Consider the following 114,722-nt stretch of genomic DNA (forward strand, 5'->3'; position numbering starts at 1 on the left):
ACAGCACGCTGATTTCGACCGACACCGCACTGATGAAGAAAGGCCCGCTCGCGTCGCTGGATGCTGCGCCGCTGCCGTTTGAATGCGATCCGGTTTCGATTTACATGATCTGGCATCAGCGCTCGGCCAACGACCCGGCGCATCGGTGGCTGCGCGCGCAGATCGAAGATATCATTGCAACCCTTTAGACTTGCGAGATCAACCAATCTCGCATCTTGGCCACCAAATCGGGTTGGCGCGGCTTTTGAGGCGTTACGACGTAGAAACTGAGGTCATCGACCAATACTTGATCAAGCGGGCAGACCAACCGTCCCAACGCAATCTCGGACGCCACAAGGGCCGCATTTGCAAGCGCAAGACCCTGACCCGATACAGCTGCATCAATCGCAAGGCTGGTTTGACTGAAATTCATCATCCGTGGTTTGCCCTGCAGCCCTGCACGTTCAAGAAACAGCGGCCAGAGACCGTGAGAATCGCTGAGCAGCACCTGCCGGGTCAGATCGGAGGCATTTGTCACTCGTTGCGCCAATTCTGGGGAACAGACGACCATAAACTCGGTGGAAAAAAGTGGCACTGCTTGCAATTCTTTGCCCAACGGTTTGCGGCTTTGACGGACAGCAATATCAACACCATCCCTGTTGAAATCGGCAAGTTTCTCACGCGCATCAACCTGAACCTGAATATCAGGGTGCCGTGCTGTGAAATCATTCAGCCGCGGCACCAACCACTTGGACGCAAAGCTGGGCGTAACCGATATTGTTACCTGCCCATAGGGTGAAAATTCATCAACCGCGCCTTCGATCAATCGAAAGGCACGACGCAAGGGCGAGTGAAAACGCCGCCCGGCCTCGGTCAAGTTCAACCCACGTGGCAGGCGGTCGAACAGCTGCTCGCCCAGCCGCGCTTCAAGTCCGCGCACCTGTTGTGCAACCGCCCCTTGGGTAACGCCAAGCTCTTCTGCGGCAAGGCGAAAGTTCAGATGTCGGGCCGAAGCTTCGAACGCGCGCAGGGCATTGAGTGGTGGAAGGGCTTGCATGGTACCACACTGTAGATTTTCTACAGCATTAGGGCAGAAGAACTGATTGGTCAAATCTGTCCACAAGGCCCATGCTGCAGCCAGACAAGAAATGGAGCGAAATGATGACAGACAAAGTGGCCCTGATTACAGCAGGCGGCAGCGGAATGGGGGCAGACGCTGCACGGCGGTTGGCAGCTGACGGATTCAAAGTGGGCATTCTGTCTTCCTCGGGCAAAGGCGAGGCACTTGCACATGAGCTGGGCGGCGTGGGTGTGACAGGATCGAACCAATCCAATGATGATCTGCAAAAGCTGGTGGATACGACCATGGCGCATTGGGGACGGGTCGACGTGCTGGTCAACTCGGCAGGTCACGGGCCGCGCGCAGGCGTTTTGGAGCTGACGGATGAGGATTGGCATCAAGGCATGGACGTCTACTTCCTGAATGCAGTCCGCCCAACCCGTCTGGTGACGCCGATCATGAAGGCACAGGGTGGCGGCGCGATCATCAACATCTCGACCTTTGCGGCGTTCGAACCGGACCCTGTGTTCCCGACGTCGGGCGTGTTTCGCGCCGGGTTGGCCGCATTCACCAAGCTGTTTTCGGACAAGTATGCCGCCGAGAATATCCGGATGAACAACGTGCTGCCCGGCTTCATCGATAGCTTGCCCGAGAAAGAAGAGTTCCGGTCGCGCATCCCCATGGGGCGCTATGGGCGCAGCTATGATGAGATCGCTTCGGTCATTTCTATGCTTGCGTCCGAAGGTGGCGGTTACATCACCGGGCAGAACATCCGCGTGGATGGTGGTATCACCCGGTCTGTTTAAGCCATCAGGTTCGCGCCTTGATAAAATGCGTCAGTGCCGCGCCTGTTTCGAAATAGGCGCGGCGCAAACCTGTCCAGCTTTCGCGATGTTCTGGAACCACAGGCACGGGCAGGCATGACGGATCATCTTTCAGCAAGCTTTCCGCCATCAGCCGCCCGAACACCGTTCCGGGTCCGATGCCGCGCCCGGAAAACCCGTGCACCGACAATGCATTTGGTCCAATCTGGGTGATCTTTGGAAGGTGGTCCGACGTCATGGCAATGCGCCCATGCCACCCTTGCTCCAAAGGCTGCTCCGACAATTGAGGATAAAGCACAGCCAGTTTCCGTTTGGCCCAGGCAGAATGCGCCCCACGCCCCGCGTTGCCCAGATCACCCATACCCCCAATGATCATGCGCCCATCCTGATCTAACCGGAATGAGGTCATAATCAAACCGGTGTCCCAACATCCCTCGCCCTGTGGCAGGATGGTAGCGCGCAGGTTGGGCGACAGGGGTGCAGTGGCATATTGAAAGTAGTAGACCGGCACATAGGCGGGTGCCGTGTCCTTTAGCCTCTGATGATAGGCGTTTGTGGCCTGAATGATCGATCTGGCCTGAACCGTGCCGCTGGGCATAGTCAGAGCCCAGCACTCATTCCGATACTGAATGGTCTGAACCGGGCTTTGCGTGAATAAAAGCGCTCCTGCTTCTGATGCGGCCCGGGCCAGACCGACCACATAGGACAGGGGCTGAATTGTCCCGGCGCGCGGGTCGAACAGCGCACCGTGAAACGTTGTGCTGCCAGTTCGGGCAAGCGCAGCTTCGGCCGACAAAAGCTCTACCGGCGCGCCCGCAGTGCTGAGTTGTGCGTGCCGGGTTTGAATGTCGCGAAAGCCGGACGCGGAATGCGCACAATGCAGGGTCCCGTTTTGGACAGGTTCGCACGCGATCTTATGTGCATCGATCAACGCAAAAACATCCGAAGGTGCTTTGGCCAGCAAATCGATCAAGCGATCCCCAACGTTTTGCCCCAGATGCGATCGAATTTCGTCTGGGGGCAGCCAAAGCCCTGCATTCACCAGCCCGACATTGCGACCCGATCCACCATGTCCAATTTCATGCGCCTCTAGCAGGCAGACAGATGCCCCCGCTTTTGCTGCGGTAAGCGCCGCCGAGCAACCCGTATAGCCGCCGCCAATGACGGCCAGATCAACCGTCAGGTCGTCTGACAAAGACGCCGTCTTCAATGTTTCGCAGCAAGTGTCGCGCCACAACGCGTGTTCGGTGGTGTTCACTGTGAACCTCGGTGCATTGTCGCCCGGATCATTAGCCCACTTCTATCCCGTTGCAAGAGACCTTTGATCGTCGCGACCCATGGCAATCACAACAGGTGACCCCTCTTGTTCTGCGAGAAAGGCAGATTTATTCGCCATACCCCGCCACTCGGCCTGAACCAGCGATTGCGCCACCGCGCCACTCAGCGTTGCCCCTGGACCGGTCACGATAAACAAATCCGGCGCGAACTCGCGCGCAGCCGTTTGCACAGCGCGGGTGAAATCGTAGGCCTCGGTCACCTGATGGCCCAGGGTGTAATCCCACAACGCCGCGGTATCGCTTGCGCCCGGCCACCAGATCTTGCCGCGCCCGTCAATCAGGGGGTGCTTTGGTTGTTCGAACAGATCTGCGCCCAACAGCGCCCGACCTTCTGCTGCAACGGGTGCCTGCAGTCGGGTGTGGAACGCGGCGTGGTTCGGCAAACGCATTGGAAAGCGTTCCTGAACCGAAGGTTGGGACGCTTCAAAGGCCGCCAATCCGGCCTCGTTCCCTGCCATCACCAGCATCCCACCCAGATCAATCGACAATGCCAGATCATGGTGGTCCAGTGCATCGATACGTGCGACATCTTCAATCAGGGCAGTTTTTCGATCCGGGTCATTGGTCCAACTGTCATCCGTAGAGGGATAGACCAGTTGGCCGCCGATCAGATGCTCCTGCATCAAGGTCCCCATGGTGTTGACGACGCGAAACCCGTTCTCATCACTCAATGCGCCAGCGGCGGCGAGCGCGATGTACCAACCCATGGAATTACCTGTAACCGCCACAACCTCGATATCGTCGGCGAGTGATTGCGCATCAGCAAGCGAAGCCGCGTAGATCAAAGGCGAGGCCACGTCGCCACGGGAGTACTTGCCAACCGTAAAGCGCTTGGCGCCGTCCAATGCAGTGACCACTTCTTGACCGGCCTCAGCCCGAATGGCATCAAACTTTTGGAACATTGGCAAGCGTTCGGCATGGTGCCGGTGCAGATAGCCCAGTTCGGGTTTGTTATAGGTGCCCCGACCGGGGCAGATCACAACGGCAGTGCGGGTCATGTCTTGGCTCTGGTCAGTGCGATCGCCGCCGAAACGATATCGTCTTTCGATGGCAGAGGCGCGGCATAGGCCGGGCCGGTGGCGATGAAACTGTCTTCGGCCACGACGCGCGCGACAGAATTGCGCGCATCTTCTTCACAGAAAAACGTCATCAAAGCCTCGGATTGACTGCCAGTCTGGCGGCATTCATCAACGATCAGAACGTGTTTACAGCCTTCCGTCGCCTGCCTCAGCGCGTCGACCGGCAGCGGGGCCAACCAACGCATATCGATGATCCGAGTGTTTAGTCCAGCGGCGTGCAACTGTTGCAGCGTCTGTTGCGACAGGTAGTGCCCATTGCCATAGGTCACGATGGCCAGATCTGTGCCGTCGCCGTGTACCCCGACCTCGCCCAACGCGACCCGTTGATCGGGTGATGGGTAGGTTGTCATCCAGCCACCATCCTGCGGCTGGTGCAAATCCCGCATGGGGTAGAGCGCGATGGGTTCAAGAAACACCACAACCCGCTGTTCTTCCCGGGCCAGTCGAATACATTCGCGCAACATCTGCGCCGCGTCTGATCCGGTCGAGGGGCAGGCAATGATCACGCCGGGAATATCGCGCAGGACGGCCAGTGAGTTGTCGTTGTGGAAATGGCCCCCAAAACCCTTTTGGTATCCCAACCCGGCGATCCGTAGAACCATTGGGTTGGTAAACTGCCCGTTCGAAAAGAACGGCAGGGTCGCAGCTTCGCCCCGGATCTGATCTTCGGCATTGTGCAAATAGGCCAGAAACTGGATTTCGGGGATCGGAATGAAACCGTTATGCGCCATACCGATTGCCAAGCCCAGGATAGACTGTTCGTCCAGCAGCGTGTCGACCACCCGGTCTGGCCCGAACCGCTGCTGCAACTTTTGCGTTACGCCGTAGACCCCGCCTTTGCGACCAACATCCTCGCCCATGCAGACGATCTCGCCGTGTTCCAGCATCAGATCGGTGAGCGCCCAGTTGATCAGGCGGCTCATGGGTTGGGGATCATCCATCACACGCAAATCCCCACCAAACGCCTTGGAGCGGGCCTCGGCGCTGGGTCCGTTGGTGGGCGTGCAATCGCGTTTTGGCGGAACAAGACTGGCCATGACCTCTTGCGCCGTGGTCAGGTGTGGGCGGGTCGCGGCCTCGGCTGCTATGCGATCAGTGCGGGCGCAGGTTTGTTCGTAGATCTTCAGCGCCTGATCTGGGGACAGGGCAGCTGCCTGATCCAGAAGGCGCACGGAATGCAAAAGCGGATCATTGGCCTCATCCGCCTCAACCTCGGACTTTCGCAGGTAAGTAGTCGGAACGTCTGCCCCGGCATGGCCATAAAGGCGCACAGTCTTCAGATGCAGGAACGCAGGTTTGCGGCGCGTGCGCACATAGTCGGCAGCCTGCCGCGCAATCGCGTAAGTTTCGTAGAGATCGAGACCATTGGCCTGAAAATACTTGATTCCCGGCCGATGCTCCATCGACGCCTGAATCCAACCCTTCGGTGTTTTGACCGAAATGCCAATGCCATTGTCTTCGCACACAAAGAGCAAAGGCAAAGGGGTAGATTGCACACTGGTCCAACCAGCTGTGTTGATCGCGCCCTGCGCTGTCGAGTGGTTGGCAGAAGCATCGCCAAAGGAACACATCGCAATTCCATCCTCGGGCAATTCCCGATGCTCGGGATCATGACGCCGCGCTGCACCCAGCGAATAGGCCGCACCAACTGCCTTTGGCAGGTGGCTCGCGATGGTCGAGGTCTGTGGCGGGATGTATAGCGCCTTGGATCCCAACACCTTGTGACGACCTCCGGATGTCGGGTCTTCCTTGGAACAAGCAAAGCTGAGCAGCATATCCCAAGCGATCTGCTGTCCGGGCACCTGTTCGGCCCGTGCGATCTGAAAGGCCGCATCGCGATAATGCAAAAACGCGATATCCGTAGGACGCAAAGCATGGGCAACCGCCGCCATGCCTTCATGCCCCGACGACCCAATCGTATAAAACCCCTGCCCGGCCTTTTGCATCGTGCGACTGGTACGGTCCAACGCACGGCTGAGCACCTGCGAGCGGAGCAGCGAAACCGCGTCTGTCGCGCTCAAACCCGCCTGAGGCGGCGCGCCGTTGGGCAGATCGCCCTTGGCAACCCGAGACAGGAAGTTCTCATGAACAATCTGAGCGCGGTCCATGCTTTGGCCTTTTCAGTCTAAGTGGGGCGACCCCGGTTTTCGATGCGCCGGCTGGGAAATCCCCAACAAATCACACAATTCCTGTATCTCGCTGGCCCCGGTAAAACTCCAGTGATATTCAGACGCAAAGGTATGAGGATTTATCATATGATCGCGCCCCGCCGCTTTCTACCATCGATTTCGTCGCTGTTGGCATTAGAGGCTGTAGACCGTCTCGGCAGCGCCTCGGCAGCAGCCGAGGAGTTGTCGCTGACCCAAAGCGCCATTAGTCGGCAACTCAAGGCGATGGAAGAACAGCTGGGGGTCGAGTTGATCCAGCGCACCCAGATGCGGCTGAACCTGACGCCTGCCGCCAAAGACTATGTTCAGACAGCGCGGGCATCCTTGCACCAACTGGCGCAGGCATCCTTAAAGCTAAAGGCAAACCCGACCGGCGGATCGCTACACCTGTCGATCCTTCCCGCCTTTGGTATGCACTGGCTGGCCCCAAAGCTTCAGGACTTCGCCCGCCGCCACCCGGAAGTGACAGTAAACCTGAACACGCGCCTGCGGCGGTTCGATTTCGACACCGAGCCCTTTGACGCCGCTTTCCATTTTGGCCAACAAAACTGGAGCGGGGTGAACTACATGCAGATCATGCATGAAGAGGTCTTGCCGGTTTGCGCCCCGACGTTGCTACCGGAACGCGCAGAAAGCATCGACTGGCTGACCAATGCCCCCCTGCTGCACATCGAAACACGACCCGACGGGTGGGAACGGTGGTTCACCGCGCAAGGTCATCCGATCAAGGGATTGCAGGGCATGGTGTTCGATCAGTTTTCTACCATGATTCAAGCAACTATTCATGGTTTAGGCGTCGGGCTGCTTCCCAGCTATCTAGTGGCCGAAGACCTGAAGAATGGCCGCCTCGCGCAGGCCTGGGACGGGCCCGAGGTTAGCCTGGGCGATTATTATCTGGTCTGGCCAAAGGGAAAGGCCGAGTCAGAGCCATTGAAATCCTTCCGCAAGTGGCTACAAACGCAACTTGACCAGGCACCTAAACATAGCTGACAGGCAGAAGACCGCCCTTTCGCCACTACACGTCCAGAGATCGCGCGATCAGCTCTTTCATGACTTCGTTGGTGCCGCCATAGATCATCTGTACCCGCGCGTCCGCATACAACCGGGCAATCGGGTACTCCATCATGAACCCATAGCCACCAAACAACTGCAGACATTCGTGCATAATTTCATTCTGCACCTCTGAGCCCCAGTATTTGACCATTGATGCGGTGGCGGCATCCAACTCGCCTGCCTCAAGCTTGCCGATGCAATCATTAACAAAGCTGCGCAGCACTTCGGCCTTGGTCTTGCATTCAGCCAGCTTGAACCGCGTGTTCTGGAAATCCATGACACGCTGACCGAATGCTTTCCTCTCCTGAACGTATTTCACCGTCTCAGCGATGGCAAAGTCGATTGCGCCCAGCGCCATCAGGCCAATGGTCAAACGCTCCCAAGGCAGTTGCTTCATCAGTTGATAGAACCCCTGACCTTCTTCGGGCCCCAAAAGGTTGGTCATGGGAACCTTGACGTCTTCAAAGAACAGCTCGGCGGTGTCGTTGCCCTTCATTCCAAGTTTTTTGAGGTTGCGCCCGCGGCGAAAACCATCGGCCCCGTCGGTTTCCACGGCAACCAGCGATACGCCTTTGGCCCCGAGGGATTTGTCTGTTTTGGCCGCAATGATTATCAGGTCCGCAGTCTGTCCATTGGTAATGAAGATCTTGGATCCGTTGATACGATAGGAATTCCCATCCTTCTCAGCTGTCGTCCGAACGGCTTGCACATCTGACCCTGTACCGGGTTCGGTCATCGCAAGTGCGCCAACCATCTCGCCCGAGGCCAGCTTGGGCAGCCATTTCCGTTTTTGATCTTCGCTGCCATAGGCGGTGATGTAATGGGTGACAATGGATTGGATACCGTACCCCCACCCTGCATCCCCACGCGCGGCCTGTTCGTAGATGGTGACTGAATCGAATCCCATTCCGCCACCGACACCGCCGTATTCCTCGGCGATCGCCCCCGCCATCAGGCCGGTGTCGCCTGCTTTTTTCCAGAACTCACGATCAACGACGCCGTTGGCGGCCCAGGTTTCGACATTTGGGCTAAGCTCATCATCCATGAATCTGCCTGCCATTTCAGCAAACATCCGGTGTTCGTCAGTGACCCATGCGGCGGTGGAGGAAAACAGCGACATCTCAAACTCTCCGATCAGTGGTTACAGAAAGGCTATATTTTGCGAAGCCCTCTGCCAATCCGTGTGACGCCGCGTCGCAAACCGGCGCAACGCAACGTTCGCAGCTGCCTATGTCGGGATTTTCACAGTGCGCAAAACCGGAAAATTCAGGCGATCAGCCCTGCGCAATCTTGAGCAGTTGTTGCGCAGCCTCTTTTGCATCTTTGGCGGGGCTGGTGTTCTTCAAAAGTACAGCAGACACGATCGCGCCCTCTTGCAACAAGACGATCTGACTGGCCAGCTTTGCCGGATCGTCTACCCCAGCGTCGCGCGCCAATCGGGTGAAATGCTCCAACAGCAGGCGCTTGTGTTCAGCAGCTTGCACATGAATCGGGTGGTCGGCATCCTGATACTCGGCCCCTGCTTTGATGAACATGCATCCGCGAAAGCCGTCCTCCTCGAACCATTCTCTCAGCGCATCAAAGCTGGCGATCAGTTGTTCAGCAGGTGTATCCGCCACCTCTTCGATCCGACGCAGCAGCCAATTGCGAAAGCTCTCATCCCGCAGTCGCAGAGCCGCCAGGATCAGGTCTTCCTTGGTGCGGAAATGCTTGTACATGGAGGTTTTGGACACACCAGTTTCCACAACAAGCTTGTCCATGCCGGTGGCGTGAAACCCGTCTCTGTAAAAGACCTGCAGGGCCTTTCTGACCAGCTCATCCCTCTTGTTTGGACGCATGATTCGGCTCCTATATGTACCGATCTGTACATATATAATCGAACCATCGGGCGCAACATCACGATATTTAATACATTTTATCAATGCAGTACGTTACGGACGTTACTGCACTTTCGCATCTTGCCTGTTTTTTGCTTGAAAAAGGTTACCGATCTGTACATTGTCAATATAGTTTACCGATCTGTACACCTTAGGATTTACCCAATGAAACGCCATGCCAGCCCATTTTCCCCGCAATACGTCCCCTTCATGTTGACACTTGCCCTTATTGCCGCCGCACTGACCTGAAAGACAAAAAAATGGGCCGACCCCCTCTACCACCCTTCAGTCAGGAAACCGCCACTCAAAAGGTTCGGATGGCGGAAAACGCATGGAACAGCCGAGATGCGGATATTGTAACGCCGGCATACACAGACGACAGCCAATGGCGGAACCGGGCTGAGTTCCTGTCGGGCCATACTGACATCCATGCCTTTTTGACCCGCAAATGGCACAAAGAGCTGGACTACCGGCTAATCAAAGAGCTTTGGGCTTTTTCAGGCCACCGTATCGCTGTCCGCTATGCCTATGAATGGCATGATGACAGCGGACAATGGTTCCGTTCTTATGGAAATGAAAACTGGGCGTTTGCTGCAGATGGAAGAATGTCGCATCGCCACGCTTCGCTGAATGACCTTCGCATATCAGAAGATCAGCGGTTGTTTCACTGGCCGCTCGGCCAACGCCCCGATGATCACCCCGGGTTGTCCGATCTTGGACTTTAGGAGGATTTGTGATGCCACGTGCCTTTTCTGAACTGACCTTCACCCCCACCGTTCGCGCCCATCAGGAACGAATGGGGTCAGCAAAAACCTACGCGAAATTCATCGAAAGCGGACCGCAGCAGGGACATCTGATCGGAGACGCAGAAAAAGCGTTCATCGAGGCACGGGATGGGTTCTATCAATCCACGGTGTCCGAAACCGGGTGGCCCTATGTGCAGTATCGCGGTGGCCCCACCGGGTTCCTGAAAGTGTTGGGGCCGCAATCCATCGGCTACGCGGATTTCTCGGGCAACAAACAATATATCTCGCGCGGGAACTTGGACGGCAATGACCGTATTGCGCTGATCCTGATGGATTATGCCAATCAGCGCCGCCTCAAAATCCTCGGTCGGGTTGAATTCACCGAAGGCGAAGATGCGGCGGCCAGCCTGTATCCAGATGGGTCCGAGGCCCCCGCAGAGCGTGCCGTGATAATTCGCGTTGAGGCACTGGACTGGAACTGCCCTCGCCACATCACGCCCCGGTTTACCGAGGCTGAGCTGCGCCCGCATTTGAACACGCTGGGGCGGCAGCTGGCCGAGCTAAAGGCAGAAAACGAGCGGTTGAAACAGGAAGTCGCCAATTCAGGTTGAGGTCCTCAGCCGTCACAAGAACCTTTTCCAAACGTGAGTTCAGGCAGCAAACGCCTTATTGCGCCTAGGTTGGCTTTTCTTTGATCAGTTTTGGCGTCACGGAAGTTACAAAACATCCCCCAATCAAGTCCGCGCAGCCTTTACCATTGCTTCGATGCCCGCGGCGCAGAATTCGATCAGATGATCGACATCGGTCAAATCTCCGCCTTGCGCCAATGCCTCGACGCGCCACGCACTATTGAGATGTGCAAGCATCGCTGAAACCGAATAGACCTGTCCGCTGGCCAATAGCGCTGGATCAGTATCGGGATAAAGCGCCGCAATCTCAGCAATAAAACGGTGCGCAGTTGGGTCAAAACACTCGGCCGCAATTTCGCGCCAGCGCGGATCGACCGAGACATGGGCGACCAGACGCCCATAGGCTAACCATCCCGGTCCTCCCGTTTGTGCAAGCATCACATAGGGGCGGATAAAACAATCCAAAATGGCCCGCAGTGATAGCGCACCCTTTGCTTTTTCAATTTCCAGCGCCTCGATCCTACGGTGAGCCAGTGAGTTCGCGCGGCGGGCAACTGTGCGATAAAATAGTTCTTCCTTACCGCCGCCGTGGTGATGCACCAACCCAATCTGAACGCCCGCCTTAGCAGCGATATCCCGGATCGAAGCCCCTTCGAATCCTCGTTCGGCAAAAATGGATTCCGCCGCGTCCAAAATGCGTGCCTTGGTCTGCAGGGACCGCTTGGAAGGCGCTCTTTGCCTTGGTTTTTCAGCACTTTTGATCGTCATGAAATTCATCTTGCCTTATTTTGGTCGATCGTTCAAGTTAAGCGTCACGAACTTGGGGAGGGTTCATGACGGAGACGCGCGACACATTCGCCCTGATCGGGGCGGGCCCAATGGGTTTGGCCGCGGCCAAAGTGCTGACAGAACAGGGTATCGCCTTTCAGGGGTTCGATCTGCATTCGGATGTCGGCGGTCTGTGGGACATCGACGCCCCCAGGTCGACGATGTATGAATCCGCCCACCTGATTTCATCCAAACGGATGACTGAATTCACCGACTTCCCGATGAAGGATGCGGTCGCCGAATACCCTTCACACAGTGCAATGCGCGATTACTTCAGGGACTTCGCCGATCACTACGGATTGCGTGATAAGTATCTGTTCAATGCCGAAGTTACCGAGATCTCGCCGCTCGGTAAATCGGGCGACGGCTGGCGTCTCTCTTGGCGAGATCAGGATGGTGAACACGAGGCCGAATTCGCCGGGGTTCTGATTGCAAATGGCACCCTGTCAGAACCCAACATGCCCGCATTCCCCGGCACCTTTGACGGCGAGTTGATCCACGCGTCGCAATACCGCTATCCCAGCCAGTTCGATGGCAAACGTGTCCTTGTCGTGGGCGCAGGAAACTCCGGTTGCGACATAGCGGTGGATGCAATCCACCATGCGCAGTGCTGTGATCTGTCGATGCGACGGGGATATTACTTTGTGCCAAAATACGTGTTTGGCAAGCCCGCAGACACGATGGGCGGCAAGATCCGCCTGCCGATGTGGCTGAAGCGCAAAGTGGACAGTCTGATCCTCAGCTGGTTTGTTGGCGACCCACAGAAGTACGGCTTTCCGAAACCCGACTACAAGCTCTACGAGAGCCATCCAATCGTGAACTCACTGGTCCTGTATCACGCAGGTCACGGCGATCTGCGCATCCAACCGGACATTGAACGGCTGGAAGGAAAGACCGTTCATTTCAAGGATGGCAGCCGCGAAGATTACGACATGATCCTTGCAGCAACAGGGTACAAACTGCACTACCCCTTCATCGACAAAGACCTTCTGAACTGGCAAGGCGATGCTCCGCACCTTTATCTCAATGCCATGCATCCTGAACGGGACGATCTATTTGTTCTAGGGATGATCGAGGCCACTGGGCTGGGCTGGCAGGGGCGGCATGAACAGGCCGAGATGGTTGCCCGGTACATCAAAGGCCTTCAACATGATTGCCCTGTGGCCTCCGAACTGACCGCGCAAAAACAACAGGCTTACGGACGCGCCACCGGAGGCATGAACTACCTCAACCTCGCCCGCATGGCCTATTACGTCGACAAAGCCACCTATCGCAAAGCGGTTACCGGTTGGATCGCACGTCTCAGGAAAGCCACCGGATGAGTGGTATTGACGAGATTACGCTGAATTTCAGTCCGGGTTCGCTGACATTGCTGAACGCAATCCTGGCGATTGTCATGTTCTCGATAGCCATTGACCTGGCGCCTAGAGATTTCGATCGCCTGCGCCGGGCCCCGAAGCCGGTTATCGTTGGGTTGGCTTCCCAGTTCATCATTTTGCCCGCGCTGACCTTTGCGATGGTCTGGGTAGTGGCTCCGCCTCCTTCGATTGCATTGGGTCTGATCCTCGTGGCCGCTTGCCCGGGTGGTAACATATCGAACTTCATCACGCATCGCGCAGGTGGAAATGCCGCCCTGTCTGTGTCCATGACTGCATTTGCCACGATTGGGGCGATCTTTCTAACGCCGCTGAACATCGCTTTGTGGGGTGGGTTGTACCCCCCAACCCGCTCGATCCTACAGCAAACCGAGATCGACCCGGTTCAGATCGCCATCATTGTCGGGCTGATGCTGATTCTGCCGCTTGTGCTGGGCGTCACATTGAATCAGCGCCAACCAACGCTGACTGCGCGCCTGCGCGCGCCACTGCAATACCTGTCGATGGGGATTTTCATCGCCTTCATCATACTCGCTCTGGCTGCCAACTGGGGGTTCTTTCTAAGCTACGCCGGAGCCGTCGCAGGGCTTGTGATCCTTCACAACGCTCTGGCTCTGGGCGGCGGTTGGGTTGCTGCCACTATCACCCGCTTGTCCCCCTTTGACCGACGCGCAATCACAATCGAAACAGGCATTCAAAATTCGGGCCTTGGCTTAGTTCTGATCTTTGCGTTCTTTCATGGGTTGGGCGGGATGGCCGTGGTCGCTGCGTTCTGGGGGATATGGCACGCCATCTCGGGCCTCGCGCTCGCCTCGGTCCTGTCCAAAACCGAGGCCACACGATGACCCGGATCCTCATCACCGGCGCTTCAGGCATGGTTGGGCGCGCTCTTTTAGCCGAACTGCATGATCATGAGGTCTTCGCCACCGATTTACATCGCCTGGACGATATGCCCAGAATGATCAGTTTCCTACGTATGGATGTCACCACAGAGGACCCCGCACGGGTCATTGCTGAGGTCAAGCCTGATGTCGTTGTTCACCTGGCCTCGATCGTTACGCCACCGCCCAAAATGGGACGCGAGGCCGCTTATGCAGTCGATGTCGAGGGCACGCGCAACGTTGTAGATGCCGCCATCGCCAATGGCGTGCGCCGTTTGGTGGTCACGTCTTCTGGTGCTGCATACGGTTATCACGCAGATAGCCGAGTGCCTCTACGCGAGTGCGACCCTTTGCGTGGAAATCCTGAATTTCCGTATTCGAACCACAAACGGCAGGTTGAAGAATTGCTGGCCGAAACACGAAAGTACGCCCCGGAACTGGAGCAGGTTGTTCTGCGTGTCGGCACGGTGCTGGGGGAGGGCACCGAAAACCAGATTACCGCTCTGTTCCGCAAACCGCGCTTGCTGGCGGTGTTCGGGAGTGAAAGCCCGTTTGTCTTTATCTGGACCCGTGACCTGGCCCGCGTCTTAAAGCGCGCCGCCACAGATGGCCCGCCTGGTATCTTCAACGTCACCGGAGACGGCGCTTTGGGTATCACTGACCTTGCCAAAGCAATGGGAAAGCCAGTTCTGCGGTTACCCGCATGGGCGCTAAAGACGTCATTATGGTTGGCGCGGCCGTTGGGTTTGTCGCAATACGGGCCCGAGCAGGTTCGCTTTCTGCAATACCGACCTGTATTGGACAATTCAGCGCTCAAGTCAGAGTTCGGCTATACGCCCGAAAAAACCAGCGCCGAGGTTTTTGACCTCTGGAAGCAGCAGGCTGACCTATGAAAACTGCTATGATATCGGGCGGCGCAGGTGGGCTGGGTCAGGCACTGTCCAAGGCCTTGTTAACACGTGGCTGGCGGGTTGTGGTGTTGGACCTGAACGTCTCAGACATTGCGCCCACCCCGAACCTAGTGCCCATCGCCTGCGACCTGACGCAGCCTGAGCAATTGAGCAGCGCCGTCTCTGACATCATCGCCACCAGCGATAGCATCGATCTGGTCATCTACAATGCCGGGATCACCCAAATTTGCGGGTTTGATCAATCCGATGAGGCCAGCCATCGCAAACTGTTCGAGATCAACTATTTCGCGGCCGTTGAAATGGCACGTGCGTTACTTCCCGAAGTGCGAAAATCCGGTGGCGCACATCTGGTGATGTCATCCGTCGCAGGGTTCACGCCGCTGTATCATCGTACAGCATATGCGGCTTCCAAACATGCGCTGGAAGGATTCTTCAAGTCGCTCCGTTCAGAAGAGAAATCCTATGGTGTGACGGTACACATCGCGGCCCCGTCCTTTGTGGCGACCAACACAGGAAACGCGGAAGCACGGACTGATGGCACTGCCAGACCGGGTTCGGCGCGGGACGGGATGGATGAAATGAGCCCCTCTGAGGCAGCTGAGATAATCTTGCGCGGCCTTGATAGATCGCAGCCAACAATTCCTGTGGGTCGCGTGGCGCGCCTCGCATGGTGGCTCAACCGTATTTCTCCGCGGCTGTACCAGCGATTGATGGAACGAAAGATCAGTGGATCCTGACTTAATCCAGAAAATCGCAAGCCGACCCCTTGACCTTCCCGTCACTGGAAGCCCCATGTGAAAGGCAGACAAACTACGGGATGAGTCGGATGTCAGACGTTCGAACAGTTCAGCTGAACATTATCGGAATGGGATGCGCATCATGTGTTGGTCGCGTCGAAACAGCGTTGCGCGAAGTACCTAGCGTCGAAGATGCATCGGTCAATTTCGCGTCCGAAACAGCGCAAGTCACCTTCGCGGGCCCGATGTTGGACATTGCGAAAGCCTTGGACACCGCAGGATATCCGGCGGCGACGCGGCAAGTTGAACTTCGTATCGATGGAATGAGCTGCGCGTCTTGCGTATCCAAAATCGAGCGCGCGTTAGAATCCGCTGCTGGAGTTGTTGCGGCTCAGGTGAACCTCGCGACTGAAGGTGCGACGGTTACCTATCTCGAAGGATCAACCAGCCCGGAGGCGCTGTCCCAGGTTCCAACCGGCTTAGGTTACCCTGCGCGGCCGAGTTCGATTCAAGGTAACGAAGCGACACCTGACGCGAAAACCGAAGAAATTCAAAAGCTGACTCATACAACAATTGTTGCCGCCGTGCTGGCGCTGCCAGTTATTATTCTGGAAATGGGCGGTCATATGATCCCTGCTTTTCACCATTGGGTCCACGCAACCCTTGGCGCACAAACCAGCCAGTTGATCCAGTTTGCATTGACATCTGCCCTGCTGATCGGGCCGGGGCGGGTGTTCTATTTGAAAGGCATCCCGTCATTGATACGTGCCGCGCCGGATATGAATGCACTGGTCGCCTTGGGCACTGGTGCTGCCTATCTGTATTCGGTCACAGCCACTTTTGCGCCACAAGTGCTGCCCCAAGGCACTGCGAATGTGTATTTCGAAGCCGCTGCGGTCATCGTCGTTCTGATCCTGTTGGGTCGCCTTTTGGAGGCACGCGCCAAGGGCAAGACCGGTGCGGCAATCCGCAAGTTGGTAGGATTGCAGCCTAAAACCGCGCGGGTCGAACAAAACGGTACCACTGTGGATCGTCCAATCGCGGAAATTACTGTTGGAGACATTCTGCAAATCCGGCCGGGTGAGCGTGTGCCTGTGGACGCCGAGGTTCTGGACGGCACTTCTTATGTCGATGAAAGCATGATCACGGGCGAACCGGTGCCAGTCGGAAAATCCGCAAAGGATCAAGTTGTCGGAGGTACGGTGAATGGCGCAGGTGCGCTGCGTGTGCAGGCCAGCCGGATCGGTGCGGATACCGTGCTGGCACAGGTCATACGGATGGTCGAACAAGCGCAGGGCGCAAAGCTCCCGATTCAGGGGCTTGTTGACCGGATCACCTATCGCTTTGTCCCTGCTGTCATCGCAATTGCCGTACTGACGGTTTTTGCATGGCTGATCTTTGGGCCGTCCCCGACGCTGCCTTTGGCCCTTGTCGCCGGTGTTTCAGTTCTGATCATCGCTTGCCCCTGCGCCATGGGGTTGGCCACACCAACATCGATCATGGTTGGAACAGGGCGCGCGGCAGAGCTGGGTGTTCTTTTCCGCAAAGGTGACGCGTTGCAGCAATTGCAACAGGCAAAGGTGATTGCTCTGGACAAGACCGGAACTCTGACACTGGGTCGCCCTGAACTGGACGGTATTGTGACAACGAACGGTTTTGAACAGGCAGAGGTTTTACCCTTGGCCGCCGCGCTTGAAGCGCGGTCCGAGCATCCGATTGCAACGGCCATTTCGCGCGCAGTTCCATCTGATTTACCCGATGTCTCAGAGGTTCAATCCCTGACAGGTTTGGGCCTTCGGGGTCGGGTTGAGGGCCGCGAAATCCTGATCGGATCGCACAAGCTGATGGAGCAAAGTGGCATCGACATTTCGGATTTGCAGGCCGGGGCCAACGCGCGCGCTGCAGAAGGGGCGACCCCGTTGTTTGTGGCGATTGATGGTCAGGCCGCGGCAAGCCTAACCGTCTCGGACCCGATCAAACCGGGCACCCCGGAAGCACTGGCGCAGTTACACGAGATGGGCCTTACTTTGGCTATGGTCACCGGCGACAACGCACGAACAGCGCAAGCTCTAGCAGATCGGCTGGGGATCGATCATATCACCGCCGAGGTGCTGCCAGACGGCAAATTGAACGCGATAAACACGCTACGAAATCAGTATGGAACGCTGGCATTCGTTGGGGATGGCATCAACGACGCCCCAGCACTAGCGGCTGCCGACATAGGCATCGCGATCGGCACCGGTACAGATGTAGCGATCGAAACAGCAGACGTCGTTTTAATGTCGGGCGATCTGCGCGGCGTGACAAATGCCATGGAAATGAGCCGCCGAACTATGCGCAACATCCGCCAGAACCTGGGATGGGCGTTTGGCTACAACATTCTTTTGATCCCGGTGGCGGCCGGCGTTTTGTACCCGTTCGGAGGGCACCTCTTGTCGCCTGCACTAGCGGCAGGCGCTATGGCATTGTCGAGCGTCTTTGTCGTCTCGAACGCGCTGCGCCTGCGCCGTGTCCGCGCCAGTGCAGCGGAAACCACGTTAGCCACACCTAAGGAGGCCCATGCATGAATATCGGAGATGTCTCAAACCGCACCGGTCTTCCAGCCAAAACCATCCGGTATTACGAGGATATCAACCTGATCAAACCGATGCGCGACGACAACGGATATCGTCGGTTTCGCGAACAGGACGTGCATAAGCTTAGCTTTTTGGGACGTGCCCGTGCATTGGGGTTCACAATCGAAGACTGTCGCACCTTGCTGGCCCTCTATGAAGACGAAACACGTGCCAGCGCCGACGTCAAACGGATCGCGCGAGATCATCTTACACAGATCGAGGCCAAGATAGCGGACCTGAATTCCATGCGCGACACGCTTGGCCACCTGATCGACGCCTGCGCAGGCGATGACCGCCCAGATTGCCCGATCCTGCACGATCTGGGTGGCAAATCGTAACGCGGGGTTGCCCTTTCGGCGCAGCTTTGCTTTGTCTTTGCTGAACAATCCGGTCCGCTGCTCGGCAGGCGAAGGGACCGGTCAGCGGAGAGGATCACCAAATGGCAAAAGTTGCTTTCCTTGGCCTTGGCGTCATGGGCTATCCCATGGCTGGCCACCTACAGGCCGCGGGTCACCAAGTCACCGTTTTTAACCGTACCACCTCAAAGGCCGAGGCCTGGGTGGCTGAACACGGTGGCGCATTTGGCAAGACACCAAAGGAAGCCGTTCATGGGGCCGAGTTTGTCATGGCTTGCGTCGGCAATGACGACGATTTGCGTAACGTCTGTACTGGTGATGATGGCGCGTTCCATGGGTTGAGCGCGGGCGCTGTTTTCGTAGACCACACAACAGTGTCCGCCAAGGTCACCTGCGAGCTGTATGACGCGGCCAAAGCGCAAGGAAATGCATTCGTCGATGCTCCGATTTCCGGTGGTCAGGCCGGGGCAGAAAATGGCGCGCTGTCCATCATGTGCGGCGGCGATCAATCGGCTTATGATGCGGCAGAACCAGTGATGCAGGTCTATTCGAAGATCTGCCGACGCATAGGCGACAGTGGCGCGGGACAGATGACGAAGATGTGCAACCAGATTGCTATCGCCGGGCTGGTTCAGGGCCTCAGCGAAGCCCTGCATTTCGCCGAAAAAGCAGGGCTGGATGGCCGCGCAGTTGTCGAGGTTATAAGTCAAGGTGCCGCAGGCAGCTGGCAGATGGCGAACCGATACGAAACCATGCTGGAAGACCATTTTGACCACGGTTTTGCCGTCGACTGGATGCGCAAGGATCTGGGCATTTGTCTGGACACCGCGAATGAGACCGGAGCGTCCCTGCCCGTGACCGCTTTGGTCGATCAGTTCTATAAGGATGTTCAAAAGCTGGGCGGTGGTCGATGGGATACATCCTCACTAATCAAACGGCTTCGGGCACTGGACTAGGGAACCCAAGAACAAATGGCCGATTTGACTGCATTTTGGGTTAACGCGTTGCGCACGCATTGGGGGCTTGAGGTCAAGCTCTCGCGCCTCGATGGCGAATACGATCTGAACTTCCTGGTCCAGGCCAAAAATGGGCAGGACTATGTTCTCAAGGTCATGCGGGCAGGCTGCGCGCGTGAATTGGTCGATTTGCAGATCAAAGCGCTCGAACACATCGCTACTGAAGCTCCGGGACTGCCATTTCCCAAAGTGTTGCCGGATCTGAAGGGTGCGTTGCTTGTCGACATTCAGGACGAGACTGGCGAGCAAAGGCTGGCCTGGTTGCTGGAACGCCTGCCCGGACAGTGCTACGCCAAGGCCGCCCCCAAAAGCGAAGAACTGATCCTTAAACTCGGCCGCGTTCTGGGTGCAACGGATCGTGCTTTCGAGCAGTTCGAACATGACAGTCTTAATCGGGTCGGTTTCAAGTGGGATCTGACACAGGCGGGTTGGGTCGCCGACAAGTTAGAGGTGGTTTCCAATCCTGACCGGCGCGCTTTGCTGGCCGGAATCGCAATAGAATTTGATGGCATCGCGGGCCAGCTGAGCGCCCTGCCGAAACAGGCCATTCACAACGACGCCAATGACTACAACATTCTGGTCGAAGGTGAGTTGGGCCAGCGCCAAACAGTATCGGGCATGATCGATCTGGGCGACATGTGCGCGGCGCCGCGTATCTGTGATCTGGCCATTGCCGGGGCATACATCGTACTGGATCATCCCAAACCCGAGCGCGCCTTGACCGCTTTGGTCCGCGGCTACAACGCTGCCAATCGCCTGAGCCCGGCCGAGGTTGACCTGATCTGGCCATTGCTGCGGATGCGACTGGCGGTGTCTGTGGTGAATTCCACCCTGATGGCGATGGAAAACCCGGATGATCCGTATGTCACCATCTCTCAGAACCCAGCATGGAGGTTCTTGGAAAACACCTCGATCAATGGGGGCTTGATGCTGGCACGGCTGCGCGCGGCGTGTGGGCTGCCTGTCACCGATGGGGCGGAACGCATCCACGCCTATCTGTCGGAACATAGGGGGCATTTTGCCCATATGTTCGATCAGGACCTGGGCGATGTACCAATGAGGTCCCTTTCTGTCGAAAACTCGGTTTGGCCGCAAAACCCGTTTCTCATGCCATTGGAAGAGGCCGCGAGGGTTGGCGAAGAATTCGGCGAAGACCTATGGCTTGGTTACTATAACGAACCCCGCCTGATCTACACCGAACCCGGATTCAGAAAGGGGCCGTGGAAAGCATCCGACCGCCGTACAGTGCATCTGGCTGTGGATGTCTTCGCACCCGCCGGAACCGTCCTGCATGCGCCGATGAGCGCGCGGGTCGAAGCGCTCGAAAACCGGGACAGCCACCTCGACTATGGCGGCGTAGTCATTCTCCATCATGAAACACCCGAAGGTGATCCGTTCTATACGCTTTACGGTCATTTGGACCCCGAGGTTTGCGACCGCCTAAAACCCGGTGACCCGGTGGCGCAGGGTGCCGCCTTTGCCCGTCTTGGCGATGCCGGTCAAAACGGCGGCTGGGCCCCGCATGTGCATTTCCAACTGGCACTGACAACAGATGGGATGGAGGCCGACTGGCCCGGCGTCGGCGACCCGGACGAAATGGAATTGTGGCATGCCGTTTGTCCCAATCCGGCAGCCCTGCTGAACCTACCAGATGACAAGGTGTTCTACCGCCCCACAGACAGGCAAGCGATCCTGCAAGGGCGACACGACCATTTTGGCGGCAACCTCAGTCTGACCTATGATGACCCCGTTATGCTGGTTCGCGGATGGAAACATCACCTGTTCGACGAATGGGGCCGCCCCTATCTGGACGCCTACAACAACGTCCCCCATGTGGGCCATGCCCATCCGCGCATTCAAGCCGTTGCGGCAGATCAGTTGAAGCGGATGAACTCGAACACGCGGTACCTACACCCGGCGCAGACGGCATTCGCCGACAAGATACTCTCCAAACTGCCAGGTCAGTTAGAGGTTTGCTTTTTCGTCAATTCCGGCACCGAAGCCAACGAACTGGCCTTGAGACTGGCGCGTGCACATACCGGGGCTAAGGGGATCGTGACGCCAGACCATGGCTATCACGGCAACACCAACGCGGCTGTGGCCATCTCGGCCTATAAGTTCAACAAGCCAGGCGGCGTCGGCCAGGCGGATTGGGTTGAACTGGTCGAGGTTGCCGATGATTTTCGCGGGTCTTTCAAGCGGGATGATCCGGATCGTGCTGAAAAATTCGCAGATTTGGTGGACCCGGCAATCACCGCTCTGCAGAAAAAAGGGCACGGGGTTGCGGGTTTTATCGCGGAAACGTTCCCCTCGGTGGGTGGGCAGATCATTCCGCCCAAAGGTTACCTGCCTGCCGTTTACGAAAAAATCCGTGCCGCAGGCGGCGTTTGCATCGCGGACGAAGTTCAAACCGGCCTTGGACGGTTGGGAAAGCACTACTTTGGCTTTGAACACCAAGGCGCCGTGCCGGATATCGTGGTCTTGGGCAAGCCCATCGGCAACGGCCATCCATTGGGCGTTCTGGTGACGACCCGAGAGATCGCCGAAAGCTTTGACAACGGGATCGAGTTTTTTTCGACCTTCGGCGGTTCAACCCTGTCTTGCCGGATCGGCAAAGAGGTTCTGGATATCGTCGATGACGAAGGTCTACAGGACAACGCCCTACACATGGGATCACGTCTGATGGACGGGTTGCGCCAGATCGCAGCTCAATTCGGGTGCGTCGGCGATGTGCGGGGGATGGGTCTGTTTCTGGGTGTGGAATTGGTCAACCCGGATGGAACCGAGGGCACTGAAATCTGCAAATACGTCAAGAACAGAATGCGCGATCACCGTATCCTGATCGGCAGCGAAGGTCCAAAAGACAATACCCTGAAAATCCGTCCACCTTTGACCGTCGAGGCCGAGGATGTGGACATGATACTCTGGGCCTTGCGAGAGGTCCTGTCAGAAGTTGGCGAATTTGCCCCTGCCCCTGTGTGTGACCATGATCATCATCACGCAGGATGTGGGTGCTGCTGACTCAAAAAAACCCCGACTTCCACCAGGGTTTCGCTGTCAGGCATATCAATCTAGTGCAATACAGCCGAGTGAACTTTGTGACCTGTTGTTGGCATCGGCACGGCGGCTGTCATGCGACGCAGCGCCAGCCCCAGCTCTTCCGACAACGAAGCCAATGCAGGTGCGAAATCAGGGCGCACAATCAGCGACGCCATCATCATCGCGTCTTCGCGCGCGCCCTCAGACGCTGCTGCAATCATCTGGGCAAAACAATTCTCATCTGCACCGAGACACGCACATCCCAGCCCGTGACGCACCAATGGCCGGCGGCCATGATGGGCGCAAAGCGAGCACAGACGATCCAATGTCAGCATCACCGCTCGTCCGTGGTCGCGACCCAACGCGATGTCAAAATCGCTGGCGGCATCAGCGCGACCGCTTTTACCTTCGCTCCAAAGGCGCAGGTACATCACGGCACCGGCTTCGACCGGGCTGAGGTCAGACAGGCGACCAACGGCCGCCCCACCCCGAGACGCAGGTGCGCTCATTTTGTGAGGATCAATTTGCCGGCCCGGGTGATGCGCAGTGTGTAAAGCTGATCGCCCAGTTCGATATGGGCCAGGTTGCCACCTTTTGTCAGCTCTTCAGCTTTATGCGCGGGAAGCATCGAGACTGCATAGGACTGGCTGGGGTTTGGGGTCTGCGCGTTCATCGGACAACTCCAGAGGTTTTAAGGCAAACGGCCTAATCTGTTCGCATTTCTAACGATCTGGCTGACCTAAAATCAGGTTGGCTGATGGTTCCTGTGTTTAATCTGATTAATTTAGTAAGGTATGTCAAGTGCCGGTTCGAAAGAACCTGAAACCGGCATGATTGCGGTGCATCTCATTGCGCGATAGGTCTTGAAAAACGCGTGATATGGGCAGGTTTTCAATGAACACAGCAATCGTATTCGATCTCGATGGGACGCTGGTGGACAGCATTGGTGACTTGGCCGGGGCAGCGAACAGAATGCTGGCAGACGCGGGCCGAGATCCTCTGCAGCTGGACGTTATCAAACGATTCGTCGGCAACGGCCTGCCCAAGCTGGTCGAACGGGTTCTTCAGCATTGCGGCCTGCCAATGGACCGCCACAACGAACTTACCCAACTCACCCTTTCCCACTACAATGCTGCGGCCAGCGACACGACCGTGCTATACCCAGGCGTCCCAGAGGCCCTGTCTTACCTGCTGGCCAGCGGCTGTGTTTTGGGCGTTTGCACCAACAAACCGGAAGCACCAGCCCGCCATGTCTTGGATGCACTGAATCTGTCCCAATACTTCGATGTCGTGCTGGGAGGTGACACGTTGAACACACGAAAGCCCGACCCGGCCCACCTGATCGCAAGTTTCGAAGCACTTCCGCGCCATAACAAACGCCTGTTCGTCGGCGACAGCGAAGTCGATGCGGAAACCTCAGTTCGTGCGGAGATACCGTTTTTGTTGTTTACCGAAGGATACCGAAAGTCGCCTGTTGCCGAGATCCCGAACCAAGTCAGCTATAGGTCCGCAGCGGAACTACCAGCGTTGGTGGAGCGCCTGTCTCAGGAGCAATAAAAACTGAATGGAAGGCCTTAAAATTATTGAGGGGCCGACCGAGGGGGTAGAGGCCGACCCCTCATCGGGGAAAAGTGGTGTGGTCTGGGAAGACCTAGTGGTTGAGTCTTGTTTACCGACTCTTGTTGGCGCGCGAAATTGGGGGATTCCCGTAGACGGCCACTATTTTCCCGGTTTTGAGCGGGGTTGCCCTGCCCAATTCGCAAAAACAGCTGGTGCTTTGCCTTGAAACGCGGAACGGCGGCTCGACGGCTCGGAAAGCGGGAACAAAACCGCTGACAGGAAATGACTATCGGTCAAGGGCCTCGGATTGCATCCGAGCCAAATAAACTAAGAAGAGCCAACCGGTTTTGTAGTTTCGCGCTCGATCAATCGCACTTGCGTGCGTTTGACCTCCGATGGCTCAAAGGAGTTCTCCAGCCAATCCAAAACGGTTTCTGCAACCTGTCGACCAAAGTCATCGACACCGCAACAAATTGTGGACAATGCAGGCCAGCATTCTGCGGCCTCTTTGATGTCGTCGCAGCCGATAATCTGAAACTCTTCGCCAATGGTTTTTTGGGCCTTGTGACAGGCATTGATCATTCCAAATGCGACAAGATCGTTAAAACACACAGCCGCATCGTATTCCGGATGGTCTGTAAACAAAGAAGCTGCGGTGGTTTGACCGAATGAACGGCTGCTACGGCCCGTCAGAACCAGGGGCGGAAGGTCCTGTTCGGCCATGACCTCGAGATATCCTGAAACACGTTCATGCGTAACAGGACGACCTTCGAGCCCGCCAACAAACGCAATACGCCGTGCTCCTGCTTGCAAAAGAACCCGCGTCGCCATACGGCCACCGGTCAAATAGTCAGGCGCCAGGAACGGAAACTTGGCGTAGTCACTGCTGATCTGACGCATCACTTGTATCGTTGGCACGCCAGAACGTTCGATCGCGGCAATCGAATTTGCCACGTCGCCATAAGCGGGCGATAGGATCAGCGCCGACACACCATGTTCCAGCATCGCACCAATAACCTGATCCTGGATTTCCGTATCTTCATTCGTGTTTGCCACAACGACGGCATATCCACGAGATCCCAAGGCCATCTGCAGGGACGTAGCAAATTCTGTGAAGAACGGGTTGTTAAGGTCGTTGATGACCAACCCTATCAGTGCAGTACCGGAAGATCTGAGATTTGCCGCAGACCGGTTGTAGACGTAGCCGATCTCTTTCATCGCAGTGTGCACCAATTGGCGCGTCGCGGGCTTCACCTGCTCACTGCCCTGCAGAACAAGGCTTACCGTAGATTTGGAAACGCCCGCCTTGGTTGCAACATCTATGATCGTCGGTCTGCGCATTCAGCTTATTGCTCAACCCCATGAAGGTTCAAAAGTGTGATCATCCGCTTTTTGGCCATATCCGGATCCAGAAGCAATCCGGCCTGATCCGCAAGCCGGAACACTTCGGCATAGTGGCAGATGTCGCGGCTGGATTGGAAACCACCGGGCATAACAAAATGAGATTGCGCGCCGTTCAACCACGCCAAATACGCAATCCCTGCCTTGTAGTACCGAGTTGGCGCCCTGAAAATCTCACGACTGAGAGGGACGGTTGGTGCGAACAAGGAGTTGTAACGATCCATGTCATTCTGGGCGAGCGCTTCAAGCGCTTGACTTGCGGCCGGGGCAATTGCAGCGAAAATTCCCAACAAGGCGTGAGAATACCTCGATCCATCCCCGGCAATTAGGTCGGCGTAGTTGAAATCATCCCCAGTATACAGGCGAACCCCGTCCGGGAGGCGGGCGCGAAACGCCTCTTCATGCGCCTGATCCAGCAAAGAGATCTTGATGCCGTCAACCTTGCCAGGGTTTTCGGTGATCAGAGACAGAACAAAGTCACTGGCCTTCTCGACATCGGCACTGCCCCAGTAACCGGTCAGCGCAGGGTCAAACACATCGCCCAACCAATGCAGGATGACAGGATCCTTCGCCCCATCAATCAATGAACGATAGACATGATGATAGACATCTGGCCCAGCCTCGATTGCCGGAAAAGCGCGAGATGCCATCAGGATCAGCTGTCCGCCTGCCGCCTCGATCTGTTCTGCCTGCATCTGGTAGGCTGACAGAATACTATTCGCGGTTTTGAGGTCTTCAAGACGCATATGATCCGTCCCTGCCCCACATGCGACCCTAGGAGACAATGGATGAGATTTGGCGGCGACCATGGTGCGCTGGATCAACTCTAACGCAGTGTTCCAATCCACACCCATGCCACGCTGTGCCGTATCCATTGCTTCTGCCAGGCCAAGCCCTTGATCCCACAGCCCTTGCCTAAACTGTAGCGTTGCATCCCAATCCACAGCCGGACGTCCGTCCCATGGGTATCGCTCGGCCAGCGGGTCCGAGACCACGTGCGCAGCGGCGAATGCCGTGCGTGTCAAGGGCACTTTCGGTGCGCGCGGCACCAACGGTGTTCCAGACAACTTGTACGGTGCCAATTGGCCATCGAGTCCTGGCAAGGTCAGGGCCATCTCCTCAGACCTCCAGATCCAGGACCAAAATCCCGTCGATCCCGCCTATTGCGTTCTCGACAAGCTGCCCGCCCAGTGCCTTGTGGGTTTCGTTGGTCGCATATGCCTCAAGCGCGGACCAATCAGCGAAATCAATGACAAACCCGTGCATATAGCCACGCTCAATCTGTTCGGGGCTTTCGCTGCGACCCCCGGTAAACCCACCTGCCCCGGGCAGCGTCTCGGACAGATCAGATAGCCCTGCGTAGATTTTCGATATGGCCTGCTCGGTCACATCCGGGCGAAACTTGGTTAGAACGATATGGCGGATCATTGTGTTAACCCCTGATCTTGTTTGATCATGTCAGCGGCTTTTTCACCGATCATGATGGTAGGTGCGTTTGTGTTTGATGAGTTGACCGTTGGCATGATCGAAGCATCAGCGACGCGAAGTCCCTCGATCCCGTTGAATCGCAGGCGCGAGTCCAAAACCGCTTCGGCATCGCCGCCCATCCGACAAGTGCCCGCACAGTGGTGAGACGTCTTGGAATGCATGCAGATAAAGTTGAAATACTCTTGCTCAGTGCGAACACCTGGCCCTGGCAAACGTTCGGCAAGGATGAAGGGTTTCAAGGCATCTTGCGCGAGGATGTTCTGGACCAGTTTCAGCCCGCGGATCGACATCTCTCGATCATACGGATCGACCAGATAGTTCGGGTCGATCAACGGCATCGCTGCGGGATCAGCACTTTGTAATCGAACGCTGCCACGCGATCGAGGTCGTAAGAAACAAGCGTTAAGGGTTACGCCTCCATTCGGCATCGCTTCGACACCCGCTTCGATACCGGTTCCAAGCCCCAGATGCATCTGAAGATCCGGCGAACGCGCGTCTGGATCGGCGTACCAGAACCCTCCAGTTTCAAACAGGCTAGAGGCCACAGGACCTTTTCGGGTGAACAAGTATTGCAGGCCGGCGAAGGCTGAGAGATGCAACTTAGCAAAACGGTCGTACGTGTGTGGTCCCGAGACCTCACAAATCGAGTACAAATCTAGGTGATCCTGCAGGTTTTCACCAACTTGCGGCTGATCAAAGACCGTCTTGATGCCAAGGTCTTCCAGATGATCCGCCGGGCCAACCCCAGACAACTGCAACAAACGTGGAGAGCCAATCGCGCCAGAACAAAGGATGACCTCATTCGATGCGCTGAATTTTTTACCGTTGATCAACTCCACGCCCGTTGTCCGGCCACGATCCACAAGGATGCGGCGGACCTGGGCTCCAGTCTGAACGGTGAGGTTCGAACGGCCCCGGTTTGGAGCTATAAACGCCATGGCAGCTGACGACCGACGCGCATTTCGCTGGGTCAGCTGGTAATATCCGGCCCCGTCCTGTTTTTCGCCGTTTACGTCACGTGTTTCGGGAATTCCGACCTGTCCAGCCGCCTGAATGTAGGCGTCGCAAATCGGCAGGGGTGCGGCAGGCATTGAAACCCCCATAGGCCCGCCCCTTCCGTGGAATGTGTTGTCATACGTGTCGTTGTCTTCAGATTTCTTGAAATAGGGCAGCACGTCGGCATAGCTCCACCCGTCGCACCCCATCTGTCGCCAGTCATCGTAGTCCTGCGCGGCGCCGCGCGTGTAAATCTGTGCGTTGATCGCAGATCCGCCGCCAATCACCTTGGCTTGGGTATAGGTGAAAATCTTATCTTGCATGTGCTTCTGCGGAACGGTCGACCACCCCCAGCTGCCAATGCCTTTGGTCATTTTGGCAAATCCGGCAGGCAGATGGAAAAACGGGTGCCGATCGGTTGATCCGGCCTCGAGCAACAGTACATTGGCCGAAGGGTCTTCGGACAAACGCGCCGCAATGACCGAGCCCGCCGACCCGCCACCAATCACAATGAAATCATACCCTTCAGACATTCTGTTTTGCCCTCAGATCCTTGGTGTTCAAAGTCGCGAGATTGACAGGCCGCCATCCACTGGGATCACGGCGCCGGTGGCGAATTGCATCTGACCTTCAACAATCGGCAGGATGACATCCCCGATATCCTTCGGCTCGCCCCAGCGCGCCGCCGGGACAAGGCCACCCTCGATCCGATCTGTGTATTTGTCGCGCACCCCTACCGTCATGTCGGTAGCAATAATGCCCGGGCGCAACTCAAAGACGCCAATGCCAAGCGGGGCCATACGCACGGCAAAAAGCTGCGCCATCATCGCGGCGGCCGCTTTGGACACGCAGTATTCTGCGCGTTCAATCGACACCATCGTTGCGCTGACAGAGGTGACAAAGGTTATCGACCGATAGCTGTCCCGAGGCTGCGCCTCCATGCGTCGCGCTACGTGCTGAGCCAGAAAGAACGCCCCGCGCAGGTTGATATTCTGTACGGAATCCCAGTTCTCGGTCGTTAGATCCAGCATATCTCCGCGCACGGGCGCACCCACGCCCGCGTTGTTGATCAAAGCAGTGATCGGACCCAACTCAGCCTCGACCTGATCCAACAGCGTTGGGACATGAGCGATATCTGACACATCGTGCTGCACATGGATGGCGGCAGGGCCAAGTTCGGTCAATGCCGCCTTCACCGCGGGTGTGTCAGTGTCCGAGCGCGATGCCAATGCCACCTTATAACCGGCAGCGATCAGGGCACGGGAAATGCCCAGACCAATGCCTCTCTGCCCGCCGGTGACCAAAGCCGTTCCGCTCATGCTGCAAACTCCGTTTCGATAATGTGGCGACCCGCTCGCAAAGCGAGGGCGGCGATGGTCAGCGCCGGGTTTACGGCGGCCGAAGTCGGTAAGACTGACGCATCAACAATGAACAGGTTCCGATGGTCGTGGCTGCGGCAATGGGTGTCGACCACGCTGAGTGACGGATCGGTGCCCATACGCGCCGTGCCACACTGATGCGACGGGGTGCGCCGATCAAACGGACGAGAAAGAACGATCGGAAACCCGGCTTGACGGAGGTGCTTTTTTAAACGCGCGACCAGTGCTTCGTGCGCTTGCCAGTTCGAACGCTTCCAATCCAGACAAATTTGCTGGCCTCCGACGGTCACGCGGCTGTCGCGGTTCGGTAAATCCTCGGACATCGCGTAGAAGTCAAAACTTCGATTGGCGATAAGCGCCGCGATGGGGCCCGGCAGGTTGGTTTGTGAAGCAAGGATTGGACCAGTGATCTTGCCCAGCATCTGGATGTTGCCCAAGGGCAGAACTCCGTTGCCGGCAGCGTTGTAATAGTCGTTAAACATCAGAGTCTTCTGATATACGGACCGGTTTCGGCGCAGCGGGTGAATAGCCAGCACTGCCGAGCAATTGTGGTTCATGAAGTTCCGGCCTACCTGATCTGACCGATTGGCAAGACCAGTTGGACAATTTTCGTTCGCGGACTTGAGCAACAACACTGTGGATTGAACTGCCCCGGCCGCCAGAGCAATCAAAGGGGCTTCAAAAGTGCCTCGCCCTTCGACTTCGACGCCTGAAACGCGACCTTCATCACTGGTTATCAATCTCTGCACAGCCGCACCGGTCTGCAGTTCCACATTTGAATGCAACAAAGCTTGGGCCAGCGCATTGGTTTCCGCATCCATCTTGCCACCGCAGGTGTTCGGATAGGCATCCCACGTGGTTTGTCCGTGTGCCAGCCATCTGTCGATATCGACCCCGAGCGGGACTGACGAAGGGGTCAGACCAGTGCGCTGCAGACGAAGTCTGAGATCCGCAATATCGGGCTCATCTGGAACTGGAGGATATGGATAGTCACCGCTGTGGGGCGGCTCGGTTGGATCCTCGCTGGTGACACCGCGTACATTGTAAAGGGTCTCGGCCGCCTGATAATCAGCCTCGAGTTCTTCATATCGGATCGGCCAACCGGGTGATTGCCCGCCCATATGTTGGCGCGGTTCAAAATCCTCGGCCCGGTACCGTATCAGCGCCGCACCGTAGAATTTGGAATTCCCGCCCACACAATAATAGTTGCCCGGGCTGAAGAGTTTACCTTCGCCATCCTGCCATGTCTCATCGGGTCGAAAACGCCCGTCAGCGAATATCGCGTTTGGATCTCGATCCCAAGATGACGGGGTCAGACGTTCGCCCCGTTCAAGGATCAGGATTCGGCGCCCGCTCGGCGCAAGCACCGCAGCCAATGTCGCCCCGCCTATGCCGGACCCAATGATTATGACGTCGGCACGTGTCACGGAACGATCCGCATCTCGCTTTCAGGATCAAAGGCAACTGCCTTTTCCATGTTGACGGCAAAGTTGAAATCCTGACCTGCCGCAACCTCGGCATCCGAACGCATCCGGGCGATGACATCGCGCCCGCCCAATTGCATCGACACAAACGTGTCTGAACCCGCAGGTTCGGTCACAACGATACGGTTGGTCATATTCGCAATGTTCGAAGACTTTCGGTCGGCGCCATCCATATCGGTAATCGTTTCCGGTCGAACCCCCAGCAGGATGTCACGCCCGGCCCACGTCGCTAGATTGTCCTGGCTAAAGGGCAAATGCGCCGTCGATCCATCGTGCAGCACTACTTCGGCATGCGGGCGACCGTTCAACACCTCTACGCGCGCAGGCAACACGTTCATTGCAGGCGACCCCATGAAAGTGGCCACAAAGATATTGGCCGGGGTGTCGTAGATATCCTGTGGCGTACCAAGCTGCTGAACGTATCCGCCATTCATGACAGCGATCCGGCTGGACAGCGTCATGGCTTCGATCTGGTCATGCGTTACATAGACAATGGTAGTGCCAAGATTTTGGTGCAGCTTCTTGATCTCGGTCCGCATATCCACACGCAGTTTTGCATCGAGGTTTGACAGAGGTTCGTCAAACAGGAACACGTCAGGTTCGCGCACCAACGCGCGTCCCATTGCAACCCGCTGACGCTGACCGCCAGAAAGCTGCCCGGGCTTACGGTCCAGCAATTGTTCGATCTGAAGCAGACGGGCGACTTCGATCATGGCCTTGTCGCGATCCGCTTTGGGAACGCCATGCATTTCCAGACCAAACGTGATGTTCTGTCCAACCGTCATATTCGGATAGAGCGCGTAGCTTTGGAACACCATGGCGATGTTGCGGTTTGATGGGTGGACCCCGTTCATCACCTTGTCCTTGATCCGAACCTCACCACTGGTGATCTCTTCCAGCCCGGCGATCATGTTCAACAAGGTCGACTTACCGCACCCGGATGGGCCGACGAGAACCAGAAACTCACCTTCCTCCACCGAGATATCAACCTTGTGCAAAACCTCGACCGAGCCATAGGATTTGGTCGCGTTGTCTATGTCCAGAAAACCCATAAGGCCTTATCCTTTCACGGAACCCGCCATCAGGCCGCGGACGAAGTATCGACCAGCCACGATGTAGACGAGCAGAGTTGGCAAGGCGGCAAGAATGGCGCCTGCAAAATGAACGTTGTATTCCTTCACACCGGTTGACGATTGCACCAGGTTGTTAAGCGCGACCGTCATCGGTTGGCTGTTGGCATCCGCAAAGGACGCGCCAAACAGGAAGTCATTCCAGATGTTTGTGAACTGCCAGATGATTGAGACCACTGCGATTGGCCCGGAGCTGGGCAGAAGAATGCGCCAGAAGATCTGAAAGAACCCGGCCCCATCGATTTGCGCGGCCCGGATCAGTTCGGTTGGGAAGACAGCATAGTAGTTGCGGAAGTAAAGCGTCGTGAATCCGATACCGTACACCACATGCACCAGGGCCAGGCCCCAAGTCGTTCCGGCCAACCCCATCAGACCCAGCATGCGTGCCATAGGGATCAACACGATCTGGAACGGGATGAAACAGGCGAAAAGCATCAAGCCAAACAAGATAGTGTCGTATTTGAACCGCCACTTTGTCAGCACATACCCGTTCAGCGCACCCAGAACGGTCGAGACTATGACAGCCGGAACCACCATCTTGATGGAATTCCAGAAATACGGGCGCAGGCCTGTCGGCTCGACCCCGATTTGCGCCGACGACCAGGCTTTGATCCAGGGCTCAACGGTAAAGACCTGCGGCAAGTTCATCATGCCGCCGCCGGTAATCTCTTCCAGCGGTTTTAGTGAGTTTGCCAGCATCACGTAAAGCGGCAGAAGATAGAACAGTGAGAACAGTAATAGCACCAGATAGATCAGCGTGCGCGTGATGCGCCCGGTGCGGATCGCGGTATCCTGAGTCGCCTGAGCCATCAGCGTTTCTCCCGCAATTCAGCATAAAGATAGGGAATCATGATCGCTGCGATAGTCATCAGCATAATCGTCGCCGATGCAGCGCCAATCCCCATCTGATTTCGGGTGAAGGTGTAAGAATACATGAAGGTTGCGGGCAGCTCGGTCGCGCGGCCTGGGCCGCCTCCGGTCAAGGCGATCACAAGGTCAAATGTCTTGATGGCCAGATGGCTGAGGATAACAAACGCAGACAGGAATGCAGGTCGCAATTGCGGAATAATGATGCGACGGTAGAGGTTCCAGTTCGACGCACCATCCATCTGTGCGGCACGCAGTATTTCGTTGTCGATCCCCCGCAGACCAGCAAGAAACATCGCCATAACGAAGCCGCTGGTCTGCCATACGGCGGCCAGAACAACCGTGTAAATTGCGTAGTCTCGGTTTTTGATCCAGTCAAACTCGAAACTTTCCCAACCCCAGCTGTGCATCACGTTTTCCAACCCGATACCGGGGTCCAAAAACCACTTCCAAGCGGTCCCTGTCACGATAAAGCTGAGTGCCATGGGATATAGGTAAATCGGGCGCAGCAAACCTTCGCCGCGGATTTTCTGATCAAGGAAGATCGCCAGGCCAAGCCCGATACAGGTGCAGATCACGATATAAAGACCCGCAAAGATGCCCATATTGATCAGAGATGTTTCCCAATGGCTAAGCCGCCAAAGTTTGTCGTAGTTTTCCCAACCAACCCATCCAAATGACGGCAGGATGCGGCTGTCGGTAAAGGACAGGTAGACCGAAAACAGGATGAACCCATAAACAAAGACCAGCATCATCGCCAACGAAGGCGACAGGACCAGTTTCGGGATCCAGTTTTGAAGGCGTGTCTTGAAATCCGCGTCGGCTGAAACAGCCATGGCGCGTCCTCCTAAAGTGGTGGTGTTCTAAGGCTTGGATTGCCCTCTTGGGACAGGGCGGTCGAATGACCGCCCCATCGGGAGGATCACTTTTCGATCACTTGGCGATCGATACGGCGTCAACCAGCTCGACCACAGCTGTTTCGCTGTCGTACTCACCGTTGAAATGCGCTGTCACGACGTCATAGACCGCATTCTTGACCGACGCGGGCGCTGCGTGGCCATGAGCCATCGAACCAAACAGGTTACCCGATGCCGCTGCTGCGGCCAGATCTTTCATGCCTTGCTTACCGCAGGCGTCAAAATCTGCGTCGCTGACATCTGTACGGGCCGGGACCGATCCCTTCACGACATTGAATGCCGACTGGAATGCGGGCGACAGGATGGCACTGGCAAGTGCGGCTTGTTCTGCCGAAACCGAACCGCCCTGATCGAACATCATGAACTGGTCGGCGTTGAACGTGACCTGATCGGCCGTTCCCGGGAAGCGGAAGCACAGGAAGTCTTCACCCGGAACTTTGTCCGCATTCAGAAACTCGCCTTTTGCCCAGTCGCCCATCATCTGGAAACCGGCTTCACCATTGATGACCATCGCCGTGGCGAGGTTCCAGTCGCGGCCCGAGAAGTTTTCGTCAACGTTGTCACGGATAAAGGCCATGCGGTCGAAGGCTTCTTTCATTGCGTCTCCGCCAAGTGTGCCTTCGTCCAGATCAACAAACGCCGCCTTGTAGCCATCCGGGCCCAGGGTCGACATCGCAACCGCATCAAATATGGTCGCGTCCTGCCATGCCTGACCACCATGTGCGATCGGCGTAATACCCGCGGCTTTCAACGCCTCGACGGCTGCAACAAATTCGTCCCAGCTGGCTGGTTGCGCGATACCATTTGCGTCCAGCACGGCCTTGTTCGCCCAAACCCAGTTGGTCGAGTGGACGTTGACAGGCGCAGACACCCACTTACCGTCATGCTTGGCAAACGCTTTCAACGCGTCAGGTACAACGTTGTCCCAGCCTTCTTTGGCAGCAACGTCATTCAAGTCAGCCAGCGCACCCTGTGCGGCCCAGTCCTGAATATCAAAACCCAGACCCTGTACGGCGGTTGGTGCATTGCCTGCAGTAACGCGCGCCCGCAAAACGGTCATCGCCTGTTCACCACCGCCGCCTGCAACAGGCATATCGGTCCAGCCAACGCCCTGTCCTGACAAATCGTCCTTCAGGACGTTCAGCGCTGCGGCTTCGCCGCCTGACGTCCACCAATGCAGAACTTCGACCTCTTCGGCCTGGGCGAGGCTGGACGTGCACAGCAGTCCGGCCACAATGACCGACTTTGTCTTGAGTAGTTTACGCATTATGTTTCCTCCCTAAATGCGATCGTCGTTCGTTGAGCACCTTTTTTAAGTGCCTGTTGTTAGCTTTCCTGCACCCATCGCGTCCGGCTGTTGCCGATCCGCATAACCACAGATTTCACTTCAAAGAATTCCTCGAACCCATATCGTCCAATCTCTCGTCCCTGCCCTGATTGCTTGAACCCACCGAAGGCAACTTCGGGAAATCCATCCATCCAGGTGTTGGTCCAGACCGTTCCCGTTTCTGCACGACGGGCGAATTCAAGGCAGGTGTGAACACTCTCACTCCACGCGCCTGCGGACAGACCGTAAGCGCTATCATTGGTCAGTGTAACGGCCTCGTCCAGTGTTTTGAACGTCAGGATGGAAAGAACCGGGCCAAACACTTCGTCCCGTGCGATGGGCATGTCGGGAGTGACCTCGTCTATCACTGTTGGCTGATAGAACTGATTGCCCAGACCTTCGACGTTCAACGGAGCACCGCCAAGCACAACAGTCGCGCCATTGGCCTCGGCTTCCTTGACATAAGCATCAATTTTCAAGTTGTGCTGCGGGGTTACGATTGCGCCCACTTGCGTAGTTGGATCCAGCGGATCGCCGAACTTGACCTTGCGAGACAGGTCAACAACACGGTCGCGGAAATCTTCTGCAATATCTTCATGCACGATAATCCGACTGCTTGAGTTGCAGCACTGCCCTACGTTGAAATAGACACCAAAAACAATAGCATCCGCAGCAGCATCCAAATCGGCATCCGGGAAGATCACTTGGGGGTTCTTGCCGCCTAGTTCCAGAGCCACTTTCTTAAGCGTGTCCGACGCTGTTGCGCTAATGGTTTTGCCAACCCCCGTCGACCCCGTGAAGCTCACCATATCTACGGCCGGGTGGCTGGACATCAAGCTACCAACCGGCACACCGTACCCAAGCACAATATTGCAGACACCAGCTGGTAGACCTGCCTCGACCAGCAGCTCACCCAGCATCAGGGTTGTCGAAGGCGTCATCTCTGACGGTTTCACCACGACGGTGCAGCCCGCCGCCAGTGCAAAGGGCAGTTTCTGGCTGAGAATCCAAAATGGGAAGTTCCACGGCGTGATGATCGACACTACGCCGATAGGCTCTTTCAGAACCATGCCTACTATGTCTTCACCCAGCGTGTTGTGACTGTCCCCATGTGTGCTGCGTGCCAGCGAGGCCGCATAGCGCCACAAATCTGCAGCACCACCGACTTCTGCCTGGGACTGGCTGATCGGCTTACCGCTTTCCAGTGTTTCCATCAACGCGATGCGGTCGACATTGCACTCAATCAAGTCCGCAACTTTGAGTAAGATCAATGCGCGGTGTTTGCCAGATGCCCGGCTCCAGACCCCGCTGTCAAAAGCCGCGCGGGCCGCTTCAATCGCTTTCTCAGCCTCAGCCTCTCCGCCCAATGCGGATCGGCTGACGATGTGCCCATGCGACGGGGAGTGGCGTTCGAAGGTCTCACCAGATGCGCTGTCACAAAAAACACCGTTGATCAGGTGCCGACCTTCGAAAGGTTCGGGCAGATCGAAAGAAATTGCCGGGTTGATCGAAAGATCTTTCATCTTGTCAAAGGCCTGAAAACTGAGGGTTTCGTTTTTCCTTAAAGGCCGCAACACCTTCGTCGCGATCCGCTGAAGCCGCAGCCGCAGCGCTACCGAGGGCTTCGACGACGGCCTGCGTGTCTTCGCCAACCGCTGCATGGATCATGTTTTTTGAGATTTCCACGGCACGCGGGGACAAGCCTTGTATGTCAGCCACCATCTCAAGCGCGCGGGCCAGTGGATCGTCTGCCACCTCGGCCGCGAAACCTAGTTCAACAGCGCGTTCCGCCCCAATACGACGGCCAAACAGCGCCATCTCTTTCACAGCGCCTTCCGGGATCAGCCGGGTCAGCCGCTGCGTTCCTGACCAACCAGGCACAATCCCGACGCGTGCCTCTGGCAAGGCCAGCGTCGCACGGGGGGCCACAAGCCGCAGATCACAACAACTGGCCAATTCCAGCCCTCCGCCAAATGCATGGCCGTTAATCGCGGCAATCGTCGGCTTGCCCAGCCGCGCCAACCGGTCAAAAATCCGATGTCCGTCCCGCACCCAATGGCGCGAAAACTCAGCCGGGCTTAAGTCACCCCATGCGCCAATGTCGGCGCCGCAGCAAAACGCCTTGTGGCCCGCACCGGTTACGATCAAGCTTCGTAGTGAGCTGTCGCGCTCAACTTGCTGAACCCGCGCTTCCAGCGCATCCAACATCTGCTTCGTTAAAGCATTCAGTTTGGCCGCGTTGTCCAACGTTAAGACTGCCGTTGACCCGTCGATATGAAAACCAATCCCGCTCATGGGGTCATCCCCATCGGGCCTTCGGCAAAAAGCTTACCGGGCATGAGTTTGGCGTTTTCTGCCACGGATATACGCCCGCCGGACGCGTCGACGATATCGCGTTGCGGATCAATACCGGGCATGATCTCGTTCGCGACCAAACCGCCCTCAGTCAAGCGGATCACGCAACGCTCGGTGACGTATAGAACGTCTTGACCCGTCTCGCGCGCACGGCGCCCCGAGAAGGTGACATGTTCGACCTGGTCCACCATCTTGGTGAATTTTCCGGGCGCTGCGACTTTGATACCATCTGATCCCAGATCGATCTTGGCGCCTGCCTCGAACCAACCGGAAAATACGATTTTCTTCGCCCGCGCGGTTATATCAACAAAACCACCGCATCCCGCTGTCAGGTAAGGTTTTTTGCCTAACTTGGAGACGTTCACATTGCCTTCGACATCCACCTCGAGGAACGACAGGAAAGACATATCGAACCCACCGCCCTGAAAGTAGATGAACTGTTGTGGCGACGGTACGTAGGCATGGGCATTGGACGCGCATCCAAACGCAAATCCAGTCAGGGGCACACCACCCACGGCACCTTGCTCAATGGCCCAGGTCACTGCCTGCGGGTGGCCCTCTTCCAGTAGAATACGCGGGACCATTGCGCTGATCCCAAAGCCCAGATTCGCGCTCATCCCCTTGCGCAACTCCAAAGCGGCCCGGCGCGCGATGACCTTCTCGACACCGTGTTCTGCTAGAGAAAAACTATCCCAGGGACGCATGACCTGTCCTGATATCGCCGGATCATAGGGTGTCTCAGTGGTCTGTTTCTGAAGCGGGTCCTCAACAATCAGGTCAACCAGATGACCCGGGACACGCACATCATGGGGCCGCAGACTGCCCGCAGCAGTGACTCGCTGAACCTGTGCGATCACCAGCCCACCGTGGTTGCGCACGCAGATTGCCTGCTCCAACCCACCCAGATACGCACCTTCATGTTCGTATGTCAGATTTCCGAATTCATCCGCCGTGGTGGCGCGCATAATACAAACGTTCGGAACGATGTTGGGAAAGTGTAACCAGGTCTGACCATCGAATTCTGCCCGAGCCACGATCGGTGCATCCGCACCGCGCGCATTCATCGCACAGCCTTCTCGGACCGGATCAACAAAGGTATCCAATCCGACTTGGGTTAACACGCCGGGCCGCCTTGCAGCAGCCTCGCGGTGCATATCGTACAGAATGCCCGAGGGAACGTTATAGGCTGCCACCCGATCCTCGACGATCATCTTCCAGATTTCAGGCATCTCAAGGCTTGAAGGGCCCGAAGGGTACGATCCGGCCAAAACGCGGCTCAGCAGCCCGTCTTGGGCCAGATGCTCCATACCCTTTACCCCGTACATGTCCCCTGCCGCGATGGGGTGAAGTGTTGTGATGTTGCGCGGATGCCCTTCGGCCTGAAACCGCTGACCTATGGCTTCGAGTACTAGATCGGGGCATCCCAAGGCGGAAGATGACGACACCGTCACCACTGCATCGTCTGGGATGCGAGAAACAGCCTGGGATGCGGATACAAGCTTGGCCATCAGAGCCCACCGTAATCGACATTAACCCGCTGCCCTGTCGCGGCAGCTTTACGCACGCAAAGTGCCACAGAAAGAGATTTTACCCCATCCGGGCCATCGGCGGCAGGCCGACCCTGTCCTGTGGCGGCGGCAACAAACTCAGAAACGCCTTGAACATACAGGTCATGATCCGAGTACGAGATGTTTTCCTGACCGGCCTCGGTCACCAAGGTGATGTCGCCAATCGGGCTTTGGGTCATAATGCCCTTTGCAAAAATCGTTCCGTGCGTTCCGTGCACCTCCAAACCTGATCCGGCAAAAGGGTGCGTAAAGCTCTCATGTGTCATGACCATCGCACCGGAGGGCATGGTCCAGACAGACATGCAAGAATCCTCGACCCCCTGCCCCATGCCCGAGCTAGCCATCTGAGCCACGACCGAGGCCGGATCCTCCTGCAGCAGGAAGCGCGTAACATCTGCGTCATGCACCACAATGTCAGGAATCACGCCGCCCCCGGCACCTGCATCGTTTATCCGCCACCCTTGTAGATTGCCTGGTAAGTGAACGGCATGATGAATGCGCAACGACAGTACCTGCCCCACGCGCCCTGCAGCAATCAGATCACGAATCGCGCGATGGCTGCCCGAACAGCGCAGGTGGTGATTGGTGCCAAAGACGGCATCCGCCGCCTCGGCCGCGCGCACCATCTCGATTGCCTCTTCCTGGGTCATCCCCAATGGCTTTTCGCACAACACGTGTTTGCCTGCCGAAATGGCGGCCGTGGCCTGCGCATGATGCTTTTCGTTGGTGGATGAAATGTAGACAGCCTTTACCTTGGGATCAGAAAGCGCTTCGGACAGGTTGGTCGTCGCGCACGCAATTCCATGATCATCGGCCCATACCTGAACCCGTTCAGGAGAGTTGCTAACGATCCAGGTCACATCGTGCCCCGGTTGTTGGCGTACTGCGTTCAGCATGTGTTGGGCAGCGATTGTACTTGCTCCAACAAAAACCCAGTCCATTTCAGATCCCCCAATTAGAACGTTCCAATTCACTACTGGAACGTTCCAAACTTAGCAATAAGAAAATTCAAATCACGTCTGATCGGGGTAGTATGGCCTAAACGAGCCAAAGAGTTTTGGCTGCCAGAGACCATTGCAGAAAGCCATTTCAGCATCGGTTTGACTTTGCCCTGTGCTGGGTCGTACCCTGGGTCAGGTCACAGTCTCAGTCGACGGGCGCCGTTCAGCCCGCACTGTTCAGCGCACCCAACATTCCGGTTTCTTTGACCGCCTCCATCGCGACAAATGTGGATGTACTGGCGACATGCGGCAGGGAAGAGACCTTCTCAGCTAGCACAGCGCGATACTCTGACATCGAACCGGTGCGAATTTTCAATAGGTAGTCGAAATTCGAGGCGATCATATGCGCCTGTTCTATTTCAGCTACCTTTCGAACCGCCGCATTGAACTCAGCCAGCGCCTTTTCACGGGTGTCTGCCAAACGCACCTCGACAAAGGCAACGTGATCCAACCCAAGACGGATCGGGTCCAACATGGCGCGATAACCGGTGATGATTCCATCGGCTTCCAACCGTTTCAGACGTGCCTGCGTGGGCGATTTGGACAGCCCAATCTTTCGGGCGAGATCCGCAACCGAAATACGTCCGTCTTCGGCAAGCACCTTAACGATAGAGCGGTCAAACCGATCCAACGTTGGAAAGTCTTTTTGCATCTCAGTTCCCTAAATCTTCAGGCGATTAGACCACAATACAGCAAAACTCGGTCCGTTGTCCTGTCATTTAGCGAATATACTAACAAAAAGCCCGGAGAAACCATGTCACATAACCTGCGTACCCGTATCGATACCCTGACCTATGCGGACCAGACCGCAATTCTTGATGCCCTGATCCATCAGGCGGCCCTTACGGACGCAGATCGCAGTGCAGTTTGCGATGCAGCCGCGCAGCTTGTTCGAGACATCCGATCGAACACATCACCCGGTATGATGGAGGTCTTTCTGGCCGAGTATGGCCTGTCCACAGACGAAGGCATCGCCTTGATGTGCCTTGCCGAAGCGCTGCTCCGCGTTCCCGATGCGGATACGATCGACGCGCTGATCGAAGATAAAATCGCGCCATCGGACTGGGGTAAACATCTGGGACAGTCCTCATCATCTTTAGTTAACGCATCAACCTGGGCGTTGATGCTGACGGGCAAAGTCCTGGATGAAGGCAAGGCATCGCCGGTCGGTACATTGCGGGGTGCGATCAAGCGTCTGGGCGAGCCGGTGATACGAACCGCCGTGGGACGCGCCATGAAAGAGATGGGGCGCCAGTTTGTGCTGGGCGAAACGATCCAGTCCGCGATGAAACGGGCCAGCGGGATGGAGGAGAAAGGTTATACCTACTCCTATGATATGCTGGGCGAGGCTGCGCGGACAGACGCGGATGCGGCGCGGTATCATCTGTCATATTCCCGGGCCATCGCCGCGATTGCCGAAGCTTGCACACACGACGACATCCGTGCCAATCCCGGTATCTCGGTCAAGCTGTCGGCACTGCACCCAAGATACGAATTGGCCCAGGAAGAACGGGTGATGAAGGATTTGGTCCCGCGCCTGCGCTCTCTTGCACTGCTGGCGAAATCGGCCGGAATGGGCTTGAACGTTGACGCCGAAGAAGCTGATCGCCTGTCGCTGTCAATGCAGGTGATCGAAACGGTGATGGCCGAACCGGCGCTGGCCGGTTGGGATGGCTTTGGCATTGTTGTTCAGGCTTACGGCCCGCGTGCCGGGCTGGTTCTGGATACGCTTTACGAGATGGCCCAAAGACACGACCGCAAACTCATGGTCCGTCTGGTCAAAGGTGCCTATTGGGACACCGAAATCAAACGCGCGCAAGTCGAAGGTGTCGACGGCTTTCCGGTGTTTACCCACAAGGCTGCAACCGATGTGTCCTACATCGCCAACGCCCGTAAGCTTTTGGGTATGACCGACCGCATCTATCCTCAATTCGCCACGCACAATGCGCATACCGTCAGCGCGATCGTACACATGGCCGAGGATCAACAGTATGAATTCCAGCGCCTGCACGGCATGGGTGAGACACTGCATCAGATTGTGAAGGACCAACAGGATACGCGCTGCCGCATTTACGCTCCGGTTGGCGCACACCGTGACCTGCTGGCCTATCTGGTCCGACGGCTGTTGGAAAACGGGGCAAATTCGTCCTTCGTCAATCAAATCGTAGACGAGAACGTGCCGCCGGAAGAGGTCGCTGCAGATCCCTTTAGCACCATTCAGACACCGCCTGCCCCTTTGCCGACCGGACCAGAATTGTTCCAGCCTGAACGACCAAACTCAAAAGGCTTCGATCTGTATCACACCCCGACGCTTGACATGATCGACGCCGCGCGGGACCAGTTCCGAACCTCTGATTGGCATGCTCGACCGCTATTGTCAGACAAAGCCAAGCCAGGGTCAGATGAACCCATCGTCAACCCAGCCGATCCCCAAGACGTGCCCGGTACTGTTTCGCAGGCGAGCGCTGAAGATGTCGAGCTGGCGCTTGCGTCGGCAAGCCAATGGCGCGTTCAGGCCACCGAACGCGCCCGTATCCTGAACGCTGCAGCGGATCTATACGAAACGCATTACGGTGAACTCTTTGCCCTTTTGGCACGTGAAGCGGGAAAGTCTCTGCCCGATGCGGTTGCGGAACTGCGCGAAGCGGTCGATTTCCTACGCTACTACGCCGCCAATATCCCGGATTCCGATCCAGCTGGTACGTTCACTTGTATCAGCCCATGGAACTTCCCATTGGCCATCTTTTCCGGTCAGATCGCGGCAGCTTTGGCCACGGGCAATGCAGTTTTGGCAAAGCCTGCGCCACAAACACCTCTGATCGCACACCGTGCGATTCAACTTTTGCATGGGGCCGGAGTGCCCCGCGATGTGTTGCAATTGCTGCCGGGTGGCCCGGCTGTTGGCGCGGCATTGACCTCGGATGCGCGCGTGTCCGGTGTGGCCTTTACTGGATCAACCGTCACGGCGTTGAAGATCAGAACAGCAATGGCCGAGAACATGCGCCCCGGAACGCCGCTGATTGCGGAAACCGGTGGTCTTAACGCAATGATCGTCGACAGCACAGCCCTGCCCGAGCAGGCCGTTCAGTCCATCATCGAGAGCGCGTTTCAGTCGGCAGGTCAGCGATGCTCGGCGCTGCGCTGCCTGTATCTGCAGGAAGACATCGCCGAAGATGTACTGACAATGCTCAAAGGCGCGATGGACGCCTTGTCGGTTGGGAACCCATGGATGATCTCAACCGATTGCGGTCCGGTCATTGACGAACTGGCATGTCAGGGCATCGCGGATCATGTCGCACAGGCGCGCAGCGAGGGGCGGGTTCTCAAGGAACTTGGCGCACCTAACAAAGGAATATTTGTTGCCCCCACATTGATCGAGGTCTCGGGTATCTCGGCCATGGAACGCGAGATCTTTGGTCCCGTCTTGCACGTTGCGCGCTTCAAAGCTCAGGAAATCGACAAGGTCATCGCCGATATCAACGCTACCGGCTACGGGCTGACCTTTGGCCTCCATACCCGGATTGATGACCGGGTGCAGCACGTCACCGAATCGATCCACGCGGGCAACATCTATGTGAACCGCAACCAGATCGGAGCCATTGTCGGATCGCAACCGTTTGGTGGGGAAGGTCTTTCCGGCACCGGGCCGAAGGCGGGCGGACCCAATTATATGGCCCGGTTCTGTGCACCGGATCGCCAAGCTGCGACGGGTACTTGGGACGCCAAGGCAGATCTGCCCGCGCCGCAGGCGCAACCTGCCGCGATCAAAACCCAATCTCTGCCAGGTCCAACCGGCGAGTCCAACCGCCTGAGCGAATACCCTCGCCCACCGTTGTTATGCATGGGTCCCGGAGAAACCGCGGCGCGCGCGCAAGCGGAGTCTGTGATGACCCTTGGTGGGACTGCAATTCAAGCGACGGGCATGCTGGACCTGCATCGGTTGGAAGACCTGACCGAAATCTCAGGCGTCTTGTGGTGGGGCGATGATGAGACTGCACGTCAGATCGAGCTGTCTCTGGCCCGACGGGATGGCCCTATCCTGCCCCTGATCCCGGGGAAGCCAGACCGGACGCGTGTACTGGGCGAACGTCATGTTTGCGTCGATACCACAGCAGCGGGTGGCAACGCCGCCTTGTTGGGTGGTGCGGCATAACCTTGCCTTGACGCTGGGCGCGGAAAAGCCCAGCGTCGCGCCATGTTTCCTATTCGCGACCATAACCCTTCGGGGCGTACCCCTTACGTCGTCTATGCCCTGATGGCGGCGAACATTCTGATCTTCCTCAGCTATGCCGGGATCATGAATGACGCGCCACTGATCAACAGGTTCTATTTCGATTACGCGATCATCCCGGCGCGGATCAGCGACGGGGTGGCCTTCGAGACCTTCGTGACGTCAATGTTCCTGCATGGCGGCTGGATGCATCTGGCGGGCAACATGCTGTTCCTGTGGATCTTTGGCGACAACCTCGAGGACGAAATGGGCCATGTCCTGTTTCTTGTCTTTTACCTCGTCGCAGGCATCGGAGCCGGTCTGATCCATGTGATCACCGCACCCGAGTCGGTTGTGCCGACAATAGGGGCCTCTGGCGCGATTGCTGGTGTCATGGGCGGCTATCTGCTGCTGTTCCCGAAGGCGCGTGTGGATATCTTGCTGATCCTGATCGTCTATTTTCGCGTGTTCACGATACCAGCCTTTGTGATGCTTGGCGTCTGGCTGGGCATGCAGTTTCTTGGCAGCCTATCCAGCAACCCGGACGAAGGCGGCGTCGCCTATTGGGCACATACCGGCGGGTTTGTCGTCGGGTTGCTTCTATGCGTTCCGCTGTGGCTTAAGCGAGGGGGCATGGCGTTTTGGAGTCAAACCCACGGGCACCCACCACATCCAGAGGCAAAATACCCCTTGTCCCGTTCGAGAATTCCAAAGATTCCGCGCAAGTGACTGTGGCCAGCCCAAGTAAGGAGCTTAGTCTCGGATCACTTTGGCGAACGTGTCAAAGATCGGTTCGTTCGCACAAATGACTTCACCGTCAGTCAGAATATCACCTTCGGGATTCAGAGGCTGCACAAAACCGCCCGCTTCTTTCACGATGATGATCCCTGCCGCCATGTCCCATGCGTTCAACCGGCGTTCCCAAAACCCTTCGTAGCGACCGGCGGCGACATAGGCCATGTCGAGCGCGGCAGCACCCCAACGGCGGACACCGGCGCAAGCGGGCATCAGACGCGCGAGATCTTGCAGTGTAGCGGGCAGGTCTGAACGGCCGCCAAATGGCAACCCTGTCGAGAAGATGGACTCGATCATGCGATGCCGTCCAGACACGCGAATTCGCATATCGTTCATCCAAGCGCCTTCACCTTTTTCGGCAAAGAACATCTCGTCCTTAGCAGCGTCGTAGATCACACCAGCGACGATATTGCCTTTGTGCTCAAGGGCAATTGAAACGGCCCAATGCGGCAAGCCATGCAGGAAGTTGGTCGTACCATCCAGGGGATCGACAATCCAGCGGCGGGTTGGATCTTCACCGTCGATCGACCCGCCCTCTTCGGCCAGCCAGCCGTAAGTCGGGCGCGCGCCCAGAAGTTCTTCCTTGAGAATTGCTTCAGCAGCGATATCAGCCTTGGAGACAAAATCACCCGCGCCCTTCATCGACACCTGCAAGTTCTCGACTTCACGAAAATCCTTGACCAAAGAACGGCCCGCCTTGCGCGCGGCCTTGATCATGATGTTGAGATTTGCACTGCCAACCATTGTCCAAAGGCTCCTGTCCGGTCAAACCGCGCGTATACTGACGCTAGGCGCCCTTGCCAAGAGGAATGATGCGCATAGCTGCCCCGCAAGAAACGCCGCTACTGAGCCTGCAGCTTACGCGCCTCGTCACGCGCCAGTTTCACCAGCTCTTGCACAAAGGGTTTTTCCAAATCTTCGGAGCGAACGGCTGCATACAGGCGGCGGGTTATACCTTCTTTTGTCAGTGGTCGCGTAACATAGTCCGAGTTGTATTTGACCTCTCGTACGACCCAATCCGGCAGGACCGAAATCCCGCGATTAGATGCGACCAACAGCAATATGACTGCCGTCAGTTCGACCTGTCGGATCGTTGCCGGTTCGACCCGTGCAGGGATTAGCAACTGGCTGAACACGTCCAGCCGTGTTCGTTCCACCGGATAGGTAATCAGGGTCTGGCCACGGAAATCTTCGGCTTCGATGAATTCCTTTTGCGCCAACGGATGCGAAGAGGCTGCAACGAATACCGCGTTATAGTCGAACAGTTCGACAAACTCGACACCTGGCAAATCCTCGGGATCCGAGGATACAACCAGATCGACCTCTTCCTTTTGCAACGCAGGCAGTGCGTCGAAGGCCAAACCCGGACGAATGTCGACATCCACGTCACCCCAGGACTTTCGAAACGCCTCAAGCACCGGGAACAACCACTCAAAACAGGCATGGCATTCAATTGCGATATGCATTCGGCCAGTGCGGCCATCCCTGAGCGATGAAAACTCGTGCTGTGTGGCCTCAACCTGCGGCAAAATCTGCTCGGCAAGGCGCAACAGACGTAAGCCTGCAGCAGACAGTTTCATAGGTTTTGAGCGACGCAGAAACAACTCGACCCCGGCCTGATCTTCCAGGCCTTTGATCTGGTGGCTCAACGCTGACTGGGTGATATTCAGCTGATCTGCCGCCCGCGCAAGCCCACCACATTCATGGATCGCTTTAACTGTCCGCAAATGCCGAAATTCAATATGCATGATTTACTGCGCTCATGTTGTTCTTGAACAATATGAGTTTGTCTCACAATGCGTCACATGGCACAAGTGGCCTAATTGATCCAATGAGGCCGTTATGACCAAACCTGAAATTTCATTCGAGTTCTTCCCTCCAAAATCTCTGGAAGCGTCATTCCGCCTTTGGGACACCGTGCAAACGCTGGCCCCAATAGACCCGCGGTTCGTCTCGGTCACATACGGTGCTGGTGGCACGACCCGAGAGTTGACGCGGGATGCTGTTTCAACTCTGCACAAATCCTCGGGGCTGCCCGTGGCTGCGCATTTGACCTGTGTCGATGCCTCCCGGCAGGAGACATTGGACATCGCAGACACCTTCGCCCGCGCGGGTGTTCAGGACATCGTTGCGCTGAGAGGCGACCCCCCCAAAGGCCAAGACCGGTTCGAACCGCATCCGGAAGGGTTTGCCAACTCGGTCGAGTTGATTTCCGCGCTGGCTGAGACCGAGATGTTCTGCATTCGTGTCGGCGCCTATCCGGACACTCACCCCGAGGCCCAAAGCGTCAGTGCCGGGATTGACTGGCTCAAGGCCAAACTGGACGCTGGGGCCGACGAAGCTCTGACCCAGTTCTTTTTTGAGGCCGAAACCTTTTTCCGCTTTCGGGATGCCTGTGCCAAGGCTGGTATCGACAAGCCGATCGTTCCGGGAATATTGCCGATCGAGAACTGGAAAGGCGCGCGTAAATTTGCCCAGCGCTGTGGTGCCCATATTCCGAACTGGCTGGACCAGGCATTCGACAAGGCCGTTCGCGATGATCGCGAGGACCTGCTGGCGACCGCCCTGTGTACGGAACTGTGCTCGGACCTAATCGACGGCGGCGTCGACAAGCTGCATTTCTACACGCTCAATCGTCCGGAACTGACGCGCGACGTCTGCTTTGCGTTGGGCATCACGCCCAAAACGGAATTGCAAAACGTCGCTTGATTCCCAAGCCTGCCTGCAAAACGCCCGGGTCACTAAACGGCCCGGGTGTTTTTGCGACCATATTTGTGTGATCCATTTCACAGCTCAGCGTTTCGCCGAATTCCAAAGACGGAACAATCCGGTCGTCGCATCTAAATTGTAGCGGCAACTACCCTCAAAGCTCTGGAAAAATTGACAAAAATGTGGCGCTGCTCACACTGAGGATGTGTAGTTGTTTTTAGTTTAATGAGTGATTTGAGTATGGAGCCTGTAGATAAGATAAATGCGCGCACTGACGCGCTGGCGGACTTGGGACTGGCCGCAAATGCCAGCCCGGATGACATTCGAAACGCATGGCGGCAGATTGCCTTCCATGCCCATCCAGACCACACGGGCGGTGACTGTGCCGACTTTTCGCGCGCTAAAGTTGCCTATGACTTTCTGCGCAAACAGGGGCTCACCGTCAAAGGTGCCGCGAATTCTGCAGCGCGGCGGCCCCGGCGCCCGCGTCTAAAAAAGCGCATGATCGAATTGGCCCAGCAAGAAATCACGTCTTGCCGGGCACTGCTGAACCCGGAACAGGCGCTCTCACACGACTCAGGGTTACGTGAGACCGTGCCAGACAGAGAACACTTCAAGGCATCGGATCACGTCCCGGAAGCCATAGGATGCTATGGGCGCAATCTGACTTATTTCGTAACCACTTCGGTATGTGAAGGTGCAAACCGCGTGGCTTTGCCAACAAGTGTTCTAACCAACAACCGGCATATGGAAACGGAAGTGCTAAGCTTTCAATCAAAAGACATAGGCGCTGGTGAAGTCGTCGTTCCCGACACCATCTGCGAAAGCAAATTTCCAGGCGCCAAAAGTGTTCGGATCAGGTTTGAAGCCAATCAAGACATGCGTGACGAATTCTGGTTGGCCAGTTAGGTCGCAAAGAAAAACCCGGCTCGTGAGGAGCCGGGCTTGATTATTACATATTACAAACTTTTAGTTTGTGACGGGACCTTCCGAAGTGAACTTGGGAATAACGCTGGACGACGCATCCGCAGGCTCGATGCCGGGCCAATTGCCTTCGGCCAGATTGATATTGCCAGGGACGTCTTCTTCCCAGAAACCGACAACAACATCAGTTATGTTGAGGTACAGCTTGTCATCAACGATACGCCACAGGTTCGGGTTCGCCGGAACTTTGCCGCCGCGCGACACGCCATAGGCGCAGTGGCCATCATACTGTGGCGCATAGTAGGCAGGGTTCTCCAGAAACTTATCGCGGTTTTCTTCCGAGGCAAAAGCCCAGGTAGCGCCGTTATAGTCTGCGGTGATGTGAGCTTGCCCACGCACAGGTTCAGGCTGAGACTGGCCAACGGCAACCTGATCCAGGCTGCGGTAGGCAACCACGTCGTAGCCAGAAACGGCAAATCCAGTTCCATCAACATATTGCGGACCGGCAAAAGCCGGAACGGCAAGGGCAATGGCCGCTGCGATTGAAAGGGCAAAACGTTTCATAAGGACAATCCTTTTCATGTCATCTGCATCAGGGGTGCCGTGTTGGCGCGATCACGCAGACAATAAGCGATTCTTCCCAACTTCGTAGTCCTGCTCGCGCCGCTGTGACCACGGACGAAAAAACGTGAGAAGTTGCCCGCTGATTATTACAGGTTATGTCCCATGTTCGGGGTTGGAACATGAAAGTTGCAACATTAGCTGTAGATGCGTCGGGATCGCGGCCCCGAAAACGTCAAGAAAGGCAAAAGATGAGCGACCAATCCACTTACACTCCTCCAAGCGTCTGGACCTGGGACAGCGAAAGCGGCGGACAATTCGCCAACATAAACCGACCAATCGCCGGAGCCACCCATGACAAAGACTTGTCTGTTGGGCGCCATCCTCTGCAATTGTATTCTCTGGCGACCCCCAATGGTGTCAAAGTGACCATCATGCTCGAAGAGTTGTTGGCACTCGGCCATGAAGGTGCCGAGTACAATGCCTGGCTGATCAATATCGGCGAGGGGGATCAGTTCGGTTCAGGTTTTGTCGACGCCAACCCGAATTCCAAGATCCCGGCGCTTTGGGATCGGTCAGGCGAAGAACCCCTGCGTGTGTTTGAAAGCGCGTCGATCCTATTTCATTTGGCTGAAAAATTTGACGAATTCCTTCCCAAGTCCGGCCCCGAACGCACCGAGGTCATGAACTGGGTATTCTGGCAGATGGGCAGCGCGCCGTATCTGGGTGGTGGGTTTGGGCATTTCTATGCTTATGCGCCTGAGAAGTGGGAGTACCCAATCAACCGGTTTGCAATGGAAGCTAAGCGCCAACTGGATGTTCTGGACCGGGAACTGGCCGGCAAGACCTATATCGCAGGCGAGGACTACACGATTGCCGATATGGCGATCTGGCCGTGGTACGGTCAATTGGTGCTGGGACGTCTTTACAGCGCGGCTGAGTTTCTCGATGTAGATTCCTACAAAAACGTCATGCGATGGGCCAAACTGATTGATGATCGCCCTGCCGTAAAACGCGGTCGCATGGTCAATCGTCCCTTTGGCGAGCCGCATACGCAGCTTCACGAGCGTCACGAAGCCAGTGATTTCGAAACGCGCACCCAAGACAAGCTGGAAGCCAGCGTCGACTAACGTTACGCCATACCTCATCACGCGGCGCGCAGGTGCTGCGTGATGTCCTGCCCTACAGCTTGGTTACTTCAGGATCGGCGGTTTGTCGGGATTGCTGCCTGGGACCTGTCGCACCGGATTAGCCACTTCCGGCTGCGGTAGATCAAATCTTAAACCCGTTTTTGCCAGCAGTGCCGCCGCCGCGTCTTCGGGTGCAAAAAACCCGACATCCATTGCGCCCGCTTCTATTCCTGAAAATGTCAGTGCTTCGGAGGCTGCCTTGGCCAGCGCGGTTTCTGCGCCTTCAATTGCGCCAACAAATCCCAGTAGATGCCCCATCGCCCCACCGTCAGATTTTGTTGCCACCAAGTAAGCCGCGTGGGCAAATCCTCCGGCCGTCGCCAGCTTGGCGTCCAATGCAGTCAACAACTTGTCCGGCAGGCCAGATGGCGGCAAAAACTCTGCCAGTTTTTCCTGCACTTCCTCAGGGGTGTGCTGCAACGTTGTTGCCAACCAGCCCAGCGCCTCTGCCGGGATCAACATCGACGAGGGGGCGGTTTCGAGGTTTAGCCCCATGCCGATCCCCTGCCCTGCCAACATTGACGACAATACCCGGCCAGACAACGCCACATAGGGTACGGGACGACCCGCGAATTGCGCCAATCGTTCCTCGCGGTCAAAACCCAGCACGAAACGCCCATCCGCAACATCAAACACTTCGGGCGAGATGTTTTCATCCCGCGCTTCTTCGGTCAGCATCAGGAACAGCTCGCTATCCGACAACCGTTCAAAAAACTTAAGCCTGCTGGCATCATCCTGCGGGGCAGCCTGCATCTCGGCATGGGCGGCGTCCAACGCCGTGGTCTCAGTCATTCAACACCTCTTGAACCCTAGCGCGCAAGACCGGCAGCAGATCAGCCTCGAACCATGGGTTTTTTTTCAGCCATGCCGTATTGCGCCACGACGGATGAGGCAAGGCAAAGACCTGCGGCGCATAGTCCTGCCAATTTCGAACCGTTTCAGTCACCGAACTGCGCACGCCGAGATGGTATTTATGCGCATGCCCTCCGACCAGCACGGTCAAGGGAACCTGTCCCAACGCCCGCATCACCCGATCATGCCAGGTAGAGCTACAAATGGCAGGCGGCGGCAAATCCGCCTTCCGCGCGTCATAGCCTGGGAAACAGAACGCCATCGGCACGATGGAAACACGCGCCCGGTCATAAAATACTGTCTGATCTATCCCCAACCAGTCGCGCAAACGGTCCCCTGACGGATCAGTGAAAGGTCGCCCCGATTCATGAACGCGGGCGCCGGGTGCCTGACCGGCAATCAGAATAGGAGTTCCCGGCTGAAACCACACGACCGGGCGCGGCTCATGCGCTGTTTCCGTTTGCGCAAATGTGTCAGCGCAAATCCGGCATGCGTTGATTTCGTCTGCCAAGCTTTTCATTTGACTGCAAAGCGTCCCCAGCTGGTTTCTATGCACATCCGCACAAAAAGATTTTATCGTCGAAACATGATCTAACGCTCCGCCCTAAGCAGCAACCAAACATCACGTGATCCCCGCCACTGTTGGTATACATTGATCATTTGTTTCATAATTCGACATAATGTAGCCAACATGAGACACTAGGAAACACGTTTCATCGCCACCCTACAAGAGCGACAAACAAACGGAATGAGCAGCAGGCCGCGAATGCTAGAATTCGAAAATGTCAGCAAATCCTTCTGGACCGGGACAAGCCGCAAGGTGATCCTGGATCAGGTCTCATTCCGGATTGAACTGGGGAAATCTATTGGCATTCTGGCCCCAAACGGGACTGGAAAAACCACTCTAATCAATATGATGGCTGGCTTGGAGAAGCCCGATGAAGGAGTGATACGGCGCGAGTGCAGGGTATCGTTCCCGATGGGTTTCACGGGCGGCGTGTCCGGCAAGATGTCTGCACTCGAAAACGCACGATACATCGCCAAGATCTACGGAATGGACCCCGATTACGTCGAAGCATATTGCAGTTGGCTGTGCGGTCTAGGAGAGTACTTCAACCAACCGCTTGCGACCTATTCTTCGGGAATGCGCGCAAGGTTTACGTTTTCCCTGATGCTGGCACTGGATTTCGACATGTACCTGATTGACGAGGGGATGCCATCAACGACCGACGTTGAGTTCAACAAAAAAGCAGGTGCGATTTTGCAGGAAAGACTGCGTACGACGACCATCGTGATTGTGTCGCACAGCCCATCGATCCTGGAAAAATTTGCGCAGCAAGCCGCCGTTCTGCTGGACGGGCAGCTCTACATGTTTGAGACCTTGGAAGAGGCAAAGCAGTTATATGACTACGAAACCCAAGGTTAAGAAATACAACTGGCGCCGCAAAGGTCAGGGCGAGGGTACGGCCGATGCGCGGTCGGATGCGATTTCGCGCATCCGCAACGCAACACAATCCCCCGCCGCCGTGAACGAACCGCAACCCGGAACAGAGCTGGACGAAATCAAGCGCGAAGGTTTGACGGGCCGTCAACTGCGCATCGCGCGACGACTGGCCCAGAAAAACGGGTTGGCCGCGACATCAGACTATGACGCTGTACGTTTGTTGCGCAAAAAGGGTATTGATCCGTTTGAGCGCACAAATCTGCTTGATCTGGCATCCGTGTCAAAACCCAATGACGACAAGAAGGCCAAGCCGAAAGACAAGATCCAAATTCAATTGCCGCAGACGGTTCGTGAAGGACCTCAAAACCTGCCCGGTCCGGAACTGAGCCCGTCTGAGCGCCGCAACTTTGAAATTGGTGAAATTCAAAAAGACATTGCACGGCGGCGGCGGCGCAAACTGTTCGCGCTTTTTGCACGGTTGGCGGCTTTCGTGATCTTACCGACATTTGTCGTTGGCTACTATTTCTACCGTGTAGCGACGCCCATGTACGCCAGTGACTCGTCTTTTTCGATACTGCAGGCCGATGGCGCGGCGGGCTCGATCGGCGGTTTGCTGTCCGGCACACAATTTGCAACGGCGCAGGATTCCATATCGGTTCAGGATTTCCTGGAATCCAAAGAGGCCATGCTGCTGCTGGATCGTGACGCTGGTTTTGCCGATGTCTTTAAGCAGGACTGGATCGACCCAATCCAGAGATTGGAGGCAAATGCGACACTGGAAGACGCGTACAAGCTTTACACTCGGATGATTACGATCGGCTATGATCCAACGGACGGGATCATCCGAATGGAAGTCGCGGCCCCAGACGCGCAGACATCCACCGAGTTTTCTGAGCGTCTGATCTCTTACGCCGAGGATCGGGTGAATACACTGTCGGGGAAAAAACGCGAAGACCAGATGCGCGAAGCCCGTCAGAGTTTTGAGGCGGCACAAGAATCACGCAGGTTGGCGCAAGAAGACTTGATCGAGCTGCAACTTCAGGGCGCCGTTCTGGACCCGGAAAACGTAATCGCCGGATTGCGTGGCCGTATCAACGAGCTTGAAATCCTCCTGCAAGACAAAGAACTTGAGTTAGCCGCTTTGCTCGACAATTTACGGCCCAACAAGGCCAAGGTCGACGGGGTCAGCGCCGACATTACCCGGTTGGAGAAAGTGCTTGAAGAATTGAACGCAGAGATGTTGGACGCCTCTGCCGGCGAAAACTCGCTCGCGCGATTGAGTGTTCGAATCCAGATGGCTCAGGCTGATCTGGTGGCACGGGATATGATGCTGCAAACGGCAATGCAGCAAATGGAAGCCACCAGAACAGAAGCGAACCGGAAGGTGCGTTATCTGACGGTGTCGGTAAACCCCGTCCCAAGCCAGGAACCCAGTTATCCGCGCAAGTTCGAAAATACGATTTTGGCTTTCCTGTTGTTTGCTGGTATCTACCTGATGATCTCGCTTACCGCGTCGGTCCTTCGTGAACAGGTATCCTCGTAAGACAAATGAAACATGTAAAAATCTCCGACCTGACGGTCGGCAACGATCTTCCGCTGACCATCATCGCCGGCCCCTGCCAGCTTGAGACAGCAGACCACGCCCAAATGATTGCGGGCAAAATGAAAGAAGCCTGTGATGCTGCCCGGGCGCGGTATGTATTCAAAGCCTCCTACGACAAGGCCAACCGCACGTCGCTGTCTGGCAAACGCGGCATGGGGATCGACGGTGGGCTTAAGGTTCTGGACGATATCCGCAAAACAATGGGCATCCCTGTCCTGACCGATGTCCATACCGAAGCACAATGCGCCATCGCGGCCGAGGCGGTCGACGTTCTGCAAATCCCTGCCTTCCTGTGCCGTCAGACCGATATGCTTCTGGCAGCTGGTGAAACAGGCAAAGCAGTGAACGTAAAAAAGGGTCAGTTTCTAGCACCGTGGGAGATGCAGAACATCGTCGACAAGGTTGAAAGCACCGGAAATTACAACATCCTGCTGACTGAACGCGGCACGTCGTTCGGCTACAACACTTTGGTGGCTGATATGCGAGCGCTACCCCAGATGGCTCAAACAGGATACCCGGTCGTTATGGATGCAACCCATTCGGTGCAGCAGCCTGGTGGGATGGGCGGCTCGTCTGGCGGGCAAAGGGAATTCGCACCGGTCATGGCCCGAGCTGCCGTGTCCCTAGGGGTTGGCGCTGTGTTTATTGAAACCCATCAGGACCCGGATACGGCGCCTTCGGATGGTCCTAACATGATCCCGCTGGACCAAATGCCTCAACTTATTGACACATTGATGCGCTTTGATGCGCTGGCCAAAGCTAATCCTATTCAGATTTAACGATTGAGACTTGTCATGACCAAACCGATCCCCGAGGTGACACCAAACACCTGGAGCTTTCTGCGCGACGCGATGATCAAACCAACCGGATTCCGGGAGTACGACGCGCGTTGGAAGTATCCAGAAGAGATCAACCTGCCGGGCATGACAGCCCTTGGTGCGGGTCTTGGAACACAGATACGCAGGCGAGGCATCGAACCCGTTATCGCTGTTGGCAATGACTATCGCGACTACTCACTGGCCATTAAGAACGCGCTGATCCTCGGGTTGATGCAGGCTGGCATCAAAGTGATGGACATCGGCCCCGCGCTAAGTCCGATGGCGTATTTCGCGCAGTTTCATCTGGATGTGCCCGCAGTGGCCATGGTCACGGCCAGCCACAACCCCAACGGTTGGACTGGGGTAAAGATGGGCTTTGAGCGCCCCCTCACCCACGGCCCGGACGAGATGTCGGAACTGCGCGACATCGTCCTGAACGGTGAAGGTTCCGGCCACGCCGGCGGATCGTATGAATTCGTTGATGGCGTGAAAGAGGCATATATCGACGATTTGGTCGGCGATTTCAAAATGTCCCGCCCGCTCAAGGTTGTCTGTGCGACGGGTAATGGGACGGCCTCGGCCTTTGCCCCCGAGATATTCGAGCGGATCGGTGTTGAGATTGTTCCCAGCCACAACGCCCTAGACTACACCTTCCCTCATTATAATCCAAACCCCGAAGCCATGGAGATGTTGCACGACATGGCTGATTCCGTGAAATCCAGTGGTGCCGATTTTGCGCTGGGGTTTGACGGAGATGGCGACCGCTGCGGCGTTGTGGATGATCAGGGCGAGGAAATCTTTGCCGACAAGGTCGGCGTCATCATGGCGCGTGATCTGGCCAAACTTCACCCAGGCTCGACCTTCGTCGCAGATGTGAAATCCACCGGTCTGTTTGCCAGTGATCCCGAATTGCAGGCCCTCGGCGTAAAGGCGGATTATTGGAAAACCGGCCACAGCCATATGAAACGGCGGGTGAAGGAAATCGGCGCTCTCGCAGGGTTTGAGAAGTCCGGACACTATTTTCTGGCCGAGCCAATTGGGCGTGGTTACGACTGCGGGATGCGCGTTGCGGTCGAGATTTGCAAATTGATGGATCGCAATCCGGATCAAAGCATGTCCGATCTGCGCAAAGCACTGCCCAAGACTTGGTCCACCCCCACGATGTCGCCTTATGCTGCCGACACCAAGAAATATGACATCCTTCAGCGGCTGGTCGACAAGTTGGTCGACAAGGCCGACGCGGGTGACAGTTTCGCAGGCCGTGCGATCAAGGAAGTTGTTACGGTCAACGGGGCGCGGGTCATTCTGGACAATGGCAGCTGGGGTCTGGTGCGGGCATCGTCAAATACGCCAAATCTGGTTGTGGTTTGCGAAAGCAGCGAAAGCGAAGAAGAAATGCGTGCGATCTTTGCCGATATTGACGCGGTCATCAGAACCGAACCTGATGTCGGTGACTACGACCAGACGATCTGAGTTTCGGGGCGCTCAACGCGCCCCAACTCTGATGCCGATGCGTTTCAATCGGCACCAAAAAGTTTCAGCAGGCCTTTCTTCGCCTCCTCTTCAAGTTTGTTTTTGACGGCGTCTTCTATCTGGTCGCTATCCGTGATTGTTGTGTTCAACTCATCGCCGACCTTGTCAAAGACCTTTTGCTTGGCGTCGTCTTCCAGTTCTTTCACCTTCACATCCGCCGCAGCCTCGATGACCTTGGTCAGGTCTGGCTTGATCGAAGGATCGCTCCATGGCCCTACGATGCGAACCGGAACTGAAATCCCCGCGCCCGAGTTCGCGCGCAATGCAACCGGTGTGAACAAATAGTCGATGCTGCGCGCACCCAGATCGACGATACCCTCACCATCCGCACGGAAGTTTTTCAGGGTCATCAGCAAATCGTTGTTGGTCAGCACACCGCTGTCCATGACGTAGCTGGCAGTCAAGCTGTTGAACACTGTTGTGCCGCCCGACCCGGTGCCGCGCCCCATTAAACGGTCAAGATCAAATCCCGAGATCACGCCATTGCCGATCTCTACATTTCCCTTGCCACTGAGCGAGCGCATGATCTGGTCCTCAGTCTGGCCGACACCCAGAAATTCAAATGCGCCCGCGCCTGTTCCCGAAAGGCGTTCGATCCCGCCCAAAGTCGTCAGCGCTTGCTGAACATCGATCCCGCTGACCTGCAAGTTTCCCCCAACCGACAGCCCGTTGCGGTTATTGGCGACGACCTGACCGTTCAATTGACCGGAAAACAAAGTGGCCGGGTGCATTTGCAGCACCGCCCGCGACCGATCCAGACTCAGCGTGAGGTCACTGGGGCCAAGGGTCATGCCCGGCACCGCGATCGACTTGGCCGTAAGCCGAATCTTACCATTGGCCAAGGACAGCGCCGACGCATCAATCCGGTCTTTTGACCATCCTTCATCGACCGCAGGCGCCTGACCTGACCCTTGTCCAGAACCGCCTTCGCTTTCGGCAAAATTCGACAAATCAAGATTGCCGGCGTCCAGGCGCGCGGTGATCTGAGGTGGATCAGCGATCGTCATATCGGCTTCTCCGGTAAACATATTAGCATCCAGCTTCGCCACCATGTCGCGCAATGAAATACGTCCGTCTCGGGTATAGGTCATCTGGCCGGAAACATCTGCCGCTCGCCCCAGACCGAATGGAACTGCGACTCCGGATTGGCCAAACGCCGCCAGCATCTTTTCGGTGTCCTTTGTGATAATTTGAACTTTGCCGTCCATTTCACCAATAAGATTCACGCGCCCATCGAAACCAATTTCGCCACCTGGAGCTTTCAACGCCAAATCCAGCGGGGTCACGGTGCCGGATGCAAAGGCGGGCAAATCCGGGATCTTCAGATCGACCTGTACTGTACCTCCAGGCACGGCCATATCAGCCTCCATCACCATAGGTGCTGTGACGTCCGGCCAGCTGGCGGACAGATTGACCTGGGCAAAGTCCAGTGCAACCGCACCGTTCTCAACATAGACAAGGCGCGCGTTTGTCAGTTCGAGGCCGTCCAGAGTAACCGCACCGGGCGCTTCTGCCGTGGCAGAGCTTGCCGGGGTAGTCCCCGTAGACGTGGACTGTGCCGGAGCGCTGAGCTCCCAATTGCCGCGCCCATCAGACAGCTCAAGCCGCAGCACTGGATTGTTGGCGAAAACACGCTTAATCCGCAGGTCACCCTTGATCAAGCCCGCAGCGTCGACGCCAACGGAAAGGCTCTCGGCGCTCAACATGGGGTCTGGCCCGGCCCAGCTGGCATTGCCGAATGTCACCGGCCCAGTCTCCATTCCCAGAATGGGCCAGAATGACAGGTTAACATCACCGGAAAGTGTCAATTCACGCCCGGTCTGGGCCCGAACCTGTTCAGACAGAATCGCGGCCAGCTTGTCGCCCGGCATCAAAAGTAATGCGCCTATGACCAGCCCAAACGCCACCACCAGAATAAACAGAATGCGTATCAGCCATTTCATTTTCTGCTCTCCGCCTTTTTGGCTTTCCTTCGTTACGATCATTCAAACGACGCGCGGCATTTGCAAGGGGAAGCTTTCCCCACTATACGCCGCGCAATGACCACGAACCCACCAAACCTCCGCCCCGACCTGGCGCCAGCCGCCCGGATCACCGAGACGCCCCGCAGCAACCAACCGACAATCGGGATGGTTTCGCTGGGATGCCCAAAGGCTTTGGTCGATAGCGAACGTATCCTGACCCGGCTGCGTGCCGAAGGATATGGGATTTCGCCCGACTATGCGGGAGCCGATGCCGTGATTGTGAACACGTGCGGGTTCCTCGACAGCGCCAAGGCCGAGTCTCTGGACGCAATTGGCGAAGCTTTGGTTGAAAACGGCAAGGTCATTGTCACTGGATGTTTGGGGGCCGAACCGAACTATATCCGCGCGCATCATCCGCGCATCATGGCCGTAACCGGGCCCCATCAATACGAACAGGTTCTGGATGCCGTGCATTCCGCCGTGCCAGCTGACCCAAACCCCTTTGTCGATTTGCTACCCGCCCGCAGCGTTCAGTTGACCCCACGCCACTACAGCTATCTCAAGATATCCGAGGGCTGTAACCACAAGTGCAAATTCTGCATCATTCCCGACATGCGCGGAAAACTGGCCAGCCGCCCTGCTCACGCGGTGCTGCGCGAGGCGGAAAAGCTGGTCGACAATGGCGTGCGCGAACTGTTGGTGATTTCCCAAGATACATCGGCCTACGGTTTGGACCGCAAATACGATGTGAACCCATGGAAAGACCGCGAGGTTCGTAGCCATATTACTGACCTAGCCCGCGAGTTGGGGCAGCTTGATGCGTGGGTTCGACTGCACTACGTCTATCCCTACCCGCATGTCCGTGATCTGATCCCGCTGATGGCGGACGCAGGGTGCAACATATTGCCATATCTGGACATCCCGTTCCAGCACGCCCACCCGGATGTCCTGAGGCGTATGGCCCGACCGGCCGCCGCCGCAAAGACCCTGGAAGAAGTTCAGGCGTGGCGGGGCATTTGCCCCGACATCACACTGCGTTCAACCTTCATCGTCGGATACCCGGGGGAGACCGACGATGAATTCCAGACGCTGCTGGATTGGATGGATGAGGCGCAATTGGATCGCGTCGGGTGTTTTCAGTATGAAAATGTCGAAGGCGCAAGATCCAAAGATCTGCCGGATCACGTGCCCGCCGAGATCAAGCAAGACCGCTGGGAACGTTTTATGGAAAAAGCCCAGACAATTTCCGAAGCCAAACTGCAGGCTAAAGTTGGCCAGACCATAGATGTGATCGTGGATGAAGTCGACGATGAGGCAGCGACTTGCCGGACCAAAGCCGATGCACCAGAGATTGATGGGAACCTGTTCATTGATGACAGTTACGAAGACCTCAAACCCGGGGACATTGCGACGGTTGAGGTGGATGAAGCAGGGGAATATGACCTCTGGGGTCGTCTAAGGCCCTGAACTGCCTTTGAGCCTAATCTCGGGTCGGCGTAAATCCGCCCGTTGAACATCTAAGCATAAAGAAACCGCCCTGAAGGCGGCACGACGGTCAAAAGAATGCAGACGGCCCCAAATTGGGACCGTCTGCGAATAATTTACTGACCAACTGGGTTACAGACGGTTTGGCCTGCTTCGGTTGTCGCCAGATCATACCCGCCTGGGCAGCTGGGTGAGCCGGACTTGTCATAGCTGGGCTGGGTGTAAACCGGTGTCGGTTCTTCCTGCTGCGCGCACGCGGTCAGGATCAGGGCAAATGCGCCAACAGCAGCAAATTTGAGTTTCATGTCCATCAGTCCTCTATTACTTTTCTGATATTGCCCAATTTTTCGGGGCCGCAACCAGAATACGGGGTGAACGACAATCTGGCAACAGAATCGATCACTTGGCCGTGATCGCTGGCGGAACCACGCTTGGACAGCGGGGATTATCGCAGGAAAATGCGCGTCGCTGTCTTTTTTGCCTTGTTGCTTTAAACTGATTTGACGACATCAGCCGAAATCGGAGGAGCCACATGTCTGAACCGCGAATCGTAGCCCAGAAATCACCATTCCCAGTCGAGGTGACCGAAGGGAAAAGTTATTTTTGGTGTGCATGCGGCCGGTCCAAGCGCCAACCGTTTTGTGATGGATCTCACAAGGGGACAGATTTGGAACCTGTGAAATACACAGCCGATGCCAGCAAAAAATTGTTCTTCTGCGGATGTAAGCAGACTTCAAAGCCACCGCTTTGCGACGGGTCCCATTCGGGCCTTTAACCCACCGTTCAACGCATTCAGAGCACTTGCGTTGGCGCAAAAGTCGGGCACCGCTTCCGCCCATTCCTGTTGCGTCGCCAGCCAAACCTCGCAGCGCCGACTGCTGGGGCACGTCCGACAACGCGTGATTAACTCAGCGTAGCCTTCAGGCGACAGCTGTCCATCGGCCAAAGCCTCGGTCAACGAAATACCCACGCAACGGGCGGCAGATCGCGTAAGCCAGAAGTGCTTGTCAATTTCCCCGAGTAGATCTTGCGACATCAGACCCTCGTAACAGTTTGACTTGCAACACTGCAAACCGTTCCCGGTTTAGACAATGCGCGGGGACCTTTGCATCAGAGCGGTAACGATCCAACCAATCCGGGCAGTCACGCGCCCACGCACAACCGCGGCATAACTGGACCATGTCAGCCCAATTGTCTTGGCTCAGGTGCCCATGCTGATGGGCCGACACAATATCTGTTCCGGTTACCTGAGCCATTCGCAACACAAGCCGGAGATGGGTCATGATCTCCCCCAATCGCGACATTTAACCCTCTCCTGAGCTAAGACATCAGCTTGTGAAGAAGATCCCTGTTGCGACAATACTCGGGCGTGTGGTTCAGAAAAGCCGTATCACTTATCGTGCTCTGGCAGTGCGCAGGGTTTGGGCATTCTGTGCACCGCACAACAGCGTCAGAGATTTGATCGATAGAAACGGAACCGCCAATGGCGGCCTCTTCCAGATCAACGTCGAGCATTTTTGCCATCTCGTCCACCAGTCCGGCGTGCAGTCGCAAGGTCTCTCGGCTGGGCATGCTGGGTCCTTTCCCTAATGCGAATTGCCCAAAGAATACCGCCTGCCTAAACTGAAACCTTTGACACAGGTCAATGTGCGACATCGATCTGGTCGAGATAGGTGCGTATTGCGTCCTGCACCCTGCGAAACCGGTCTCCACCCAGCTTTTTGCCGCCATACCAACGGGTGACAATGATCACATGGTTCTCAAGACCGGCCCGTTGCATCATTCGAAGGATCACCATCCCGGCACCGCCTTCGCCATCATCCGCTTTCAATGCCCCGGTCGGCAGTGTCGCGGCCCAGGTATTGTGCGTGGCTTTCGCATAGGTCTTGTCTGACTTCAGCTCATTCAAAACGGCATCGATTTCGGCTCTGGACGCAACACGCGCTCCCGAGACCGCGTATTTCGATCCCCTATCCGTCAGGACCACCCCAAGCCTGACCAAGTCGGTCATTGCGTTAAGCCGAGTTTTTGGGATGTCTCAAGCACCCTCTGAACCCGTTGCGCATTGGGCGGGTGCGATCCAAGAAACCGATCGCCCGGGTCCGGAATGCGGTCAAAGAACTCAGCCCCAATCAAAGGGTTGTACCCCGCCTTATACGTAATAACCGTTCCCAGTTCGTCTGCTTCCAGCTCGAATTCCTTCACATAGGCTTGGACGCCAACCTTGGCGCCCAGCTTCTGCGCCTCTTCGATTTCTGCATCGCTTCCACCTCGCTGTCGTTCTTGATCACCGAACTTCGTTGCCGCGTCGCTGGCATTTTTAGACTGCCGAGCAATGTGACCCAAAACATGGTGCGCCGCTTCGTGCCCCATGACAAAAGCCAACTCATCTTCGTTTTGTGCGGAACGGATCATTGAGCGTGTAAAAATGATCACGGGTTGGTTGTTTTCGTCCAAGGTTTGAAAGGCGTTAGCAGGCGCGCGCGGGTTCACGTCGACCATGATCCTGAAATCGCAATTCTGCTTTCGTGTCTCACGTAAACACTGCGTTCGTGCTTCGCTTCCGACTGCGCGGCTTACTTCGCGAAACGTCGCGGCTGTGATGGGCGTGCCAGACGTGGGTTGATCCCATTCTTCAGCCGGCACAACACGAAAAGTATCTGTTTCACAAGCCGCCAACAGCAAGAAAAACAGGAAGAATATTACACGGTGCATTACATTTCCTTTGGGCGCGCCCGGCCGCTGGGCCAGCATAACGTTACCTATGCGGGGTCGCCACTCACAGATCAATGCACAACGGCTTGCATTGGGCGTCAACCGGCTGCACTCTGCCAATATGTTTTCGATTGAGCATGAATTCGACTCGACCGTCATTACTCTGGTGGACGAAGGCCCAAAGCCTTTGCAAGAGGATGTCGTGATCAACAGTTTCGCTGAGTGCGTAACTTTAGAGCAATTGGACCCGCGCACAGAGCAAGTCCATAAGATAACCCTATCGCCCGAACAGGTCCGCGATCTGGCTGCTGCGTTGGACCTGCCAGAGGGGGTTTACCAGATTCGGGAAACTCAACGTCACGAGTCATGAGAAATACCTTTTCAGGCGCGTTTAGCCTTGTTACTGCCGCGAGTCTCATCTGACATCCCAGCACTCCGAAAGCGTGCTATCTCGACCAGGTTAATTTGCCCTGCTGCTTCTGAAAAAAGAAGCAATGAATTGTGATAGGTCATCCGGAAACTGATGGCGGTCGCTAAAGCCTTATCTCAGGTAGATGTTGATTGCTTCCCGACACCCTTCTTGCCAGATCAAGGACAACCAGTTGGAAAACTCATGCGTAAAGCGGTCGTCGAGCCCGGTTTCGCCGTACAGGTTGGTCTGACCGACCCATGCCTGCGGATCATCTTTGGCGGCCAGAGCCGCTGTCTTCAACCCCGCCCACAACGGATCATTCGCTTCGATTTCTGTGCCGTCTTCACGAACGCCGACGCACATCCGCGCCCAAAAAGCAGCTGCCAAAGCGAGTCCTGTAACAGACGAACCAGCTCCGAGCGCGTCTCGAAGGGAGGGAAGCAAAAATCCCGGATGGCGCGAGGACCCGTCAAAGGCGACGCGGCGGGTTGTGTCATAAATCGTAGAATTCGCAAATCGACGTTCAACTAGCTTAAGGTATTCGTCAGGTCTTGTTCCTGATACAGGCGCGACATGCGGTACGATTTCTTCAACTTGAACTTTCCGGAAAAATTCCAGCACACCGGCGTCTTGCATGCAATCAGATATCGTCGGGATGTTTAGAATTTCTCCGACATTGGCAAGAAGCTGGTGACCCCCATTCAGAATCCTCAACTTCATGGCCTCATAGACATGAACGTTGTTTGTCATCGTCACGCCGACATCTTCCCAAGCAGGTCGTCCTGCACAGAAATCGTCTTCAATCACCCATTGGCGAAAGTTTTCATGCGTAACCGGAGCAAGATCGTCGATACCCAACTCTCTGCACTGGGAGACAACCTGATCCGTGGTGGCCGGGACGATGCAATCCACCATAGAATTCGGGAAGGCCCCGTGCTGATCGATCCAGTTTGCCAGATCGGCGTCAGACAGGCGCGCCAAACCCACTACGCAGTTGCGCAGGATACTCCCATTACCCTGCAGGTTATCACAGCTCAGCGCGGTAAAAGGGGCTACCCCGGCCGCCCTGCGCTTACGAAGAGCGGCAACGATGGCACCAAAGACAGTTCTTGGGTCGGACGGATTCTGTGCGTCATGTCGGATATCATCATCCTGCACATCAAACGCGCCGGTGTTGGGATCCAGAAAGTACCCGCCTTCTGTCACCGTCAAAGACACGATGCGGATCGCGGGATCAGACATTTGTCGGATCAAGGGCGCATTGCCTGCCTCAATTGGCAGGTAGTCCGTCATTGGACCGACCACTTCTGCAGAAACGCCTGATGGATCAAGCTCAATGAGTGTCGTAAGGTAGTCCTGCCGGCGGAGCTTTTCGCGCATAGCAGCGTCATAGCTACGTACACCTGCACCGATAATTGCCCAGTCATGAGCAGCCCCCCGCTGCATTAAGCGATGCAAATACCATGACTGATGCGCGCGATGGAAATTCCCTACTCCGATATGGACAATGCCAGGTTTCAAGTCGGACCGGTTATACGACGGGCGTGCGATGGATGCCGGCAGATCAGCAAGTCGATCACGCCGCAGCTGGACAGATGCATGTGCCAGAGATCCCATTAGCTCATCCAGTTTCCGCCATCGACATTGTATGTCTGTGCCACAATGTAATTTGCCTCATCAGATGCGAGAAACACCGCTATGCCCGTCAAATCTTCCGCGCGGCCCATGCGCCCGTATGGGACCGCCGCTGCGACTTCGCGCTTTTTCTCACCAGGCGCTTTACCTTCATGTTTCGCAAAGAACGCGTCCACGCCGTCCCAATGCTCACCATCCACAACGCCGGGTGCAATCGCATTCACGTTGATTCCATGAGAAATGAGGTTCAGACCTGCCGACTGCGTTAACGAGATGACAGCCGCTTTGCTTGCGCAATAGACAGCGACCAAGGGCTCTCCGCGGCGTCCGGCCTGCGAGGCCATATTGATGATCCGGCCTTTTACATGGTGTTCAATCATATGCCGCGCCACGGCTTGCATCGTGAACAAAGTACCCGCGACATTGATGTCAAAAACCCGGTCGTAGTCGGCGCGGTCGATTTCGACAAATGGCGCGGCTGTAAAGATGGCCGCGTTATTTACCAAGATATCGATTGCGCCAAACTGTCTAGCGGTGTTCGCGATTGCAGCGTCAATGCTTTGCTTATCGGCGACATTCATTTCGACAGCCATCGCAGCCTCACCAATCTCGGCTGCAGCCTCGCGCGCGCGAACGACATCGACATCCGCAATGGCCACGCGCGCGCCTTCAGAAACGTAGGTCTTGGCGAACGCCAGCCCGATCCCTCGCGCGGCGCCAGTGATCAGCGCAGTCTTACCTGCCAACCGTGTCATTCGATCCGCAGCCCTTTCGCGTCAAATCGATGGATTACGTCTGAGCGCGGCGTCAGATGGATGCGATCCCCGTGCTTAAAGGCCACTTCGCCATCTGCCCTTACGGTGATCGTTTCGGCCAAACCGGTTTCATGCACGTGAAAGAATGTATCTGAACCCAGATGCTCGGACACGCTGACCTTTCCAGACCAGGGACCTTCGCTGTCGGACACCGCAATATGCTCAGGACGCACTCCTATCGTATGAGCGCCATGCTTCGCAGCCTCTTCCCCTTCGATGAAGTTCATCTTGGGTGAGCCGATGAACCCCGCGACGAATAGGTTCCGCGGCGCACGGTACAGGTCCAGCGGACTGCCAACTTGTTCGATCACACCTGCATGCAGAACCACGATCTTGTCGGCCATTGTCATCGCTTCAACCTGATCATGGGTCACGTAGATCATCGTGGTGGCTAGACGCTCGTGCAGTTCGCTGATTTCCAGCCGCATACCAACACGTAAGGCTGCATCCAGGTTCGACAGAGGCTCGTCGAACAGAAAAGCCGCTGGTTCGCGGACAATCGCGCGTCCGATCGCAACACGCTGGCGCTGCCCCCCGGACAGTTGCCCGGGGCGACGATCCAGATAGTCGGTCAGGTTCAGAACACTTGCGGCGCCGTCTACACGACGATCGATCTCGGCCTGCTCCAACTTGGCCATGCGCAGCGGGAAGGCGATGTTCTTGCGTACGGTCATATGCGGATACAGCGCGTAGGACTGGAACACCATGGCGAGGCCACGCTTCGCGGGTGGCACATCTGTAGCATCCGTCCCATCGATCTCCATCGAACCTGAGGTCATGTCCTCAAGCCCCGCGATCAGACGCAGCAATGTGGACTTGCCACAGCCAGAAGGGCCGACGAAGACTGTAAACTCGCCATCTTCGATGGTTAGATCCAGCGGTGGGATGACCTGTACGTCGCCGAAGCTTTTGGTCACGGACTTGAGTTGAATACGTCCCATGTGTCGTGTTCCTTATTTCACAGCGCCGAAGGTCAGGCCTCGGACAAGTTGTTTCTGGCTAAACCAGCCAAGGATCAGGATTGGTGCAATCGCCATAGTCGAGGCCGCGCTAAGCTTGGCAAAGAACAGACCTTCGGGGCTGGAATAGCTGGCGATAAAAGCTGTAAGGGGTGCCGCATTGACAGCCGTCAGATTGAGCGTCCAGAACGCTTCGTTCCAAGCAAGGATGAAGTTCAACAAAACCGTCGAGGCAATGCCGGGAATGGCCATAGGTGTCAGGACATAGAGGATCTCCTCTTTCAATGTCGCCCCGTCCATCCGTGCCGCTTCCAGAATTTCACCCGGAATTTCGCGGAAATAGGTGTAAAGCATCCAGACGATGATCGGGAGGTTGATGAGCATCAGCACAACCACAAGCCCCGCGCGGCTGTCCAGCAGCCCCAACCGGATGAACAGCAGATAGATCGGGTAGAGCACGCCCACCGCAGGTAGCATCTTAGTGGACAGCATCCACAACAGGATGTCCTTAGTGCGTTTGGAGGGCACGAAAGCCATTGCCCACGCGGCAGGCACGGCGATGATCACACCTAGGATCGTCGAACCGCCTGCGATAATTACCGAGTTCCAAAGGAACCGCATATAGTCAGAGCGTTCCTGCACGATGGCATAATTCTCGAGCGTCCAGTCGAAGTTCAAGAAGATCGGTGGGCTGGCAATTGCCTGCGCCTCAGTCTTGAAACTGGTCAGTATGGTCCAGAGGATTGGGAAGAAGATCAGTAGACCGACAATCCAGGCTAAGGCTGTGTTAAAGGTCTTGCGTTGTGTCGTGACGGCGCGGGCCATGGTTTTGTCTCCTCACGCGTCCAGGTTCTTGCCGACGATGCGCATCAGGAAGATCGCAACGATGTTGGCTAAGATGATTGCGTAGACACCTCCGGCTGATCCAAGGCCAACGTTCTGGCTTTCCAAAACACGTTGGAAGATCAGGTAGGTGAGTGTGCGGGTGCCGAAAGCGCCGCCGGTGGTCACGAAAATTTCGGCGAAGATCGACAGTAGGAAGATCGTCTGGATCAAGATCACAATCGTGATGGCGCGACCGAGATGCGGCAGAATGATGTGATAGAAGCGCTTTAGCGGTGGTGCACCGTCCATCTCAGCAGCTTCAAGCTGTTCGCTATCCAGCGATTGGATTGCAGTTAGCAGGATCAGCGTCGCGAAAGGCAACCATTGCCACGAGACGATCATCACGATTGAGGGCATGGAAGCTTCGGACAGCCACGAAATGGGTTCTGCGCCGAAAAAGCGCCAGAGATGGGCAAACAACCCGTTCACAGGGTCCATGAACATGTTCTTCCAGACCAAGGCTGAGACAGTCGGCATGACAAAGAACGGCGCAATAACAAGGATACGGACAACGCCCTGGCCCCACATGGGTTGATCCAGCAGCATCGCCAGAAGAATGCCCAGGACGACCGTAATCGCCAGCACGCCGCCAACGATCACCAATGTCGCTTGAACCGCGGGCCAGAAGGAACTGGAGGATACGAACCGAACGTAGTTGTCGAAACCAACCCAGCCCAGATCACCACCGCGAAGCGGCAGGTATTTCTTGAAGGAAAAGTACAGTGTCATCGTCAGCGGCACGAGCATCCAGCCAAGCAGCAGGACCACTGCGGGTGCCATCATCAGGCGAGCAACGGATCGGGAATGTTGAGTAGCCATGACGCAAGACCTCTCTGTTCAGGCGCGTGTCAGCCTGCGAGAAAAACGCGAGTTGTGGAAGTAGTGTGTTGGGAGCGGGTGAGCAGAGAGCTGCCCACCCGCCTGGGAGAAAGCCTCAGTACCCTGCGGCTTCCATTTCTTCGGAGGTGAAGGCCTGCGCTTTAGCAAGTGCTTCTTCTACCGTCTGTTGTCCGGCATAAACTGCCGAGAACTCTTGGCTTACCTGTGTTGCGATGCCCGCAAACTCAGGGATCGCAGCGAACTGAATACCAACGTAAGGCACTGGCTTTACAGTCGGATTGTTCGGATCAGCTGACAGGATCGACTCCAGTGTCTTTTGGGCGAACGGAACCTCTTGGTAGTTTGGGTTCTCATACAGCGAGGTGCGTGCGCCTGGTGGGACGTTGGCCCAACCTTCGTTCTCGGCGACCAATTCGATGTAGTCTTTCGAAGTTGCCCACTCGATGAACTGCTTGGCTGAGTCTGCTTGCTCGGTCCCTGCCGGAATGGCCAGAGCCCAGGCCCAGAGCCAGTTGGATCGCTTGTCAACGCCTTCCGAGTTCGGAGCAAGCGCAAAGCCGACCTTGTCAGCGACAGTCGAATCGTCAGGATTTGTCACGAAGGACGCCGCGACGGTGGCGTCGATCCACATACCGCACTTACCCTGCTGGAACAGCGACAGGTTTTCGTTGAACCCGTTGGTCGCATAACCCGCAGGCCCAGATTCATTCATCATGTCAACGAAAAACGTCAGCGCATCGTTCCATTCAGGCTGATCGAACTGGGGCTTCCAGTCTTCATCAAACCAGCGCGCACCGAACGAGTTTGCTGTCACAGTGATGAACGCACCGCCTTCACCCCAACCGGCCTTACCACGCAGGCAGATGCCGTTGATGTCGTTGTCGCGATCCGTCATAGCGGCCGCTGCTTCGCGGATAAACTGCCAGGTTGGCGCGTCGGGCATTTCCATACCAGCCTGTTCCATCAGGTCGGTTCGATACATCACCATCGAACTTTCGCCATAGAATGGAGCCGCGTACAGCGTACCGTCATTGCTCAGACCGCCGCGCATTGCGGGCAGGATGTCATCCACATCGTATTCTGCCGACAGGCCATCCAGCGGTACCAGCCAACCATTCGCGCCCCAGATCGGCGTCTCGTACATGCCGATGGTCATGATGTCGAACTGACCACCCTTGGTGGTAATGTCGGTGGTTACGCGCTGACGCAGCACGTTTTCTTCCAGTGTCACCCATTCAACGTCGATACCGGTCGCTTCGGTGAAATTGTCTGTGTAGCCCTGCATCCGGATCATGTCGCCGTTGTTCACGGTCGCTATTGTTAAGGTATCCGCATGAGCTGCTGTCGTTGCGACGAGTGTCATTGCAGTCGCCGCACGAAGTGCGTTTCTCAAATACATCCCTGTCCTCCCTGAGCTTGGATGTCGTACAGCAATCGTAGTTGAGAAGTTGCCGCGCCGTCAATAAAAACTTTACGCGCGTCAAATTTTTCCTATGCAGATTCCCGCAAAACCAGCCGTGCAGGAAACAAGGTTTCTGTCCGATTTCCAAGTTTCCCTCCGTTTTCAATGAGTTCAAAGAGGGTTTCCACACTGCGACCAGCCACATTGTCATAGTCATGTGCAGCGGTTGTCAGCGACGGGCAGGTGAATCGCGAGAAGGGATGGTTATCGTTTGATGCCACCCGCAATGCGCAATCTTCACGGCGGCCCACCCGAATCCCCATCTCATAGCAAGCCGAAAGAAAGCCAATCGCCAGACGATCATTGCTGCACAGAACCGAGTTTGTTTTCAGCTCCCGACGACCCAAAACCTTGGCCGCTCCTTTGCGCCCGATCTCTTCAAAGGCCCAACCTTCGCCATCGATCTTGACTACATGCGGCTCGAACCCAAGCCGCTCCATCACCTCAATGTATGCCTTGCGCCGCTTATTGGCGTTCGGGTTTGCAGGGGTGCGCATTTCGAAGAAAGATGGTGGTTCGCCCGTTCGGGTCATGTATTCGACCGTCTGCGATACAAAACTGAAGTTGTCAGACCCAATGAAGGCCGCGCCAAGCCCTTCAAGATTGCTGTCAAACAAGACGGTAGGAACGTTTTCGCAAAATTTCTCAATCGCTGAGCGGTCCGATGCTCTGCCTAAGGGCGCAAGCAGTACGCCTGCGGGTTTCAATGATCGCAAGCTGTCTAAAATTTCATTTTCCAGTTTGTGTTCGCCATGCGAGCTGAAAAGTGAGGGGCGATAGCCCGCCGCGATACAGCTTTGCTCAAGGTACCGCGCGATTTCTGCAAAGAACGGGTCTGCGAGATAGGGCACCACGATCCCAATATTCTTTGTCAGCTTTCTGTTTTGGTTCACTGCGTAGATGTTCGGACGATAGTCGAACCGTTCCAGCGCTTCCTCGATACGAGCCCGGGTTGTCGCCCGAACGCTATCTGGGTCGTGGAAGTATTTCGACACCGTAGGTCGAGAGAGACCACTGACCGCGGCAAATTCTTCCATGTTTCTAATTTTTGTCATGCTCTCTAACCTGCGGATTCGCACCGTCGCGATCTTACCACTTTTTACATATTCTTTGCGCGCGACAAAAAAATCAACAGCGGGACCCTTGTCGCAGAAACTTCGCAAGACTACAGGTTTCATATGTACGCAGGTATTGATATCGGCACATCAGCCGTAAAAGTTGTCTGTACTGACGGGGTGAAGATCCTGGCCGCGGCATCCGCTGATCTGGACACATCTTCGCCCAAGCCGGGTTGGTCCGAGCAGCACCCCGATATCTGGTGGCAGGCGACGTGCGATGCGTTGCGACAGTTGAGCGACAAAATCAATCTGTCTGACGTGAAAGCCATTGGGCTATCTGGCCAAATGCATGGCGCAGTTCTGCTCGACACCGATCAGCGGCCTATCAGGCCTGCGATATTGTGGAATGACAGCCGCGCTGCGAACGCGTGCGAGCAACTCCGCGGAGCCGTGCAGGATATCGGTCAAATAGCAGGTGTCCTCCCGCTGCCTGGCTTTACGGCGCCCAAGATCATGTGGCTAAAGCAAAACGAGCCTGAAAACTACAATCGCATTGCGTCGATACTGCTGCCCAAAGACTATGTTGGTTTGCGTCTTCACAGCGAGTTGGCGACAGACACATCAGATGCCGCCGGAACCTTATGGCTGGATCAGGCCGCGCGCGCCTGGAGCAGTGAGATCGCCGAGGCCGCGGACGTGAATACAAGTTGGCTTCCACAAATATTTGACGGTCACGACATCGTCGGCGCGGTAACCCCTCAAGCCGCTGCGAAAAGTGGATTTCGAGTTGGTGTACCGGTCGTCGCGGGCGGCGGCGATGCGGCGACAGGCGCCGTATCGCTGGGCGCGACAGAGCCGGGGCGGGGCTTCATCTCACTAGGGACATCCGGCCAGCTCTTTGTTGCCGGTCGAGCATACAAACCCAACCCCGAGAAATTTGTGCACGCATTTGCGCATACTCTGCCAGACCGTTGGTATCAGATGGCTGCGATGCTGAATGGCGCGAGACCCATATCGTGGATCGGAGGGCAGCTAGACCTGTCGGCGGCCGAGGTTGTGGCTCTGGCGGAAACTGTCACAACCGATCGCGTGCCTATTTTTCTCCCTTATCTGACTGGCGAGCGCAGCCCTCATGGGGACCCACACATCCGAGCTTGTTTTTTTGACCTCGAAGATGCGACGACGCGTGCAGAAATCTGTCGTTCGGTTGTGGAAGCTGTTGCTTTCTGTTTCGCCGACGCGGCTGAGAGTTTTGGCGATACTCTGTCAAACCTGTCCGAACTGGCCGCAATTGGAGGCGGCAGTCGAAGCGACCTGCTCCTGAGCCTGATCGCCACTGTCACCGAGAGATCCATTGTTCGGCCTGATGGGGCAGATTCGGGACCGGCGATGGGGGCAGCAAAGCTGGCGGCTTGCGGCGATAAAACGCTATGCATCGCCGATCTGGAAGAGCACCCCTCGGAGATAGGGGCTTTTGAACCTGAAGCAACGCCAGCCCTGCTTGACCGGCTGCACAAGTTCCGTTCGTTCTATCAAACGATTAGAACCGAGGTTTAGACATATATCTCGCGTTTAGCAGGTGATTGTCGTTCACCTGCCCAGCCCGCCCCCAACAACGTGAACCAGATCCTTACAAAAAACTCAAAGGCTGACTTGATCACGGGCGGCAATCACTTGGCATATGGGCGAAGAATTCGCCCATATGGGTTCTTTATGCACCCCGAAACAAACATGCATCTACAAATGGTCAACCACATTTCGAGTGCCCGCAACTGCGGCAGGTCATGCAGCCCTCAATCATAACCATGTCAAATTGACCACACGATGGGCATGCTTTGCCGCGTGGCGCATCCATGTTCACCACTTGCGCCTGTGGGTCAGACTTGAGACCCATGCCTTCGCCCTCAAGAAAGCCAATATTGACCATGTGCTGTTCGATCACCCCGCCAATCGCGGCCAAAATCGAAGGGATGTACTTGCCTTTGACCCAAGCCCCACCGCGCGGATCGAAAACAGCCTTCAGTTCTTCGACAACAAAAGAAACATCCCCGCCACGACGGAACACAGCAGAAATCATACGGGTCAGCGCAAGAGTCCAGGCATAGTGCTCCATGTTCTTCGAGTTGATGAACACTTCAAACGGGCGTCGGCGCCCACCGATGACGATATCGTTGATAGTCAGATAGATCGCATGCTCACTATCCGGCCATTTCAACTTGTAGGTCGACCCCTCCAGTGATTGAGGGCGATCCAGCGGTTCGGACATATAAACGACTTCGCCGCCATCAACCTGGTGGGGCGCGTCAGCACTTTCGCCCGGCACCTTGTCTTCGCTCTCTGATACGGTCAGAACCGATCCGGTCACGTCATTCGGGCGATAGGTGGTGCAGCCTTTGCAGCCCTGATCCCACGCCTGCATGTAGACGTCTTTGAACGCATCGAAACTGATGTCTTCGGGACAATTGATCGTCTTAGAGATCGAGCTGTCTATCCATTTTTGCGCCGCCGCCTGCATTTTGACGTGATCCGTCGGCGACAAGGTCTGTGCATTCACAAAGTAGTCTGGCAGTTCCGCTTCACCAAACTTATCGCGCCACATCTGCACGGCATAGTCCACCACTTCCTCTTCGGTGCGCGAGCCGTCCTTTTGCAGCACCTTGCGCGTGTAGGCATAGGCAAAGACAGGTTCGATTCCGGAAGATACGTTCCCGGCGTACAACGAAATAGTCCCTGTCGGCGCAATCGAAGTCAGCAGAGCATTGCGAATGCCATGTTCGCGGATCGCGTCGCGCACGTCGTCATCCATCTGCTGCATGGTACCGCTGGCCAGATAGTTCTCGGCGTCGAACAGGGGGAAGGCCCCCTTTTCGCGCGCCAAATCGACCGACGCCAGATACGCGGCGCGAGCAATCGCGTGCAACCAGCGCTCGGTCTGACGCGCCGCTTCGTCGGACCCATAGCGCAGTCCCAGCATCAACAGCGCGTCCGCCAGACCGGTCACGCCGAGCCCGATGCGCCGTTTGGCCTGAGCTTCAGCCGCTTGCTCAGGCAGTGGAAACTTCGACGCGTCCACCACGTTGTCCATCATCCTGACGGCAGTGGCGACAAGGTCCTGCATCGCGGTCTCGTCCAAATGCGCACTGCGCTCAAACGGCTCTGCAACCAGACGTGCCATATTGATCGACCCCAGCAGACAAGCGCCGTAAGGCGGCAATGGCTGCTCACCACAGGGGTTCGTCGCTGAAATGGTTTCGACATAGCTTAGGTTGTTGGCTGCATTGATGCGGTCGATGAATATCACGCCCGGCTCGGCATAGTCATAGGTCGCCTGCATGATCTTGTTCCAAAGGTCACGGGCTTGGACGGTGTGATAGACCTTGTCACCAAACACCAGTTCCCAAGGGCCATCGGCTTTGACCGCTTCCATAAACGCATCGGTCACCAGCACCGACATGTTAAACATGCGCAGGCGGGCCGGGTCGGATTTGGCGGTTATGAAATGCTCGATATCCGGATGATCGCACCGCATCGTCGCCATCATCGCACCGCGGCGCGACCCGGCGGACATTATGGTGCGGCACATCGCGTCCCACACGTCCATAAAGCTCAACGGACCCGACGCATCGGCGGCCACCCCATGCACGTCAGCGCCACGCGGGCGAATGGTCGAGAAGTCGTATCCGATCCCCCCACCCTGCTGCATGGTCAAAGCGGCCTCTTTCAACATGTCGAAGATACCGCCCATGCTGTCTGGGACCGTGCCCATGACAAAGCAATTGAACAACGTTACCTGCCGCGCGGTACCCGCGCCCGCAGTGATGCGCCCGGCGGGCAGGTATTTGAAATCTTCCAATGCCGCGTAGAACTTTTCTTCCCAATGCGCAGGGTTTTGTTCCACCCGGGCCAGATCGCGCGCAATACGTCGCCAACTGTCTTCAACCGTCTGGTCGATAGGCGTGCCATCCGCTTGCTTGAAGCGGTATTTCATGTCCCAGATCTGCTCGGCGATGGGGGCGGCAAAGCGGCTCATTGGTGCTCCAGTAGCAAAATAGTGAAATTGGACGTGGCGGCGGGACTTGAACCCACAACTTCCTCGCCGTAGCATCCCGGTGCAACCCTGGACTACTCGAAAGCGAGGCGCTCTATCCTTTGAGCTACGCCACGATTCCGTCGATTCGTCGACAGATACTTACAATACAGCAGCCGCGCCCGAAGCCACAACACCTTGATGACGACAGATCATGAGCTACAATATAAAGACGGGTTTCGGGACGACTCTGTGGGAAAGTTGTGGATAAGTACTTAAACCTCATAAAACTCTCAGTTGGGTCGGAAAGCGTCGACACACTGATCGAATGGCAAGACAGCCGTAAACCGCTTTATGAGGACGGATTGCCGCGTCATGTCACCCGCATGTGGCCCAAGCGTGAGGCCGAGATTCTGAACGGTGGATCAATCTATTGGGTGATCAAAGGCGTGGTTCAATGTCGCCAGCGCATTCTGAGGTTGGATGAGGTCATAGGCGAAGACGGTATCCGCCGCTGCGCAATTGTATTGGAGCCCGAAGTGCATCGCACCCAGAACGCACAAAAACGGCCGTTTCAAGGCTGGCGCTATCTGAAACCCGAAGACACCCCTCCGGATCTGCCCAAGGGTCGATCTCAGGACGATGCCTTGCCCGATGACCTTAATCGTGCGCTGGCTGAAATCGGCGTGCTGTAGCCTTAGCCAAGCCGATCCAGCAGGTCTGTCAGAACTTGTTTTTCTGCGGCGCTGTATTTGGATATTCGACTACGCCACAACGTTGCTTGTGATTTTAGGATCAGCCCGTCAGACAGGATTTTCAGGTGGTTGGCCCGCAAGGTTTCCCCGGTCGAGGTGATATCCGCAATCGCCTCAGCTGTTTCGTTCATTACCGTGCCTTCGGTTGCGCCCTGACTGTCGACAAGGGTGAAATCAGACACCCCAGCGTCAGACAGAAATTCCCGAACCAGGCGGTGGTACTTTGTCGCAATCCTCAATCGGTGTCCGTGAGTTTTGCGAAACGCCGCTGCGACAGCGTCCAGATCATCCAGTGTATCCACATCAACCCAACATGCAGGCGTCGCGATAATCAGATCAGCCTGACCAAAGCCCAAAGGAGAAACCTCTTCGACCTGCTGTTCCCAACGCGGCAGCTTTTCCTGCACAAGATCTGTGCCCGTAACCCCAAGGTGGATGCGCCCGGAAGCCAAGTCGCGCGGAATTTCACCTGCAGACATCAGAACCAGAGAAACTCCGTCGATACCATCGACTTTGCCCGCATATTCCCGCTCGGATTCACTGCGCGACAAGGTGATGCCACGCTTTTCAAACCACGAGAAGGTCTTTTCCATCAAACGACCCTTGGATGGCACGCCAAGTTTCAGGCTCATCAGGCGACCCCCTCGATCTCAAGCATCAGGTCCGGTCGGAGCACGCCACCGACGGCTGGGATTTCTGCCCCTTTGCCCAGTTGGCGCGTCAAGGCGTCATACCGCCCGCCCGTTGCAATCGGAGGCAGGTCGGGACGACCTTCGGCATAAAACCCAAAGACAAACCCGTCGTAATACTCCATGGAGGTCCGGCCATAAGCCGCTTCGAAATCCAGCTTTTCGACATCAACACCCCGCGCCTGAAGCGCTGCAATCCGACGCTCCAACCGGTCCAGGGCTGGCGTTATCTGCGGTAGATCCACTGCTACATCACGCAATTGTTCCAACGCAAACGGAATGGTTTCACGCACGGCCAGTAAGGACTCGAGACCCGCAAGCTCGGTGTCAGAAATGGGTGGGGTCTCACGATCCTCGCGCAGCGCTTGTATCCGCGCTTCAATTTCCGAGGCGCGCCGCTTGCCGACCATTGGCATCTCATATGCCATCGGATCCTTCGCATCCAAAAGACCTGCTCTGTGTTCCGGCTCAGGTTTCCGCCCTGCGAACCGATCCAGCAGAGTGCGAAACCGGCGGGGGCGCCAAAGATGCCGCATCAACGCGGCCTTGCGCCGATCCGTTGTGCGCAATCCTTGCACCGCAGCCGTCAGTATGCCGATATCCCCTGTGGCGGCACGCAAAGGTAGTCCGCGCAACTGCATGGCAAAAAGCGAAAAGACTTCTGCATCGGCCCCAGCGGGATCGTCGCGATCAAATACTTCGTAGCCCACCTGAATGTATTCGTTCGCCCGGTCGGGATCATGTTCCTGCCGCCGAAAGACCTCACCTGAATAGGTATATCGCGCGGGTTCTGCGCCTTCGTTCATATGCATCTGAACAACGGGCAGAGTGAAATCGGGGCGCAGCATCTGTTCGCCCCGCAGAGCGTCGGAGGTGACATAGGCGCGCGCGCGGATGTCCTCACCATAAAGGTCCAGCAACGTCTCAGCCGGTTGCAGCAAGGGCGGGTCCACAACCCGCGCCCCGGCGGCCTCGAACCGCAGGCGCATCGCCGCAGAACGGGCCTGTATCTGAGAACGGTTGGGCATCGCTCAGTCCTGACTGTCCAGAATTTCGCGCACTTTGGCGACCAAATCGCCGCGCGGCACTTCGAACTGGCTGGGGCGTTCTTTCCATTCCTCCAGCGTGGCGCTTTCGGCAATCTTTGCACCCAGGATCAAATCCTTGATCTGCACGATGCCACCCGCTTTTTCGTCACCACCTTCGATCACGGCGATCGGAGAATTGCGCTTGTCTGCATATTTCAGCTGATTGCCAAAGTTCTTGGGGTTTCCCAGATAGACCTCGGCGCGAATGCCAGCATTGCGCAGTTCAGCCACCATTGCCTGATAGTCTGCCATACGGTCACGATCCATGACGGTCACGACAACAGGTCCAGTGGCTTGGGCACTGATACGACCCTTTTCGCGCAGGGCGGCCAGTAGCCGATCAACTCCGATAGAAATACCAGTTGCCGGGACTTCTTGTCCGGTAAAGCGTTTCACCAGATCATCATAGCGACCGCCGCCTGCGACGGACCCAAACTGCCGTTTGCGGCCTTTTTCGTCGAAGATTTCAAAGGTCAGTTCGGCTTCGTACACAGGCCCGGTGTAGTAGCCGAGGCCACGGACGACCGATGGATCGATCTCAATCCGATCCGCGCCATAGTCACCCGCAGCCAACAGCGCACCAATCTGTTCGAGCTCGGCAATACCATCCGCGCCGATCTTACTATCACCCACAGCAGCCTGCAGATTGGCCAGTGTTCCCGCGGTATCCGTAGCTTTGGAGGTCAGGAACGCAATCACAGGTTCCGCCTGATCATCGCTGAGGCCGACACCGTCGATAAACGCGCCCGACGCATCCAGACGACCCTTGGTCAGCAACTCGCGCACCCCGGCTTCTCCGACTTTGTCGAATTTGTCGATGGTGCGTAGTACGTTGTCGCGGGCAGCGACATCATCGCCCAGCCCCATTGCTTCAAGTACACCGTTCAAAACCTTGCGGTTGTTGACGCGCACCAAATAGTCGCCGCGCGGAATACCCACGGTTTCCAGCGTATCCGATAGCATCGCACAGATCTCGGCATCAGCCGCCATTGAGGCCGTGCCTACCGTATCCGCATCGCATTGATAAAACTGACGATACCGCCCTGGCCCGGGTTTTTCGTTGCGCCAGACGGGGCCCATCGCATAGCGACGATAAGGCGTCGGCAGGTCGTTACGGTGCTGCGCATAAACGCGCGCCAAAGGGGCGGTCAGGTCATAGCGCAGGGCCATCCAGTCGCCCTTGTCATTCTCGTCAACTTCCTGCCACGCAAACACACCCTCGTTCGGGCGATCTACGTCGGGCAGAAACTTGCCCAGCGCCTCAACCGTTTCAACCGCGCTGCTTTCAAGCGCGTCAAATCCGTAGCGATGATAGACGTCCGCAATGGCCCGCAGCATCTCGGTGCGCTGCGTGACTTCCTGGCCGAAATAGTCGCGGAACCCTTTAGGCGTGATGGCCTTGGGGCGGGGCTGTTTCTTGGGCTTGGCCATTTGGGGCGTCCTTGGGAGTTAGTCGTTCCGCGCGCGGTCTATCCCATGGCCGGGATCGGGGCAAGCCAGCGCGCGGCCGCACAGCTCGGTTTCACTGGTCATGCGCCTGCCGGGCCGCTATGAGCGAGACAGACACAAGCCCCCACAGGAACCCGATATGCAGCATCTGGAAGAACAGATCGCCCATCTGACCCGTACGGTTGAAGACTTGAACGCAATTGTCACCCGGCAACAGGACGAGATTGATAACCTGACCCGCCGGGTTGAGATCCTGATGCGACGCGAAGGGGAACGGGCTCAGGAAGGAACAGGCGGTATCGTCTTGGGTGACGAACGCCCACCGCATTACTGAAGGTGCGGTGAATTTAAGGAGTTGTACAACACTCAGAGCGTGGATGTTACGACTTGTACAACACCCTGAACGATGCAAGCCGCCCCAAAAGGCAGCAGACGGAGATAGCCGATGACCCAAAAACTTGCGCTTGTGACCGGGGCTGCCCGTGGCATCGGCTTGGCCACCACAAAGCTGTTTTTACAACAAGGGTGGCAGGTCGCAATGGTAGACCGGGACGCGGATGAATTGAAGCTGGCCGCTGAGGGGTTGGACAGTGCGCAGCCGTTTTTCTACGACATCTCGGTCCCGGAGCAAGTATCCGAAATGGTTGAGGCGGTACTCCACCATTTCGGGCGGATCGACGCGGTTGTGAACAATGCCGGCGTAGCGGACTTTGGTCCTATCGAAGAGGCGGATTTTGCGACCTGGCGACGGGTCATGGAAACCAATCTCGACGGTGTATTTCTGGTCAGTCAAGCGACTGTGCAGCCCTTGAAGACCAGCAAAGGCGCAATCGTCAATGTCGCGTCAATATCAGGGCTCCGCGCCAGCACTTTGCGCGTGGCATATGGCACATCAAAGGCAGGGGTTATTCACCTGACGAAACAGCAGGCAGCGGAACTGGGAGAGTATGGTGTCCGGGCCAACTGTGTCTGTCCCGGTCCGGTCCGCACCAAACTGGCGATGGCCGTGCACACGCCCGAGATCATCGCAGCTTATCACGACGCGATCCCCTTGAACCGCTATGGGTCGGAACAAGAGATCGCCGAGGTGATCTGCTTTCTGTGCTCGGACAAGGCCAGCTATGTGACCGGGCAGGTGATCGCATCCGATGGCGGGTTTGACAGCACCGGCGTCGGGTTGCCCGCGCTTCGCCAGGATTGTTAGGTGGTTACGAAGCTAAGCCGCAACAGACCTGGCGATAAGCCCATCATAGTCCCAGCGTTGATTTCACCGCATTGTCAACAACACCAGCCAGCAGTGCGTCTTTGTCATCCGCGCACCCGTCGCGCAGGGCTTCCACAAACGCCTGATGCAGTTTGGCTTTTTCCTCGTTAGAGGCCGCGTGGTCATTGATGTCGATCTGACGGTTATAGATCGATACGGCGGTCAGCTTTTCGACGACGGCATAGATAAAGGCTTCATCCCCGTCTGCCTCTTCTACGACTGAGACACAGGTATGGTACATCACGGGCAACGCATCCTGGACCATTTGTTCGGCGGCCTCATCAGCAAAGGCCACGCTTGGCAGTGCTACACAAACGCTTGCCAATACGGCTCTTAAGGGGGTCATACGCATCGCATTCACTTCCAGTTGTGTCCAATAAATGCCCCGGCCACACCGCCAATGGCTGCGCCCTTGCCGTCTCCGATCAGGGCGCCAACCCCCGCGCCGATCAACGCGCCTTCGATCGTATTCTTCTTCTTTTTGTTGTCGGCAAGCCCCGCCGATGCTGACAGCAGCACCAACGACGCAGCCGCGGCGAAAGTGATTGTTCTGAAACCGGTATCCGCAATTTTCATCTGGGCGCTCTCCTGTGATCTGACCCTTGAATACACATTCTGAATTCAGCCTAGCGAGGCCTGGACTATCTGGCAACAAAGCCGTCGTCGGTCAGATCTCTTCGACTGACATCACACCTTCCAGCGACTTCAGCGCACCTTTGATCTGTGGATTGATGGGGAAATCCTGACCCAGGTCCAGTTCAACATCACCGGGCAATCCTGGATCCAGCAAACAAAGCTGGATTGGGCCTTTGGCCGCGCTGCGTGCGGCGCTGGCGGCGTCTTCCAACACTTTGGCGAGCGTTGGCACCGCCTGAGCCTGATCCACGAAAATCCGAAGACCGGTGGCGCCTGCGTCAGCAACAACCGAATCAATTGGTCCAACTGAGCGCCCCAGCAGTTTGAGCTGATCGGCCTCCATCGTTGCCTCAGCGGTCAGCACGACCTGCGCACCGGTTTCCAAAAACTCGCGCGATTTTTCCAGAGTTTCGGAAAACAGAGTGACCTCGTAAGCACCGCTTGGGTCAGACAATTGCGCAAAGGCAAAGCGGTTACCCCGGGCGGATTTCCGTTCCTGACGCCCCGCAACCACTCCCGCCATCTTTGCGATCAACGGGCCGGATCGCGCCTTTTCCATCACCTCGTCCAAGGTCAGAACCTGTTTGCGTTTCAACGCCGGCATGTAGTCATCCAGGGGATGGCCAGACAGGTAGAAGCCAATTGCCTTGAACTCTTCGCTCAGGCGCTCGGCCGGTAACCAATCTGGCGTCGGCGACAGGCGCGGTTCGGGCAAATCATCACCCGCCTCACCAAACAGCGACACCTGGTTCGAATTCTTCTGTTCGTGAATAGCCGCCGAATACTGTACCAACGGATCGAGGCTATCGAATACACGGCGACGGTTTTTGTCGAGTTCGTCGAATGCCCCTGCCCGCGCCAACATCTCAAGCGGACGTTTACCAACTTTCTTAAGATCGACCCGGCGGGCAAAGTCGAAAAGATTGACGAATGGCTTCGCACCGCGTCCTTCAATCACAAGGTTCATCGCCTCGACACCCACATTCTTGAGCGCGCCCAGCGCATAGACCAAATGCCCTTCATTGACGTCAAACGTTGCCTGTGACCGGTTCACACAAGGTGGCACATATGGCAGTTCCAGCCCTTTGCGGACCTCTTCGAAATACACAGCCAGTTTGTCGGTCAGATGGATATCACAATTCATGACACCCGCCATGAACTCGACCGGGTGGTTGGCTTTCAGCCAGCCTGTTTGATAACTGACGACGGCATAGGCTGCGGCATGGGATTTGTTGAAGCCGTAATTGGCGAACTTGTCGAGCAGGTTCCAAACCTCGGTCGCCTTGGCTTCATCCACGTCGTTTTCAGCCGCACCTTTGAGGAATTTGGGCCGTTCGGCGTCCATCGCCTCCTGGATTTTCTTACCCATTGCGCGGCGCAACAAGTCCGCGCCGCCTAGGCTGTAACCCGCCATTTCCTGAGCGATCTGCATCACCTGTTCCTGATAGACGATAATGCCCTGGGTCTCGTCCAGGATGTGGTCGATGGACGGGTGCAGCGTGTCCCGCTCGCTCAGCTTGTTCTTGACCTCGCAGAACTTGGGGATGTTCTCCATCGGGCCGGGACGGTAGAGCGCGACGAGGGCAATGATGTCTTCGATACAGTCCGGCTTCATGCGCTTGAGCGCATCCATCATGCCGCTGGATTCCACCTGAAACACTGCCACCGTCTTGGCGGCGGAATAGAGTTTGTATGTCGCTTCGTCATCCAGCGGGATGGCGTTGATCTGGTTTACCGCCCCTTCAGCGGGCTCATAAAGCTCGGTGCCGTCAGGGGCGATGTGCAAATCGCGCCCGGACTTGAAGATCAGATCCATCGCATTCTGGATCACAGTCAGCGTCTTCAAACCAAGAAAGTCGAACTTCACCAGCCCGGCCTGCTCCACCCATTTCATATTGAACTGGGTCGCGGGCATATCGGAGCGCGGATCCTGATACAGCGGCACCAGCGCGTCCAGAGGGCGGTCCCCGATCACAACACCTGCCGCGTGGGTCGAAGCGTTCCGCAACAACCCTTCAACCTGTTGGCCGTAGGTGAGCAAGCGGTCGACGACCTCTTCATTGCGGGCCTCCTCGCGCAGGCGGGGTTCGTCTTTCAGTGCTTTTTCGATGGAGACGGGTTTCACACCCTCGACAGGGATCATCTTGGACAGGCGATCCACCTGACCGTAGGGCATTTGCAGGACCCGCCCGATATCGCGCACGGCAGCCTTGGACAGCAACGCACCAAAGGTTATGATCTGCCCTACCCTGTCGCGCCCGTATTTTTGCTGCACGTAACGGATCACCTCTTCCCTGCGGTCCATGCAGAAGTCGATGTCGAAGTCTGGCATCGAGACACGCTCGGGGTTCAGGAAACGTTCGAACAGGAGCGAATAGCGCAGCGGGTCAAGGTCCGTAATCGTTAGCGCATAGGCCACCAGAGAGCCCGCGCCAGAGCCTCGCCCCGGACCAACAGGAATATCCTGATCCTTAGACCATTGGATGAAATCCGCGACGATCAGGAAATAGCCAGGAAAGCCCATGCCTTCGATGATATCGAGTTCGAAATCCAGCCGTTCCTGATATTCCTCAGGCGTCACCGCATGCGGGATCACGGCAAGGCGTTTTTGCAAACCCTCATTGGCGATGCGGCGCAGTTCGGCGACCTCATCATCCGCGAATTTAGGCAAGATCGGATCGCGGCGATAGGCCATGAAGGCGCAGCGTTTGGCGATCTCTATCGTGTTCTCGATAGCTTCAGGCAGGTCCGCAAACAACGTGACCATTTCCTGCTGCGACTTAAAATAATGCTGCGCGGTCAGGCGGCGGCGACCGGCCTGCTGGTCCACGTAAGCCCCTTCAGAAATGCAGATCAGCGCGTCATGCGCCTCATACATGCCCGAGGTGGGGAAATAGACGTCATTTGTGGCCACCAGTGGTAAGTTCTTTGCATAGGCCATCTCGACATGACCGCGTTCAGTCAAGCGTTCGGCCTCGGGCTGACCATCCTCGCCGGGGTGACGTTGCAACTCAACGTAAAGCCGGTCCGGGAACATCGACGCCAACTGATCCACCAAGGCTTCGGCTGCTGGGCGCTGACCTTGTTGCAGCAGCCGTCCCACCGGCCCGTCCGGCCCGCCGGACAGGCAGATAAGGCCGTCGGAACGTTCTGCCAGTTCCTCCAAAGTGACTTGCGGCAACTGACCGCCCTTGTCCACGTAGAGGCAGGAACTGAGTTTCATCAGGTTCTCATACCCAACCTCAGACTGGGCCAGCAGCACCAGCGGTGCCGGGATCTTGGGCTTTTCACCGGGTTGCGCTTGCACATAGGTCAGGTCAACCTGGCATCCCATGATCGGCTGGACACCTGCATCACTGGCGGACACCGAAAACTCCAATGCCGAGAACATGCTGTTGGTGTCGGTCACCGCGACCGCCGGCATGTCCATCTTCTCGCAAAGACCCGGCAGCTTTTTCAGCCGTACGGCGCCTTCCAGCAGGGAATATTCGGTGTGAACGCGGAGGTGAATGAATCGGGGAATACTGCTCATACCACGCAAGCTATCGCAGCCGGCGGTCGCGCAAAAGCCGGAACCTTAACCACCAACTGTCAAAAAAATCATCGTTGATTATTCGGCTTTTTCAGAAGGTGCTTCGCAAGGCGGCGCCGACCCCCAGCATAAAATACTTTAATTCCAAACAATTAAACACTACACACACACGACGATCTTACGCTGCATTGATGGAATGGTGCATATTACAGGTAGTTTTTCTTGCCAGATCACGCACGCTGTTTCTAACATCTTATGGCAAGCTACCAGCCCGCCACTCTTTCTACGTCGCATCGAAGGAGGGCACCGAGGGGCGCAACCGGGTAACGCGACGGGTTTCACGAATGAACATCACGTTTCTTCTGAACGGAGAGACAGTGGAGCTGGCGGATGTCAATCCGACAGCGACCTTGCTGGACTGGCTGCGCGAAGATCGCGGCCTCACCGGCACCAAGGAGGGCTGCAACGAAGGCGATTGCGGGGCCTGCACCGTCATGGTGACAGATGAGGGTGGCGCGAAAGCTCTGAATTCCTGTATTCTGTTTCTGCCTCAGTTGCATGGAAGGGCCGTGCGCACCGTCGAAGGGGCCAGCGGCCCACTTGGCGAGGCGCACCCGGTTCAACAGGCGATGGTCGACCTGCACGGGTCGCAATGCGGATTCTGCACGCCTGGTTTCGTGATGTCGATGGTTTCCAGCCACATCAATGGCGCCACGGATCACGACACCCAACTTGCGGGCAACCTATGCCGCTGCACGGGATACGCGCCGATCATTCGCGCCGCCGAAGCCGTAGAAAAGCACCCCGTACCGGTTTGGGTGAAAGACACGCCCGTAACAACGCAGGTGACTTCTTCCCTGCTGCCCGGATCGTCGGACGAACTGGCCCGGATCTACGCGCAATACCCGGACGCGACCCTGGTCGCCGGTGCGACCGATGTGGGCCTGTGGGTCACCAAGCAGCTACGCGATCTGGATGCGGTAATTTTCCTGAATGGCTGTGACGATCTGAAAGAAATCGCCATCACAGAGGACGAAATCCGGTTTGGGGCCATGGTCGATATGAACCGGATGGGTGAGGCGTTGGCGGATCTGCATCCGTCTTACGCTGAGATGATCCGCCGCTATGCCAGTGTACAGGTGCGCCACGCTGCTACCCTAGGTGGCAACATCGCCAACGGATCCCCCATCGGAGACAACCCGCCTGCGCTGATTGCGCTGAGTGCTGCCGTCCATTTACGTAAGGGCGACGTGCGACGTTCGATCCCGATGGAAAGCTTCTTCATCGACTATGGCAAGCAGGACCGCGCGCCCGGCGAATTCGTCGAAGCCATCAGCTTCCCGCGTCAGACAGACCGGTTGAAATGCTACAAACTGAGCAAACGGTTCGATCAGGATATCTCGGCGGTGTGTGGATGTTTCAAGATTTCGGTCGTGGACGGTGTCGTTGCCGACGCACGGATCGCCTTTGGCGGCATGGCGGGCATTCCAAAACGGGCTGCATGTGTCGAGGCCGCGCTGGTCGGAGAGCCCTGGACCCTTGAAACCATCCGGGCCGCTATCCCCGCCTTTGCCGACGACTTTACCCCGATGACGGACATGCGCGCCTCGGCACTCTATCGGCTTGAAACGGCCAAGGCATTGCTTGAACGCTATTTCCTTGAGGATCAGGGCGAAGCGACCAATGTGCTGGAGGTGTCGGCATGAGCGTGACCAAACCCCTCCCCCACGACGCGGCGCCGCTGCATGTGTCTGGCACTGCCCGCTATGTGGATGACATCCCAACGCCCAAGGGAACGTTGCATCTGGCCTTTGGCCTCAGCTCGATTGCCAAGGGTACGATCAAGACCATGGATCTGTCTGCAGTGAAGACGGCAGACGGCGTTTTGATGGTGATGACAGCAGAAGACCTTCCGTTTGCCAACGATGTCTCCCCTTCTATCCATGATGAACCCCTGCTTTCCAACGGCACCGTTCACTACATCGGTCAGCCTGTTTTCCTTGTGGTCGCGACCAGCCATCTAGCCGCGCGCAAAGCCGCAAGATTAGGCAAGATCGACTATGCCGAAGAGACGCCGATCCTGACAGTGGAAGAGGCATTGGCCGCCGACAGTCGGTTCGAAGATGGCCCACGCATCTATGCCAAGGGTGATGCTGAGGCCGCCATTTCAGCCGCGACCCATGTGATCGAGGGCACGTTCGAGATTGGTGGCCAGGAGCATTTCTATCTGGAGGGTCAGGCAGCGTTGGCCGTGCCTAATGAGGGAGCGGATATGCTGGTGCACAGCTCGACCCAGCACCCGACTGAGATTCAGCACAAAGTTGCGGATGCGTTGGGCGTTCCCATGCACGCGGTCCGTGTCGAGACCCGCCGCATGGGCGGAGGGTTTGGCGGCAAGGAAAGCCAGGGCAACGCCTTGGCCGTGTCCTGCGCGATCGCGGCGCGTGCGACCGGTAAGGCTTGCAAGATGCGCTACGATCGGGATGACGATATGATCATCACCGGCAAGCGCCATGCGTTCCGCATTTCGTACCGCGCCGGGTTTGACGAGCACGGTCATATTCAGGGGGTTTCTTTCCTGCACTACGCGATCTGCGGCTGGGCGCAGGACCTGTCTTTGCCAGTCGCGGATCGGGCCATGCTGCATTCGGACAATGCCTATCTGCTTCCGAATGCGCGGATCGAGAGCCATCGGCTTAAGACAAACACGCAATCCGCCACCGCTTATCGCGGGTTCGGCGGTCCGCAGGGCATGGTCGGCATCGAACGCGTCATGGACCACGCGGCCCATGAACTGAAGCTTGACCCGGTCGAGTTGCGGCAACGGAACTACTATGAGCCTGCGCATGCGGTTGCCGACCTCGCGCCAACACCGAAGCCACTGGGGCACCCTGATCCGCACGAAGATCTGACCAGCCGCGGCGCGGTGGAAATTGCGCCGCCAAACACGCCGGTCCGCCCGGTACCTGAAGGCGGTAACACGACGCCCTACGGCATGGAAGTTAGTGACTTTGAATTGCATGGCATGACGACCGCCCTGCTGGCCTCCAGCGACTACGCAGCGCGTAAAGCGGCCATCGCACAATGGAACGCCAAGAATTCCGTGATCAAGAAAGGCATTGCGTTTTCTCCGGTCAAGTTTGGTATTTCTTTCACGCTGACACATCTAAATCAGGCGGGTGCGCTGGTGCATGTCTATCAGGATGGCTCGGTCCATCTGAACCATGGCGGCACCGAGATGGGTCAAGGGCTATTCCAGAAAGTGGCGCAGGTTGCGGCGTCGCGTTTTCGCATCCCTTTGGAGATGGTGAAGATCACCGCAACTGATACGGCCAAGGTGCCGAATACCTCGGCCACGGCGGCATCGTCCGGTAGTGACTTGAACGGGATGGCGGTCAAAGCCGCCTGCGATACGATCCGGGACCGCATGGCGGACTATCTGGCCGAACGCCATCAGGCCGATCCGTCAAGCGTTCGTTTCACCGACGGTCATGTGGAAGTTGGCGAGGAGCGCTACAGTTTTGCCGAGGCAGCGGCGCTTGCCTATCAGGGGCGAGTCAGCCTGTCCGCAACCGGGTTCTACAAAACCCCCAGGATCGAATGGGACCGCATCAAGGGGCACGGTCGGCCCTTCTTTTACTTCGCTTACGGAGCCTCGGTCACAGAGGTTGCGGTGGATATCCTGACAGGCGAAAACCGCATCCTGCGCACGGATATCCTGCATGATGCAGGCGCGTCGCTGAACCCTGCATTGGATATCGGGCAGATAGAAGGTGGCTACGTACAGGGCGCGGGCTGGTTGACGACGGAAGAACTGATCTGGGACGACAAGGGCAACCTTCGTACCCACGCGCCGTCGACTTACAAGATCCCGGCCTGTTCTGACCGGCCCGACGTATTCAACGTGGCGCTCTGGGACGCGGAGAACCGAGAGGACACGATCTATCGGTCCAAGGCGGTGGGTGAACCGCCGTTCATGCTGGGCATATCGGCATGGCTGGCGCTGTCGAATGCGGTGGCAGCCTGCGGCACTCGCTATCCGGCGCTGGACGCCCCCGCCACGGCTGAACAGGTCTGGCACGGCGTCCAACGGGTAAGGGGAGATACCTGATGGGATTTGATCGGGAGGCTTTGAGGGAGGCGGTCATTAACCACGGCATCGTGGTCCGCGTTGTGGTCGCCGGGATCAAGGGATCGTCCCCCCGCGAGGTTGGGGCTTCGATGCTTGTTTGGAAGACGGGTCAAAGCGGGACAATCGGCGGCGGCACTTTGGAATTTCAGGCAGCTGAGGCGGCGCGGTTGCAGACTGCGAAGTCCCGCCTGACTCAACACGCGCTTGGGCCAGATATGGGACAATGCTGCGGAGGGGCGGTGACGCTGCTCAGCGAGAGCTATGACCGAGCAGCTGTAGACTGCCTGGACGACGCCATTATTGCTCGTTCGGTATCTTGTGGTGAGATGCCTTTGTCGGTGAAGCGCTTGCTGGCAAAGGCCCGTGGACAGGGTGCGCAGCCAGATCCGCAACTCATCGATGGCTGGATGGTAGAGCCGGTGCATAACCCAACTCGTCATCTTTGGATCTGGGGCGCTGGCCACGTTGGTCGCGCGTTGGTTGATGTTCTGGCACCTCTCCCTGATCTGGCCATTACCTGGGTTGACACCGGACCAGAGCGATTTCCCGAAATGGTACCAGCGGGCGTAACCACCGTGCCCGCGGCGAAACCCGCCGAGCTTGTCCGCCACGCCCCGCACGATGCCGAACATCTTGTGCTGACTTATTCACACAATCTAGACCTAGAACTGTGCAACAGGCTGCTTTTGCACGATTTCCGCTTTGCGGGACTGATTGGGTCGGCTACGAAATGGGCACGGTTTCGGTCGCGACTGGCGGCCCTTGGGCATTCGCCTGAGCGGATCGGGCGGATCACCTGCCCAATTGGTGACCCATCACTGGGTAAGCACCCGCAGATGATCGCCATTGGTGTCGCGGCGCAGATCCTGCGCCCAGCCCGGCAGAACGAACTGAAGAAGGACCTGAGCGCGTGACCACTCCACTTCTGAGCCTGCAAGGGCTGACCAAAGCCTACCCCGGCGTCGTGGCCAATGATCAGGTGTCCTTTGACATCGGTGAGGGAGAGGTTCACGCCTTGTTGGGCGAAAACGGCGCGGGCAAATCCACGCTCGTTAAGATGATCTATGGCTTGGTGAAACCCGACAGCGGCACAATGCTGCTGCGGGGGCAGTCCTTTACACCATCCGAGCCCCGCGCAGCGCGCGCCGATGGGATCGCGATGGTGTTCCAGCATTTCTCACTGTTTGACGCGCTGAACGTGGCCGAAAACATTGCGTTGGGGATGGAGAACCCACCTGCGATGGGGGATTTGGCCTCGCGCATCCGGGAGGTATCCGAGACCTATGGCCTGCCGCTGGACCCGTTTCGAACTGTTGGTGACCTGTCAGCCGGTGAGCGGCAGCGGGTCGAGATCATTCGCTGCCTGCTGCAAGACCCAAAGCTGCTGATCATGGACGAACCGACCTCGGTTCTGACGCCGCAAGAGGTTGAGATTCTGTTCGAGACCCTGAACAAGTTGCGGTCCGAGGGGACCTCGATCCTGTATATCTCGCATAAGCTGGAAGAGATCCGGACGCTGTGTGACCACGCCACGATCCTGCGTTTAGGCAAGAACGTCGGCGAATGTGTTCCGTCTGAGACCTCGGCGCGCGATATGGCCGAGATGATGGTCGGATCGACCTTGCAGACACCAGAGCGCAGCGGGCGTGAGTTTGGCGATGTCGCACTGGATGTCAGCGGCTTGTCGGTGCCGTCGCCCTCAGAATTCGGCACCGCACTGCGGAATGTGCATATGACGGTACGCAAAGGTGAGGTTCTGGGCATCGGCGGGGTCGCCGGAAACGGCCAAGACGAATTGCTGGGCGTGCTGTCAGGTGAAATTCCGACCGCAGCTGATGCCATTAAATTCGCCGGTCAGCCTATTGGCAAGCTTGGACCCACCGCGCGGCGCAAGCTGGGCGTCCTGACCGCGCCAGAGGAGCGGCTGGGCCATGCCGCGGCGCCTGACATGAGCCTGACCGAGAACGCATTGCTGACCGGATCGGTCCGCGAAGGGCTGGAAAACAACGGTTTCCTGAAGTGGGCCGAAACCCAAAGCTTTGCCGAGAAGATCATCAACGCGTTCGACGTTCGCACACCCGGCCCCGAGAACGCGGCGCGGTCCTTGTCGGGCGGAAACCTGCAGAAATTCGTCATCGGGCGAGAGGTTTTGCAAGATCCCGACGTGCTGGTGGTGAACCAACCAACCTGGGGCGTGGATGCGGCCGCGGCGGCCGCGATCCGACAGGCCATTCTAGATCTGGCCGCAAAAGGCACCGCGGTTGTGTGCATCAGTCAGGACCTGGATGAGCTCATGGAAATCTCAGACAGCTTTGCCGCGCTGAACGAAGGGCGGTTAAGCGCTCCGCGCGAGACGACCGGTCTGACCGTGGAAGAGATTGGCCTGATGATGGGCGGCGCACATGGCATGGAGGTTGCTCATGTGTGAGCCGCAGAATCGCCTTCGGCGAGAGTATTTACAAAAAGATGAAGAACGCGGGGGGATGAGCGTGTGATTGTGTTGGAGAAGCGGCCTCAGCCGTCCAAGGCGTGGTCCTATGCGACCCCTTTGGTGGCTGTGCTGGCAACGATGGTGTTCGGGGGCATCTTGTTCACCATTCTGGGCAAGAACCCGATCGAAGCCATTGGCACCATTTTTTGGGAGCCTCTGTTTGGCGAATTTGCGTTCTACTATCGTCCGCAATTGCTGGTGAAAGGCGCGCCATTGGTGCTGATTGCGATCGGCCTGTCGCTGGGCTTTCGCGCCGGCATCTGGAACATCGGTGCCGAAGGGCAATACATCATGGGTGCAATCTTTGGGGCGGGGGCCGGTCTGGCGTTTTATCCAATTGATGCGTTCTATGTTTTCCCGATCATGGTGCTGGCCGGGGCCTTTGGTGGCTGGCTTTGGGCATCTATTCCGGCCTTTTTGAAAGTGCGGTTTGGCACCAACGAAATCCTCGTCTCGCTGATGTTGGTTTATGTGGCTGAGCAGATGCTGGCCTCAGTCTCACTGGGGTTACTGAAGAACCCCGAGGGTTTTGGCTTTCCCGGCTCGCGCAACCTGCAATCCTACGACGCTGCCCATAACGCCGAGCTGATCTCCGGATCTGGCATGCATTGGGGTGTTGTGACCGCGTTGATTGCCGTGATCTTTGCCTATGTTCTGCTGAACCGGCACATGTTGGGGTTTCACATCCGCCTTACGGGTGAGGCTCCGCGCGCCGCTAAATTTGCTGGTGTGAACCCGGCCCGCTTGATCCTGTTTTGCCTCGGCCTTTCCGGCGCGCTGGCCGGGTTGGCCGGTATGTTCGAGGTCTCTGGCCCCTCTGGTGTGGTCAGCATCGATTTCAACGTCGGCTATGGTTTCACCGCGATCATCGTGGCGTTTCTGGGCCGTCTACATCCGGTGGGTATCCTGCTAGCCGGTGGGCTGATGGCGCTGACCTATATTGGCGGTGAAATTGCACAATCCCAATTGGGTTTGCCGGCCGCCGCCATTCAGGTGTTCCAGGGGATGCTTCTGTTCTTCCTCTTGGCCTTTGATCTTTTGACCAATTACCGCATCCGTGCGGCCCGTAGCGAGGTAGCCTGAGCCATGGATCTAGGTGAAATCAATCCCGTTCTTCTGGTCGCCTCGTTGATGGTGGCTGCAACCCCGCTGCTGCTGGCCGCCATCGGCGAGCTGGTGGTCGAGAAAGCTGGTGTGCTGAATCTCGGTGTCGAAGGCATGATGATCGTTGGCGCGATCAGCGGTTTTGCGACATCCGTCGAAACCGGCTCGCCCTGGCTGGGATTCCTTGCAGCAGCGGTCGGCGGCGCCGTGTTGTCGTTGCTGTTCGTTCTGCTAACTCAGGTTGCGTTGGCCAATCAGGTGGCCAGCGGGTTGGCCCTTACGTTGTTCGGGTTGGGATTCAGCGCCCTTCTTGGGCAAGGCTACGTTGGGGTAAAACCGCCAAGTATGGGTGAAATTCATATCCCGGTGATCAGCGATATCCCGGTGATCGGACCAATCCTGTTCCAGCATGATCCGATCCTTTACGTTGGCATCGCCCTAACCGCCGCAGTCTGGGCCGTTCTCAAATACACGCGCGCCGGCCTTGTGCTACGCGCGGTGGGCGAAAACCACGATGCCGCCCATGCTCTGGGATACAAAGTTATCAAGATCCGTATTATGGCGATCATGTTTGGCGGCGCCTGCGCTGGCTTGGGCGGCGCTTACATCAGCCTGATCCGAGTGCCGCAGTGGACCGAGGGTATGACGGCCGGTGTCGGCTGGATCGCGCTGGCACTGGTTGTCTTTGCCAGTTGGAAACCATGGCGCGCGCTTTTGGGTGCTTATTTGTTTGGCGGAATCACGGTCTTGCAGCTTAATCTGCAGGCAGCGGGCGTTGCCATTCCCGTCGAGTATCTGGCAATGTCACCCTATATCATCACGATCCTTGTGCTTGTGATCCTTTCGGCCGACAAGAGCAGCGCACCTGCCTCACTGGGCCGGATTTTCCACGCCTCGCATTAGACGGGGCCAATCGAACCAACTTGGGGAGTAACTACATGAAATTCAAATCACTTCTGGCAAGCGCCGCCATGGCGCTGGGTCTGGCCTCGGGTGCCATGGCCGAAGACAAAACCAAGGTCGGCTTTGTCTATGTCGGTCCTGTCGGCGATGGCGGCTGGACCTATGAGCATAACAAAGGTCGCCTGGCCGTCGAGGAACATTTCGGCGACAAGGTTGAGACGGTGTTCGTTGAATCGGTGCCCGAAGGCCCGGATGCAGAACGCGTGATGACTCAGATGGCGCTGGAAGGCGCGGACCTGATCTTTACCACCTCGTTCGGCTATATGGACCCGACCATCAACGTGGCCCAAAAGTTCCCGGACGTGAAGTTCGAGCATGCGACCGGCTACAAAACGGCTGACAATGTATCGGTCTATTCGGCTCGCTTCTATGAAGGCCGTGCCGTTCAGGGGCATATCGCCGGTAAAATGACCGAGTCGAACATCATCGGTTACATCGGTTCCTATCCGATCCCCGAAGTGATCCGTGGCATCAACTCGGCCTACATCCACGCCAAAAAGGTGAACCCGGATGTCGAGTTCAAAATCATCTGGGCTTACACGTGGTTCGACCCGGCAAAAGAGGCTGATGCAGCTTCGGTTCTGATCGAACAGGGCGCGGACGTGATCCTGCAGCACACCGACTCGACGGCACCGCAAGCGGCTGCGCAAGAGGCCGGCAACGTGATCACCTTTGGTCAGGCCTCGGACATGAGCGAATACGCTCCGATGCCGCGCGTCAGCTCGATCATCGACAACTGGGCCCCCTACTATATCGCGCGCACGCAGGCCGTGATGGATGGCAGCTGGGCAACGGCGAACACCTGGGACGGTATCGGCCCGGGTATGGTCGAGATTGGCGAAATCTCGGACGCGGTTCCAGCGGATATCAAAGAAGAAGCGCTGGCGATGACTGCGGCGCTTGCTGACGGTAGCTATCACCCATTCACCGGCCCGCTGAAAAAGCAGGACGGTAGTGACTGGCTGGCGGACGGTGAAACCGCAGATGATGGCACATTGGCGGGCATGAACTTTTACGTTGAAGGGCTGGAAGGCGAAATCCCGCAGTAAAGCCGCCAAAAGCGCTAAACTAAGAATGCCCGCATTGATCATGCGGGCATTTTATATTTCGGTCAGGGAGGATCGACCACCCAGGTACTGCTGCTTAGCTGGCCCTAAGTGCTTGGGAAAGCCCCTTCACGCCCTCACGCCGCCCGAGGCGCGCTCGGTGGTTCTTTCGCGCCTGTCATAAAGGCCACGGCATCAGACATGGTGTAGTCTTTGGGATTGATCACACAAAGCCGTTTGCCCAACCTGTGAACATGGATACGGTCGGCAACCTCAAAGACATGCGGCATGTTGTGGCTGATCAGGATGATCGGAATACCGCGCGACTTCACATCGATTATCAGCTCTAACACCCGACGACTTTCTTTCACGCCCAAAGCCGCAGTTGGTTCGTCCAGAATGATCACCTTAGACCCGAAGGCAGCAGCGCGTGCGACCGCAACACCCTGACGCTGGCCACCTGAAAGGGTTTCGACGGCCTGATTGATATTTTGGATCGTCATCAAACCCAGTTCGGTTAGTTTATCCCGGGCGAATTTTTCCATCGCAGGCCGGTCAAGCATTCTGAAAACCGAACCCAACGGGCCTTTTCGACGAATTTCCCTGCCCATAAACATGTTGTCGGCAATGGAAAGTGCAGGAGACATGGCAAGTGTCTGATACACAGTTTCGATCCCTGCTCCCCGTGCATCAATCGGAGAATGAAAATTCACCTTCTGGCCCTCAAGCCAGACCTCACCTTCGTCAGGCGCCACCGCGCCCGAAACGGCCTTGATCAGCGTCGACTTACCGGCACCATTATCCCCGATCACCGCCAGGATCTCTCCTGGCATCAGATCGAAGTCGCATTGATCCAGCGCGGTTACCTTGCCATAGCGCTTGATCAGGTTCCGTCCTTTGAGAATGGGTTCCATCATGCTGCTACCTTTCTGATCCACTGGTCAACGGCGACCGCTGCAATGATGAGAATACCAATCAGCAGGAAGGTCCATTGCGCATCAGCCCCGAGCAGGCGCAAGCCGAGTGTGAACACACCGACAATCAGCGCCCCAAACAGCGATCCGAGGATCGATCCGCGACCGCCAAACAGCGAGATGCCACCAATCACAACCGCCGTAATGCTTTCGATATTGGCCAACTGCCCTGACGTCGGGGATACCGACCCGATACGCCCAATCAGTGCCCAACCCGCAAAAGCGCAAATCAGCCCCGACAACATGTAAACTGACATCAGCGTCCGATGGACGTTGACCCCCGACAACTCAGCCGCTTCCGGGTCATCGCCGACCGCATAAACATGCCGTCCCCAGGCCGTATGGCGCAGCGCATAGGAGAGCCCAAGGATGAGCAAAAGCATGAACAAAACGCCAACAGTGAAAACCGCCCCACCCACGTTAAACTTGGTTCCGAACAGCTGCAATATGGGTGCGTTCGCCTCGATGTCCTGGGACCGGATCGTTTCGTTTTGCGAATACAGAAAGTTTGCGGCCAACACGATTTGCCACATGCCAAGCGTGACGATAAAGGGTGGCAGCTTGATGCGGCTGATGAGAAATCCGTTCACCGCCCCGAACGCGGTACCAACGGCAAGCCCGCACAGGATCGCAACAGAGGGTGGCAACCCGTAGCGGAATGTGAATTGCCCCATGACGACGGAAGACATCACCATGATCGCACCAACGCTCAGGTCGATGCCCGCCGTCAGGATCACAAGACTTTGGGCTGCGGCCACGATGCCAACGATCTGAACCTGTTGCAGGATCAGGGTCAGCGCGAAAGGTGAGAAGAATTTTGCGCCGAGCAAAAGCCCAAACACAACAATAGCGGCGACAAGAACGATCAACGGAACCAGGGACGGGTTAACATGCAAAAAGTGCTGAACCGTCCCGACAAAACCACGGTGATGGTCATCAAACTCGGCGACTTGCTCCGGGCTGCCAGCTGCTGCGGCCTCGAAGTCATCGGATTGTCGTGAAGTCTCGGACATTAAGAATCCCCCAAGCGTCAAGTGCCCGTTTACGGACCACTTTAGCAAGTTTTTGGGTGAGAGGGTGGTTTGGCGTCAGGAGGCCACATTTGCAGCCTCCCGCAGGTTACTTTAGCCCCAGCAGAGGTCCATGCCTTCTTTCACTGAAATGGACTCAACGCCCTCAGCGGCCTGATCGGTCACAAGCGCAACGCCAGTATCATAAAAGTCTTTTCCCGGCGTGTTTTCAGGCTTAACGCCCTCGTCCGCCCATTTCTTGACCGCTTCAACACCCAGAGACGCCATCAAAAGCGGGTACTGCTGTGAAGTTGCCCCGATTACACCGTCTGCCACGTTTTGCACACCTGGGCAGCCCCCGTCGACGGATACGATCAGCACATCGTTCTCGCGCCCAATGGCTTTCAGCGCTTCATACGCACCCGCGGCTGCAGGTTCGTTGATCGTGTGAACAACGTTGATCGTCGGGTCCTTGGCCAGAAGATTCTCCATCGCGCGGCGACCGCCTTCTTCATTGCCTGCGGTCACGTCACTGCCGACAAGGCGCGGATCATCTTCATCCCCGATGACGTTCGGGTCTGCCAAATCAACTCCGAACCCTTCCAGAAAGCCTTGGTTGCGCAGCACATCCACGGTGGGTTGGCTGACCGCAAGGTCCAGCGTGGCGATTTTAGCATCATTAGCGGCATCCCCGAGAGACGCTTTTGCCCATTGACCGATCAGCAGCCCGGCCAGGAAGTTGTCGGTGGCAAATGTCGCATCGGCGGAGTCAATCGGCTCCAGCGGTGTATCCAGTGCAATCACAAGCAGGCCTGCGTCGCGGGCCTGTTGCACAGCCGGAACAATTGACGAGGTGTCCGACGCTGTTAGCAGAATGCCCTTGGCGCCGTCCAGTATGCAGGTTTCGATCGCCTGCACCTGAGTTTCGTGGTCGCCATCGACCTTGCCTGCGAATGCCTTGAGCGTCATTCCCAATTCCTCAGCCTTGGCTGTGGCACCTTCTTTCATTTTGACGAAGAAGGGGTTGGTGTCAGTTTTGGTGATCAGGCAAACGGTTTCGCCTGCTGCCATCGCGCTACCCGCCATGGCAGTTACCGCCAGCGCCGTAGCACCCGCAAGATTTGCAAGTTTCATTAGTAATCCTCCCAGTTTCTCCCATGCCCGCAAGGGCATATGGGTGATCGGGTGGATAACGACCCGACCCCACAGGAAAAATCATCTTGAGATTCGGTATTTTTGTCAATAATTAAATCACTCTTAATTATTATTGACAGGTTGGGGCGATCCTCACATTGTTGAGCAAGGGAGGGAGCGCGTTGCCTGTGGACTTGAAGCAAGACGACACCCCGTCAGATCGGGTTTCAGACGTGCGCGGCACCAACCAAAGCGGTATGCGCGCGCGCAATGAACGGCTTGTTTTGTCCCTTGTCAGACGGCACCAGGCATTGGCCAAATCCGAAATTGCGCGCATGACGGGGCTTTCGGCGCAAACGGTTTCCGTCATCATGCGCCAGCTGGAACAAGACGGGCTATTGCTCCGGGGTGAACCGATCCGCGGCAAAGTCGGGCAACCCTCGGTTCCAATGCGACTGAACCCTGAAGGTGCGTTGTTTCTGGGTTTGAAAATTGGACGCCGCAGCACTGAACTGGTTTTGACAGATTTTCTGGGCAATGTCCGCCAGCGCGAAAGACGAACATATGACTATCCCACGCCTGTTGCTACGCTGGATTTCGCACGCGAAGCGCTTGACAAAATGCTGTCCGATCTCCCCCCTGTCGAGCGGGGCAGAGTTTCAGGCCTGGGGATCGCAATGCCTTATTTTCTTTGGGATTGGGCCCAAACGCTGCGGGTACCACAAGAAAAAATGGACCCATGGCGCACCACAGATATCAAAGCGGCTTTGTCTGCGACCTATGACTTCCCGGTTTTCCTGCAAAATGACGCAACAGCTGCCTGCGGGGCAGAACTGGTTTTTGGTCCCGCCGAAGGCCCCCGAGATTTCCTGTATTTCTATGTCGGCTACTTCATTGGCGGAGGGGTGGTTCTAAACAGATCGATCTTTTCAGGGAGAGGAAATGCAGGAGCGTTGGGGCCGCTGCCAGTGCCAACGGAAACAGGTCAGGTGCAGCCTTTGATCGACGTTGCCAGCCTTTACGTTCTTGAACGTTCGATTGCAGGCAGCGGTGACGCCGCCAATTTGATGTGGGAATCGGCAAGCCGATGGGACGTACCAGACCTCCATCTGAACAACTGGTTGAAACAAGCGTCGCTCGGGCTGGCATATGCCATCGCCTCATCTTGCAGTGTTATTGATTTTAATTGCGTGAAAATAGACGGGTGGATGCCACCGGACATCAAAACCCGCCTAATCGAAGGGATCGAAGCGCAGTTGTCCCGCATCAATCTGACGGGTCTTGAGCGACCGGTAATTCACGCCGGATCTGTTGGCCCAGACGCGCGCTCGCTTGGGGCGGCGAGCTTACCTCTTTCAGAGAAATATCTGGTAGAGGCCTGATTTCAAGGTCATTTCAACTGAATCCAAGCATCGGAATTGACGTCACTGGACGGCAGAAAATCATCCGCCAAACTTGATCACGGAAAAGGCGAAGTTGTCCTGGTCGGGCGAATCCAGTTCCTTTAGAGCTTTAACCAATCTTCCCGCTATCGCTTCGCTCTGATGTGACCTATTCCCAGCCACGATGGATTGGATGCGTTCTTCGCTCAAGAATTGCAGGCCATCACTGGCTGCTATCAGGATATCGCCGGGCTCAAGATGGGAAGCGTGTTCCGGGCAATCTGTTTTGGGAATGTTGCCTCCCATGATCACCGACGTCAGCGTGTTTCGGTCGGGGTGTTCATAAGCACTTTGCTGGTCCAGGATGCCCAATTTGACCATCATGTCGATCTGAGGCGCCATCGAATGATCCTCATTCATCTGACACAACTCTCCGTCACGTAGGCGGTAAAGCGGCGAATCTCCAATGGACAGCCAGAAAGCCCGAGATTCAATCAGCACCAGGACCAAAAGGGTCGCGCCCATGCCCCTGGTTTCGGAATAACGACTAGCAACCTCGCGTAGACAGCCATTTGCTACTTCGGCTGCTTTCATAAGGCATTCTCGCACTTCCGCGTCCGAGGATAGGCAATTCAAACCGGAGAACTTCCAGTAGTTGAACACTTCAGTGGATACAATCTTGGATGCGATATCCCCTGCCGCGTGACCACCCATACCGTCAGACACAACCACGATACCGATGTCAGAACCCACGGGGCAATCCATCAGGATCGCGTCCTCTTGATACTCGCGTTTTCCTGGGTCGATGACGGTTGCAATATCAAGCTGGGTGGCAGATTGACCCCGGGTTTTTGGCCGTTTCACTTTTTCAAATTGTACCATTAGCTTTTCTGAGTACGGATCTAATAAGTTCTTCAAGTTCATTTGGCTACCTGCGACGAAGTTGCCTAGAGGCTTTCTGGTTTGGATCACGCCCGTTCTAAAAATCCCCGAATACGCTCGCGCGTTGCGCGACAGGATGGGGTTATTTGACGGGTCGGGTGCGTGATCTTTCGCGTTACTTAGTTTCGAATATCTCTCAGCACCCAAAGGTCTCTCGCGATCTTCATCAACACGTTTTGAAGTCATTCGACCTCCTATCCACCGTCGGCCTGACTGTAGTTTCCTATTTGAATTCAGTCACTAAGGCGTAAGCGGAAGCTCGACGGCCTTCAATTCGCCGTTCCGCGCGATCGTCAACAGCGCCGTTTCCACTCCAGTACTCCCCAAGGCTTCAAATGTTTCTTCAAGAGCGTTTTGACCTTCAAAAGTAACTTTGGAAGCGGCTTCCGAGACGACAACATCGCCAACGCGTAAAGATGAAATTGCGGATGGGGACCGGGACACTTTTGTGATCCACTTGTCGTCGCCGATGCTAACCGTCATGAATTGCACACCATTTGTCAGTTCGGTGGCCTTGCCGGTGCGGACAGTCAAACTCTGTTCGACGATGGGGCCGTCTCTCTCGGTTTTGACCCTCATTTCGACCAGCTTCTCACCCGTGCCAGAGACATCGGACTTTGACTGGATCGCACGAATGATTGACGCATCATCCACGACCAGATGGCCGTTGACCGAATAGATGATGGTGCCGGATTTCAACCAGTCCGTTGCGTTTTGATCAAGGTCTGACCGGACCAAGGTGACCATCGAAAAGCTGCCTTGTGGCTGCGCCGTTGTAACGGTTGTGAACGGCAGGTCAACTGCCTGCCCCGACCACCCAACCCAACTCGTTGCCAGAGCAGCCGGCGTAACCGCGGCCTCCGCTATATCAGCTTCGTCTGCCACGGGTTGAACGACAACTGCGGCGTCTGCGACAGATGCGAGTTCCTCAGCCGATGCCGCGGCCGCCACAACGCTTTCCTCGACCACAGGCTCCACTTCTGAAGTTGCAATATTGGTCACATTCGTTTCAGTCGGAGCTGGAGCGCCGCCTTGCATGACAAAAAATCCAACCCCGCCGATCACCGCAGCAACAACGAGCGCGATGAGAGCAACAGGTTTGGACCCGCCACTGCGCTCGGGGGCCATGTTCACTTCAACCGTATCGCTGACCTCTTTGACATCCGCGGGTACAGCCTTCATTTCGACCGGCATTTTTTCGTTCAGCGCATCCAACCATTCCTGAACGGACTGGAACCTGTCTGCGGGTGGAATGCTCAGCGCCCGATCAATTGATCTTAGGAAAGACGGGCGATACCCTTCTATTGCGCCTTCCAGCGGCTTATAGGTGTCGGCTCCGTTCTGAGCCAAGCCGGCCAACCGTGCCTGACTGTCATCCGGTGCATTCCCTTTGATGACGTGATAGAAAGTGGCGGCCAGCGCATACAAGTCGCTGGATTGATCCTGCTCCCCCCCCTGCAGATAAAACTCCTGCGGGGAGTAACCTTCTTTGACGACACGCAGCATCGACATGGCACGGTCAGACTTGGCTTCGCTTTCCCGAGCAGCGCCGAAATCGATAACGACAGGTTCACCTTTTTGGTTGATCAGAATGTTGTCCGGAGAAATATCCCGGTGAAGCATTCCGTTGCTGTGAATGAAACCCACCGCTTCAAGCGTCTGGCGCAGCATTCTTTCAACTTCGTCTGGTGGGATGTTCTCGCGTTCTTCTATCGTGTCCAACAAATCTTGGCCTTCGATAAAGTCGATCGCCATGTAAGCTGTTTCGTTGTCCCGGAAGACCTGATGAACACCAGCGATGTTCGGATGAACAAGCTTGGACTGGTTGCGGGCTTCTTTCTCAAAAGACCTTACAAGTGCCTCATAGGATGAGACATGCGATTGCGAGCGAGGGCGGACCGCCGTCTCGCTTCTCCGACAAATTGCCTCGGGGAAGCACTCCTTGATCACAACAGTTCGTTCTAGGCTGTCCTTGGCAAGATACGTGATGCCGAACCCGCCGCTGTTTAGAAAACGGATGATCGTATACTGACCGGATAACAGTTGAGTTCCCGGCGCAAGTTCATCCTGGAACTGCTGGCTAGTGTGAACTGGTTGTACCATGAATAATCGTTACCTTACTTTGACCAGGTCAATGTGTGACTGGCCGTTGTTTTGTCAGCGCCGCTACCTGAGTGTGTTAAGGCACTGACTTTTAATTCCTAACCTTCCCATGCGAACCCATCCGCATTGGGTCTTTGTACTTCGCTCCAAACCTCAACACGTCGGTTTTTCGCACGACCTGCCGCGTTTGTGTTGCAGGCAACAGGGGCCATTTCGCCATAGCCCCTGATTTCGATCACGGTGCCTTCTGCCCCGTTTTGGTCAACGTTGTCTTTCAGTTCGCTCAGCACTTTTTTCGCACGTGCCAGCGACAAGCTGCGGTTCTTGCCAAAACTGCCGCCTGCATCAGCGAAACCAGCCAGCACAATTCTGTCTGGCTTGACGTCGGCAATGTAATCGGCAATCCGGGCGATATCCCGTTTGGCCTTGTTGTCCAAATTGGCGGACCCGGGCGCAAAGCGGAACGTTGTGGACAGACGTGTTGTCGTAAGCCTGTCCGCGACGAAAGAACGGACTTCTGTCGCGTTGGCCGAAGCCGACATCGTTTCGATGTCCGCCTGCAGCTGATGGTATTTCTCTACCTCGTCCTGTTCGATAACGGACAGGCTTGTGATCCCCGATTTCGATACCAGACCATCGATTTTGGGGCTGTCGAGAAAGCTCACAAACGATGCGCTAAGACCGTTCAGATCACGGCGGTTATACGCAGTGACCCGATTTTGCAGGCCATATTCCTCGGTCTTCATGGCGAATTGGTTCGGCAGATGAACGATGCCGCATTCGCTGCGCAATGGGACGGGACGGGCGTCGCGGATGCTGGAAAACCGCATGACGCCAAAACCGTATGGATCGGATTCAATAGCGCGAGACAGCTCACGCACAGATTTAACCGTTTTTGTGTCTGAGCGGGCCTGACGCCCCTGCGGCGACAGAATCAGAGCATCGATCCGATGAAAGGCTTCTGATGCCTTTGGCAAAGTATAGACGTTGATCTTGTGATCAGGGCCACCCAGGTCTTGCCAATTGCCAACTTCACCGGACATGACCTGTGAAATCTGTTCGATTGTCAGAGTTCCAAGGGTGTTCTTCGGATGTACCGTGGCGGTATAGCCATCCACGGCCAGAACATGCTCTTGTTCAAAAGCGGTCAGTTCCCCAAGGCCGTTTTTTCTGGCCTGCGCGAAATTCTCAGGCGTAACGGGCTCTTCGCTGATAATCAAATCGCCTGAGCGCGAAATCAGGGTGTCAAACAGCCCCTGGCCAGAGGCTTCCTTGACCAGCACATTATGAACAGGGTTTGCATCTTCATCCGTGATCAGGATGTCAAAGGCGGTCTTTTCGTCGGCGGTAGAGTTGCGGTCACCTAATGCGCTGAATTCATACTGTTCACCAAGTGGCGAACCTTGCAGATCAAACACATCAGAAAGAAGTTCTTGTTCAGCGGCAAACCCTTCGACAACCAGCGGCAGCAGGATGTCAGCAAGGCCCGCCGCCCCGGCAACGACCAGATCCGTGTTTGTTGGCAGAGCTTTAGGGCATGCAGCGCCCTGACAGTCAAACGCATCCGCATCTAAAGACAGAACACCGATATTGGACCGAATAATGAACTTTCCGGGCTGCGCGGCGACAAGCTTACCAGAAACCGATCTGGTGCCCTTCTTGGCCGTCAGGGTAACCTCCTGTGCAAGACCCGCAGACGCAAATCCGGCAAAAGCAATCACTGCAGTGTATTTTAACCAGGTCTTCATACTCGAACTACACCTTGGAAACATTGAACTTGATATTAGGAAGCCACGGCAATACGCGCCGTGGCTTCCATTCGTCATTTACTCCGCGATCCAAACTTCGACACGGCGGTTGATTGCACGGCCACGAGGGCTGTCGTTACATGCCACCGGCTCAAGCTCACCAAAGCCAGCCGCTTTCATCTCAATGCCATCGAGCTCACCATCTGTCGCAACTTCGATGATGTGTTCCAGGGCGGCTTCTGCGCGTTCCTGAGAGATCAGCAGGTTCGAGTCGAACGGGCCTTTGTTGTCGGTGAAACCCACGACCATAACTTCGCTTGGCTTGTTCTCTTTCAGGTAACGCACCATACGCATCAGATCTCGCTCGGCCTTGTTATCAAAGCGTTTGGAACCCGGTGCAAAACGGAACGTCGTGGACAGACGCGAATGCGTGTTCATGTTCTTGAGAAGGCTCTCGACCAATTCGGCCTCGTACTCGTTCTCACCTTCTTCAAGCTCTGCAGCCAGTCGTTCTGCAGCACGTTCCTGGTTGTCTGCTGCGATCGACAGGTCGATGTAGCCAGCTTTGGCGACCAAACCGTCAAGGCTGCTGTCGTCCAGGAAATCAACAAGCTCTCGTGCATAACCTTCAACATCCGAGCGGTTGTAAGCCACAACACGTTCCTGCAGATAGTACTCTTCGGTCTTGAGGTTGAAGTTAGTAGGATCCTGAATGATGCCACAGGTTGTCCGCAACGGTACAGCCCGAGCCGAACGCTTGGCCGCGTAGTTTACGATGCCAAAGCCGGCGACGTCTTCCATGATTGCTGTCGTAAGCTCGGTTCTGTCATGCACGATGCTGGATTCGTTCGTGAGCGTCTTGTCGGACTTTTTGAACAGAAGCTTTTCGATATGATGATACGCCTCAGTTTGCGGATCGAAGGAATACACATGAATAGGCGCATCTGAACCGCCGACTTCTGACCAGTTGGTGATGTCACCGGCCATGATGTCACGCGCTTGCTTAACAGTCAGGCTGGGGATCTGGTTCAACGGGTTCACGACCATCGCAAATCCGTCCACGGCGATAACCCGCTCCTGATCAAAGGCGCGCAAGTTGCCACCCTGCCCTTCGGACACGATCGAACGATCCGCTTTTCGTGCAGCTGTTTCCGCGAAAATGATTGATGCGTCATTCTTTGCCAGCCGTTCAAACAGCCGCGCACCATTCGCAGTGTGAATTCCAAAGGTGGCAACGTCGTCACCTTCGAGATCCGTCAGAACCAGCGCAAAGTCGTGTTCTTCACCATATTTATGGTCGCCAACATCCACGGTTTCGGTATCTACCGGCTCGCCATTTTCGTCATATAACTGAGCTTCGGCTTCCAGTGCTGCTGCGGCGTACCCTTCAGCCAGAATTGGCACCAAAACCTCAGCGATTTCGTCCGGGGCCGAAATCTCCATATCATAGACGTAGGTCTGCTCGGTTGGGCAGGCTTCGCCTTCACATGTCACCAGATCTTGGTTGATGACAAATTCGCCGATGTCCGTCTCGACTAGGAACTTTCCGTCTTTCGATGAAAGCAGATTGCCGATGACGTCAATATTACTGTCTTTACCAACCAGTCGCACCTCTTGTGCGAAGGCCCCGGTTGCGATGCAACCTGAGACGATTGATGCGGCCATACAGAGCCGTGAAAACTTGGAACTCAACATCTTAACTCCTCGAGTCAGCACTCATTTGATGTTTTTTTGATGCACTAAATTTGTGCAACAAAAAGGTCGGGATTGTGGCATCGTTTCGATTTCGTTGCTTTTCCGATTTAGAAAGCGTTTGAGCCACAAAGTTGGTCTTCACCTATTTCTGACTGCCAAAAATTACTAAGCCATCATTTTGTTTTTCAGGAGTAATCTATGGCTGTCGAAAGATGTTTTCTCTCTCAAGTGAAAACCGGTTACGTATTCGACTGAGACTAGGAACAGCCGAAATTAGGCCGGAAATTAGGAATCCAGTTTGATCGCCTCTTCGTACAGCAAGGCGGCTTTTTCTGATTCGATTTCCAGTACATCCATTTCAGCACAGAAATGCGAAACATCATCGATGTTGGGCACTTCCTGGCTGTCAAGCTTTTCGACAACCGGCTGCATTTTGGCCCAATGTGTCTGGACTTCTGTCAACGCCTTGAGCGCGGCGTTGCTGGGCGGCTTTGCCATCGTGATCGAGCTGCTACCACCTTCGATCAAAACATCGATGATCTTGCCGAATTTCTTGGCGTTCTTTTTGAACTTTTCGTGGTGTTCTGCAGTTTCCTTACCGGTGGCGGCAAGAGCGATCTCTTTGCAGATTTTCTGCGTGTACATCCGCTGACGGCCAGCAAAATCCAATGCCAAGGCCAGCGCAATGTCGATATCTACGTCGCCGTAAGCCTCTTCCAGCTTGCGAACGACCTCATGGCAGGCTTTTTCCAGAACCTCATCATTGTCTACGATAAGGTGAAGGTGTTCATCATCGACTGACCCAGCCTCGATGATTTCCTCGATAGCTATACGGTAGGGGGCCCAAAGTGCTTCCACTTCTTTCAAGGCGTTGTTCACCGATACAAAGCGTTCACGGTCAACGCCCGACGTACCTTTACCTTCTTTGAAGCCCAGCAGAATGTTGTCGAATTCATCGTGCGCATACTGCAGTTCTTTAAGGTCCTTTTCGACCTCAGCACCCAGGCTCAGAAGCACAACGGCCTTTGCAACCTTCTCGGTCAGAAAACTCAGCTTGTCAGCGGCCAAAATTCTGTGCGCAACCTGACCAACGGCCATTGCCAATGCGTTCCCGCCAACCGGCAGTAACGTCGCAATCGCAGCTAGTGCAGCGCTGTTCATGAACGCGCGTCTGTTTAGTGTCATAGCAGTCAACCTTACCCTTTTAATCGTTAACCCACCGCTTTTACCTATTGCGACATTTCGTACGCCAATGTGGTCCGCCCAAGAAGAAAATGTGGTGATTTTAGGACTGGCGTGCGCCCAGTGATTTGGTCGTAACGCTTTGTTTTATAATATCTAGTTGCACCGCCCAGCCTTCTGGACGGCGCAATCTGGGCGTTTTCTTCACGCCCACTTACAACGAAAGTGAAATTGACACGCATTTGAAAATGACCCATGCGGCATACCTGTTTCGGGTCGCCGCCTCGACACCCTGCTACTCTGAAACTGTGCTGCAAAGACGGGCTGTCGTCGTCCAGGAGAAGTCTTGGAAATCGCCCAGCCCAGCGGAACATGCCAACGAAATACTCTGGTGCGACATACGTTACCTTAGGTTGGCAAACAGTCCACACCAGAGTTCGAAATGGATGCGTCGACTACTCGTCCTGCCAGTCAAATGTCTCATCACAGAAGGCAGCAAATCGCATCGTTGTCTTGCTGATCCGAATGCTGTCACCGCTAGCAAGCGCCACCGTGCTCAACACTGGACTATCGTTCAATCTCACAAGATTCGCCTTACCACCGTGACCCAAATAGCATTTGCGATCCTCGGGGTCATAGGCAATCACCGCGTGGCTGCTACGCGAAATGCCATTGTCGCCGAAATCCAGTTGAATGGATTGATCGTCATTGCGGCCGATTTGCATGAGACCGCCCGACAAAGCAATGCTTGTCCCGCGGCCAGGCCCATCGGAAATGACAAGCCACCCGACCGGGAAACTAGCACGAGCCGCCTGCGACTTGGCAACCGGAGCGCTGTCCATCAAGTCCTGAACGCGGTTTTCTGTCTGTCCAAATCCAATGAACGTGGTTTTAACCCGTTTGCGCCGATTTGCAGCCAGAGATTCCGATGCTTCCGCAACAGCTGGCGCAGCCTCGGGTGCAGCGGCAGGCTCGGGCATAACCTCGGATAACACCGGTGGTTCAGGGTTGGTTGTGGGCTCAGAAGAGAATGCGACTTCTTCTTGCTTAAGGCTGTCGTCGGAAGCCTCTACAAGTTCGATAGCCGGTGTGGCGTACGCTTCATCGTTAGCCTGTTCAGATACCGTGTCAGCCTCATCTTCTGGCGCATTGTCGTCCGCCACCGGAGCCGAGACGTCATCATGAGGCTGTTGCTCCAGGCCTTCCCCGGACAGCGTCCGACGCAGAACGTCGGTATCTTTGAAAACTTCAACCGTTTTTTTCTGACCGGTTGCATCTTCGCCTGCTTCAGCGGGCGTACCGGTTCCATCGAGAATTCGGCTCAGTGGGCTTTTGTATTTAAACATCTATCGACACCTTTTACCTTAACAACATGATGGGAATGTGCCCCATCATGCGGAGCCCCCATTCCAGCTTTGAACCACAGGAACATCTATGTTCCCAAAACAAAAAGCCGGCCAAATTGTTAAAATTTCTCATTGCGTCCAAATTTTGTTCTCGAGGAGACGCCGATAAGGAAATGACTTGGTTCAAAACCCATTTTCTCGTCAGCGATCAAAAATCGGGGATATTGTTTTGTTAGTTGGAAATCCGCGTGAAAACACAAACCGCTACCAAATGAGTTTATGCAAAAACTTAACTGGGCTAGTAAATTCAATTATGCCAGATAAGACCCAAAAGAGGATCACCATGACTGGGGATGGGCTTCCAACGGGCTCCACCGTCATCGCCGCAATAGTTGCGAGTTCAGCGGTTGCAGAGATTGCCGAAGCACACGGCGCAAGTTTCTACCATTAGGTCATCGGGGACGGACCACCACTCCTAACTGTACACGGCAAAATAGGCTAATCCACGAGTACCTACGACCCTATATCGATTGGTGGTCCGCAACATGCACTGTTGTCTACTGTGACCATTCCAGGAATGGCTGCTTAGACAAACCGGATGGCTACGAGGATACGTCATTCGATCGCCCGGCATCCGAGGTGGCGGAACTGACAGCATTGCTTAGGCACAACACGTTCATCTTGTGCGGATCGGCTTGATGGTTTGGTGTTAGACGGCACTGTCCCGGCTTTAGACCGTCAGCCCACAGTGACTGGCCCGGAAGAGAACATGAAAGCGTTCGGGAAGCTCCTCACGCAGCCTATGCTGGACGATGCAGACCGGCAGGCAAACTGGAATCCCGTTGTGCAGATGTACTTCCATCAGCGGGATGCAGAAGTGGGCGCCGATTTTGATGCGCGCACGGTATACGAATATCGCGCGCGGAACGCTACCAGCGACTTGCTCGGCAGTTTCAACACAGCTGAAAGGCTTGCGAATGTCCAAGCTCGTGCCTTGGAAGGCGCTGGCAGTCACAACAGAACTGCACCACATTCTCCCATAGGTGGTTTCTGTGTTGAAATCGGAATAACAGTTCGAAGGGCTTCAGACCGACCACTTTGTTCGCGCCAGACAAGCGTTTCTAAAGCTTGATGCGGAATGCCGCAAAACCGTCCGCTCCGTCACCGGCATCTTCTATCTCCATGCCACCAACGTCGCTCATGTACCCCCGCGCGTTCGGGCCGGTTTCAAACAAGACAGTGGTGTCCCCAAGCGGTGCGAATGACCAGTTGCCGTCGGCCTTTGGATCAATCGTTCCTTGCTCAACAATGTACCGCACGATGACGTCGCGATTGGTGTCCGGAGCTTCGAACACCACGGTATCGCCTTTTGCTCCGGGGAATGACCCTCCTCCGGAGGCGCGATAGTTGTTGGTAGCGATGATGAACTCCATGTCATCCGTCACTGGCGCGCCGTCAAAAGTGAGGTTGACGATACGCTCCGCTTCAGGGTTCAAATCCTCGCCATCCGGGTCAAAACGTGAGGGCTGTGAGAGGTCGATCTGGTAGGTGACGCCATCCATGACGTCGAAGTTATACGACGGGAAGGCCGGATTCAGCAGGATGGCATCTTCTGAGCCCGCTTCGATCTGATTGAACATTCCAGCCGAACGTTCCAACCAGCCACGCACCTGTGCCCCGTTTACGCGCACCGCGCGCACTGTGTTGGGATAGAGATACAGGTCTGCCACGTTTTTGATCGCGACATCGCCGACCGGTACGTCTGTGTAGTATTCCGGTCCTCCGCGACCTCCTGCCTTGAATGGGGCTGCTGCCGACAGGATTGGCAAGCCCTCATGTTCGGTGCCTTTGAGCATCTCTGCAATATACCATTTCTGGGCGATGGAGACGATCTGTACAGACGGATCATCAGCCACCAGGGCGAAATAGCTGTGCAGCGGGGCGGATGTTTTGCCGACCGCGCGGCGCACATACGCCAGCGTTTCTTCGTGATCAGGGGTCACCGAGTCCAATACAGATTGGTCATCTCCGACCAGTGCTGTGATCGAGCGATCTTCGTTGCGCCGCGAGATTGGGCGCGCCTCGGACGTGGTTGTGACCACGCGCCACGCATTGCCATCTCGTTCCAGCAACAAATCCAACAATCCCAGATGCGATCCCCAAAACCCGCCCATGACGGCTGGTTTGCCCATCAATGTGCCTTTGTCGACGTCGATGCCAGGAAGATCCGCAAAAGTGGGTGACGGAAATACCAAGTGATTGTGGCCGGTCACCAACGCATCGATGCCTTCAACGCCGGCGAGCACAACCGACGCATTTTCCATCCCGTCCGCATGATCGGCATCACCGATCCCGGAATGCGACAAAGCAATGATCAGATCACAGTCCTGCTCTTGCATTTCCGGTACATAGGCTTTGGCGGTTTCCACAATGTCGCGCGCTTCGACATTGCCTTCCAGGTGCTTGCGGTCCCAGTTCATGATCTGCGGTGGCGTAAATCCGATAACACCGATTTTGATCGGATGCTTGGACCCGTCACCCAATTCGATCTCGCGGTCAAGAATCGCGTAAGGCTTGACCAATGTCTTGTCTTCAAGCGGAGTTCCGCCCTTTTCCTTGGCGACGTTTGCCAGCACCACAGGGAACTCGGCCCCGGCCAGCGACTTCTCAAGGAAACTCAGACCGTAGTTGAATTCGTGGTTCCCCAAAGTGGCCGCATCGTACCCGATAGTGTTGAAGGCGGTAATAATCGGGTGGCTGTCGCCCTCGTTCATGCCGCGCTCATAAGCGATGTAGTCGCCCATTGGGTTGCCCTGCAGGAAGTCGCCATTGTCGACCAAAAGCGAGTTGGTCGCTTCTGAACGGATCTCATTGATGATCGAAGCTGCCCGAGACAGGCCAACAGTGTCACGCGGTTTGTCTGCATAATAGTCATAGGGAAACACGTGAACATGAATGTCCGTGGTTTCCATGATCCGCAGGTGCGCCTGATTGTTCGCCGCAGAAGCAGAGTATGGATGCAAGGCAATGACAGCGGCGCCGGTTGCCGTTGTTGCAAGAAACTGACGGCGCGAAATAGGGGAACGATGGATGTAGGGCATTTGGCACCTTTCAGAGTTTGATCGACGCGATTTCTGGATGCTTTTGACAACAGAGATGTGACACAAAACTGGAAAACACCACGCACGTCGGGCTGAGACGACTTACCGGATCAATTTGATACCATTCTCTTAGCCGAGTAAAGCAGCGCCGCTGACATGCTTGGCCCGCGATGGAACGCAAAAACCACATCGGGCTTGAACCAACGCATTATTTTGCCTCACCGGCTGGCATCATAAAGGGGCGCAGGCTTTCAATGAAGTGTTCAATAAACTCAAGCGTGATCAGGGAAGGTTGTTTCAGAACCGGCCGAACCAGTGACAAGGTATGCGGCTGAAAGGGTTTGAAGGGGCGAAAGCTGAGCCCCAAATCCACGTATTTGACAGCATCCAGTTCACTGACGATCGAAACCCCGACGCCCTGAACCGCCAATTCGCAAGCCGCAGTGAATTGGCGTACCTCAATGTGAGAATTCAGCGGGACTTCGGCGTTTTGAAACGTCTTTGACAGTCGAACAAAGAAATCACTGTCGCGCCGCGTGTGAATAATCTTCTCATGCGCGAGATCGGCTGGCGTAACCTCGGCAGCATTCTCTAAGGCATGCCCTTTTTTGAAGACGCACACAGTTCGGACGTTCACATCCCGGCTTTCGATTGCGGGATGCCCGTTGAACCCATCGGTGACGCCAAAGTCATATTGCTCGCCTATCATCCATTCCAAGATACGCTCCGGTCTGTCGGGTTCGATGGTCATGGTCACGCCGGGCCGGTCTTTCAGAAAGTTTGCGATGACCTTTGGCATGTGGCTTGTGGCAAACCCCGGAAGGCAGGCGACGCGGATATGTCCTGCTTTCCGCTGGGTGATATCCTGACTGACATCGGATATCTGGGTCATCAGTTCCAGAACGCGTTCGACACTGGGCTGTAGAAAACGGACCTCTTGCGACGGAACCAACCGGCCATCGCGTCGATCAAAAAGCTGAAAACCTAGGGTTTTCTCAAGATCGGCGAGAAGACGGCTTACGGCTGGCTGGCTGATACCAAGGCCTGCAGCAGCAGCCGTCATAGAACCGTTAACAGTCACAGCCATAAGTGCTTCAAGCTGTCTGACCCTCAGTGTTTGTCGCATTCCCTATCCTGTCGGCCGCCGCATTTCACCACAGTATAATGCAATGTTATGTTCTGACCCAATAATCAAAACTTGAATTATGATTTTCCGGCGGTAACGTCGTAAAAGTATCAAGTCCACCGTGTACGCGATGCGCACGGTGTTAACTGACGCATCAAAAATGATGCATGGGAGGAATCATGACTAAGAATCTACTCGGCGCATTGGCCGTAACCACTGTGTTGTCGCCAGTGGCGGCATTGGCGCAGACCGAAGTTCAGTTCTGGCACGCCTTTACAGGGCGTTTGGGCGAACTGGTGACGGCACAGGTTGAGGAATTCAACGCCAGCCAGAGCGACTATGTCGTAGTGGAAAGCCACAAGGGTAACTATTCTGAGACATTGAATGCTGGTATCGCCGCGTTCCGCGCCAGCGAACAGCCCCATATCCTGATGGTGTTCGAAGTCGGAACAGCAACAATGATGTCTGCCGCAGGCGCCGTCAGACCAGTCTATGAGGTGATGGCGGAAAGCGGCGCTTCATTCGACCCGGACGCCTATATCGGCTCAGTAAAAGGGTACTACACCACGACGGACGGCGATATGCTTTCGCTGCCCTTCAACTCCTCCACGCCTGTGTTGTGGGTCAACCGCGATGCGATGACGGCCGCGGGTGTTGATCCTGACACTGATCTGTCGACCTGGGAAAATGTCGGAGTAGTTCTGGATCAACTCAAAGCTGGCGGGGAAGAGTGTCCGCTTGTGACCGCCTGGCAAAGCTGGATTCACCTAGAAAACTTCTCGGCCTATCACGATGTTCCCTTTGCCTCTCAGGATAACGGGTTTGCAGGCCTTGATACCGAGCTGATGCTGAACGGCCCTGCTCAGGTGGCACACCTGACCGCCATGGGCGATTGGGCCAAAGACGGCAAGTTCATCTATACAGGCCGCAGAAATGAAGGCGGTGCGAATTTCCGGGCGGGCGAATGTGCACTGTTCACCGAAAGCTCGGCTGGTTACGCGGGCATCAGTTCGGAAGCCGAGTTTGAATTCGATGTGCGTCCGCTTCCGTATTGGGAGGCCGTCACAAGTGAGCCGCAGAACACCATTATCGGCGGTGCATCCCTGTGGGTGATGGAAGGTCACGAAGCCGATGAATACAAAGGCGTCGGCGAGTTCCTGAGCTTCCTGTCATCATCAGATGTGCAGGCCGCGTGGCATCAGAACACCGGATACCTGCCAATCACTGCCGAAGCTGGAGATGCGACACGGGCCGCTGGGTTTTATGATGATAACCCCGGCACGGACATTGCTGTGATCCAGATGACGGCCAAGGAGCCAACCGCAAACTCGAAAGGTTTGCGCCTTGGGTCGTTTGACCAGATTCGCGGCATCATAGATGAAGAACTGGAAGCCGTCTGGTCTGGCGACAAGACTGCCCAGGAAGCGATGGACAGTGCCAAGGAACGCGGTGACGCCCTGTTGCGCCGTTTCGAATCTGCCAATCAATAACGTTGAAATCGATGTGGGCCCTTAGCGGCCCACATCTTCTTTTGGGTGGGTTGCCGAAATGGAAAAACGCGTCACATTTCGCGGTTGGCTTTTGCCGCTGTTGCTGATTGCACCGCAGGTTGTCATTTCGGCCGTCTTCTTTTTCTACCCGGCGGCGCAGGCCATCTGGCAATCGCTGTTCATTCCTGATCCGTTCGGTCTGTCCTCACAATTCGTTGGTCTTGGCAACTTCGAATTCCTGCTTAGTGATAAGTTCTACCGCGCTTCGTTCGTCACAACGGCGATTTTCTCGACCCTTGTTACTCTCTGTTCGATGATTCCTGCGTTGTTTCTGGCGGTCATCGCGGACCGCTTGATCAAGGGATCTGGTGTCTACCGAACACTTTTGATCTGGCCTTACGCCGTTGCCCCGGCCGTTGCAGGTGTGCTTTGGCTGTTCATGTTCAACACCCGCGTTGGCGTTGTGTCCTGGTATCTGAGCCAGTTGGGCTACGACTGGAACCATGTGCTAAACGGGACCGAGGCAATGGGGTTGGTCGTGGTCGCATCTGCCTGGGGCCGCATCAGCTATAACTTCCTGTTCTTTTTTGCCGCTCTGCAATCGGTGCCTAAATCCGTGATCGAAGCTGCGGCGATTGATGGCGCCCATTTCTGGCGAAGGTTCTTCACTATCGTCCTTCCACTGTTATCCCCTACAGCCTTCTTCCTGCTTGTCGTCAACGTGGTCTATGCATTTTTCGAAACATTTGGCGTGATCCACACGATCACCGGCGGCGGACCACAGCAAGCCACAACGATCCTTGTCTACAAAGTCTTTTCAGACGGGTTTGTGGGCCAGGACCTTGGATCGTCTTCTGCACAATCCGTCATTCTTTTGATTGTGGTTGGCCTGCTGACAGTGATCCAGTTCAAATACGTTGAAAAAAGGGTGCATTACTGATGGCGTCCCAACAACACGGAATGGTCGAAAAGCGCGGCGCCGGTATCTGGCTCACCCATGTGATGATGATCCTTGGCGTCCTTGTGATCTTCTTTCCGATCTGGCTGGCATTCGTCGCCTCGACAGTTTCGCAGCCGGAAATCACGTCTCCGCCCATGCCGATCTGGCCTGGGGATCGGTTCTGGGGAAACTATTCGGCTGCGCTGTTTTCCGGTGTGAATGTTCCTGTCGCAACCATGCTGTTCAACAGCCTCGTCATGGCCATCGGCATTGCTGTGGGCAAGATCATCATCTCGCTCTTGTCAGCCTTCGCGATCGTCTATTTTCGCTTTCCGGGCCGCACAACGTTCTTCTGGTTGATCTTCATCACGCTCATGCTGCCAGTCGAGGTTCGGATTGTGCCGACATTCGAGGTTGTCGCCGGGTTTGGCATGCTCAACAGCTACTACGGCCTGATCTTTCCTTTGATCGCCTCGGCAACAGCAACATTCCTGTTTCGCCAGTTCTTCCTGACCATCCC

Annotated in this window: 103 protein-coding genes and 1 tRNA gene (2 of these 104 only partly in view); 42 read left to right on the forward strand and 62 right to left on the reverse strand. The window is 56.2% G+C overall.

Annotation, left to right across the window (positions count from 1 at the left end):
- A protein-coding gene (locus Q1B21_RS03920) for a LysR family transcriptional regulator (RefSeq protein WP_299886108.1) crosses the window boundary here: on the forward strand, positions 1-188 show its end. The gene continues 709 nt to the left of window position 1, outside the view; 188 of the gene's 897 nt are visible here — the last part of the coding sequence; its start codon lies off the left edge, out of view; the stop codon is at positions 186-188.
- Here Q1B21_RS03920 and Q1B21_RS03925 read toward each other — a convergent pair.
- Positions 185-1,036: a LysR substrate-binding domain-containing protein gene (locus tag Q1B21_RS03925; protein WP_299886111.1), complete on the reverse strand. Its 852-nt coding sequence runs from the start codon at positions 1,034-1,036 to the stop codon at positions 185-187. The two genes, Q1B21_RS03920 and Q1B21_RS03925, sit on opposite strands and share 4 nt — an antisense overlap.
- A gap of 101 nt (positions 1,037-1,137) precedes the next feature.
- Between Q1B21_RS03925 and Q1B21_RS03930 the strand changes: the two genes are divergently transcribed.
- A complete protein-coding gene (locus tag Q1B21_RS03930; RefSeq protein WP_298934059.1) occupies positions 1,138-1,845 on the forward strand; it encodes an SDR family oxidoreductase in 708 nt (235 codons plus the stop codon).
- A gap of 4 nt (positions 1,846-1,849) precedes the next feature.
- On the opposite strand, the gene Q1B21_RS03935 is transcribed toward Q1B21_RS03930, so the two are convergent.
- The 3 genes from Q1B21_RS03935 to Q1B21_RS03945 are packed head-to-tail and all read right to left on the reverse strand — an operon-like array spanning position 1,850 to position 6,387.
- Positions 1,850-3,121, reverse strand: coding sequence for an FAD-binding oxidoreductase (locus Q1B21_RS03935; protein ID WP_299886116.1), 1,272 nt, complete (start codon positions 3,119-3,121; stop codon positions 1,850-1,852).
- 42 nt (positions 3,122-3,163) lie between these two features.
- Positions 3,164-4,198: an ACP S-malonyltransferase gene (locus Q1B21_RS03940; protein ID WP_299886119.1), complete on the reverse strand. Its 1,035-nt coding sequence runs from the start codon at positions 4,196-4,198 to the stop codon at positions 3,164-3,166.
- The gene (locus tag Q1B21_RS03945) at positions 4,195-6,387 is read right to left on the reverse strand and encodes a thiamine pyrophosphate-dependent enzyme (RefSeq protein WP_299886122.1); all 2,193 of its coding nucleotides are present in this window, start codon (positions 6,385-6,387) and stop codon (positions 4,195-4,197) included. Before Q1B21_RS03945 ends, Q1B21_RS03940 begins: the two co-directional genes overlap by 4 nt.
- 147 nt (positions 6,388-6,534) lie before the next feature.
- Here Q1B21_RS03945 and Q1B21_RS03950 point away from each other — a divergent pair, with 147 nt between their 5' ends.
- The gene (locus Q1B21_RS03950) at positions 6,535-7,437 is read left to right on the forward strand and encodes a LysR substrate-binding domain-containing protein (protein WP_299886125.1); all 903 of its coding nucleotides are present in this window, start codon (positions 6,535-6,537) and stop codon (positions 7,435-7,437) included.
- 25 nt (positions 7,438-7,462) lie between these two features.
- Here Q1B21_RS03950 and Q1B21_RS03955 read toward each other — a convergent pair whose 3' ends face one another.
- Together Q1B21_RS03955 and Q1B21_RS03960 are read right to left on the reverse strand one after the other, a co-directional pair.
- Positions 7,463-8,620, reverse strand: a complete 1,158-nt coding sequence (locus Q1B21_RS03955) for an acyl-CoA dehydrogenase family protein (RefSeq protein WP_299886128.1) — start codon at positions 8,618-8,620, stop codon at positions 7,463-7,465.
- A 154-nt stretch (positions 8,621-8,774) separates the two neighbouring features.
- Positions 8,775-9,338, reverse strand: coding sequence for a TetR/AcrR family transcriptional regulator (locus Q1B21_RS03960; protein WP_299886131.1), 564 nt, complete (start codon positions 9,336-9,338; stop codon positions 8,775-8,777).
- A gap of 299 nt (positions 9,339-9,637) precedes the next feature.
- On the opposite strand from Q1B21_RS03960, the gene Q1B21_RS03965 reads away from it, so the two are divergent.
- A complete protein-coding gene (locus Q1B21_RS03965) occupies positions 9,638-10,102 on the forward strand; it encodes a nuclear transport factor 2 family protein (protein ID WP_299886134.1) in 465 nt (154 codons plus the stop codon).
- Positions 10,103-10,113: 11 nt separating this feature from the next.
- A complete protein-coding gene (locus Q1B21_RS03970; protein ID WP_299886137.1) occupies positions 10,114-10,734 on the forward strand; it encodes a pyridoxamine 5'-phosphate oxidase family protein in 621 nt (206 codons plus the stop codon).
- Between the two features lie 123 nt (positions 10,735-10,857).
- On the opposite strand, the gene Q1B21_RS03975 is transcribed toward Q1B21_RS03970, so the two are convergent.
- Positions 10,858-11,520, reverse strand: a complete 663-nt coding sequence (locus tag Q1B21_RS03975; protein ID WP_299886141.1) for a TetR/AcrR family transcriptional regulator — start codon at positions 11,518-11,520, stop codon at positions 10,858-10,860.
- A 65-nt stretch (positions 11,521-11,585) separates the two neighbouring features.
- On the opposite strand from Q1B21_RS03975, the gene Q1B21_RS03980 reads away from it, so the two are divergent.
- From Q1B21_RS03980 to Q1B21_RS04015, 8 genes are all read left to right on the forward strand, one after another.
- The gene (locus tag Q1B21_RS03980; RefSeq protein ID WP_299886144.1) at positions 11,586-12,902 is read left to right on the forward strand and encodes an NAD(P)-binding domain-containing protein; all 1,317 of its coding nucleotides are present in this window, start codon (positions 11,586-11,588) and stop codon (positions 12,900-12,902) included.
- Positions 12,899-13,801: a bile acid:sodium symporter family protein gene (locus Q1B21_RS03985; RefSeq protein WP_299886146.1), complete on the forward strand. Its 903-nt coding sequence runs from the start codon at positions 12,899-12,901 to the stop codon at positions 13,799-13,801. The genes Q1B21_RS03980 and Q1B21_RS03985 overlap by 4 nt, the downstream gene beginning before the upstream one ends.
- Positions 13,798-14,730: an SDR family oxidoreductase gene (locus Q1B21_RS03990; RefSeq protein WP_299886149.1), complete on the forward strand. Its 933-nt coding sequence runs from the start codon at positions 13,798-13,800 to the stop codon at positions 14,728-14,730. The genes Q1B21_RS03985 and Q1B21_RS03990 overlap by 4 nt, the downstream gene beginning before the upstream one ends.
- Positions 14,727-15,485 (forward strand): SDR family oxidoreductase, encoded by a 759-nt coding sequence (locus tag Q1B21_RS03995; protein WP_299886153.1) that lies wholly within the window; start codon positions 14,727-14,729, stop codon positions 15,483-15,485. The genes Q1B21_RS03990 and Q1B21_RS03995 overlap by 4 nt, the downstream gene beginning before the upstream one ends.
- A gap of 89 nt (positions 15,486-15,574) precedes the next feature.
- On the forward strand, positions 15,575-18,052 hold the full coding sequence (locus Q1B21_RS04000; protein ID WP_299886156.1) for a heavy metal translocating P-type ATPase: 2,478 nt from the start codon (positions 15,575-15,577) through the stop codon (positions 18,050-18,052).
- Positions 18,049-18,438 (forward strand): Cu(I)-responsive transcriptional regulator, encoded by a 390-nt coding sequence (cueR, locus tag Q1B21_RS04005; RefSeq protein ID WP_299886159.1) that lies wholly within the window; start codon positions 18,049-18,051, stop codon positions 18,436-18,438. Before Q1B21_RS04000 ends, cueR begins: the two co-directional genes overlap by 4 nt.
- A gap of 101 nt (positions 18,439-18,539) precedes the next feature.
- Positions 18,540-19,412: an NAD(P)-dependent oxidoreductase gene (locus tag Q1B21_RS04010; RefSeq protein WP_299886162.1), complete on the forward strand. Its 873-nt coding sequence runs from the start codon at positions 18,540-18,542 to the stop codon at positions 19,410-19,412.
- A 15-nt stretch (positions 19,413-19,427) separates the two neighbouring features.
- Entirely contained in the window at positions 19,428-22,493 is a 3,066-nt protein-coding gene (locus Q1B21_RS04015; RefSeq protein ID WP_299886165.1) for an aminotransferase class III-fold pyridoxal phosphate-dependent enzyme, read from the forward strand.
- 50 nt (positions 22,494-22,543) lie between these two features.
- On the opposite strand, the gene Q1B21_RS04020 is transcribed toward Q1B21_RS04015, so the two are convergent.
- Together Q1B21_RS04020 and hemP are read right to left on the reverse strand one after the other, a co-directional pair.
- The gene (locus Q1B21_RS04020; RefSeq protein WP_299886168.1) at positions 22,544-23,020 is read right to left on the reverse strand and encodes a hypothetical protein; all 477 of its coding nucleotides are present in this window, start codon (positions 23,018-23,020) and stop codon (positions 22,544-22,546) included.
- Positions 23,017-23,184 carry a hemin uptake protein HemP gene (hemP, locus tag Q1B21_RS04025; protein WP_120631905.1) on the reverse strand — a complete coding sequence of 56 codons (168 nt, stop codon included), beginning with the start codon at positions 23,182-23,184 and terminating at the stop codon, positions 23,017-23,019. The genes Q1B21_RS04020 and hemP overlap by 4 nt, the downstream gene beginning before the upstream one ends.
- A 221-nt stretch (positions 23,185-23,405) precedes the next feature.
- Here hemP and gph point away from each other — a divergent pair, with 221 nt between their 5' ends.
- Entirely contained in the window at positions 23,406-24,068 is a 663-nt protein-coding gene (gene gph / locus Q1B21_RS04030; protein ID WP_299886172.1) for a phosphoglycolate phosphatase, read from the forward strand.
- A gap of 330 nt (positions 24,069-24,398) precedes the next feature.
- On the opposite strand, the gene Q1B21_RS04035 is transcribed toward gph, so the two are convergent.
- The 15 genes from Q1B21_RS04035 to Q1B21_RS04105 form a co-directional block, all read right to left on the reverse strand.
- On the reverse strand, positions 24,399-25,412 hold the full coding sequence (locus Q1B21_RS04035) for a LacI family DNA-binding transcriptional regulator (protein ID WP_299886175.1): 1,014 nt from the start codon (positions 25,410-25,412) through the stop codon (positions 24,399-24,401).
- Positions 25,413-25,417: 5 nt separating this feature from the next.
- Positions 25,418-26,587, reverse strand: a complete 1,170-nt coding sequence (locus tag Q1B21_RS04040; protein WP_299886178.1) for a dihydrodipicolinate synthase family protein — start codon at positions 26,585-26,587, stop codon at positions 25,418-25,420.
- A 4-nt stretch (positions 26,588-26,591) separates the two neighbouring features.
- The gene (locus Q1B21_RS04045; RefSeq protein ID WP_299886180.1) at positions 26,592-26,900 is read right to left on the reverse strand and encodes a Dabb family protein; all 309 of its coding nucleotides are present in this window, start codon (positions 26,898-26,900) and stop codon (positions 26,592-26,594) included.
- The gene (locus Q1B21_RS04050) at positions 26,897-28,489 is read right to left on the reverse strand and encodes a GMC family oxidoreductase (RefSeq protein WP_299886183.1); all 1,593 of its coding nucleotides are present in this window, start codon (positions 28,487-28,489) and stop codon (positions 26,897-26,899) included. Before Q1B21_RS04050 ends, Q1B21_RS04045 begins: the two co-directional genes overlap by 4 nt.
- A 27-nt stretch (positions 28,490-28,516) precedes the next feature.
- Positions 28,517-29,275 (reverse strand): 3-ketoacyl-ACP reductase, encoded by a 759-nt coding sequence (locus Q1B21_RS04055; RefSeq protein WP_299886186.1) that lies wholly within the window; start codon positions 29,273-29,275, stop codon positions 28,517-28,519.
- Complete coding sequence (locus Q1B21_RS04060; protein ID WP_299886189.1) at positions 29,272-30,762, reverse strand: GMC oxidoreductase; 1,491 nt, start codon at positions 30,760-30,762, stop codon at positions 29,272-29,274. The genes Q1B21_RS04055 and Q1B21_RS04060 overlap by 4 nt, the downstream gene beginning before the upstream one ends.
- Positions 30,759-31,871 (reverse strand): ABC transporter ATP-binding protein, encoded by a 1,113-nt coding sequence (locus Q1B21_RS04065; protein WP_299886192.1) that lies wholly within the window; start codon positions 31,869-31,871, stop codon positions 30,759-30,761. The genes Q1B21_RS04060 and Q1B21_RS04065 overlap by 4 nt, the downstream gene beginning before the upstream one ends.
- Positions 31,872-31,877: 6 nt before the next feature.
- On the reverse strand, positions 31,878-32,759 hold the full coding sequence (locus Q1B21_RS04070) for a carbohydrate ABC transporter permease (RefSeq protein ID WP_299076981.1): 882 nt from the start codon (positions 32,757-32,759) through the stop codon (positions 31,878-31,880).
- Positions 32,759-33,652, reverse strand: a complete 894-nt coding sequence (locus tag Q1B21_RS04075; RefSeq protein WP_120631896.1) for a carbohydrate ABC transporter permease — start codon at positions 33,650-33,652, stop codon at positions 32,759-32,761. Before Q1B21_RS04075 ends, Q1B21_RS04070 begins: the two co-directional genes overlap by 1 nt.
- Before the next feature lie 97 nt (positions 33,653-33,749).
- A complete protein-coding gene (locus Q1B21_RS04080; RefSeq protein ID WP_299886196.1) occupies positions 33,750-35,000 on the reverse strand; it encodes an ABC transporter substrate-binding protein in 1,251 nt (416 codons plus the stop codon).
- Positions 35,001-35,059: 59 nt separating this feature from the next.
- On the reverse strand, positions 35,060-36,583 hold the full coding sequence (locus tag Q1B21_RS04085; RefSeq protein WP_299886199.1) for an aldehyde dehydrogenase family protein: 1,524 nt from the start codon (positions 36,581-36,583) through the stop codon (positions 35,060-35,062).
- Between the two features lie 4 nt (positions 36,584-36,587).
- Complete coding sequence (locus tag Q1B21_RS04090; RefSeq protein ID WP_299886202.1) at positions 36,588-37,355, reverse strand: enoyl-CoA hydratase/isomerase family protein; 768 nt, start codon at positions 37,353-37,355, stop codon at positions 36,588-36,590.
- Complete coding sequence (locus Q1B21_RS04095) at positions 37,352-38,923, reverse strand: acyl CoA:acetate/3-ketoacid CoA transferase (RefSeq protein ID WP_299886205.1); 1,572 nt, start codon at positions 38,921-38,923, stop codon at positions 37,352-37,354. Before Q1B21_RS04095 ends, Q1B21_RS04090 begins: the two co-directional genes overlap by 4 nt.
- A complete protein-coding gene (locus tag Q1B21_RS04100) occupies positions 38,923-39,924 on the reverse strand; it encodes a Gfo/Idh/MocA family oxidoreductase (protein WP_299886209.1) in 1,002 nt (333 codons plus the stop codon). The genes Q1B21_RS04095 and Q1B21_RS04100 overlap by 1 nt, the downstream gene beginning before the upstream one ends.
- A gap of 223 nt (positions 39,925-40,147) precedes the next feature.
- The gene (locus Q1B21_RS04105; protein ID WP_299886212.1) at positions 40,148-40,636 is read right to left on the reverse strand and encodes a winged helix-turn-helix transcriptional regulator; all 489 of its coding nucleotides are present in this window, start codon (positions 40,634-40,636) and stop codon (positions 40,148-40,150) included.
- 102 nt (positions 40,637-40,738) lie between these two features.
- On the opposite strand from Q1B21_RS04105, the gene putA reads away from it, so the two are divergent.
- Both putA and Q1B21_RS04115 read left to right on the forward strand, forming a co-directional pair.
- Positions 40,739-44,137, forward strand: a complete 3,399-nt coding sequence (gene putA / locus Q1B21_RS04110; protein WP_299886215.1) for a bifunctional proline dehydrogenase/L-glutamate gamma-semialdehyde dehydrogenase PutA — start codon at positions 40,739-40,741, stop codon at positions 44,135-44,137.
- 42 nt (positions 44,138-44,179) lie between these two features.
- Positions 44,180-44,923: a rhomboid family intramembrane serine protease gene (locus Q1B21_RS04115; RefSeq protein ID WP_299886218.1), complete on the forward strand. Its 744-nt coding sequence runs from the start codon at positions 44,180-44,182 to the stop codon at positions 44,921-44,923.
- Between the two features lie 24 nt (positions 44,924-44,947).
- Here Q1B21_RS04115 and Q1B21_RS04120 read toward each other — a convergent pair whose 3' ends face one another.
- Positions 44,948-45,733, reverse strand: a complete 786-nt coding sequence (locus Q1B21_RS04120; protein WP_298933606.1) for an inositol monophosphatase family protein — start codon at positions 45,731-45,733, stop codon at positions 44,948-44,950.
- A gap of 98 nt (positions 45,734-45,831) precedes the next feature.
- The gene (locus Q1B21_RS04125) at positions 45,832-46,737 is read right to left on the reverse strand and encodes a LysR family transcriptional regulator (RefSeq protein WP_298933608.1); all 906 of its coding nucleotides are present in this window, start codon (positions 46,735-46,737) and stop codon (positions 45,832-45,834) included.
- Between the two features lie 94 nt (positions 46,738-46,831).
- Here Q1B21_RS04125 and metF point away from each other — a divergent pair, with 94 nt between their 5' ends.
- Together metF and Q1B21_RS04135 are read left to right on the forward strand one after the other, a co-directional pair.
- Complete coding sequence (metF, locus tag Q1B21_RS04130; RefSeq protein WP_299886222.1) at positions 46,832-47,698, forward strand: methylenetetrahydrofolate reductase [NAD(P)H]; 867 nt, start codon at positions 46,832-46,834, stop codon at positions 47,696-47,698.
- 240 nt (positions 47,699-47,938) lie between these two features.
- Entirely contained in the window at positions 47,939-48,607 is a 669-nt protein-coding gene (locus Q1B21_RS04135; protein ID WP_299886225.1) for a J domain-containing protein, read from the forward strand.
- Positions 48,608-48,667: 60 nt separating this feature from the next.
- Here Q1B21_RS04135 and Q1B21_RS04140 read toward each other — a convergent pair whose 3' ends face one another.
- The gene (locus Q1B21_RS04140; RefSeq protein ID WP_299886228.1) at positions 48,668-49,186 is read right to left on the reverse strand and encodes a YHS domain-containing (seleno)protein; all 519 of its coding nucleotides are present in this window, start codon (positions 49,184-49,186) and stop codon (positions 48,668-48,670) included.
- 248 nt (positions 49,187-49,434) lie between these two features.
- Between Q1B21_RS04140 and yghU the strand changes: the two genes are divergently transcribed.
- A complete protein-coding gene (gene yghU, locus Q1B21_RS04145; protein ID WP_299886231.1) occupies positions 49,435-50,313 on the forward strand; it encodes a glutathione-dependent disulfide-bond oxidoreductase in 879 nt (292 codons plus the stop codon).
- Positions 50,314-50,376: 63 nt separating this feature from the next.
- On the opposite strand, the gene Q1B21_RS04150 is transcribed toward yghU, so the two are convergent.
- Both Q1B21_RS04150 and Q1B21_RS04155 read right to left on the reverse strand, forming a co-directional pair.
- A complete protein-coding gene (locus tag Q1B21_RS04150; protein ID WP_299886234.1) occupies positions 50,377-51,165 on the reverse strand; it encodes an SseB family protein in 789 nt (262 codons plus the stop codon).
- Positions 51,158-51,745, reverse strand: a complete 588-nt coding sequence (locus Q1B21_RS04155) for a uracil-DNA glycosylase family protein (RefSeq protein ID WP_299886237.1) — start codon at positions 51,743-51,745, stop codon at positions 51,158-51,160. Before Q1B21_RS04155 ends, Q1B21_RS04150 begins: the two co-directional genes overlap by 8 nt.
- A 246-nt stretch (positions 51,746-51,991) precedes the next feature.
- On the opposite strand from Q1B21_RS04155, the gene Q1B21_RS04160 reads away from it, so the two are divergent.
- Genes Q1B21_RS04160 through Q1B21_RS04175 form a run of 4 tightly spaced genes read left to right on the forward strand, consistent with a single transcriptional unit; the run spans position 51,992 to position 56,563 of the window.
- Positions 51,992-52,651, forward strand: coding sequence for an ABC transporter ATP-binding protein (locus Q1B21_RS04160; RefSeq protein ID WP_298933621.1), 660 nt, complete (start codon positions 51,992-51,994; stop codon positions 52,649-52,651).
- On the forward strand, positions 52,629-54,212 hold the full coding sequence (locus Q1B21_RS04165; RefSeq protein WP_299886240.1) for a capsule biosynthesis protein: 1,584 nt from the start codon (positions 52,629-52,631) through the stop codon (positions 54,210-54,212). The genes Q1B21_RS04160 and Q1B21_RS04165 overlap by 23 nt, the downstream gene beginning before the upstream one ends.
- A 5-nt stretch (positions 54,213-54,217) precedes the next feature.
- Complete coding sequence (kdsA, locus tag Q1B21_RS04170) at positions 54,218-55,051, forward strand: 3-deoxy-8-phosphooctulonate synthase (protein WP_299886243.1); 834 nt, start codon at positions 54,218-54,220, stop codon at positions 55,049-55,051.
- Positions 55,052-55,066: 15 nt separating this feature from the next.
- A complete protein-coding gene (locus Q1B21_RS04175) occupies positions 55,067-56,563 on the forward strand; it encodes a phosphomannomutase/phosphoglucomutase (protein ID WP_299886246.1) in 1,497 nt (498 codons plus the stop codon).
- Positions 56,564-56,607: 44 nt separating this feature from the next.
- On the opposite strand, the gene Q1B21_RS04180 is transcribed toward Q1B21_RS04175, so the two are convergent.
- Positions 56,608-58,566, reverse strand: a complete 1,959-nt coding sequence (locus Q1B21_RS04180) for an AsmA family protein (RefSeq protein ID WP_299886248.1) — start codon at positions 58,564-58,566, stop codon at positions 56,608-56,610.
- 96 nt (positions 58,567-58,662) lie between these two features.
- On the opposite strand from Q1B21_RS04180, the gene rimO reads away from it, so the two are divergent.
- Positions 58,663-60,054 carry a 30S ribosomal protein S12 methylthiotransferase RimO gene (rimO, locus tag Q1B21_RS04185; protein WP_299886251.1) on the forward strand — a complete coding sequence of 464 codons (1,392 nt, stop codon included), beginning with the start codon at positions 58,663-58,665 and terminating at the stop codon, positions 60,052-60,054.
- Between the two features lie 134 nt (positions 60,055-60,188).
- On the opposite strand, the gene Q1B21_RS04190 is transcribed toward rimO, so the two are convergent.
- On the reverse strand, positions 60,189-60,377 hold the full coding sequence (locus Q1B21_RS04190) for a hypothetical protein (RefSeq protein WP_298933630.1): 189 nt from the start codon (positions 60,375-60,377) through the stop codon (positions 60,189-60,191).
- 227 nt (positions 60,378-60,604) lie between these two features.
- Between Q1B21_RS04190 and Q1B21_RS04195 the strand changes: the two genes are divergently transcribed.
- Entirely contained in the window at positions 60,605-60,847 is a 243-nt protein-coding gene (locus Q1B21_RS04195) for a CDGSH iron-sulfur domain-containing protein (protein WP_298933632.1), read from the forward strand.
- Here the strand turns inward: Q1B21_RS04195 and Q1B21_RS04200 are convergent.
- From Q1B21_RS04200 to Q1B21_RS04220, 5 genes are all read right to left on the reverse strand, one after another.
- Entirely contained in the window at positions 60,806-61,108 is a 303-nt protein-coding gene (locus tag Q1B21_RS04200) for a DUF6455 family protein (protein WP_299886256.1), read from the reverse strand. The two genes, Q1B21_RS04195 and Q1B21_RS04200, sit on opposite strands and share 42 nt — an antisense overlap.
- Complete coding sequence (locus Q1B21_RS04205) at positions 61,080-61,376, reverse strand: DUF6455 family protein (protein WP_299886259.1); 297 nt, start codon at positions 61,374-61,376, stop codon at positions 61,080-61,082. The genes Q1B21_RS04200 and Q1B21_RS04205 overlap by 29 nt, the downstream gene beginning before the upstream one ends.
- A gap of 16 nt (positions 61,377-61,392) precedes the next feature.
- Complete coding sequence (locus Q1B21_RS04210) at positions 61,393-61,644, reverse strand: DUF6455 family protein (protein WP_299886262.1); 252 nt, start codon at positions 61,642-61,644, stop codon at positions 61,393-61,395.
- 70 nt (positions 61,645-61,714) lie between these two features.
- On the reverse strand, positions 61,715-62,083 hold the full coding sequence (locus Q1B21_RS04215; RefSeq protein WP_299886265.1) for a YigZ family protein: 369 nt from the start codon (positions 62,081-62,083) through the stop codon (positions 61,715-61,717).
- Complete coding sequence (locus Q1B21_RS04220) at positions 62,080-62,787, reverse strand: M48 family metallopeptidase (protein ID WP_299886268.1); 708 nt, start codon at positions 62,785-62,787, stop codon at positions 62,080-62,082. The genes Q1B21_RS04215 and Q1B21_RS04220 overlap by 4 nt, the downstream gene beginning before the upstream one ends.
- Positions 62,788-62,908: 121 nt before the next feature.
- Between Q1B21_RS04220 and Q1B21_RS04225 the strand changes: the two genes are divergently transcribed.
- Positions 62,909-63,157 (forward strand): hypothetical protein, encoded by a 249-nt coding sequence (locus tag Q1B21_RS04225; RefSeq protein WP_299077899.1) that lies wholly within the window; start codon positions 62,909-62,911, stop codon positions 63,155-63,157.
- Positions 63,158-63,328: 171 nt separating this feature from the next.
- Here Q1B21_RS04225 and Q1B21_RS04230 read toward each other — a convergent pair whose 3' ends face one another.
- From Q1B21_RS04230 to Q1B21_RS04260, 7 genes are all read right to left on the reverse strand, one after another.
- A complete protein-coding gene (locus tag Q1B21_RS04230; RefSeq protein WP_299886271.1) occupies positions 63,329-64,816 on the reverse strand; it encodes a mannitol dehydrogenase family protein in 1,488 nt (495 codons plus the stop codon).
- Positions 64,816-65,589, reverse strand: coding sequence for an L-iditol 2-dehydrogenase (locus Q1B21_RS04235; RefSeq protein WP_299886275.1), 774 nt, complete (start codon positions 65,587-65,589; stop codon positions 64,816-64,818). Before Q1B21_RS04235 ends, Q1B21_RS04230 begins: the two co-directional genes overlap by 1 nt.
- A complete protein-coding gene (locus Q1B21_RS04240; protein ID WP_299077054.1) occupies positions 65,586-66,590 on the reverse strand; it encodes an ABC transporter ATP-binding protein in 1,005 nt (334 codons plus the stop codon). The genes Q1B21_RS04235 and Q1B21_RS04240 overlap by 4 nt, the downstream gene beginning before the upstream one ends.
- Before the next feature lie 12 nt (positions 66,591-66,602).
- Positions 66,603-67,433, reverse strand: coding sequence for a carbohydrate ABC transporter permease (locus Q1B21_RS04245; protein WP_299886279.1), 831 nt, complete (start codon positions 67,431-67,433; stop codon positions 66,603-66,605).
- A 12-nt stretch (positions 67,434-67,445) separates the two neighbouring features.
- Positions 67,446-68,312 (reverse strand): carbohydrate ABC transporter permease, encoded by an 867-nt coding sequence (locus Q1B21_RS04250; RefSeq protein WP_298933653.1) that lies wholly within the window; start codon positions 68,310-68,312, stop codon positions 67,446-67,448.
- Positions 68,313-68,427: 115 nt separating this feature from the next.
- On the reverse strand, positions 68,428-69,732 hold the full coding sequence (locus Q1B21_RS04255) for a sugar ABC transporter substrate-binding protein (protein WP_299886283.1): 1,305 nt from the start codon (positions 69,730-69,732) through the stop codon (positions 68,428-68,430).
- 92 nt (positions 69,733-69,824) lie between these two features.
- The gene (locus Q1B21_RS04260; RefSeq protein WP_299886285.1) at positions 69,825-70,850 is read right to left on the reverse strand and encodes a LacI family DNA-binding transcriptional regulator; all 1,026 of its coding nucleotides are present in this window, start codon (positions 70,848-70,850) and stop codon (positions 69,825-69,827) included.
- A gap of 123 nt (positions 70,851-70,973) precedes the next feature.
- On the opposite strand from Q1B21_RS04260, the gene xylB reads away from it, so the two are divergent.
- The gene (gene xylB, locus Q1B21_RS04265; RefSeq protein WP_299886288.1) at positions 70,974-72,410 is read left to right on the forward strand and encodes a xylulokinase; all 1,437 of its coding nucleotides are present in this window, start codon (positions 70,974-70,976) and stop codon (positions 72,408-72,410) included.
- A 190-nt stretch (positions 72,411-72,600) separates the two neighbouring features.
- Here xylB and Q1B21_RS04270 read toward each other — a convergent pair whose 3' ends face one another.
- A complete protein-coding gene (locus Q1B21_RS04270; protein ID WP_299886291.1) occupies positions 72,601-74,883 on the reverse strand; it encodes an adenosylcobalamin-dependent ribonucleoside-diphosphate reductase in 2,283 nt (760 codons plus the stop codon).
- A 28-nt stretch (positions 74,884-74,911) separates the two neighbouring features.
- Positions 74,912-75,017: transfer RNA gene (locus Q1B21_RS04275), tRNA-OTHER, on the reverse strand.
- 126 nt (positions 75,018-75,143) lie between these two features.
- Here Q1B21_RS04275 and Q1B21_RS04280 point away from each other — a divergent pair.
- On the forward strand, positions 75,144-75,575 hold the full coding sequence (locus Q1B21_RS04280) for a DUF1489 domain-containing protein (RefSeq protein WP_299886294.1): 432 nt from the start codon (positions 75,144-75,146) through the stop codon (positions 75,573-75,575).
- A gap of 2 nt (positions 75,576-75,577) precedes the next feature.
- Here Q1B21_RS04280 and hisG read toward each other — a convergent pair whose 3' ends face one another.
- Genes hisG through hisS form a run of 3 tightly spaced genes read right to left on the reverse strand, consistent with a single transcriptional unit; the run spans position 75,578 to position 78,843 of the window.
- Complete coding sequence (gene hisG, locus Q1B21_RS04285) at positions 75,578-76,267, reverse strand: ATP phosphoribosyltransferase (protein ID WP_299886297.1); 690 nt, start codon at positions 76,265-76,267, stop codon at positions 75,578-75,580.
- Positions 76,267-77,352, reverse strand: coding sequence for an ATP phosphoribosyltransferase regulatory subunit (locus Q1B21_RS04290; RefSeq protein WP_299886301.1), 1,086 nt, complete (start codon positions 77,350-77,352; stop codon positions 76,267-76,269). Before Q1B21_RS04290 ends, hisG begins: the two co-directional genes overlap by 1 nt.
- A gap of 3 nt (positions 77,353-77,355) precedes the next feature.
- Positions 77,356-78,843 carry a histidine--tRNA ligase gene (gene hisS / locus Q1B21_RS04295; RefSeq protein ID WP_299886304.1) on the reverse strand — a complete coding sequence of 496 codons (1,488 nt, stop codon included), beginning with the start codon at positions 78,841-78,843 and terminating at the stop codon, positions 77,356-77,358.
- Between the two features lie 157 nt (positions 78,844-79,000).
- Between hisS and Q1B21_RS04300 the strand changes: the two genes are divergently transcribed.
- Together Q1B21_RS04300 and Q1B21_RS04305 are read left to right on the forward strand one after the other, a co-directional pair.
- On the forward strand, positions 79,001-79,195 hold the full coding sequence (locus Q1B21_RS04300) for a SlyX family protein (protein WP_299077126.1): 195 nt from the start codon (positions 79,001-79,003) through the stop codon (positions 79,193-79,195).
- Positions 79,196-79,306: 111 nt separating this feature from the next.
- On the forward strand, positions 79,307-80,065 hold the full coding sequence (locus Q1B21_RS04305) for an SDR family NAD(P)-dependent oxidoreductase (protein ID WP_299886309.1): 759 nt from the start codon (positions 79,307-79,309) through the stop codon (positions 80,063-80,065).
- A gap of 43 nt (positions 80,066-80,108) precedes the next feature.
- On the opposite strand, the gene Q1B21_RS04310 is transcribed toward Q1B21_RS04305, so the two are convergent.
- The 3 genes from Q1B21_RS04310 to dnaE form a co-directional block, all read right to left on the reverse strand.
- Entirely contained in the window at positions 80,109-80,477 is a 369-nt protein-coding gene (locus Q1B21_RS04310) for a hypothetical protein (protein ID WP_299886312.1), read from the reverse strand.
- 5 nt (positions 80,478-80,482) lie between these two features.
- Complete coding sequence (locus Q1B21_RS04315; protein WP_299077135.1) at positions 80,483-80,701, reverse strand: glycine zipper 2TM domain-containing protein; 219 nt, start codon at positions 80,699-80,701, stop codon at positions 80,483-80,485.
- 91 nt (positions 80,702-80,792) lie between these two features.
- On the reverse strand, positions 80,793-84,293 hold the full coding sequence (dnaE, locus tag Q1B21_RS04320) for a DNA polymerase III subunit alpha (RefSeq protein ID WP_299886316.1): 3,501 nt from the start codon (positions 84,291-84,293) through the stop codon (positions 80,793-80,795).
- Positions 84,294-84,637: 344 nt separating this feature from the next.
- Here dnaE and xdhA point away from each other — a divergent pair, with 344 nt between their 5' ends.
- The 7 genes from xdhA to Q1B21_RS04355 all read left to right on the forward strand — a co-directional run bounded on the left by xdhA (position 84,638) and on the right by Q1B21_RS04355 (position 94,032).
- Positions 84,638-85,999: a xanthine dehydrogenase small subunit gene (xdhA, locus tag Q1B21_RS04325; RefSeq protein ID WP_299886319.1), complete on the forward strand. Its 1,362-nt coding sequence runs from the start codon at positions 84,638-84,640 to the stop codon at positions 85,997-85,999.
- Positions 85,996-88,404 carry a xanthine dehydrogenase molybdopterin binding subunit gene (xdhB, locus tag Q1B21_RS04330; RefSeq protein ID WP_299886322.1) on the forward strand — a complete coding sequence of 803 codons (2,409 nt, stop codon included), beginning with the start codon at positions 85,996-85,998 and terminating at the stop codon, positions 88,402-88,404. The genes xdhA and xdhB overlap by 4 nt, the downstream gene beginning before the upstream one ends.
- Positions 88,404-89,339, forward strand: a complete 936-nt coding sequence (xdhC, locus tag Q1B21_RS04335; protein WP_299886324.1) for a xanthine dehydrogenase accessory protein XdhC — start codon at positions 88,404-88,406, stop codon at positions 89,337-89,339. The genes xdhB and xdhC overlap by 1 nt, the downstream gene beginning before the upstream one ends.
- A complete protein-coding gene (locus tag Q1B21_RS04340) occupies positions 89,336-90,853 on the forward strand; it encodes an ABC transporter ATP-binding protein (protein ID WP_298933714.1) in 1,518 nt (505 codons plus the stop codon). Before xdhC ends, Q1B21_RS04340 begins: the two co-directional genes overlap by 4 nt.
- Positions 90,854-90,916: 63 nt before the next feature.
- A complete protein-coding gene (locus Q1B21_RS04345; protein ID WP_299077149.1) occupies positions 90,917-91,999 on the forward strand; it encodes an ABC transporter permease in 1,083 nt (360 codons plus the stop codon).
- A 3-nt stretch (positions 92,000-92,002) separates the two neighbouring features.
- Positions 92,003-92,923 carry an ABC transporter permease gene (locus Q1B21_RS04350; RefSeq protein ID WP_298933719.1) on the forward strand — a complete coding sequence of 307 codons (921 nt, stop codon included), beginning with the start codon at positions 92,003-92,005 and terminating at the stop codon, positions 92,921-92,923.
- Positions 92,924-92,958: 35 nt separating this feature from the next.
- Complete coding sequence (locus Q1B21_RS04355; protein WP_299886329.1) at positions 92,959-94,032, forward strand: BMP family ABC transporter substrate-binding protein; 1,074 nt, start codon at positions 92,959-92,961, stop codon at positions 94,030-94,032.
- Between the two features lie 134 nt (positions 94,033-94,166).
- Here Q1B21_RS04355 and Q1B21_RS04360 read toward each other — a convergent pair whose 3' ends face one another.
- From Q1B21_RS04360 to Q1B21_RS04370, 3 genes are all read right to left on the reverse strand, one after another.
- Positions 94,167-94,943 carry an ATP-binding cassette domain-containing protein gene (locus Q1B21_RS04360; RefSeq protein ID WP_299886753.1) on the reverse strand — a complete coding sequence of 259 codons (777 nt, stop codon included), beginning with the start codon at positions 94,941-94,943 and terminating at the stop codon, positions 94,167-94,169.
- Complete coding sequence (locus Q1B21_RS04365; RefSeq protein ID WP_298933723.1) at positions 94,943-96,016, reverse strand: ABC transporter permease; 1,074 nt, start codon at positions 96,014-96,016, stop codon at positions 94,943-94,945. The genes Q1B21_RS04360 and Q1B21_RS04365 overlap by 1 nt, the downstream gene beginning before the upstream one ends.
- Positions 96,017-96,127: 111 nt before the next feature.
- The gene (locus Q1B21_RS04370) at positions 96,128-97,147 is read right to left on the reverse strand and encodes a sugar ABC transporter substrate-binding protein (RefSeq protein WP_299077155.1); all 1,020 of its coding nucleotides are present in this window, start codon (positions 97,145-97,147) and stop codon (positions 96,128-96,130) included.
- A 257-nt stretch (positions 97,148-97,404) separates the two neighbouring features.
- On the opposite strand from Q1B21_RS04370, the gene Q1B21_RS04375 reads away from it, so the two are divergent.
- Complete coding sequence (locus Q1B21_RS04375; RefSeq protein WP_299886756.1) at positions 97,405-98,529, forward strand: ROK family transcriptional regulator; 1,125 nt, start codon at positions 97,405-97,407, stop codon at positions 98,527-98,529.
- Positions 98,530-98,589: 60 nt separating this feature from the next.
- Here Q1B21_RS04375 and Q1B21_RS04380 read toward each other — a convergent pair whose 3' ends face one another.
- The 6 genes from Q1B21_RS04380 to Q1B21_RS04405 all read right to left on the reverse strand — a co-directional run bounded on the left by Q1B21_RS04380 (position 98,590) and on the right by Q1B21_RS04405 (position 107,545).
- Positions 98,590-99,657 carry a protein phosphatase 2C domain-containing protein gene (locus Q1B21_RS04380; protein WP_299886333.1) on the reverse strand — a complete coding sequence of 356 codons (1,068 nt, stop codon included), beginning with the start codon at positions 99,655-99,657 and terminating at the stop codon, positions 98,590-98,592.
- A gap of 54 nt (positions 99,658-99,711) precedes the next feature.
- On the reverse strand, positions 99,712-101,574 hold the full coding sequence (locus tag Q1B21_RS04385) for a serine/threonine-protein kinase (RefSeq protein ID WP_299886336.1): 1,863 nt from the start codon (positions 101,572-101,574) through the stop codon (positions 99,712-99,714).
- 98 nt (positions 101,575-101,672) lie between these two features.
- Positions 101,673-103,322, reverse strand: a complete 1,650-nt coding sequence (locus Q1B21_RS04390; RefSeq protein WP_299886339.1) for a phosphate ABC transporter substrate-binding/OmpA family protein — start codon at positions 103,320-103,322, stop codon at positions 101,673-101,675.
- 78 nt (positions 103,323-103,400) lie between these two features.
- Positions 103,401-105,017, reverse strand: coding sequence for a phosphate ABC transporter substrate-binding/OmpA family protein (locus Q1B21_RS04395; protein ID WP_299886343.1), 1,617 nt, complete (start codon positions 105,015-105,017; stop codon positions 103,401-103,403).
- Between the two features lie 285 nt (positions 105,018-105,302).
- Positions 105,303-106,202, reverse strand: a complete 900-nt coding sequence (locus Q1B21_RS04400) for a type IV pili methyl-accepting chemotaxis transducer N-terminal domain-containing protein (protein ID WP_299886346.1) — start codon at positions 106,200-106,202, stop codon at positions 105,303-105,305.
- Between the two features lie 452 nt (positions 106,203-106,654).
- Positions 106,655-107,545 carry an FHA domain-containing protein gene (locus Q1B21_RS04405; protein ID WP_299886349.1) on the reverse strand — a complete coding sequence of 297 codons (891 nt, stop codon included), beginning with the start codon at positions 107,543-107,545 and terminating at the stop codon, positions 106,655-106,657.
- Between the two features lie 178 nt (positions 107,546-107,723).
- Here Q1B21_RS04405 and Q1B21_RS04410 point away from each other — a divergent pair, with 178 nt between their 5' ends.
- Positions 107,724-107,996, forward strand: coding sequence for a hypothetical protein (locus tag Q1B21_RS04410; protein ID WP_299886352.1), 273 nt, complete (start codon positions 107,724-107,726; stop codon positions 107,994-107,996).
- Between the two features lie 670 nt (positions 107,997-108,666).
- On the opposite strand, the gene Q1B21_RS04415 is transcribed toward Q1B21_RS04410, so the two are convergent.
- Complete coding sequence (locus Q1B21_RS04415; RefSeq protein ID WP_299886355.1) at positions 108,667-110,646, reverse strand: bifunctional 2',3'-cyclic-nucleotide 2'-phosphodiesterase/3'-nucleotidase; 1,980 nt, start codon at positions 110,644-110,646, stop codon at positions 108,667-108,669.
- A 208-nt stretch (positions 110,647-110,854) separates the two neighbouring features.
- Positions 110,855-111,772, reverse strand: a complete 918-nt coding sequence (locus Q1B21_RS04420) for a LysR substrate-binding domain-containing protein (protein ID WP_299886358.1) — start codon at positions 111,770-111,772, stop codon at positions 110,855-110,857.
- A 179-nt stretch (positions 111,773-111,951) separates the two neighbouring features.
- On the opposite strand from Q1B21_RS04420, the gene ugpB reads away from it, so the two are divergent.
- The 3 genes in view from ugpB to ugpE are tightly spaced (at most 58 nt apart) and all read left to right on the forward strand, a layout consistent with a single transcriptional unit that may run on beyond the window.
- Positions 111,952-113,262 (forward strand): sn-glycerol-3-phosphate ABC transporter substrate-binding protein UgpB, encoded by a 1,311-nt coding sequence (gene ugpB, locus Q1B21_RS04425; RefSeq protein WP_298933746.1) that lies wholly within the window; start codon positions 111,952-111,954, stop codon positions 113,260-113,262.
- Positions 113,263-113,320: 58 nt separating this feature from the next.
- Entirely contained in the window at positions 113,321-114,202 is an 882-nt protein-coding gene (ugpA, locus tag Q1B21_RS04430; protein ID WP_298933748.1) for a sn-glycerol-3-phosphate ABC transporter permease UgpA, read from the forward strand.
- 20 nt (positions 114,203-114,222) lie between these two features.
- Positions 114,223-114,722, forward strand: partial view of a sn-glycerol-3-phosphate ABC transporter permease UgpE gene (gene ugpE / locus Q1B21_RS04435; RefSeq protein ID WP_299886760.1) — the 5' portion only. Its footprint extends 337 nt past the window's final position; 500 of the gene's 837 nt are visible here — the first part of the coding sequence; its start codon is at positions 114,223-114,225; its stop codon lies off the right edge, out of view.

The sequence above is a fragment of the uncultured Ruegeria sp. genome (assembly GCF_947504215.1).
Taxonomy (GTDB): Bacteria; Pseudomonadota; Alphaproteobacteria; order Rhodobacterales; family Rhodobacteraceae; genus Ruegeria.

What these genes read in the sequence shown, in the direction of transcription:
- Q1B21_RS03925 (WP_299886111.1), bottom strand. Translation starts at nt 1,036, where the DNA reads ATGCAAGCCCTTCCACCACTCAATGCCCTGCGCGCGTTCGAAGCTTCG.
- Q1B21_RS03930 (WP_298934059.1), top strand. Translation starts at nt 1,138, where the DNA reads ATGATGACAGACAAAGTGGCCCTGATTACAGCAGGCGGCAGCGGAATG.
- Q1B21_RS03940 (WP_299886119.1), bottom strand. Translation starts at nt 4,198, where the DNA reads ATGACCCGCACTGCCGTTGTGATCTGCCCCGGTCGGGGCACCTATAAC.
- Q1B21_RS03945 (WP_299886122.1), bottom strand. Translation starts at nt 6,387, where the DNA reads ATGGACCGCGCTCAGATTGTTCATGAGAACTTCCTGTCTCGGGTTGCC.
- Q1B21_RS03950 (WP_299886125.1), top strand. Translation starts at nt 6,535, where the DNA reads ATGATCGCGCCCCGCCGCTTTCTACCATCGATTTCGTCGCTGTTGGCA.
- Q1B21_RS03955 (WP_299886128.1), bottom strand. Translation starts at nt 8,620, where the DNA reads ATGTCGCTGTTTTCCTCCACCGCCGCATGGGTCACTGACGAACACCGG.
- Q1B21_RS03960 (WP_299886131.1), bottom strand. Translation starts at nt 9,338, where the DNA reads ATGCGTCCAAACAAGAGGGATGAGCTGGTCAGAAAGGCCCTGCAGGTC.
- Q1B21_RS03965 (WP_299886134.1), top strand. Translation starts at nt 9,638, where the DNA reads ATGGGCCGACCCCCTCTACCACCCTTCAGTCAGGAAACCGCCACTCAA.
- Q1B21_RS03970 (WP_299886137.1), top strand. Translation starts at nt 10,114, where the DNA reads ATGCCACGTGCCTTTTCTGAACTGACCTTCACCCCCACCGTTCGCGCC.
- Q1B21_RS03975 (WP_299886141.1), bottom strand. Translation starts at nt 11,520, where the DNA reads ATGACGATCAAAAGTGCTGAAAAACCAAGGCAAAGAGCGCCTTCCAAG.
- Q1B21_RS03980 (WP_299886144.1), top strand. Translation starts at nt 11,586, where the DNA reads ATGACGGAGACGCGCGACACATTCGCCCTGATCGGGGCGGGCCCAATG.
- Q1B21_RS03985 (WP_299886146.1), top strand. Translation starts at nt 12,899, where the DNA reads ATGAGTGGTATTGACGAGATTACGCTGAATTTCAGTCCGGGTTCGCTG.
- Q1B21_RS03990 (WP_299886149.1), top strand. Translation starts at nt 13,798, where the DNA reads ATGACCCGGATCCTCATCACCGGCGCTTCAGGCATGGTTGGGCGCGCT.
- Q1B21_RS03995 (WP_299886153.1), top strand. Translation starts at nt 14,727, where the DNA reads ATGAAAACTGCTATGATATCGGGCGGCGCAGGTGGGCTGGGTCAGGCA.
- Q1B21_RS04000 (WP_299886156.1), top strand. Translation starts at nt 15,575, where the DNA reads ATGTCAGACGTTCGAACAGTTCAGCTGAACATTATCGGAATGGGATGC.
- cueR (WP_299886159.1), top strand. Translation starts at nt 18,049, where the DNA reads ATGAATATCGGAGATGTCTCAAACCGCACCGGTCTTCCAGCCAAAACC.
- Q1B21_RS04010 (WP_299886162.1), top strand. Translation starts at nt 18,540, where the DNA reads ATGGCAAAAGTTGCTTTCCTTGGCCTTGGCGTCATGGGCTATCCCATG.
- Q1B21_RS04015 (WP_299886165.1), top strand. Translation starts at nt 19,428, where the DNA reads ATGGCCGATTTGACTGCATTTTGGGTTAACGCGTTGCGCACGCATTGG.
- Q1B21_RS04020 (WP_299886168.1), bottom strand. Translation starts at nt 23,020, where the DNA reads ATGAGCGCACCTGCGTCTCGGGGTGGGGCGGCCGTTGGTCGCCTGTCT.
- hemP (WP_120631905.1), bottom strand. Translation starts at nt 23,184, where the DNA reads ATGAACGCGCAGACCCCAAACCCCAGCCAGTCCTATGCAGTCTCGATG.
- gph (WP_299886172.1), top strand. Translation starts at nt 23,406, where the DNA reads ATGAACACAGCAATCGTATTCGATCTCGATGGGACGCTGGTGGACAGC.
- Q1B21_RS04035 (WP_299886175.1), bottom strand. Translation starts at nt 25,412, where the DNA reads ATGCGCAGACCGACGATCATAGATGTTGCAACCAAGGCGGGCGTTTCC.
- Q1B21_RS04040 (WP_299886178.1), bottom strand. Translation starts at nt 26,587, where the DNA reads ATGGCCCTGACCTTGCCAGGACTCGATGGCCAATTGGCACCGTACAAG.
- Q1B21_RS04045 (WP_299886180.1), bottom strand. Translation starts at nt 26,900, where the DNA reads ATGATCCGCCATATCGTTCTAACCAAGTTTCGCCCGGATGTGACCGAG.
- Q1B21_RS04050 (WP_299886183.1), bottom strand. Translation starts at nt 28,489, where the DNA reads ATGTCTGAAGGGTATGATTTCATTGTGATTGGTGGCGGGTCGGCGGGC.
- Q1B21_RS04055 (WP_299886186.1), bottom strand. Translation starts at nt 29,275, where the DNA reads ATGAGCGGAACGGCTTTGGTCACCGGCGGGCAGAGAGGCATTGGTCTG.
- Q1B21_RS04065 (WP_299886192.1), bottom strand. Translation starts at nt 31,871, where the DNA reads ATGGGTTTTCTGGACATAGACAACGCGACCAAATCCTATGGCTCGGTC.
- Q1B21_RS04070 (WP_299076981.1), bottom strand. Translation starts at nt 32,759, where the DNA reads ATGGCTCAGGCGACTCAGGATACCGCGATCCGCACCGGGCGCATCACG.
- Q1B21_RS04075 (WP_120631896.1), bottom strand. Translation starts at nt 33,652, where the DNA reads ATGGCTGTTTCAGCCGACGCGGATTTCAAGACACGCCTTCAAAACTGG.
- Q1B21_RS04080 (WP_299886196.1), bottom strand. Translation starts at nt 35,000, where the DNA reads ATGCGTAAACTACTCAAGACAAAGTCGGTCATTGTGGCCGGACTGCTG.
- Q1B21_RS04085 (WP_299886199.1), bottom strand. Translation starts at nt 36,583, where the DNA reads ATGAAAGATCTTTCGATCAACCCGGCAATTTCTTTCGATCTGCCCGAA.
- Q1B21_RS04090 (WP_299886202.1), bottom strand. Translation starts at nt 37,355, where the DNA reads ATGAGCGGGATTGGTTTTCATATCGACGGGTCAACGGCAGTCTTAACG.
- Q1B21_RS04095 (WP_299886205.1), bottom strand. Translation starts at nt 38,923, where the DNA reads ATGGCCAAGCTTGTATCCGCATCCCAGGCTGTTTCTCGCATCCCAGAC.
- Q1B21_RS04100 (WP_299886209.1), bottom strand. Translation starts at nt 39,924, where the DNA reads ATGGACTGGGTTTTTGTTGGAGCAAGTACAATCGCTGCCCAACACATG.
- Q1B21_RS04105 (WP_299886212.1), bottom strand. Translation starts at nt 40,636, where the DNA reads ATGCAAAAAGACTTTCCAACGTTGGATCGGTTTGACCGCTCTATCGTT.
- putA (WP_299886215.1), top strand. Translation starts at nt 40,739, where the DNA reads ATGTCACATAACCTGCGTACCCGTATCGATACCCTGACCTATGCGGAC.
- Q1B21_RS04115 (WP_299886218.1), top strand. Translation starts at nt 44,180, where the DNA reads ATGTTTCCTATTCGCGACCATAACCCTTCGGGGCGTACCCCTTACGTC.
- Q1B21_RS04120 (WP_298933606.1), bottom strand. Translation starts at nt 45,733, where the DNA reads ATGGTTGGCAGTGCAAATCTCAACATCATGATCAAGGCCGCGCGCAAG.
- Q1B21_RS04125 (WP_298933608.1), bottom strand. Translation starts at nt 46,737, where the DNA reads ATGCATATTGAATTTCGGCATTTGCGGACAGTTAAAGCGATCCATGAA.
- metF (WP_299886222.1), top strand. Translation starts at nt 46,832, where the DNA reads ATGACCAAACCTGAAATTTCATTCGAGTTCTTCCCTCCAAAATCTCTG.
- Q1B21_RS04135 (WP_299886225.1), top strand. Translation starts at nt 47,939, where the DNA reads ATGGAGCCTGTAGATAAGATAAATGCGCGCACTGACGCGCTGGCGGAC.
- Q1B21_RS04140 (WP_299886228.1), bottom strand. Translation starts at nt 49,186, where the DNA reads ATGAAACGTTTTGCCCTTTCAATCGCAGCGGCCATTGCCCTTGCCGTT.
- yghU (WP_299886231.1), top strand. Translation starts at nt 49,435, where the DNA reads ATGAGCGACCAATCCACTTACACTCCTCCAAGCGTCTGGACCTGGGAC.
- Q1B21_RS04150 (WP_299886234.1), bottom strand. Translation starts at nt 51,165, where the DNA reads ATGACTGAGACCACGGCGTTGGACGCCGCCCATGCCGAGATGCAGGCT.
- Q1B21_RS04155 (WP_299886237.1), bottom strand. Translation starts at nt 51,745, where the DNA reads ATGAAAAGCTTGGCAGACGAAATCAACGCATGCCGGATTTGCGCTGAC.
- Q1B21_RS04160 (WP_298933621.1), top strand. Translation starts at nt 51,992, where the DNA reads ATGCTAGAATTCGAAAATGTCAGCAAATCCTTCTGGACCGGGACAAGC.
- Q1B21_RS04165 (WP_299886240.1), top strand. Translation starts at nt 52,629, where the DNA reads ATGACTACGAAACCCAAGGTTAAGAAATACAACTGGCGCCGCAAAGGT.
- kdsA (WP_299886243.1), top strand. Translation starts at nt 54,218, where the DNA reads ATGAAACATGTAAAAATCTCCGACCTGACGGTCGGCAACGATCTTCCG.
- Q1B21_RS04175 (WP_299886246.1), top strand. Translation starts at nt 55,067, where the DNA reads ATGACCAAACCGATCCCCGAGGTGACACCAAACACCTGGAGCTTTCTG.
- Q1B21_RS04180 (WP_299886248.1), bottom strand. Translation starts at nt 58,566, where the DNA reads ATGAAATGGCTGATACGCATTCTGTTTATTCTGGTGGTGGCGTTTGGG.
- rimO (WP_299886251.1), top strand. Translation starts at nt 58,663, where the DNA reads ATGACCACGAACCCACCAAACCTCCGCCCCGACCTGGCGCCAGCCGCC.
- Q1B21_RS04190 (WP_298933630.1), bottom strand. Translation starts at nt 60,377, where the DNA reads ATGAAACTCAAATTTGCTGCTGTTGGCGCATTTGCCCTGATCCTGACC.
- Q1B21_RS04195 (WP_298933632.1), top strand. Translation starts at nt 60,605, where the DNA reads ATGTCTGAACCGCGAATCGTAGCCCAGAAATCACCATTCCCAGTCGAG.
- Q1B21_RS04200 (WP_299886256.1), bottom strand. Translation starts at nt 61,108, where the DNA reads ATGTCGCAAGATCTACTCGGGGAAATTGACAAGCACTTCTGGCTTACG.
- Q1B21_RS04205 (WP_299886259.1), bottom strand. Translation starts at nt 61,376, where the DNA reads ATGTCGCGATTGGGGGAGATCATGACCCATCTCCGGCTTGTGTTGCGA.
- Q1B21_RS04210 (WP_299886262.1), bottom strand. Translation starts at nt 61,644, where the DNA reads ATGCCCAGCCGAGAGACCTTGCGACTGCACGCCGGACTGGTGGACGAG.
- Q1B21_RS04215 (WP_299886265.1), bottom strand. Translation starts at nt 62,083, where the DNA reads ATGACCGACTTGGTCAGGCTTGGGGTGGTCCTGACGGATAGGGGATCG.
- Q1B21_RS04220 (WP_299886268.1), bottom strand. Translation starts at nt 62,787, where the DNA reads ATGCACCGTGTAATATTCTTCCTGTTTTTCTTGCTGTTGGCGGCTTGT.
- Q1B21_RS04225 (WP_299077899.1), top strand. Translation starts at nt 62,909, where the DNA reads ATGTTTTCGATTGAGCATGAATTCGACTCGACCGTCATTACTCTGGTG.
- Q1B21_RS04230 (WP_299886271.1), bottom strand. Translation starts at nt 64,816, where the DNA reads ATGGGATCTCTGGCACATGCATCTGTCCAGCTGCGGCGTGATCGACTT.
- Q1B21_RS04235 (WP_299886275.1), bottom strand. Translation starts at nt 65,589, where the DNA reads ATGACACGGTTGGCAGGTAAGACTGCGCTGATCACTGGCGCCGCGCGA.
- Q1B21_RS04240 (WP_299077054.1), bottom strand. Translation starts at nt 66,590, where the DNA reads ATGGGACGTATTCAACTCAAGTCCGTGACCAAAAGCTTCGGCGACGTA.
- Q1B21_RS04245 (WP_299886279.1), bottom strand. Translation starts at nt 67,433, where the DNA reads ATGGCCCGCGCCGTCACGACACAACGCAAGACCTTTAACACAGCCTTA.
- Q1B21_RS04250 (WP_298933653.1), bottom strand. Translation starts at nt 68,312, where the DNA reads ATGGCTACTCAACATTCCCGATCCGTTGCTCGCCTGATGATGGCACCC.
- Q1B21_RS04255 (WP_299886283.1), bottom strand. Translation starts at nt 69,732, where the DNA reads ATGTATTTGAGAAACGCACTTCGTGCGGCGACTGCAATGACACTCGTC.
- Q1B21_RS04260 (WP_299886285.1), bottom strand. Translation starts at nt 70,850, where the DNA reads ATGACAAAAATTAGAAACATGGAAGAATTTGCCGCGGTCAGTGGTCTC.
- xylB (WP_299886288.1), top strand. Translation starts at nt 70,974, where the DNA reads ATGTACGCAGGTATTGATATCGGCACATCAGCCGTAAAAGTTGTCTGT.
- Q1B21_RS04270 (WP_299886291.1), bottom strand. Translation starts at nt 74,883, where the DNA reads ATGAGCCGCTTTGCCGCCCCCATCGCCGAGCAGATCTGGGACATGAAA.
- hisG (WP_299886297.1), bottom strand. Translation starts at nt 76,267, where the DNA reads ATGAGCCTGAAACTTGGCGTGCCATCCAAGGGTCGTTTGATGGAAAAG.
- Q1B21_RS04290 (WP_299886301.1), bottom strand. Translation starts at nt 77,352, where the DNA reads ATGCCCAACCGTTCTCAGATACAGGCCCGTTCTGCGGCGATGCGCCTG.
- hisS (WP_299886304.1), bottom strand. Translation starts at nt 78,843, where the DNA reads ATGGCCAAGCCCAAGAAACAGCCCCGCCCCAAGGCCATCACGCCTAAA.
- Q1B21_RS04300 (WP_299077126.1), top strand. Translation starts at nt 79,001, where the DNA reads ATGCAGCATCTGGAAGAACAGATCGCCCATCTGACCCGTACGGTTGAA.
- Q1B21_RS04305 (WP_299886309.1), top strand. Translation starts at nt 79,307, where the DNA reads ATGACCCAAAAACTTGCGCTTGTGACCGGGGCTGCCCGTGGCATCGGC.
- Q1B21_RS04310 (WP_299886312.1), bottom strand. Translation starts at nt 80,477, where the DNA reads ATGCGTATGACCCCCTTAAGAGCCGTATTGGCAAGCGTTTGTGTAGCA.
- Q1B21_RS04315 (WP_299077135.1), bottom strand. Translation starts at nt 80,701, where the DNA reads ATGAAAATTGCGGATACCGGTTTCAGAACAATCACTTTCGCCGCGGCT.
- dnaE (WP_299886316.1), bottom strand. Translation starts at nt 84,293, where the DNA reads ATGAGCAGTATTCCCCGATTCATTCACCTCCGCGTTCACACCGAATAT.
- xdhA (WP_299886319.1), top strand. Translation starts at nt 84,638, where the DNA reads ATGAACATCACGTTTCTTCTGAACGGAGAGACAGTGGAGCTGGCGGAT.
- xdhB (WP_299886322.1), top strand. Translation starts at nt 85,996, where the DNA reads ATGAGCGTGACCAAACCCCTCCCCCACGACGCGGCGCCGCTGCATGTG.
- xdhC (WP_299886324.1), top strand. Translation starts at nt 88,404, where the DNA reads ATGGGATTTGATCGGGAGGCTTTGAGGGAGGCGGTCATTAACCACGGC.
- Q1B21_RS04350 (WP_298933719.1), top strand. Translation starts at nt 92,003, where the DNA reads ATGGATCTAGGTGAAATCAATCCCGTTCTTCTGGTCGCCTCGTTGATG.
- Q1B21_RS04355 (WP_299886329.1), top strand. Translation starts at nt 92,959, where the DNA reads ATGAAATTCAAATCACTTCTGGCAAGCGCCGCCATGGCGCTGGGTCTG.
- Q1B21_RS04360 (WP_299886753.1), bottom strand. Translation starts at nt 94,943, where the DNA reads ATGGAACCCATTCTCAAAGGACGGAACCTGATCAAGCGCTATGGCAAG.
- Q1B21_RS04365 (WP_298933723.1), bottom strand. Translation starts at nt 96,016, where the DNA reads ATGTCCGAGACTTCACGACAATCCGATGACTTCGAGGCCGCAGCAGCT.
- Q1B21_RS04370 (WP_299077155.1), bottom strand. Translation starts at nt 97,147, where the DNA reads ATGAAACTTGCAAATCTTGCGGGTGCTACGGCGCTGGCGGTAACTGCC.
- Q1B21_RS04375 (WP_299886756.1), top strand. Translation starts at nt 97,405, where the DNA reads ATGCGCGCGCGCAATGAACGGCTTGTTTTGTCCCTTGTCAGACGGCAC.
- Q1B21_RS04380 (WP_299886333.1), bottom strand. Translation starts at nt 99,657, where the DNA reads ATGACTTCAAAACGTGTTGATGAAGATCGCGAGAGACCTTTGGGTGCT.
- Q1B21_RS04385 (WP_299886336.1), bottom strand. Translation starts at nt 101,574, where the DNA reads ATGGTACAACCAGTTCACACTAGCCAGCAGTTCCAGGATGAACTTGCG.
- Q1B21_RS04390 (WP_299886339.1), bottom strand. Translation starts at nt 103,322, where the DNA reads ATGAAGACCTGGTTAAAATACACTGCAGTGATTGCTTTTGCCGGATTT.
- Q1B21_RS04395 (WP_299886343.1), bottom strand. Translation starts at nt 105,017, where the DNA reads ATGTTGAGTTCCAAGTTTTCACGGCTCTGTATGGCCGCATCAATCGTC.
- Q1B21_RS04400 (WP_299886346.1), bottom strand. Translation starts at nt 106,202, where the DNA reads ATGACACTAAACAGACGCGCGTTCATGAACAGCGCTGCACTAGCTGCG.
- Q1B21_RS04405 (WP_299886349.1), bottom strand. Translation starts at nt 107,545, where the DNA reads ATGTTTAAATACAAAAGCCCACTGAGCCGAATTCTCGATGGAACCGGT.
- Q1B21_RS04415 (WP_299886355.1), bottom strand. Translation starts at nt 110,646, where the DNA reads ATGCCCTACATCCATCGTTCCCCTATTTCGCGCCGTCAGTTTCTTGCA.
- Q1B21_RS04420 (WP_299886358.1), bottom strand. Translation starts at nt 111,772, where the DNA reads ATGCGACAAACACTGAGGGTCAGACAGCTTGAAGCACTTATGGCTGTG.
- ugpB (WP_298933746.1), top strand. Translation starts at nt 111,952, where the DNA reads ATGACTAAGAATCTACTCGGCGCATTGGCCGTAACCACTGTGTTGTCG.
- ugpA (WP_298933748.1), top strand. Translation starts at nt 113,321, where the DNA reads ATGGAAAAACGCGTCACATTTCGCGGTTGGCTTTTGCCGCTGTTGCTG.